The sequence below is a fragment of the Enterococcus pernyi genome (genome assembly GCF_045371165.1).
GTDB classification, from domain to species: domain Bacteria; phylum Bacillota; class Bacilli; order Lactobacillales; family Enterococcaceae; genus Enterococcus_B; species Enterococcus_B pernyi.
In genome coordinates this window covers 345653-460995 of the sequence record NZ_JBIQDM010000001.1, presented here as the reverse complement: position 1 = coordinate 460995, position 115343 = coordinate 345653, and the positions used below count along the sequence as shown (strand labels likewise).

At 36.4% G+C, this 115343-nt stretch carries 93 protein-coding genes and 4 pseudogenes (1 of these 97 cut by a window edge); 29 read left to right on the top strand and 68 right to left on the bottom strand.

Translation table 11 applies throughout. From position 1 onward, the window contains the following. Positions 1-94: 94 nt before the first annotated feature. Positions 95-493 carry a helix-turn-helix domain-containing protein gene (locus ACH0AK_RS02225; protein WP_226077172.1) on the bottom strand — a complete coding sequence of 133 codons (399 nt, stop codon included), beginning with the start codon at positions 491-493 and terminating at the stop codon, positions 95-97. 11 nt (positions 494-504) lie between these two features. Beyond that, positions 505-1074 carry a cupin domain-containing protein gene (locus tag ACH0AK_RS02220; RefSeq protein ID WP_226077174.1) on the bottom strand — a complete coding sequence of 190 codons (570 nt, stop codon included), beginning with the start codon at positions 1072-1074 and terminating at the stop codon, positions 505-507. A gap of 122 nt (positions 1075-1196) precedes the next feature. Between ACH0AK_RS02220 and ACH0AK_RS02215 the strand changes: the two genes are divergently transcribed. The 6 genes from ACH0AK_RS02215 to fucO all read left to right on the top strand — a co-directional run bounded on the left by ACH0AK_RS02215 (position 1197) and on the right by fucO (position 8150). Beyond that, entirely contained in the window at positions 1197-2375 is a 1179-nt protein-coding gene (locus tag ACH0AK_RS02215) for an MFS transporter (RefSeq protein ID WP_023519049.1), read from the top strand. 40 nt (positions 2376-2415) lie between these two features. After that, a complete protein-coding gene (gene rhaB / locus ACH0AK_RS02210; RefSeq protein WP_137071971.1) occupies positions 2416-3864 on the top strand; it encodes a rhamnulokinase in 1449 nt (482 codons plus the stop codon). A 15-nt stretch (positions 3865-3879) separates the two neighbouring features. Next, positions 3880-5136 (top strand): L-rhamnose isomerase, encoded by a 1257-nt coding sequence (gene rhaA, locus ACH0AK_RS02205; protein ID WP_226077177.1) that lies wholly within the window; start codon positions 3880-3882, stop codon positions 5134-5136. Positions 5137-5509: 373 nt separating this feature from the next. Next, positions 5510-6334, top strand: coding sequence for a rhamnulose-1-phosphate aldolase (gene rhaD, locus ACH0AK_RS02200; protein WP_023519046.1), 825 nt, complete (start codon positions 5510-5512; stop codon positions 6332-6334). Positions 6335-6351: 17 nt separating this feature from the next. Then, on the top strand, positions 6352-6993 hold the full coding sequence (locus tag ACH0AK_RS02195) for a sugar O-acetyltransferase (protein ID WP_062805746.1): 642 nt from the start codon (positions 6352-6354) through the stop codon (positions 6991-6993). A 5-nt stretch (positions 6994-6998) separates the two neighbouring features. Continuing rightward, complete coding sequence (fucO, locus tag ACH0AK_RS02190; RefSeq protein WP_023519044.1) at positions 6999-8150, top strand: lactaldehyde reductase; 1152 nt, start codon at positions 6999-7001, stop codon at positions 8148-8150. A 112-nt stretch (positions 8151-8262) separates the two neighbouring features. On the opposite strand, the gene ACH0AK_RS02185 is transcribed toward fucO, so the two are convergent. The 7 genes from ACH0AK_RS02185 to ACH0AK_RS02155 form a co-directional block, all read right to left on the bottom strand. Beyond that, the gene (locus ACH0AK_RS02185) at positions 8263-8979 is read right to left on the bottom strand and encodes an MIP/aquaporin family protein (protein WP_010736418.1); all 717 of its coding nucleotides are present in this window, start codon (positions 8977-8979) and stop codon (positions 8263-8265) included. 1 nt (position 8980) lies between these two features. Further along, positions 8981-10804, bottom strand: a complete 1824-nt coding sequence (gene glpO, locus ACH0AK_RS02180) for a type 1 glycerol-3-phosphate oxidase (RefSeq protein WP_010736419.1) — start codon at positions 10802-10804, stop codon at positions 8981-8983. A gap of 16 nt (positions 10805-10820) precedes the next feature. Then, positions 10821-12317 (bottom strand): glycerol kinase GlpK, encoded by a 1497-nt coding sequence (gene glpK / locus ACH0AK_RS02175; protein ID WP_023519042.1) that lies wholly within the window; start codon positions 12315-12317, stop codon positions 10821-10823. Positions 12318-12429: 112 nt separating this feature from the next. Continuing rightward, complete coding sequence (locus ACH0AK_RS02170; protein ID WP_062805749.1) at positions 12430-13890, bottom strand: helix-turn-helix domain-containing protein; 1461 nt, start codon at positions 13888-13890, stop codon at positions 12430-12432. Continuing rightward, positions 13880-15178 carry an NAD(P)/FAD-dependent oxidoreductase gene (locus ACH0AK_RS02165; protein ID WP_137071969.1) on the bottom strand — a complete coding sequence of 433 codons (1299 nt, stop codon included), beginning with the start codon at positions 15176-15178 and terminating at the stop codon, positions 13880-13882. The genes ACH0AK_RS02170 and ACH0AK_RS02165 overlap by 11 nt, the downstream gene beginning before the upstream one ends. A 275-nt stretch (positions 15179-15453) precedes the next feature. Beyond that, positions 15454-16131, bottom strand: a complete 678-nt coding sequence (locus tag ACH0AK_RS02160) for a response regulator transcription factor (RefSeq protein ID WP_347082017.1) — start codon at positions 16129-16131, stop codon at positions 15454-15456. Between the two features lie 23 nt (positions 16132-16154). Continuing rightward, positions 16155-17294, bottom strand: coding sequence for a sensor histidine kinase (locus tag ACH0AK_RS02155; protein ID WP_023519039.1), 1140 nt, complete (start codon positions 17292-17294; stop codon positions 16155-16157). A 176-nt stretch (positions 17295-17470) separates the two neighbouring features. On the opposite strand from ACH0AK_RS02155, the gene ACH0AK_RS02150 reads away from it, so the two are divergent. The 4 genes from ACH0AK_RS02150 to ACH0AK_RS02135 are packed head-to-tail and all read left to right on the top strand — an operon-like array spanning position 17471 to position 21122. Next, positions 17471-18721, top strand: coding sequence for an efflux RND transporter periplasmic adaptor subunit (locus ACH0AK_RS02150; RefSeq protein WP_231867629.1), 1251 nt, complete (start codon positions 17471-17473; stop codon positions 18719-18721). Continuing rightward, complete coding sequence (locus tag ACH0AK_RS02145; protein WP_010736426.1) at positions 18705-19379, top strand: ABC transporter ATP-binding protein; 675 nt, start codon at positions 18705-18707, stop codon at positions 19377-19379. Before ACH0AK_RS02150 ends, ACH0AK_RS02145 begins: the two co-directional genes overlap by 17 nt. Continuing rightward, positions 19376-20581 carry an ABC transporter permease gene (locus ACH0AK_RS02140; RefSeq protein WP_137071965.1) on the top strand — a complete coding sequence of 402 codons (1206 nt, stop codon included), beginning with the start codon at positions 19376-19378 and terminating at the stop codon, positions 20579-20581. The genes ACH0AK_RS02145 and ACH0AK_RS02140 overlap by 4 nt, the downstream gene beginning before the upstream one ends. Before the next feature lie 16 nt (positions 20582-20597). Beyond that, on the top strand, positions 20598-21122 hold the full coding sequence (locus tag ACH0AK_RS02135; protein WP_010736428.1) for a hypothetical protein: 525 nt from the start codon (positions 20598-20600) through the stop codon (positions 21120-21122). A gap of 267 nt (positions 21123-21389) precedes the next feature. On the opposite strand, the gene ACH0AK_RS02130 is transcribed toward ACH0AK_RS02135, so the two are convergent. The 5 genes from ACH0AK_RS02130 to ACH0AK_RS02110 all read right to left on the bottom strand — a co-directional run bounded on the left by ACH0AK_RS02130 (position 21390) and on the right by ACH0AK_RS02110 (position 27277). Continuing rightward, positions 21390-22250 carry an aldo/keto reductase gene (locus tag ACH0AK_RS02130; RefSeq protein WP_034691665.1) on the bottom strand — a complete coding sequence of 287 codons (861 nt, stop codon included), beginning with the start codon at positions 22248-22250 and terminating at the stop codon, positions 21390-21392. 26 nt (positions 22251-22276) lie between these two features. Continuing rightward, positions 22277-22954, bottom strand: coding sequence for a type 1 glutamine amidotransferase domain-containing protein (locus ACH0AK_RS02125; protein WP_023519036.1), 678 nt, complete (start codon positions 22952-22954; stop codon positions 22277-22279). Between the two features lie 16 nt (positions 22955-22970). Then, the gene (locus ACH0AK_RS02120) at positions 22971-24077 is read right to left on the bottom strand and encodes an NADH-dependent flavin oxidoreductase (protein WP_023519035.1); all 1107 of its coding nucleotides are present in this window, start codon (positions 24075-24077) and stop codon (positions 22971-22973) included. Positions 24078-24173: 96 nt separating this feature from the next. Then, complete coding sequence (locus ACH0AK_RS02115; RefSeq protein ID WP_010736432.1) at positions 24174-24608, bottom strand: MarR family winged helix-turn-helix transcriptional regulator; 435 nt, start codon at positions 24606-24608, stop codon at positions 24174-24176. A gap of 1049 nt (positions 24609-25657) precedes the next feature. After that, complete coding sequence (locus ACH0AK_RS02110; RefSeq protein ID WP_023519034.1) at positions 25658-27277, bottom strand: glycoside hydrolase family 13 protein; 1620 nt, start codon at positions 27275-27277, stop codon at positions 25658-25660. 310 nt (positions 27278-27587) lie between these two features. Between ACH0AK_RS02110 and ACH0AK_RS02105 the strand changes: the two genes are divergently transcribed. Further along, the gene (locus tag ACH0AK_RS02105; protein WP_175401321.1) at positions 27588-28223 is read left to right on the top strand and encodes a recombinase family protein; all 636 of its coding nucleotides are present in this window, start codon (positions 27588-27590) and stop codon (positions 28221-28223) included. A gap of 108 nt (positions 28224-28331) precedes the next feature. On the opposite strand, the gene ACH0AK_RS02100 is transcribed toward ACH0AK_RS02105, so the two are convergent. From ACH0AK_RS02100 to ACH0AK_RS02050, 11 genes and pseudogenes are all read right to left on the bottom strand, one after another. Further along, a complete protein-coding gene (locus ACH0AK_RS02100; protein WP_137071959.1) occupies positions 28332-28547 on the bottom strand; it encodes a DUF2187 family protein in 216 nt (71 codons plus the stop codon). Positions 28548-28613: 66 nt separating this feature from the next. Then, positions 28614-28814, bottom strand: coding sequence for a cold-shock protein (locus ACH0AK_RS02095; RefSeq protein WP_071868074.1), 201 nt, complete (start codon positions 28812-28814; stop codon positions 28614-28616). 252 nt (positions 28815-29066) lie between these two features. After that, a complete protein-coding gene (locus ACH0AK_RS02090; RefSeq protein WP_137071957.1) occupies positions 29067-29804 on the bottom strand; it encodes a trypsin-like serine peptidase in 738 nt (245 codons plus the stop codon). A 399-nt stretch (positions 29805-30203) separates the two neighbouring features. Next, a pseudogene (locus ACH0AK_RS02085) lies at positions 30204-30476 on the bottom strand (DUF7006 family protein); the annotation flags it as partial. Between the two features lie 97 nt (positions 30477-30573). Then, positions 30574-32052 (bottom strand): AcpB/EbpR/MafR family transcriptional regulator, encoded by a 1479-nt coding sequence (locus tag ACH0AK_RS02080; protein ID WP_178946643.1) that lies wholly within the window; start codon positions 32050-32052, stop codon positions 30574-30576. A 49-nt stretch (positions 32053-32101) separates the two neighbouring features. Continuing rightward, complete coding sequence (locus ACH0AK_RS02075; RefSeq protein WP_232092478.1) at positions 32102-32398, bottom strand: hypothetical protein; 297 nt, start codon at positions 32396-32398, stop codon at positions 32102-32104. 122 nt (positions 32399-32520) lie between these two features. Continuing rightward, a complete protein-coding gene (locus tag ACH0AK_RS02070) occupies positions 32521-33372 on the bottom strand; it encodes a helix-turn-helix domain-containing protein (RefSeq protein WP_232092477.1) in 852 nt (283 codons plus the stop codon). A 62-nt stretch (positions 33373-33434) separates the two neighbouring features. After that, entirely contained in the window at positions 33435-38270 is a 4836-nt protein-coding gene (locus ACH0AK_RS02065) for a WxL domain-containing protein (protein WP_232092476.1), read from the bottom strand. Between the two features lie 13 nt (positions 38271-38283). Next, entirely contained in the window at positions 38284-39324 is a 1041-nt protein-coding gene (locus ACH0AK_RS02060) for a WxLIP family cell surface protein (protein ID WP_137071953.1), read from the bottom strand. Positions 39325-39415: 91 nt separating this feature from the next. Beyond that, positions 39416-40222 carry a WxL domain-containing protein gene (locus ACH0AK_RS02055; protein WP_178946642.1) on the bottom strand — a complete coding sequence of 269 codons (807 nt, stop codon included), beginning with the start codon at positions 40220-40222 and terminating at the stop codon, positions 39416-39418. Positions 40223-40246: 24 nt separating this feature from the next. Continuing rightward, positions 40247-40555: an LPXTG cell wall anchor domain-containing protein gene (locus tag ACH0AK_RS02050; RefSeq protein WP_023520670.1), complete on the bottom strand. Its 309-nt coding sequence runs from the start codon at positions 40553-40555 to the stop codon at positions 40247-40249. Positions 40556-41790: 1235 nt separating this feature from the next. Between ACH0AK_RS02050 and ACH0AK_RS02045 the strand changes: the two genes are divergently transcribed. Beyond that, complete coding sequence (locus ACH0AK_RS02045) at positions 41791-43107, top strand: DUF3440 domain-containing protein (protein ID WP_347082552.1); 1317 nt, start codon at positions 41791-41793, stop codon at positions 43105-43107. After that, entirely contained in the window at positions 43083-43607 is a 525-nt protein-coding gene (locus ACH0AK_RS02040; protein ID WP_347082550.1) for an IbrB-like domain-containing protein, read from the top strand. Before ACH0AK_RS02045 ends, ACH0AK_RS02040 begins: the two co-directional genes overlap by 25 nt. Before the next feature lie 308 nt (positions 43608-43915). On the opposite strand, the gene ACH0AK_RS02035 is transcribed toward ACH0AK_RS02040, so the two are convergent. The 5 genes from ACH0AK_RS02035 to ACH0AK_RS02015 all read right to left on the bottom strand — a co-directional run bounded on the left by ACH0AK_RS02035 (position 43916) and on the right by ACH0AK_RS02015 (position 51877). Then, positions 43916-45526 carry a hypothetical protein gene (locus ACH0AK_RS02035; protein ID WP_347083950.1) on the bottom strand — a complete coding sequence of 537 codons (1611 nt, stop codon included), beginning with the start codon at positions 45524-45526 and terminating at the stop codon, positions 43916-43918. Positions 45527-45782: 256 nt separating this feature from the next. Next, positions 45783-47174: a polysaccharide deacetylase family protein gene (locus ACH0AK_RS02030; protein WP_347082547.1), complete on the bottom strand. Its 1392-nt coding sequence runs from the start codon at positions 47172-47174 to the stop codon at positions 45783-45785. Positions 47175-47295: 121 nt separating this feature from the next. Next, entirely contained in the window at positions 47296-48765 is a 1470-nt protein-coding gene (locus ACH0AK_RS02025) for a helix-turn-helix domain-containing protein (protein ID WP_347082546.1), read from the bottom strand. Positions 48766-49629: 864 nt separating this feature from the next. Beyond that, complete coding sequence (locus tag ACH0AK_RS02020; RefSeq protein ID WP_347083951.1) at positions 49630-50841, bottom strand: glycosyltransferase family 2 protein; 1212 nt, start codon at positions 50839-50841, stop codon at positions 49630-49632. Then, positions 50819-51877, bottom strand: a complete 1059-nt coding sequence (locus tag ACH0AK_RS02015) for an acyltransferase (protein WP_347082542.1) — start codon at positions 51875-51877, stop codon at positions 50819-50821. Before ACH0AK_RS02015 ends, ACH0AK_RS02020 begins: the two co-directional genes overlap by 23 nt. Before the next feature lie 1226 nt (positions 51878-53103). On the opposite strand from ACH0AK_RS02015, the gene ACH0AK_RS02010 reads away from it, so the two are divergent. The 3 genes from ACH0AK_RS02010 to ACH0AK_RS02000 all read left to right on the top strand — a co-directional run bounded on the left by ACH0AK_RS02010 (position 53104) and on the right by ACH0AK_RS02000 (position 54411). Then, the gene (locus ACH0AK_RS02010; RefSeq protein WP_347082540.1) at positions 53104-53292 is read left to right on the top strand and encodes a hypothetical protein; all 189 of its coding nucleotides are present in this window, start codon (positions 53104-53106) and stop codon (positions 53290-53292) included. A gap of 131 nt (positions 53293-53423) precedes the next feature. Beyond that, entirely contained in the window at positions 53424-53654 is a 231-nt protein-coding gene (locus tag ACH0AK_RS02005; protein WP_499796715.1) for a reverse transcriptase domain-containing protein, read from the top strand. A gap of 451 nt (positions 53655-54105) precedes the next feature. Next, a complete protein-coding gene (locus ACH0AK_RS02000) occupies positions 54106-54411 on the top strand; it encodes a type I toxin-antitoxin system Fst family toxin (RefSeq protein WP_347083952.1) in 306 nt (101 codons plus the stop codon). A 288-nt stretch (positions 54412-54699) separates the two neighbouring features. On the opposite strand, the gene ACH0AK_RS01995 is transcribed toward ACH0AK_RS02000, so the two are convergent. The 7 genes from ACH0AK_RS01995 to ACH0AK_RS01965 form a co-directional block, all read right to left on the bottom strand. Further along, positions 54700-56109, bottom strand: coding sequence for an anthrax toxin lethal factor-related metalloendopeptidase (locus ACH0AK_RS01995; RefSeq protein ID WP_347082536.1), 1410 nt, complete (start codon positions 56107-56109; stop codon positions 54700-54702). A gap of 154 nt (positions 56110-56263) precedes the next feature. Further along, positions 56264-58546: a binary toxin-like calcium binding domain-containing protein gene (locus ACH0AK_RS01990; protein WP_347082534.1), complete on the bottom strand. Its 2283-nt coding sequence runs from the start codon at positions 58544-58546 to the stop codon at positions 56264-56266. An 838-nt stretch (positions 58547-59384) separates the two neighbouring features. Beyond that, a complete protein-coding gene (locus ACH0AK_RS01985) occupies positions 59385-59726 on the bottom strand; it encodes a DUF7006 family protein (protein ID WP_430395222.1) in 342 nt (113 codons plus the stop codon). Positions 59727-59838: 112 nt separating this feature from the next. Further along, positions 59839-62805, bottom strand: a complete 2967-nt coding sequence (locus ACH0AK_RS01980; RefSeq protein ID WP_499796710.1) for a WxL domain-containing protein — start codon at positions 62803-62805, stop codon at positions 59839-59841. A 16-nt stretch (positions 62806-62821) separates the two neighbouring features. Then, on the bottom strand, positions 62822-63871 hold the full coding sequence (locus ACH0AK_RS01975) for a WxLIP family cell surface protein (protein WP_347082528.1): 1050 nt from the start codon (positions 63869-63871) through the stop codon (positions 62822-62824). 80 nt (positions 63872-63951) lie between these two features. Continuing rightward, positions 63952-64752, bottom strand: coding sequence for a WxL domain-containing protein (locus ACH0AK_RS01970; RefSeq protein WP_347082526.1), 801 nt, complete (start codon positions 64750-64752; stop codon positions 63952-63954). Further along, on the bottom strand, positions 64749-65102 hold the full coding sequence (locus ACH0AK_RS01965) for an LPXTG cell wall anchor domain-containing protein (protein ID WP_347082524.1): 354 nt from the start codon (positions 65100-65102) through the stop codon (positions 64749-64751). The genes ACH0AK_RS01970 and ACH0AK_RS01965 overlap by 4 nt, the downstream gene beginning before the upstream one ends. A gap of 193 nt (positions 65103-65295) precedes the next feature. Between ACH0AK_RS01965 and ACH0AK_RS01960 the strand changes: the two genes are divergently transcribed. Continuing rightward, positions 65296-66531 carry an AcpB/EbpR/MafR family transcriptional regulator gene (locus tag ACH0AK_RS01960; protein WP_347082523.1) on the top strand — a complete coding sequence of 412 codons (1236 nt, stop codon included), beginning with the start codon at positions 65296-65298 and terminating at the stop codon, positions 66529-66531. Between the two features lie 526 nt (positions 66532-67057). Here the strand turns inward: ACH0AK_RS01960 and ACH0AK_RS01955 are convergent. Continuing rightward, positions 67058-67399 (bottom strand): annotated as a pseudogene (locus tag ACH0AK_RS01955) (transposase); the annotation flags it as partial. 562 nt (positions 67400-67961) lie between these two features. Between ACH0AK_RS01955 and ACH0AK_RS01950 the strand changes: the two are divergent. Beyond that, positions 67962-69452 (top strand): AcpB/EbpR/MafR family transcriptional regulator, encoded by a 1491-nt coding sequence (locus ACH0AK_RS01950; protein WP_499796709.1) that lies wholly within the window; start codon positions 67962-67964, stop codon positions 69450-69452. 727 nt (positions 69453-70179) lie between these two features. On the opposite strand, the gene ACH0AK_RS01945 is transcribed toward ACH0AK_RS01950, so the two are convergent. Then, complete coding sequence (locus tag ACH0AK_RS01945; RefSeq protein WP_499796708.1) at positions 70180-71520, bottom strand: amidase domain-containing protein; 1341 nt, start codon at positions 71518-71520, stop codon at positions 70180-70182. A 752-nt stretch (positions 71521-72272) separates the two neighbouring features. On the opposite strand from ACH0AK_RS01945, the gene ACH0AK_RS01940 reads away from it, so the two are divergent. Beyond that, a complete protein-coding gene (locus tag ACH0AK_RS01940) occupies positions 72273-72812 on the top strand; it encodes a hypothetical protein (protein WP_347082517.1) in 540 nt (179 codons plus the stop codon). A gap of 659 nt (positions 72813-73471) precedes the next feature. Here ACH0AK_RS01940 and ACH0AK_RS01935 read toward each other — a convergent pair. From ACH0AK_RS01935 to mazE, 3 genes and pseudogenes are all read right to left on the bottom strand, one after another. Beyond that, positions 73472-76147: an HAD-IC family P-type ATPase gene (locus ACH0AK_RS01935; RefSeq protein WP_499796707.1), complete on the bottom strand. Its 2676-nt coding sequence runs from the start codon at positions 76145-76147 to the stop codon at positions 73472-73474. A gap of 662 nt (positions 76148-76809) precedes the next feature. Continuing rightward, a complete protein-coding gene (locus ACH0AK_RS01930) occupies positions 76810-77130 on the bottom strand; it encodes a type II toxin-antitoxin system PemK/MazF family toxin (protein WP_347082513.1) in 321 nt (106 codons plus the stop codon). Further along, positions 77130-77320 (bottom strand): annotated as a pseudogene (gene mazE / locus ACH0AK_RS01925) (type II toxin-antitoxin system PemI/MazE family antitoxin). The gene ACH0AK_RS01930 and the pseudogene mazE overlap by 1 nt, the downstream one beginning before the upstream one ends. Positions 77321-77601: 281 nt before the next feature. Here mazE and ACH0AK_RS01920 point away from each other — a divergent pair. Then, positions 77602-78183 (top strand): recombinase family protein, encoded by a 582-nt coding sequence (locus ACH0AK_RS01920; protein WP_499796706.1) that lies wholly within the window; start codon positions 77602-77604, stop codon positions 78181-78183. 277 nt (positions 78184-78460) lie between these two features. Then, complete coding sequence (locus tag ACH0AK_RS01915) at positions 78461-78556, top strand: type I toxin-antitoxin system Fst family toxin (protein ID WP_140444174.1); 96 nt, start codon at positions 78461-78463, stop codon at positions 78554-78556. 451 nt (positions 78557-79007) lie between these two features. Here ACH0AK_RS01915 and ACH0AK_RS01910 read toward each other — a convergent pair whose 3' ends face one another. The 8 genes from ACH0AK_RS01910 to ACH0AK_RS01875 form a co-directional block, all read right to left on the bottom strand. Further along, complete coding sequence (locus tag ACH0AK_RS01910; protein WP_023519029.1) at positions 79008-79523, bottom strand: hypothetical protein; 516 nt, start codon at positions 79521-79523, stop codon at positions 79008-79010. A gap of 974 nt (positions 79524-80497) precedes the next feature. Next, a complete protein-coding gene (locus ACH0AK_RS01905; RefSeq protein WP_010736459.1) occupies positions 80498-81808 on the bottom strand; it encodes an NCS2 family permease in 1311 nt (436 codons plus the stop codon). A 226-nt stretch (positions 81809-82034) separates the two neighbouring features. Continuing rightward, positions 82035-82295 (bottom strand): hypothetical protein, encoded by a 261-nt coding sequence (locus tag ACH0AK_RS01900; protein ID WP_019724093.1) that lies wholly within the window; start codon positions 82293-82295, stop codon positions 82035-82037. Continuing rightward, entirely contained in the window at positions 82276-82686 is a 411-nt protein-coding gene (locus ACH0AK_RS01895; RefSeq protein ID WP_023519027.1) for a VOC family protein, read from the bottom strand. Before ACH0AK_RS01895 ends, ACH0AK_RS01900 begins: the two co-directional genes overlap by 20 nt. Positions 82687-82905: 219 nt before the next feature. After that, complete coding sequence (locus tag ACH0AK_RS01890; protein ID WP_010736462.1) at positions 82906-83616, bottom strand: B3/B4 domain-containing protein; 711 nt, start codon at positions 83614-83616, stop codon at positions 82906-82908. 3 nt (positions 83617-83619) lie between these two features. Then, complete coding sequence (locus ACH0AK_RS01885) at positions 83620-84147, bottom strand: GNAT family N-acetyltransferase (protein ID WP_010736463.1); 528 nt, start codon at positions 84145-84147, stop codon at positions 83620-83622. A gap of 13 nt (positions 84148-84160) precedes the next feature. Beyond that, the gene (locus ACH0AK_RS01880) at positions 84161-84613 is read right to left on the bottom strand and encodes a MarR family winged helix-turn-helix transcriptional regulator (RefSeq protein WP_499796705.1); all 453 of its coding nucleotides are present in this window, start codon (positions 84611-84613) and stop codon (positions 84161-84163) included. A gap of 68 nt (positions 84614-84681) precedes the next feature. Further along, complete coding sequence (locus ACH0AK_RS01875; RefSeq protein WP_023519025.1) at positions 84682-85281, bottom strand: NUDIX hydrolase N-terminal domain-containing protein; 600 nt, start codon at positions 85279-85281, stop codon at positions 84682-84684. A 116-nt stretch (positions 85282-85397) separates the two neighbouring features. Between ACH0AK_RS01875 and mafR the strand changes: the two genes are divergently transcribed. Further along, complete coding sequence (mafR, locus tag ACH0AK_RS01870) at positions 85398-86840, top strand: global transcriptional activator MafR (protein ID WP_010736466.1); 1443 nt, start codon at positions 85398-85400, stop codon at positions 86838-86840. Between the two features lie 237 nt (positions 86841-87077). On the opposite strand, the gene ACH0AK_RS01865 is transcribed toward mafR, so the two are convergent. The 3 genes from ACH0AK_RS01865 to tdc form a co-directional block, all read right to left on the bottom strand. Beyond that, the gene (locus tag ACH0AK_RS01865; protein ID WP_023519024.1) at positions 87078-89627 is read right to left on the bottom strand and encodes an HAD-IC family P-type ATPase; all 2550 of its coding nucleotides are present in this window, start codon (positions 89625-89627) and stop codon (positions 87078-87080) included. A 153-nt stretch (positions 89628-89780) separates the two neighbouring features. Continuing rightward, entirely contained in the window at positions 89781-91235 is a 1455-nt protein-coding gene (locus tag ACH0AK_RS01860) for an amino acid permease (protein WP_023519023.1), read from the bottom strand. A gap of 27 nt (positions 91236-91262) precedes the next feature. Continuing rightward, entirely contained in the window at positions 91263-93098 is a 1836-nt protein-coding gene (tdc, locus tag ACH0AK_RS01855) for a tyrosine decarboxylase (RefSeq protein WP_023519022.1), read from the bottom strand. A gap of 499 nt (positions 93099-93597) precedes the next feature. Between tdc and ACH0AK_RS01850 the strand changes: the two genes are divergently transcribed. Then, the gene (locus ACH0AK_RS01850) at positions 93598-95028 is read left to right on the top strand and encodes a hypothetical protein (protein ID WP_023519021.1); all 1431 of its coding nucleotides are present in this window, start codon (positions 93598-93600) and stop codon (positions 95026-95028) included. Positions 95029-95255: 227 nt separating this feature from the next. On the opposite strand, the gene ACH0AK_RS01845 is transcribed toward ACH0AK_RS01850, so the two are convergent. The 6 genes from ACH0AK_RS01845 to cas9 form a co-directional block, all read right to left on the bottom strand. Then, entirely contained in the window at positions 95256-95612 is a 357-nt protein-coding gene (locus ACH0AK_RS01845) for a DUF1622 domain-containing protein (RefSeq protein ID WP_019724648.1), read from the bottom strand. Continuing rightward, a complete protein-coding gene (locus ACH0AK_RS01840) occupies positions 95612-95974 on the bottom strand; it encodes a DUF1622 domain-containing protein (protein ID WP_010736474.1) in 363 nt (120 codons plus the stop codon). The genes ACH0AK_RS01845 and ACH0AK_RS01840 overlap by 1 nt, the downstream gene beginning before the upstream one ends. A gap of 480 nt (positions 95975-96454) precedes the next feature. Further along, complete coding sequence (gene csn2, locus ACH0AK_RS01835; protein WP_041684361.1) at positions 96455-97120, bottom strand: type II-A CRISPR-associated protein Csn2; 666 nt, start codon at positions 97118-97120, stop codon at positions 96455-96457. Further along, positions 97110-97454, bottom strand: a complete 345-nt coding sequence (gene cas2, locus ACH0AK_RS01830) for a CRISPR-associated endonuclease Cas2 (protein WP_023519019.1) — start codon at positions 97452-97454, stop codon at positions 97110-97112. Before cas2 ends, csn2 begins: the two co-directional genes overlap by 11 nt. After that, positions 97451-98317 (bottom strand): type II CRISPR-associated endonuclease Cas1, encoded by an 867-nt coding sequence (gene cas1, locus ACH0AK_RS01825; protein WP_023519018.1) that lies wholly within the window; start codon positions 98315-98317, stop codon positions 97451-97453. Before cas1 ends, cas2 begins: the two co-directional genes overlap by 4 nt. Continuing rightward, positions 98296-102288 carry a type II CRISPR RNA-guided endonuclease Cas9 gene (gene cas9 / locus ACH0AK_RS01820; RefSeq protein WP_023519017.1) on the bottom strand — a complete coding sequence of 1331 codons (3993 nt, stop codon included), beginning with the start codon at positions 102286-102288 and terminating at the stop codon, positions 98296-98298. Before cas9 ends, cas1 begins: the two co-directional genes overlap by 22 nt. A 680-nt stretch (positions 102289-102968) precedes the next feature. Between cas9 and ACH0AK_RS01815 the strand changes: the two genes are divergently transcribed. Together ACH0AK_RS01815 and ACH0AK_RS01810 are read left to right on the top strand one after the other, a co-directional pair. Continuing rightward, complete coding sequence (locus ACH0AK_RS01815) at positions 102969-103097, top strand: hypothetical protein (protein WP_010736477.1); 129 nt, start codon at positions 102969-102971, stop codon at positions 103095-103097. A gap of 46 nt (positions 103098-103143) precedes the next feature. Further along, the gene (locus ACH0AK_RS01810) at positions 103144-104838 is read left to right on the top strand and encodes an oleate hydratase (RefSeq protein WP_062805806.1); all 1695 of its coding nucleotides are present in this window, start codon (positions 103144-103146) and stop codon (positions 104836-104838) included. Positions 104839-104932: 94 nt separating this feature from the next. Here ACH0AK_RS01810 and ACH0AK_RS01805 read toward each other — a convergent pair whose 3' ends face one another. Continuing rightward, positions 104933-105775: a hypothetical protein gene (locus tag ACH0AK_RS01805; RefSeq protein WP_023519015.1), complete on the bottom strand. Its 843-nt coding sequence runs from the start codon at positions 105773-105775 to the stop codon at positions 104933-104935. Between the two features lie 248 nt (positions 105776-106023). Here ACH0AK_RS01805 and ACH0AK_RS01800 point away from each other — a divergent pair, with 248 nt between their 5' ends. Then, positions 106024-107157 carry an alcohol dehydrogenase catalytic domain-containing protein gene (locus ACH0AK_RS01800; protein WP_062805808.1) on the top strand — a complete coding sequence of 378 codons (1134 nt, stop codon included), beginning with the start codon at positions 106024-106026 and terminating at the stop codon, positions 107155-107157. Positions 107158-107184: 27 nt separating this feature from the next. Beyond that, on the top strand, positions 107185-107511 hold the full coding sequence (locus tag ACH0AK_RS01795; protein ID WP_010736481.1) for a YrhK family protein: 327 nt from the start codon (positions 107185-107187) through the stop codon (positions 107509-107511). A 21-nt stretch (positions 107512-107532) separates the two neighbouring features. Here ACH0AK_RS01795 and ACH0AK_RS01790 read toward each other — a convergent pair whose 3' ends face one another. Next, positions 107533-107991, bottom strand: a complete 459-nt coding sequence (locus tag ACH0AK_RS01790; RefSeq protein ID WP_175401355.1) for a GNAT family N-acetyltransferase — start codon at positions 107989-107991, stop codon at positions 107533-107535. Positions 107992-108193: 202 nt separating this feature from the next. On the opposite strand from ACH0AK_RS01790, the pseudogene ACH0AK_RS01785 reads away from it, so the two are divergent. Next, a pseudogene (locus ACH0AK_RS01785) lies at positions 108194-108921 on the top strand (class I SAM-dependent methyltransferase). Positions 108922-109047: 126 nt separating this feature from the next. Here the strand turns inward: ACH0AK_RS01785 and ACH0AK_RS01780 are convergent. The 4 genes from ACH0AK_RS01780 to ACH0AK_RS01765 form a co-directional block, all read right to left on the bottom strand. Next, a complete protein-coding gene (locus ACH0AK_RS01780; RefSeq protein WP_010736484.1) occupies positions 109048-109449 on the bottom strand; it encodes an MmcQ/YjbR family DNA-binding protein in 402 nt (133 codons plus the stop codon). A 123-nt stretch (positions 109450-109572) separates the two neighbouring features. Further along, positions 109573-110823 carry a PTS sugar transporter subunit IIC gene (locus ACH0AK_RS01775; RefSeq protein ID WP_023519010.1) on the bottom strand — a complete coding sequence of 417 codons (1251 nt, stop codon included), beginning with the start codon at positions 110821-110823 and terminating at the stop codon, positions 109573-109575. A 35-nt stretch (positions 110824-110858) separates the two neighbouring features. Beyond that, positions 110859-111176, bottom strand: a complete 318-nt coding sequence (locus ACH0AK_RS01770) for a PTS lactose/cellobiose transporter subunit IIA (protein ID WP_010736486.1) — start codon at positions 111174-111176, stop codon at positions 110859-110861. Between the two features lie 23 nt (positions 111177-111199). After that, positions 111200-111520 (bottom strand): PTS sugar transporter subunit IIB, encoded by a 321-nt coding sequence (locus tag ACH0AK_RS01765; RefSeq protein WP_010736487.1) that lies wholly within the window; start codon positions 111518-111520, stop codon positions 111200-111202. A gap of 758 nt (positions 111521-112278) precedes the next feature. On the opposite strand from ACH0AK_RS01765, the gene ACH0AK_RS01760 reads away from it, so the two are divergent. Further along, complete coding sequence (locus ACH0AK_RS01760) at positions 112279-112530, top strand: S26 family signal peptidase (RefSeq protein ID WP_080674302.1); 252 nt, start codon at positions 112279-112281, stop codon at positions 112528-112530. Between the two features lie 509 nt (positions 112531-113039). On the opposite strand, the gene ACH0AK_RS01755 is transcribed toward ACH0AK_RS01760, so the two are convergent. From ACH0AK_RS01755 to truA, 3 genes are all read right to left on the bottom strand, one after another. Next, complete coding sequence (locus ACH0AK_RS01755; protein WP_023519008.1) at positions 113040-114035, bottom strand: aldo/keto reductase; 996 nt, start codon at positions 114033-114035, stop codon at positions 113040-113042. A 209-nt stretch (positions 114036-114244) separates the two neighbouring features. Further along, the gene (msrA, locus tag ACH0AK_RS01750) at positions 114245-115063 is read right to left on the bottom strand and encodes a peptide-methionine (S)-S-oxide reductase MsrA (RefSeq protein ID WP_023519007.1); all 819 of its coding nucleotides are present in this window, start codon (positions 115061-115063) and stop codon (positions 114245-114247) included. Between the two features lie 98 nt (positions 115064-115161). Beyond that, positions 115162-115343, bottom strand: the 3' portion of a protein-coding gene (truA, locus tag ACH0AK_RS01745) for a tRNA pseudouridine(38-40) synthase TruA (protein WP_023519006.1). Its footprint extends 556 nt past the window's final position; only the last 182 of its 738 coding nucleotides appear in the window; the start codon falls outside the window, past its right edge; the stop codon is at positions 115162-115164.

The window sequence follows — 115343 nt, the reverse complement described above, 5'->3', positions numbered from 1 at the left end:
ACTTCTGTTCCCGCCGTTTATTCGGTTATAGGTGGGGGGAGAACTAATGTCTCACTCCCTTCGCAGTTGTTTTTTTTATGTATCGCCCACGTCCTCAACGTTGTTTGCGAATGGCGATTGGCGTATCCCCAAAATATTCTCGATATTTTTTGTAAAAATGTGTCTTATTGGAAAAACCTACATTGGCCGCAATCTCCTCAATCGAGAAGCGGGTAGCTAAAATTAGATCCTGTGCTTCATGTAAGCGTTGGTTCGTAATCAATTGTTTGAAGGATTTCCCAGTCTGTTGTTTGATCAAATTAGACAGATAATTTGGATTATACCCTAACTCATCTGCCAATGTTTTTAGGTTCAATGTTCGATAGTCACTTTCGATCCGTTGCAGAATTTTGATCATTAAGTTGCTTTGTCCATCTTTTTTGTATATTTTTGCTAATTGGGAGTGATAGACTCTAGAAAGCTGTAAAAATAACACTTGTGAAAAAGCATTCATGATTTCATTTCCTAGATGTTTTTTGAAAAATATTCGAGGATCATTTGATCCAAGGTGACTTGGATCTCTGGTTGTTTTGATAAGTTTAACAAAAGATGGGTCTCATTATAGCCAGGTTCTAAAATGGCGTTCATTAAAAAATTATAGGTCAATCCCCCACTGCGATGATCGATTTTTTTCAGAAGATTGATATTGATATCATTCGTTTTGAATAAGAAATTCAGCAAAATATCATGTTCACCCAAAGGCATCAGTTCATGGCGACTATTTGTATCTAAAAGTAATAATTGTCCTTCTTTCAAAGTGATTGGCAGACCGTTGACGATCTGTTCTGAAGTACCGCAATACATATAATTGAATTCTAAAAAATGGTGGGAATGTAGTGGATAATGAGCGAAGCGTCGATGTTGGCGAATCAAAATATTATTTTCTTGAAAAAGATGGTGATCGTCTAATTTGAATTGCTGGTCTTGTTCGTCTAAGTTTTCTCCTTCAAATTCCTTGATCCATTGCCCCGTCTTTCGCTGTTCTAACTCTTCGGGTGTATACGGCAGAAAGATCTTTTGTACAAACGGATTCATCGTTTTACTCCCCCTTGATATGTAAATTTGACACCAATATAGTAACATACTGACATTGTTGTGAAAAGGGTTACAAGATATGATGAGTGCAACAAATACATCTTCATCTGGAGGAACAAGCTATGAGAAAGACTTGGTTGATGAAACTGTCGCTGTTATCCATTTCCTTAGTTTTAACGTCAAATACTGCTATCGCATCCGCTTTACCGATGATGTTAGGCTACTTCAATGATCAATCGGCTTCATCCGTCGAACTACTGATGACCATTCCTCAACTAACTGTTGTGATTTTTATTGCTTTGAGTAGTTTGATTGCCAAAGCCATCGGACAGAAACAAACTGTCTTACTTGGGTTGTTGCTTGCTGGAGTTGCTGGCGTGTTACCTGTCTTCACTGCCAACTTCTATTTATTGATGATCTCCCGCGCAGCATTAGGTGCGGGCTTTGGTCTCTTCAACTCGTTGGCAGTCAGTATGATCAGCGAATTTTTTGAAGGCGAAGAAGCTGCCACCTTGATTGGCTTCCAATCCGCCTTTCAAGGTTTAGGAGCTGCAGTCATGACCTTCACTGCCGGACGTCTCCTCACTTTTGGCTGGCAAAAAGCATTCTTAGTTTACTTGATCACCATTCCGATCATTTTCTTATTTATGGCTTTCGTCCCTGAACCGCCAAAGAAAAAACAAAACTCCACCTTTAAAAAAGAAACAGCACAAAAAGGAACACTCCGTCCGACTACTCTCATGTATGGCATTTTGATCTTCTTTCTCTGTATTTTCTACATGATCGTTGTCGTTAAGCTTTCGACCTTCATCGTGACTGAAAATCTAGGAACAGAATCAGATGCCGGAACGCTTCTTTCTTTTATGCAGATTGCTAACATGGTTGCTGGTTTCTTATTCGGGTTGATTTACAAAGGATTGAAACGATGGACGTTGCCTATTTCTTTTTTCATCATGGCAGCAAGCTTATTCCTCATCTTGACAGCCAATCATTTATTTATGATCGGTGTTGGGGCTGCACTGAACGGTATCGCCTTTGCTCTGTTCGTTCCCTACATCTTCAATGATGCTACTCGTTCAGTTCCGCAAGTAGCAAAAGCAAGCACCACTTCCTTTATTCTCGTTCTAGCAAATATCGGTAACTTTGTTTCACCCTATGGACATCGACTTTTAGAAAGATTCGGTATCGGTTCTGATGCTTTACAAAATATTTTTATCAATGGCTGCATTTTGATGACCGTTTTAGGTATTCTTTTTCTTCTCCTTACTTTTAAAAAGAAGCCACTCCCAAATGAAGTCTAGTTTTCATTGACTCAAGTAAAAACAAATTGGAGGAATTTTGATGAATTATCTTGCTATCGATATTGGCGCTTCAAGTGGTCGTTTGATCCATGCCAATCTTAATGAATTAGGCCGTTTTGACTTACAGGAAGTCCATCGCTTCAAAAATGGATTTGAAAAAATCGATGGTGTCGCAAAGTGGCCGCTCACACATCTAGTCACTGAAATCTTAAAAGGTTTGGAAAAAGCCAAGCAACAAGGTATCGCAGAATGTTATGTCGGCATCGATACTTGGGGTGTCGATTATGGCTTGCTTGATGTTGATGGTCATTTGATCGACGCCCCGACGAGCTATCGTGATGAGCGAACGAAAGAAGCCATCCCACAATTTGAACAAAACATGCCACTAGATGAACTTTACCAAAAAACAGGTATCCAAATGCAACCATTCAACACGGTGTTTCAATTACTTGTTGAAGAAAAAGAAACGTTAATAAATGCCCATCGTTTGTTATTGATGCCTGATCTACTCGGTTACCTCTTCACTGGAGAAGCAGTCACCGAAAAGACTAATGCGTCTACTATGCAGCTTCTGAACTTAGAAACTCGGAAATGGGACTCAGATATTTTAGCTGTTCTAGGCATCGACGCTTCGCTTTTCCCACGAATCACCGAGCCTGGACAGATTCTAGGCGAATTACAAACTGCCCAATTTCCGACATATGATCTGCCAAAAGCGACCTTTATCACGATTGCTTCTCACGACACTGCTTCAGCAGTTGTCGGCACACCCGCGACTGGCAAAGATTGGGCATACATCAGTTCAGGCACTTGGTCGTTGATGGGTGTAGAGATTCCTGAAGGCATTTCAACAAAAGAAGCATTTGAAGCTAACTTTACAAATGAATGGGGTGTGCAAGGAACCATTCGCTTCTTAAAAAATATCATGGGTATGTGGTTGATCCAAGAAGTTGCTCGTTTGCAAGATGGTGCCTATAGTTTTGCTGAATTGGCAGAACTGGCAGAACAGGAAGCGCCTTTCCAACAATTGATCAATGTCAACGACCCACGTTTCTTGAATCCCCAAAATATGATTCAAGAATTACAAGATTATTGTAAAGAAACAAACCAATCTATCCCTCAAACCCCTGGTCAGCTGGCTCGCTGTATCTATGACAATTTAGCTCTATGCTACGCTGTCGAACTAGAGAACTTAGCACGGATCACCGGAATAGAATTTCATCATTTACACATCGTCGGTGGGGGTTCAAATAATACCTTCCTTAATCAGCTGACAGCCGATATTTGCAATATCGAAGTCGAAGCAGGACCAGATGAAGCGACCGCTATTGGCAATCTAATGGTCCAAATGATTGCAACGAACGGCTACGGTACGTTGCAACTGGCGCGTGAAGCGATCAGAGATTCTGTTTCATTAGCCACTTTTCACCCTCGACATACCGAGGAAATGACACAAGCACTTGCTAGATATAAAGAATTTTTAATATAAAAGGAGAGATTCAATATGATGAATGTCAAAGAACGTTATGAAGAAGCCAAAGCAAAATATGCGAGTATCGGTGTCGATACTGAGGAGGTCTTGCAGAAACTCGCAGAAGTGAAGATTTCGATGCACTGTTGGCAAGGCGATGATGTCAAAGGTTTCTTGACACCAGATGGAGAATTAACAGGTGGCATCATGGCTACAGGAAACTATCCTGGAGCCGCACATACGCCGGACCAATTACGCCAAGATTTAGAAAAAGCTTTCTCATTGATTCCTGGGAATCATAAATTGAATTTACATGCCATGTATCTAGATACAGACGAACCGGTCGATTTAAATGAGATCGAACCAAAACATTTCGAGAAATGGGTCGCATGGGCAAAAGAACAAGGCATCGGTCTTGATTTCAATCCAACCTTCTTCTCTCACCCAATGATGAAAGATGGCTTGACACTTGCTCATCCAGACAAAGAAGTACGGGATTACTGGATCGAACATGGGAAACGCGCTCGTAAAATCGCCGAGTATATGGGAAAAGAAATCGGACAAACATGTATCGATAATTTTTGGATGCCTGATGGAATGAAAGACAATCCAATCGACCGCCTATCTCCACGCCAACGGTTGATGGAATCTTTAGATGAGATTTTCTCAGAAGAACTCAACGAAGAATATACACAAGATGCCGTAGAATCCAAACTATTTGGACTTGGTGCCGAAGCTTACACAGTAGGTTCACACGAATTTTATATGGGCTATGGATTGACACGTAACAAATTGATCTGCCTAGACGCAGGACACTTCCATCCAACTGAAGTCATCTCCAATAAACTTTCGTCTTTAGCCTTATTCTCAAAAGGGATCATGCTCCACGTCTCTCGTCCTGTGCGTTGGGATTCAGACCATGTTGTGATCATGGATGATGAATTACAAGAAATCGGCAAAGAATTAGTCCGCAATCATTTACTTGAAAAAACAGCGATCGGACTCGATTTCTTTGACGCAACCATCAACCGGATCGCCGCATGGGCAATCGGCACAAGAAATACGCAAAAGGCATTGTTAAAAGCCATGCTTGAACCAATCGAAGAATTAAAACAAGCCGAACTAAACTTCGACTTCACCAAACGCTTAGCCTTCACTGAAGAATTAAAAGACTTCCCATACGCCGACGTTTGGAATTACTTCTGTGAAATGAACAACGTCCCAGTAGGCATGGACTGGTACCAAGAAGTCCTACAATACGAAAAAGACGTACAAAGTAAGAGGTTGTGAGAAAGCCGTTTAGCTCCGAGTATTAAGACGGAAATCGAGAAAATAGTTCCTCATATTTTTTCGATTTTTGACTTAATATTGAAGGAGCTGGCTTTCGAACACCGTTTATCACAGGTTGTGAAAGAAGCGCTCTGACCTGAGCAGTAAAATAGAAAATCGAAAATGGCTGGTTCATTTTTGATTTTTCTGGCTTATGACCGAAGTGTTGCTTCATGAACACTATCTATCAAGTTGTAAAAAAAGCCCTTCACCTATCAACAGAAGCCTTCGAGAATCCGTCTAACTGATTTTGAGGTTCTTTCTGTTGATTTACAAAATAACCACATACTACATGTTCTTTCTATTCATCAGAAAAAGAAAAGAGGTCTCACTCGTGAAAAAATCAGCGATGCTCACTGCTCCATTTGTACAAGAGATGATTCAAGCAACAACCAATATGTACCGCCTAGGATGGGATGAACGTAATGGTGGGAATATCACCTACTTATTAGAAGAAGCACAAGTCTTACCTTTTATCGACCCTACGAAAGTTTTACGAACACTGCCGTTGCCATTTGATGCCCAACAATTAGCCGGAAGGTATTTCTTAGTGACAGGGTCTGGAAAATATTTTAAAAATGTACAGGCAGAGCCAGAAGAAAATCTTGGATTGATCCGTGTGACCGGAGATGGTCATGCGATCGACATTTTATGGGGATTAAGCCCTGATGCTGTTCCGACTTCTGAGTTACCAAGTCATTTCATGAGCCATATCGCTCGATTAAGTGTCGATCCAGATAACCGCATCGTCATGCATTGTCACGCAACACACTTGTTAGCCATGACTTTTAGCCATCCACTTTCTGAACGCGAATTGACTCGTACATTATGGCAAATGTGTACAGAGTGCTTAGTTGTCTTTCCAGAAGGTATCTCGGTCATTCCATGGTTAGTTCCCGGTTCGAATGAAATCGGCGAAGCAACTGCCGCAAAAATGAAAGAAACCCGTTTAGTCGTTTGGCCACAACATGGAATCTATGGTTCTGGAAAAGATATGGATGAAACATTTGGTTTGATCGAAACAGCTGAAAAAGCTGCCCAAGTCTATACGATCGTCATGGCCCAAGGTGGAATCAAACAAACGTTAGAAGATGACAATTTGAAATTACTGGCTGATGCGTTTAGGGTTGTCCCACGTGCTGGCTATTTGAACGATTAACAATCGTGAGGTGCAAAATGAAATCCAATGTCGAAAAAATGATTGCTGGTGAGGTCTATCGTCAAGATGAAGAATTATTGCAGCTTCGTTTGGTCACGAGAGATCTCCTTTATGAATTCAATCATATCCATCCTCGAAAATTATCTGAGCGTCAGCAATTGATCAAAAAAATGTTCAAGCAAACTGGGGACAAACTCTTTGTTGAACAACCCTTTCATTGCGACTATGGAATCAACATCACCGTTGGAGAAAACTTTTTAGCCAATAATAATTGCACGTTACTTGATGTTGCTCCGATCACGATTGGTAAGGATGTCTTACTTGCTCCAAATGTGGGGATCTACACAGCCGGCCATGCCTTAGATCCTGTTTTACGTCAAGAGTACCAAGCAGAATTTGGGGCGCCTGTTACGATCGGCGACAACGTCTGGATCGGTGCAAATACATCCATACTGCCCGGGGTGACAATCGGTGATCATGTAGTGATTGGAGCTGGAAGTGTCGTCACGAAGGATATCCCAGCTAATTCTTTAGCAGTAGGAAATCCTTGTCATGTGGTGCGAACATTCAATAAAAAGGATCGCACCTATTATTTCAAAAAACTGCGTTATCCATCAGAATATATAATTTCTGAAACCGACCTACCTAAAGGAGAGTAAATCAAATGGCAAATCGAATGATTTTAAATGAAACATCCTATCATGGAAAAGGGGCTATTGCAGCTATCCCAACGGAATTTCATGCAAGAAATTTCAAAAAAGCAGTTGTGATCACCGATAAAGAGCTGCATAAAATCGGTGTCGTAGCAAAAGTCACCACCTTATTAGATGAGGCAGAGATTGCTTATGAAATCTACGACGGTATCGTACCTAATCCAACGATCGAGAATGTCAAAGAGGGCGTGACTTTCGTTCAAGAAGCAAAAGCGGATGTGATCCTGGCAATTGGCGGAGGTTCGCCGATCGACACAGCCAAAGCCATTGGAATCATCGTAACGAATCCAGAGTTTTCTGATGTCCGTAGTCTAGAAGGTGTGGCAGATACAAAACATCCAAGCTTGCCGATCTTAGCTGTTCCGACGACTTCTGGTACGGCCGCTGAAGTCACGATCAACTATGTGATCACTGACAAAGAGCGTTCTCGTAAATTTGTATGTGTTGATCCTCATGATATTCCAATCGTTGCCTTTGTTGACAGTGATTTGATGATGGGCATGCCGAAAGCCTTGTGTGCGGCAACTGGGATGGATGCGATGACTCATGCTATCGAGGGATTGATCACGAAAGGTTCATGGGAAATGAGTGATATGTTCCATCTCAAAGCCATTGAGATTATCGGTCGTAGTTTAGCCGATTCCGTGAATGGTGATCCAAAAGGTCGAGAAGATATGGCTTTAGGACAGTACCTTGCAGGAATGGGTTTTTCAAATGTTGGTTTAGGTCTTGTGCATGGAATGGCTCATCCATTATCCGCATGGTATGACATCCCCCACGGTGTCGCTTGCGCTGCCTTATTACCAACGGTCATGAAATACAATAAAGAGTTTACAGGCAATAAATATCGAGAAATCGCGAAGGCACTGAACATTAAAGACGCAGAATCTCGTTCCATCCAAGATATTCGTGATGCCGCTTGTGAAGCGATTGACGCTTTATCGAAGAAAGTTGGCATCCCTGCGACGATCTCCGAACTAGGTGTCAAAGAAGCGGATATTGCAAAAATTGCTGAAGATGCGTTCAATGATGTCTGTACCCCAGGAAATCCAAGAGAAACGAACGTGTCAGAGATCATTGACATCTATCAAAGCTTGATGTAAGTTTATCGACTCTCTTGTTGTTACGACTTGACTGATCAATTAAAAATGGTTCTCTTGGTTTGTGAATAACGACCAAGAGAACCATTTATTTTAATATAGAAAATTTATTTCATTAAACCATCAACGTGTACATACCTACTGCGACGATTGCACCAACCATTGGTCCTGCAATCGGTACCCATGAATAACCCCAGTCAGAACCACCTTTATTAGCGATTGGTAAAATCGCATGAGCGATACGTGGACCTAGATCACGAGCTGGATTGATCGCATATCCTGTTGAACCACCTAGTGATAACCCGATAGCTAAAATCAATCCTCCAACAGCAAAGACATTTGTTCCACCCGCAAATTCTGTTTGGCCAAATGCCAATAGTCCTAAGACTAAAACGAACGTACCGATCAACTCTGTAATAAAGTTAGCAGGATAGTTGCGGATGGCTGGTCCAGTCGCAAAGGTTCCTAAGATTGCCCCTTGATCCTTTGTTGCTGACCAATGTGGCAAATAAGATAACCAAACAAGTACCGCACCGACGATTGCACCTAGTAATTGCGCGATGATGAATGGGAAAACCAAATTCCAACCGATTGCCCCTGTCATTGCCATCCCAAGTGTCACCGCAGGATTTAAATGAGCGGGTCCCATGAATCCTGAAATAAATACTGCCATCGTAACAGCCATTGCCCAACCAAATGCAATGACGATCCAACCGGAGGCTTGCGCTTTACTTTTGTTTAAATTCACTGCTGCACATACGCCGTCCCCTAAAAGGATCAAAATCATCGTTCCAATAAATTCCCCCATGATTTGGGTCATGTCTGCATTCATTTTATTTTTCTCCTTTCAGGTCACGTAAGTCTGACTCAGCGATCAGTTGCTCTAAATGTTGTGTTTCACGTTCTTTTTCTTCGTCTGTCCATTCAAAGTATGCAGCAATCGCATCAATGATCGGTTGTTTGATGGCATCTAACTGATCTCTTTCAAAAAGTAGATGGTTGGTACGGCGAATCAAATAGTCACCTGGAACTAAGACCATTTCGTTTTCTAATCCGTAACGCAGACGCGCAGATTCTGCCAAAGTCAATCCTGGATAAGGATTCATTTCTTTTGCTAATTCAAAGATGTGTTTCGCATTTGTTCCATAGAAATCTGCGATATATGCAGCATCTTTTTCATCAAGACCTGCTTCCACACCGATTTTTGTATATTCTTCGACCATTTCTTCTTGTTTCGTCGGATCAAAATCGCCGCCTGAGATCGAATAAGTCTTGGAATCAATCTCTTTTACAGTTACACCATACTCTTCTTGTAACAGTTGACGGATCAATTTCATCGCGCCTTCTGCCATTTTGCGATAATCGGTGATTTTACCACCAGATAAAGTAACTAGTCCATCTGGTTCACGTTCTAATGAACTACCGCGAGAAACAGTGGATGGTGCTTTTTCATCACGACTACTTTCTAAATGATTCAACACATCTTCGACTTCTACTCGTGATACCTTGCTTTCTTTGTAATCCGTCACCGTATCAACGACTTTACGGAAACTTTTATCAGAGATCGAACCGTTATCACCACCGTTGTAGTCAGAACCAGCATTGCCGATCAATAACGGACGTAATCCTGCCCAACTTGATTCGATATCAGCCAAAGTGATATTTGCTTCTGGATAACGATGATTGATCACGTCTAGTAAGTAATCCACATCTTCCTGTGTTACTTGAGGGTCTGTAAAATCGCCTTGGTAATCGGTATCTGTTGTCCCAAAATACGTTTTGTTTTCACGAGGAATCGCAAAGACCATCCGACCATCTTGTTTTCCTGTATCGAAATAAGTAGGCTGTGGCACAGGCAGTTTCTTCGCGTCTACTACTAAATGGACGCCTTTTGTCGGACGCATTTTTGGTGAGATCGCACGCTTGAAGTTCAGGTTACGGATCTTGTCCACCCATGGTCCACTTGTGTTGATCACTACTTTTGCTCGGATCTCAATGACTTCATCACTTAACAAATCACGCGCTTTGACTCCGATGATCTGGTCACCTTCATAGATAAAACCGGTAGCTTTCATTTTGCTGACCAGATATGCTCCGTCTTCTGCCGCTTTTTTGATATTATCGATCACTAAACGGGAATCATTATTCCGGAAATCCAAGTAAACACCGGCACCTGTTAAGCCATCTTTTTTAAGAAACGGCTCACGTTCAAGAACTTCTTCAGGTGTCAACGTATAGTTTTCATACTTCGTTCCAGTTACTTTTGCTAATTTATCATAAAGATCCATCGCTACTTTTACAGAAAACATATTGAATGTCGTTGCGCCTTCTCCTTCATAAATCGGCAACAACATCGGATCTGGTTTAGGGATATGCGGTGCCACTTGTTGTACCACTGCACGTTCGCCTACTGTATCTGCGACCACTTCAACGTCAAACGTTTTTAGGTAACGAATCCCCCCATGAACTAACTTGGTTGAGCGTGAAGAAGTTCCTTCTGCAAAATCCTGCATTTCGATCAAACCGGTTTTAATACCTGAAGCAGCTGCTTGGATTGCTACACCTGCACCAGTGATTCCGCCCCCAATAATCAAAAGATCTAATTCTTCTTGTTTCATGTGGTCAATGTTATCTTGTCTTGTTTTTTTTGAAAACATCTTGTGTTCCCTCCCTTTACTCAAATGCTTGAGTTGCTTTCACTGCTTTTTTCCAACCAGTGTAAAGTTTTTCTCTACGCTCTTCTGGCATTTCCGCCTCGAAGATTTTACCAGCTTCATAAAACTCACGAATTTCATCCGTATCTTTCCAGTAACCAACGGCTAATCCTGCAAGAAAGGCAGCACCTAATGCAGTGGTCTCCAAGTTACCGGCACGTTGGATCGGTACATTCAAGATATCTGTTTGGAACTGCATCAAGTATTCATTATTGGCTGCACCTCCATCAACTTTTAACACAGGAATCTGGATGCCGGTATCATCTTGCATCGTATCGATGATATCTCGAACTTGGTAGGCAATGGATTGTAATGTCGCCTTGATGATATCCTCTTTCGTTGTTCCTCGAGTAAGACCAAACATAGAACCACGTGCTGCTTGATCCCAGTAAGGAGCGCCAAGTCCAACAAAAGCAGGTACAACGTAAACTTCGTCATCACTAGTTGAACGCTTCGCTGCATCTTCTGAATCACTCGCTTTTTGTAGCATTTGCAGACCGTCACGCAACCATTGGATGGAAGAACCGGCAACGAAGATACTCCCTTCTAGCGCATAGTAAACCTTTCCATTTATTCCGTAACCAATCGTCGTCAACAGATTGTTTTTAGATAATTGTGGTTTTTCACCTGTGTTCATCACAATAAATGAACCTGTACCATACGTATTTTTGACCATTCCTGGCTCAAAAGCCATTTGACCGAATAAGGCCGCTTGTTGGTCTCCTGCCATCCCAGAAATCGGTGCTTCACTACCATAGAAGTGGTACCCTTGTGTATAACCGTAAATCTCTGAATTTGAGGTTACTTTCGGTAACATCACTCGTGGAATATTCAGTAGATCTAAGATTTCTTGATCCCAATCCAATTCATGGATATTGAACAACATTGTACGACTCGCATTCGAGTAATCGGTTACATGTGCTTGCCCATCTGTCAATTTCCAAACAAGCCAAGAATCGATCGTTCCAAACATCAACTCGCCTTTTTCTGCTCGCTCTTGTGCACCTTCTACATGGTCTAAGATCCAGCGAATCTTAGTAGCAGAGAAATACGCATCAATGACTAAACCAGTTTTTTCATGGAAAAACTCTTGGTGTCCGTCTTCTTTTAATTTGTTAGCAATACCAGCTGATTGACGCGATTGCCAAACTACAGCATGATAAATCGGACGTCCTGTATCTTTTTCCCAAATCACTGTTGTTTCACGTTGATTCGTGATACCAATACCGGCGATTTGTGTTGGCTTGATACCAGATTCAATAAACGCACCTGCGATAACTGATTGTACGGAGTTCCAGATTTCATTCGCATCATGTTCTACCCAGCTTTCCCGGGGAAAATATTGTGTGAATTCCTTTTGCGAACTACCGATGTGTCTTCCTTTTTTATCAAAGATAATCGCTCGTGAGCTTGTTGTCCCTTGGTCAATCGCCATGATATACGTTGATTCTGTCATTATGATCTCCTCCATTTTTGCAAACGCTTTCTTTAACTACTTTTATGGTACACCTATTTAAGGAGTAGAAACTGCCAAAAAAATAGCAATTCACTTTTTTTTTGACAGTTTTTTAATTTTTGGCTTTTTTTTCTTGCTCGATTTTTTGCTTTAACCTTAAAATATCATAACTTGAAGCAAACTCCGATAGATAATAGTACTCTTGACCTTTTTTATCCTGATTGAAGGTGATCACAAAATCATAACTTTTTTCTGGTTGGACTTCTTCGATCACGATCCCGCTGATCCCCTTTAACTCTCGAATCAAGAACTGTTGGAAAGCAACCCGATAGATCGGTAATGATTGTAGATCAATGCCAATAACCACAGATTTTTCAATATAGAAATCGATCATCATCAAAATATTCGCGTATTGACTCATCAGATTATCCAAAACTTGATTGGTCAATTTTTTCATAGGAAGCTGTTCGACTGTCGTTTTTTTCAATCGTTCAAGTAATTGAGTCAACGAATCACCCAACATCCGTTGTTGTTGGATGAGTAAGTGTGGCGGATCATAGATGGTTAAATAGCCAGAAAAAAAGTATAACTCATTATTGATTTGTGCCAAGTGATACCCAATTGTTTTCTCTTCCTTGATTTTTAGACGCCTTGGTCGATAATGCCACAGCATGGTTTCTCGAATATACGTATCCAACACCGCTGTAGGTAACTTTTTGCTACGAGTCAACTCGTATTGATAAAATGTCTCTTCCTCCAGTACCGAGAAAGTAACGAGAAAACTATAAAACATCATCGACTCATACGCCGTAACATCAGCTGCTGTTCGACTAAGATATAAGGAAATCACCGGATGGATGGTCTGGTACAGTTGATCCTCTTGGTATATTTCTTTTTTCTCTTTTGTACTAGAAAACTTCATCTTATCTGACAGTAACCTTTTCCGTGTAATACCGATCCATGTCGCAATTTTTGTCGATGATTGTGGGGAAAAAGTTGTATTCAACACATGCGCCAATCCTACTATCAACGGACGCTTATCTGGAGTATCTTGTAAATACTGTGGTCTTTGTGACTCTGGGAAAAATTGAAATAAGGAATAATAAAAATAACGGATCTGGAGCTCTTCTCCTTGGATTTGTCCATTCTTTATCTGTAGAGAGAACTCTTTCAATAGCTGATTCAATTCTTTGGTTTTCCTAAAGACAGAGGATTCACTGATCGTAAAAGCTGTTGCCAAACGAACACTTGAAGCTTGTTGGTGTTCAAGAAGATACGTCAAGATCTGATATTTCACGCTTTGTTGTACCAAAAAAAGCATGATTTTTTCTAAACTCGTATGCTCATCTAATTCAAGGACGACTTGAAATTCATTTTTTCGGACAGAAATCTTTGTTTTCATCATACGACCGATCAATTCAAGGTCTTCGATATATTGGTCGAAGGCAGATTTTGATAATTTCACAGAGGAGCGCAACTCATTGATTGAAGCGGAACCACCTTCTAATACAAGCATTCGTAAAATCTCAATTTGGATTTGCTCTTTTTTTTCTAAAAATTCTTCAATCTTCATCGAAAGAATCAACCACCTTTACAAGAGCTGTTGGCGCTCGATACTCTGGTTGAAAGAAGAATTCGCGCGCTTCCAGGTCTGCGAGTGTCCATCCTTCCTCAACTGCTAAAGTCAGTCGGTCTAAAAGATAGAAAATAACTGCTTGGCTATGACATTGCGCGCCAATCAGTTTTCCTTCTTCCGTCAATAGCACTTTTATTTGGATCAACTCCTGATTCGCAGCAGAAGCTCTGGTGGTTAAATATTGTGTGTTGATTTCCCCAGCATAAAAGATACTTTCGCTTTCTGTTAAACCGACACTCCCAAAATAATGTCCGAACCAGTGATTACCGATTGGACGATACGTACCTAAATCCTTCTTTTGTTGCCCACTGATATTTTTACTGGCGATCTTCGCCGTTCGAATCGCATTGTTGACTAAAGACACGTACATCTTTTCTTGCGTTGGTCGATAGGTTACTTGGATGGCATCGCCAATAGCATAAATATTTTCCTGGGATGTTTGCAGGTAGTCATTTACCCAGATCGTCCCATCATCATTCAATCGCAAGGATTCTTCCCATAATTGATTATCTGGTCGGGTGTAATTTGCTAACAAGACTAAATCATACGTCTCACTTCTTTTTTCCGTGAAGATCTTTGTTTGTTCTGCTTCAATGATTTCTTGTACTTGTTCATTTAAGAAATATCGAATACCTCGATTGTTCAGCTCGCGATACAACGGCTTGATCATCTCTGGATCAAAATATCGGAATAAAACTGTCGATTGGCTTTCGTACAGATGAAGTTCTTTTCCCAGGTTCACTAATCCTTCGATGAGTTCCAAGCCAACTTGCCCTGCACCGACCACTGCGATTTTTTTTGCATTTCCAATACGTTGTTGGAATTGTTGCGAAGTTTTAGGATCTTTGATTGTCCAAATCGTGTCGTTTTCTTGTGTACTAAAACGGAAGCGTTGTTGTGAGCCTGTCGCAATCACAAGAAAATCGAAAGACAATATTTCCCCATCATTTAATTGGATTTGGTTTTTATCGCTGTTTAGCGCAGTCACTTCTGTTTCTACCCGTACTGCTATCTGATGTTCTTGAGTCAATTGCTCTTTAGTGATCCAATAATGATGGGCTTCTTCATGAAATTCCCCTTTTAAAATCAAATTGACACTATTCGGGATAAAACCTATCCGCGCTTGCTTCTCAATAATGATTATCTCACTTTCTGGACAGTCGTTGCGCAAAGAAATAGCTGTCTGAATGCCCGCAAATGAGCCACCGACGATTACGATCCTCATATGTTATTCTCCTCTTTTTCATCTGTTATCCTTAGAGTATCATTTCTTAGAAAACGTTTCAATCAGTAAAGGGTATCGTGGTGGACGCTCGCTGGAAATAAGCAGATAATCCCTTTCACTAAGCCACGCTATTGAACTAGAAGAACGAAAAAAATTAGTTGAAACATCGAAGATAAAAACACAAGGAGCACTCGAAATTTGTTGGTTTTCGAATGTCCCTTGTGTTTTTGTGCGTATACACTGCCTGACTTATGCCACGCTTTCTGATCTTAGCTTTAAACTTTATAGCCAATGCCCCAAACCGTTTTAATATAGGAAGACTGCTTGTGCGTGTCATGCATTTTTTCTCTTAAATTTCGAATGTGGACCATGATGGTATTATTGGAGGAAGTATAATATTTTTCGCCCCAAATTTCATGAAACATTTCTTCAGAGCTGATGACTTGTCCCTGGCGTTCCATCAATAATTTTAAGATGGAAAATTCGATTGGTGTCAGAAAAAGCTCCTCTTCCTGTAAAAAACATTTTCGTTTATCAACATCTAATACCAAATCTTTAACGATCAATTTGTGTTTATCAAATCCATTGTACTGAGTGGATCGCCGAATCTGGGCCTTCACTCGGGCAATTACTTCTAAAGGGCGAAAGGGCTTCGTAATATAATCGTCTGCGCCAATCGTCAATCCTGTGATCTTATCGATTTCCTCGGTTTTTGCGGTCAACATGATGATCGGATATTTATGATTTTTTCGGATTTCTTTACAAAGTTCGAACCCAGAGATGTCCGGTAGCATCACGTCAAGAATTGCCAGTGAAAATGTATTTTGTTCAATTTGTGTTTGAGCAGATTTCCCATCAGAGCAAGTCGTTACTAAAAAATTCTCGTTCTGCAAATAAAAGAGAATTAGGTCTGAAATTTCTTTTTCATCTTCAACTAAAAGTATTTTTTCCAATCGTATCGACCGTCCTTTTCAACTTAGTTGCTTTCTGATACCTTCATTTTTGTATTACCCAAAGGCAAAGTAACAAACATCTGGATTTCATTATTTTTGCTGGCAGCTTGAATGGTTCCTTGATGAGCCAGAATGATTTCTTTGGCGATCGCTAGACCTAGTCCCGCACCGCCGGTTTTTGTTGAACGGGCTTGATCAAGGCGATAAAACTTTTCAAATAATGCTTCCAGCTGCTCTTGTTCGATGAGCTCACTTTGATTGGCAAGAATAAAGGTTGCTTGATGCTCAGAAACCGATAGTTCCATTGTGATCATTGTATGTTCAGGTGCGTAGGCGATCGCATTTTTCAATAGATTATTCAATACTCTGGCTAACTGTTCACTATCAGCTTCAATTTTCAAGCTTTCCGGTCCGATATAACGAACCTCTTGTCCTTTTTCTTTCAACAACGGGTAAAATTCTTCCTGGATTTGTTTTAATAAGAACACAAAATCAAGTTCTCGTTTAAACAATTGGATATCTTGAAGATTGAATCGAGTAATATCGAAAAATTCATTCATCAGTGTTTCCAACCGTTCAGACTTTTCAAGAGCGATAGTCAGAGACTGAGCCATTTGTTCGTTCGTTAAGTTCTTTGTATCCAATAATAAGTTGAGGTAGCCGATCACGGAGGCTAAAGGTGTCTTCAAGTCGTGAGCCAAATAAGTGATCAAGTCCTTTGTTCGTTGGGTTTCTTCCTTTAGGAGGGTTTCATTTCGGTTCATCGTATTTTTTATTTTTAACAATTCATTATCGATTGGCATACTTCTAGTCGAAGCTTCCGTAGACCCAGAGAAAAAAGGCTGAATGCCTTCAGCGATTTGTGTAATCTTTTTTCTTGAGTAGTAGCGATAGATAAAATAGTTGATTAAGAAAACGATAAAAATAAGAAAGAGAGAGAATGCTAATAGGAGTTGCTTGATCATCGTCCAATCAACAAAATTTCCAATAATCGTCCCCCCTTCCCCGTCACTCGTTCCAACAACTTCTTGCATGACAAATTTTGAAAAAAAATCGTCGATGACCATGTGAATGATTCTTGTCTCCTTTATTAGCCAAACGATTCCTAATAATAAGCAGATGCCTAAAAAGGAAAAAACAAAGCGAGGATGTTTAATATGCATGAAAAGTTCCTTTCAAATAAATAGTCTTCATTCATTCTTGATTATAACAAAGCGAGGATACAACGAATAGAGAATATCTCTTAAGAAATCTTCAGAATATATTAAGAGAATCATTCAAAACGTTTGTAGGTGAAGTGCTTAAATAAAGGTAGTCATCCAATTAACCAATGAGGAAGGTGAGAGGTTTGAGAAAACATAAAAAAAATTTTAAAAAAGCCATCATGGTCACTGGTGCTCTACTGGTTATCGGCAGTACAGCTGGGGCAAGTGCTTTAAGGCTTGATCGCCGAGAAGCCCCAGCTATCACGCGTGTATCTTTACAAGATCTGCAACCTAGAAATGACTTTCACTTGGTGGGGGTCATTGAACCGGCGAGAACCATTGAAGTGAAGGTAGATAGCGGGCGAGGCTCAGTCGTCGAAAAAAAGGTTGCGACGGGAGATCAAGTGAAAGCCGGACAAGCGCTGTTTGTCTATTCTAACCCTGAAGGATCTTTAGCTATTAAGGAAGCAGAGCAAACCACTGCAAACCGTAGGAGTGCAGTAGAACAAGCCCAGCGACAAACAAACCAGAAATGGGAACAATACAACAAGGTAACTACTCAATTGGAAGAGACCAAACAAAAAATAACTACCGCAAAGGATGAAGATAAAGAAGCGCTAGAAGACCGCAAAAATGAATTAGAAATGCAACAAAGTCAACTATTGATGGAAGCTCAAAATTCAGAGAATAGTATAGGCGATGCAACCTTAGAACTAGAACGAGCAGAATTGGAGTTGAACTCCGTCAAAGAACAACATGGTTCAGATGTCGTGGAGGCTGGTATTGACGGAATCGTCAAAGATATTGATGAACGACAAATGAATATGAATGCGAGTGAAGCAGCCCCAGAGTCCCCTTTCATGACTATCGTCGACACAAGCCGGCTGTTTTTAAAAGGGACCGTAGATGAATTCCGTCGCAGTCAGCTGGAACCGGGACAAAAAGTTCAACTAAAGGATCGTAATGGCGGTAGTCAGCAATGGACTGGACAGATCACACGAGTTGGTGATATGAAAGAACCTTCAGTAGTTGTGGAAGAACAAGGTGCAAACCCAAATTTATCTCAATTCAGCTTTGAAGTTGCTTTGGATAAAAGTGAAACCCCACCAAGCATTGGTACTCATTGTTTCGTGGAACTGATCGAAGAAAACCAAACAGAAATCAAGCTGCCAAAATCATTCGTTTTCTATGAAGAAGACAAGCCTTTCATTTATGTTGTTGAAAATCATAAAATCAGCAAAAAACAAGTAGAGTTGTTCGAAGATGAAATGGATGAAGCAATATATTTGCTAGAAAGTGAGCTAGACTTGGACAGCGAGCTTGTCTTTCCCACAAATGATGTCAAAGTAGGAATGGATGTGAGAACAAATGATCCAACTAATTGATGTCTGTAAAACGTTCCAACAAGGGCTTGGTGAAATCCATGTCTTGAATAAAATCAATCTAACAATTGACAATGGGGAGTTTGTTTCTATCATGGGACGATCAGGTTCGGGCAAATCAACCTTGATGAATATTATCGGCTGCTTAGATACACCGACAAAAGGAAGCTATCTAATTGATGGCAAGATAACCAGTCAAATGGACGAAGACGATCTTTCTGAGATTCGCAATCAAAAAATTGGTTTTGTTTTTCAAAATTTTGAACTATTGCCAAAATTGTCCGTTTTACAAAATGTTGCTTTACCACTTTTGTATGCCGGTGTCATGCAAGAGGAACGAACACGTCGTGCTATTCATGCCTTAGAAAGTGTCGGTTTGGCTGACCGAATCGATTTTAGGATCAATCAATTATCTGGTGGTCAAAAACAGCGGGTAGCCATTGCTCGGGCACTGGTTGGAGAGGCAAATGTGATTTTAGCTGATGAACCGACCGGCTCCTTAGACACAGCCAATAGTCATGAAATCATGTCCCTATTCGCAAATCTAAATGATATGGGAAAGACAGTTGTGTTGATTACACATGAACAAGAGGTTGCTGACTATGCCAAACGTCAAATTCTTTTAAAAGATGGTTTGATTGTTGAGGAGGTCAAAGAATGAAAGAAAATATTCGGTTAGCGATTCAATCGATTTACCAGCATCGCTTACGCTCCCTGTTGACGATGTTAGGAATCATTGTTGGGATTGCTTCAATCATTTCCATTGTGAGTATTATCAATGGAAATACTGAAAATATGAAAAAGCAGATGATTGGCGGTTCTACTAATTCGATGCGTATCGAATATGACGCCAGAAGTGCCTTTCTTGCCGGAGAAAATGGTAGAAATGATCGGCTACCTGACTATTCTCCTCAGATATCAGATGGTGAACTCCAAAAATTACTGACTATCGATCATGCCAAGAATGTCAGCTTATTCTATGAAGCTAATTTGCCGGTCTTTCAAAGAGAGAGACAGACCGATGCCGTAGTATTAGGAATGGATGGAAGTTTCTTTGAAATCATGCCTCATAAGATTCTTAAAGGTAGAGCAATGACTGAAACCGAATTACAATCACAAAAACAAGTCGCTCTGATCACAGCTGACTTGGCAGAGATTTTTTTTCAGTATCGCAACCCTTTAAATCAACTGATTGAGATTAATGGAACACCTTTTCGAATCATCGGTATCGCAGAGTCTGAAACGGATCAACTTTCAGGGAAATATGTTTTCATTCCTAGAAATAGCCAACGTCTAGTTGAAGGGAAACTTAATCAAAAGCCAACGGTATTGTTTCAGGCTACGAATGCAGAAGTGTTAGAATCAGCTGTCGTTCAGGCTAGCCATGAACTGACAAAAAGCATCCCACCATCAGATTTTGTTTTTTCCATTCGAAATTATGATGAGGTAAAGAAGATGACTGATGATATCAATCGTTCAAATATGATTTTATTGGGCGGAATTGCCAGTATTTCCTTGTTAGTCGGTGGGATTGGAGTCATGAATACGATGCTGGTCAGCGTGACAGAGCGAACTAGAGAGATTGGCTTAAAGAAGGCATTAGGCGCCAAACGAAAAGTGATTTTGCAACAATTCCTGACAGAAGCAATCGTCTTATCAGTAATTGGTGGATTGATTGGTATTATTTTAGGCACGATCATCAGTCTGGTCGCCCTGAATCTGCTAGAGTATCCACTGACGATATCTCTGCTTTCTATTTTGATCAGTGTTACTTTTTCGATGCTGATCGGTACTATTTTTGGTTATTTACCCGCCTATAAAGCGTCGAAATTAAAACCAATCGAAGCATTACGATATGAATAAACAGGAAGGTGTTTTTATGAAAAAAAGAATGTTATCCATTCTCTTCTTAGCGATAGTATTGACTGGCTGTGGTTCTACCACCAACCAGTCACAGGTGAACAATGACAACGTCCCCACCAATGCACAAATCACTCCCCCGCAAAAACAAACCGAAACGAGTCAAAGTGGCGATGATGAGCAAAACAACAACGAGCAAACAGATTTTGATCGTGCTAATGATTTACTTGATCAAGCAGATGAGTCTGGGATTCTTGTGTCTATGAATGGTGATCAATTTGAACTAGAGATCACAAAATTTTATCAAAAAAATGAAGATGATGAGATCTATGATATGGCAGTCTCCTCTGACGAAAAATTAAGCTTTACTATTACCAGTGAGACTGAGATTACAGCCGTTATTTATAATGCACAAACTCAAAACTCTCGAATCGTTGAAGGCTCAAGAGCAGACTTACAGCTTGAAAGATCCGTCAATCTTTATGGTCAACAAGTTGGCGATACCTTTATTGCCACCAAAGTCATCGTCATGCAAGTCAATTAGATAGCTAGAAAAGCTGGTTGATTAGAAAAGAAAAAACTAAATGTACCACCCTTATACTTTAAAATCACACACCAATCTATCTTGATTGATACTTCGTTCCTATCCAATTGTTTAGAGAATGATATGATCCCAGTTTTCTAAGTTTTTCAACAAAAAAATGCGGGTAGAAAACAAGACTGTTTTCTACCCGCACTAAGTATTAAAGAACTACTTTTTAGAAACACTACAAGCTTCTATGCTCTCTTTTTTTACACATCAGCATATCATTTACTGTTTTGCTTGATCAATGGAGATATTATGCAGATTTTCAACTAAGGTGCGATGTTCACGAGGTCCGGTCGACTCTGGTGCTTGATCGAGCTGTTCAATCAAATTTAATTCTTCTTCTGTTAATCGGAAATCAAAAATGGCGATATTTTGCTTCATACGATCCACATGGACAGACTTAGGGATCGTGATGATCCCTAGTTGTGTTTGCCAACGTAGGATGATTTGTGGGACAGTTTTATGGTATTTTTCAGCTAATTCCTTTAAAACTAGTTCATCAAAGATCCCATCTTTTCCTTGGTTGAAGGGACTCCACGCTTCAGTCACGACATCAAAATGAGTGGCTGTTTCTCTTTGTTGTTTTTGTTGACGGTATGGATGTTGTTCGATTTGGTTGATCACTGGCTTGATCCGATGATTCAAAATCAAATCAGTCAAACGACCGGTTGAAAAATTAGAGACTCCGATTGCCTTTACTTTTCCTGCATCATAGAGTTCTTCCATGACACGCCATGCGCCATAATAATCATTGTAAGGCTGATGGATCAAGAAAATATCAATATAGTCTACCCCTAATTTTTGTAAAGAACGTTCGTACGCTTTGTATGCGCCCTCGTAAGAAGCATCAGTGACCCATAACTTGGTTGTAATAGTGATCTCTTCTCTTGGAATCCCACTTTTTTTGATTGCCCGACCAACGGCTTCTTCATTGTAATAAACAGCCGCAGTATCAATCAGGCGATAGCCAGCATTCAGCGCTTCTAAAACGACTTGCTCACATTCTTCTTGATCCCAGATTTGAAAGACACCAAATCCAAGTACAGGAATTGTCAATCCGTTGTTCAAGGTCCGTGTTTCCATCATTGATTTTCTCTCCAAACTCCACGTTATTTCGTCAATTCAGCAACGACTTTTTCTCCTAATAAATGTGCAGACTGTGGGTTTTGTCCTGTTAATAAACGCCCATCTGTATGAACAACTTCAGTAAAAGCTTTCCCTGCCTGATAATCGGCCCCTTTTTCCTTCAATGAATCTTCGGTCAGGAATGGTACGTTATTCGTTGTTCCATTTAATTCCTCTTCTTCATTACTAAAGCCAGTCACTTTACGTCCAGCTAAAATGGACTGTCCGTTTTCATCAACAACAGGTAATAAGCCTACGACACCATGACAAACCGCTGATACGATCCCATTATTTTTGTAGATCGCAGAACCAATCTCTGCTAATCTTTCTGATCCGGGGAAATCCCACATCGTTCCATGTCCACCGGCATAATAAATCGCTGTATACTCTGTTGGGTCCACTTCATCCGGACGTAACGTTTGCCCTAACGCACGATTACGAAAGTCTTCATCTTGGTAATAGGTCCAATCCACTTGGTCCATATCTACTATACTTTTTGGTTCCAATGGTACGTATCCGCCATTCGGGCTAACAAAATCAGCTTCGATCTTGTTTTTGACTAATACATCATAAAAATGAGTCAATTCACTTAACCATAAACCTGTTGGACGCTCGATACTGTCGTATTTTTCTACATTTGTCAAAACAATCAAAACTTTCATTTTTTCAGCTTCTTTCTTATATATTGATGGTTGATCCATAGCGTTGATTAAGAAAATTATACAACGGACTTGGTAAATACAAGTCTTTGTATGCTTCAGAAAAAGGTTTCGTCACAAATTCAGCATCTCGACCTTCTAATAATTTGACCGCCCATTCAGGATCTACCAACATTTGTTGACCTACTGCTACGAGTTCCGCATGAGCTAACACAGACTCGACATCTTCGCGGTTACGGACATTCCCGACACCTACTAACGGGATTTTCCCTTGAATCGCTTCGTGGACATATTCAAGAATTGATTTTTCGTTGTAGGTCTCAGAACGAGCCACACGATCATATGTGTTCAATGAAACATGCAGATAGTCTAATTTCGTTTCACGTAATTGTTCCATCAACCAAATCGTTTCTTCAAAACGGATACCTGGTGTTTCAAATTCTTCTGGTGAAAAACGATAGCCAACAATAAATGGTTTGGTTGCGTGTGTTTCAACTGCTTGGAAGACAGATTTCAATAATTCTTCAATAAAATGATAACGTTTCTCTAAAGAACCACCCCATTGGTCTTCTCTACGGTTCGAATGAGGAGAAAAGAATTGTTGGATCAAGTAAGTATTCGCACCATGTAATTCTACTCCGTCAAATCCTGCTTCAATGGCTCTGCGTGTTGCTTCTCCAAATGCTTGGATCGTTTCACTAACTTCTTCATCACTTAATGCCCGAGGTGTTTCGGCATCTGGACGTTCTGCCGGAATCGCACTAGCAGATACTGTTTGTTCTCCTGATAATGTCGCACGGCTTGTCATACGACCGCCATGGAAGATCTGCACGATTGCCTTGGCGCCTTCGCCTTGAATGGCTTGTGCTAACTCGCTTAGACGAGGAAGCATTTCATCATGGGCGATACTCAATTCCCCTGGCCAACCTTTACCGATGTCTTGCACATTTGCTGCACCAGTGATCACTGCTCCTAATCCTTTTGAGCGTTGTGCATAGTATTCGATCTCGTCTTTTGTGATTACCCCATTAAAAAAGCTAAGTTCTGTAGTCATTGGTGATAGCATCAACCGATTTTTCAGCTCACTACCTGATGGAAATGTGATTGATTCATTGAATTTTGCCATTCTTCTTCCTCCAATATGACGAATGTCACTTATTTTTTCTCGTATTTATTTAACCATACGATTAGTTGTACATGCAACTGTTATGTTTAAAAAATTTTATTTTTTTTGTAATTTATTGGTCGCTTCATTCAGCTCTTGAGAAAGCCGCTCGCTCTCGGCAGCACCTAAAACAACTTTATATGCGTGGTGCAACTCATCCCAACTACTGTCGATCTCTTTGACAAATTCACGACCTTCATCAGTTAAAAATACCAAAGATAACCGTCCTTCTGTAACCGTTTTGACATAGCCTTTATATTCTAACTTTTCTACAAAACGTGCAATCGTTGAAGGCGCTGAATACAACATCTGCGCGATATCTTTTTGAGGAATACCGTTTTTTTCTTTCAAAATCAGTAAGATAAATCCATAAGTAGGTGCAAGTCCCGTTTTCTTGAAAGCTTCATCAGCTAATTTATTCAATACTCGATCGAGCTTCTTCACACTAAAAAAAAGACATTCTTCTAACGAACGTTCAATTGATTTCCCCATTTTTACACCTCCTGTTAGCGTACATATCATAGTATGATTTAGTTGATTTGTCAAAGAGGAGAATAGCATTCATATGTAGTTCAAATGATCATCTATAAAAATACAATGATATGTAGAAGCATCTATTCGTTTTTAGAAGGTGTAAAACAACTAAGGACAAATCCCCATTGTCGTATCTAAACATTCATATAGCATGCAATGAGCAATTCAGTTCACGCATTTAAAAACAACCCACGCTCATAATGAGATCAGACGGAAAGGATGGTTACTATTTCCCTCAAAATATCCACACTATAAACTAGTCTATGCTTAATGTTGATTCTTATTGAGTAATACGAATTCCTACTAGTTTTTTCATACGGTGCCAGTGACTGAAAAGGATTCTTTCGAATGACCTTGAGTCATTCATCAAACTGCTTATGTAACCCAGCTCCCTTAAGTTTAGTAAGATCTTTTTCGTAATTTTTTTTATTTCTATAATGTATCCCAATCAATCTCATCTAACTCTTCCGTTTCTTCCTCTTCGTATTGCTTAATCTGATTGAGCACCCCTGTATTTTGTAAATAGAGCGTTTCCTGAATTGCATTCCAATCTGATTTACTTATGATTACTACACTTTCCTCTTCACATTTAGAATGGATGATTTCAACCGGTTAATTGTCTGCCACAGCATGCCTAATCAAGCTATATAAATGATTACGAGCCTTCGTTTCCATCTCTATTCACGCCCTTCTTTATTGCTAAGTATAACGTACATACAAGCGTGCACCAATAATCATAAACCTGATAAATTTCATCTTATATCTCTTGTTAACATAGCCTTTATCATTTGATTTCATTGACTGATCATAAAGAAGAGAACATAGCTTTTTATTCAATATCTCCAAGCCTAAAAAAAATACAACACTAGGCTCGAGACATTAGGTAGCTTGCACACCTAAAACCAAATGAACGGTGTTCCAGAAATAAGTGTGAAATATAAAAAATGAAAAGAAAAATTTCCGATACTTCACACTTATTTCTCGGAGCTGAGCAATTCTATCACTCATCACCCAATTTTCACTACAAATGCTTCATAAGGACGTAATTCGATTTCTCCTACAGGTACTTCTCGATCATAGTTGGCAATGATTAGTTCCGTTGCTTCTTGCGGAATAGTCCATTCATGTGTTTGCTCGGATAAGTTACAGACGATCAACCAACGTTCTTCATTTAGTGTACGATAATAAGCAAAGACCTCAACTGGCGTTTCTGTCAACAATTCATATTCTCCCCAAACGATGATCTCATTGTGTTTGCGTAACTCGATCAAGCGTTTGTACGTATAGAAAATCGAAGAGGAATCTGCGACTGCTTGTTCCGCGTTGATGGTTTTGTAGTTTGGATTGACGGATAGCCAGGGCATTCCTGTCGTAAATCCACCATGTGCTGTTTCATCCCACTGCATTGGTGTACGTGCATTGTCACGTCCTTTGGCATTGATAGACTGCAAGATCTCTTCTTTATGATAGCCAGCTGCAAGTCGTTCGTGATACATATTGATCGTTTCGATATCTTTTGCTTCTGAGATTTCCCGGATTGGCGCATTTGTCATGCCTAGTTCTTCCCCTTGATAAATATAAGGAGTCCCTTTCATCATGTGTAGTAAAATAGCAAACATTTTTGCACTTTCTACACGATATTCCTGATCATTCCCCCAACGTGAAACAATTCTCGGTAAATCATGATTATTCCAAAACAAACTGTTCCAACCTTCATCACCTAACGCTGTCTGCCATTTTGACAAAACTTTTTTCAGTTCAGAAACATCTAAAGCTTTTAGATCCCATTTATCCTTACCTTCTTGTTGGTCCAAACTCATATGTTCAAATTGGAAGATCATGGATAGTTCATTTCTTTTAGGGTCTGAATAAAGCTTCGCGATTTCTGTCGTTGCGCCCCAAGTTTCACCTACCGTCATCAAATCTTTGTCGCCAAAGGTTGCTTGATTCATTTCTTGTAGGTATTCGTGAAGCCGAGGTCCATTATTGGTGATTTCTTGATCGGGTAGTTTGCCGATCGTATCGATGACATCCATGCGGAACCCGCCAATTCCTTTATCGATCCAAAAATTCATCATGTCATAGACTTCTTGTCTGACTAGCTCATTCTCCCAATTCAAATCGGGTTGTTTCTTGCTGTATAGATGCAAATAATATTGACCAGTCGCATCATCAAATTCCCAAGCAGGTCCACTAAAAATCGAACGTAATGTATTAGGCACATCACCATTTACTGGATCACGCCAGATATAATAATCTCGATATGGATTGTCTTTGCTTTTTCGTGATTCGATAAACCATGGATGTTCATCAGAAGTGTGATTGACGACTAAATCCAAAATGATTTTGATGCCTGATTTCTTCGCTTCCTCAATCAGTTCGTCCATTTCAGCCATCGTCCCAAACTCAGCCATGATTGCTTCATAATCGCTGATGTCATAACCATTATCATCATTTGGGGATTCATAGACTGGGGAAAGCCAGATCGTATTGATTCCTAGATAGGTTAAATAATCTAATCTTGAAATAATCCCTCTTAAATCACCGATTCCATCTCCATTCGTATCTTGAAAACTACGTGGATACACTTGATATACCACTGATTGATGCCACCATTTTTTCTCCATATGATCCTCCATTTGTTTTGTCCTATTCTCAAAGAATTGTAACGCTTACAAAAGCAAGAGTAAACAGGCAGAAACATGTTACCGATAACATTAAAATCCAGGATTTAGAAATAAAACAGCGCGTGGGGAAAGTTTCAATTCATGGAGTATGCCTGAAAACAGAAACCATCGATTGAAATAAGTAGAATTTGCTATCCACATGTCCGTTTAGAGTGTACCCTAAATAGACATTAGCCAAGCATTGAAAAATCTCGATTTCTAATGTATGATTAGGGTGTATTTTAAACGATTCAAGAAAGTAGGTAAAAAATTGAAAGTTGCATATATTAGAGTCTCTTCTCTTGATCAAAATGAACAACGCCAAATTGAAGAAATGAAACAATTTGGAGCAGAAAAAATTTTTATTGAAAAACAATCTGGAGCCACAATTTCAGAACGGCCAATTTTTCAAAAGGCTTTAGATTTTGTACGTGAACAAGATACTTTTATTGTAGAAGCAATTGATCGATTAGGGAGAGATTATGATGAAATTATTGCTTCAGTTAATTACCTAAAAAATAATAACATCCGACTGATCATTACTAGTCTACCTATCATGGCGCAAGCAATTGGAGATCCACTCCTGGATAAATTCATTAAAGACTTAATCATTCAAATATTGGCCATGATTGCCGAACAGGAACGTAAAGAATCCAAACGACGCCAGGCACAAGGAATTAAGATTGCAAAAGCGAATGGTGTTTACAAAGGACGTCCTAAGTTATATAGCGCAGATACAAAAGATCCCCAACGTCGCCTTGTTTATAAAAGCATCGTTGAGGATCTTGAGAATGGCGTTGCTATTTCTAAGATTGCAAAAGACTACAATATTACTAGACAAACAGTTTATAGAATTAAAAATGAAATCAACAATAAGAATGCCTATATAAAGATAAATAATCATTGACCAATTAAAAAACTCTTACCAAAGTAAGAGCCTACGCATTTAAGTTATTCAAATCAGGAAGTGCTGTGGTGAATTTAATAGTACCTTTTTTAACGGGTAGCACTTAATTCAGATAGCTACTAAATTTTTGTAATTGATCACCGTTTTTTCTGAAGTAGCGGTTACTTTGTCCATGCTTAAAGTGACAACTGCCGAATTATTTAGCAGAGTTACGATGGTTCCGATGACTTGTTTCTTGTTATGTTTAAATGACACCTGTTGATTTTCTTTAAAAGCCAAGCCTTCGATAGATGATTCTATTGGTTTCCACTTTCCAAAACTCATAATAATCTCCCCTTTTTAAGTATTAAAAAAACCGTCTCAAGCAATTGAGACGGTTGAACAAATCATTTATGCTGTGCAAATGTTAACGGCTTGCATGCCACGTTGACCTTCTTCAGTATCAAAGGTGACTGCTTGACCTTCATCAAGAGACTTGTAGCCATCTGCTTGAATCGCAGAAAAATGAGCAAAGACATCTTGGCCATTCTCTCCGGTGATAAAACCAAAACCTTTATCTGCATTAAACCATTTTACTGTACCATTATTCATACTATTTCCTCCTTGTGCATCACTACGTATGCGTTTTGTTGCAATAAATATTTGATAAGCAAAAGGAGAGTATAAATGGAAGCATAGCACTCTTAATACGTTTCAAAGTATATCACTATATTCAGTATACCATACAACTGGGTGGTATACTAATTTTATAAAAATTTGGTCATTTTCTGTACGCTCTGGAAATAAAAAATGAATAGGCTCTTTAAAAAATATCTTGTAAATAAATATTTTTATCACATTTTTTTAAGGTTCAACATTTTCTCTAATGAATTCATAAATACTTGGTTTAAAGCGAACGGCCATATTTTCACCACTAACAGCACCAAAATGAATTCCGATTACTTCATTTTGATTATTGAACACTGGTGATCCTGAATTCCCGCCAAAAGTACTAGCATTGTAATAAATTCGATTCGTTGTTTCAGTCGTAGATACGCCTTTGCTCTCCCACATGGTAGCCCATGGTTTATCTCCTGGATAACCAATAACTCTGATAGGTGTTCCAACTGTAGTAGTGGGATTATTTATATATTTAGCTGGAGTTACAACGTCACCGATATTCTGTCCCTCTGTATTAGGTTTTAAATAAACGATAGCTAAATCTTGTCCATCTGGACTATATTTGATTTCTTCTCCATAGAATGTTCCTTTATACTCAGTATTAGAAACTCGAGCTGCATTTACTTTTATATTAGCGGGATCTCCATTATTTGCAGCATTTGCAACGTGTCTGTTAGTCAGGATAGCATTTTTCCCTACTACCACACCAGATCCTTGAGTAGCATTATTCACATAAATAAAACATACTGACTGATAAGGTTCCACTGAAGCATCTATTATTTGAGTTCTATCATTATTAGGCAGTATCGCTTTTATATGCAAATTGGTTTCGTCTGCTCTTACAATAGGACTTAAACTGATAAAGTTTATAAAAAATAGGATTAACAAAAGGTTCCACATTCTAAACTTTCTATTCTGCATAACTACTTTCTCCTTTAAAAATATTTTATAATTACTATCTTTTCCGATCAAATATACTAAGCAACTGTTTTAGTTTTTATCTCCCTTAAATAATATAGGCTTCAACTTTTAACTAATAATATCCTCCTATATTTTATATATAACACATTGTGAAATAAAGCACATAAAATAGAGTAATATTTCGTCTATTTTTTTGTGTAAGGATTTCGTATAGTTTTCGATAATCAATATAGCCATTGAGAATGCTTTATATTTTTCAACAAAAGGAAAATATTAGGTACTGATATTACAAAATTAAAAAAATTTGAAAAACGAGTCTTGAAGAAACAACCATTCACTTCACCCTCATCTAAGTCAGCTTTTCCAGTTCTTGAATATAATCCACAAGCAATCGATCCATCATACTACATTGAAAATCATGGAATGTTTCGGGTCCATACTGCGATTGTACCCACATAGTTCTTTAAAGTAGGTGGAGTATTCACTTTCAACGATTCGAAGGATTTCCACATCTGAACAGTGATCAAAGTCGATCAGATCTACTACTAGACTCATCTTGGCATCGATTCCTAAGATCTCCGGCAATAGTTTCCAAAAATTCTCCTGACAGATCTGACTTACTAAGGTTTCCAATCGTTGGATCTGGGTGTTTAAATAGACCTTTAGGTCTTCACTTGCTCGTTTTTCTGCCTCTTCAAAGGTACTTTAAAAGCCCTCCAGATACGCTTCTTTTGTAAAAAATGTAGGCATTGTTTTTTCCTTCCTTCTTTTAAAATGTTTCATGATCGATCAGTGGATTCAACTGATGCTTGACTCTTGCCCAATCTTGCGCCGTAGGAATACTGCCCATAAGAACATAATCCGTGTCAAGAGCGTAATCCAAAAGGTACGGTCGATAGTTCGTTACAATCAAATCAACGTGTGCATCATTTAAATGTTCCGGCGTCAATTCCTGAAGCGGCATAAACAACAGCTTATGATATTCCCCTAATAGTACACGTGCCTGCATTCGGATGGATTGAACCACTAAGTAGTCACCTTCTAATAAAAATAAAACTTTTTTGACCGGTTGGTAATAGTGGAACAATAAGTTCATATATGCCGTAAAACTCACCACGATATCTTCAAAATATTGACCAGAAAAACTGAGTACTCGGGCATGTTTTAAGAGAAATTGTTTATGGGCTTCATAAATCTGTTTATCGCTTTTCTTTACCATCCAATGGATTTCTTCTAGCTCTTTGTTCAACACTGGACTCACTGCTTCATTCATCAAGCGCGAAATGAAAAAAGAGGTCATAAACGGTTCTAAAGTATCCGTATCCCATTGTTCAAAGAAAGGATCAGAAAGATAATCTGACACGATGAATTGAAGATCCTTCCAGCGGTTGAATCGTTGGTTAAAAGTTTGTTCTTGGTCCACACGATGGATCGTCCGTTTGGAAATAATCGATAAATGGATCCAAGCGAATTCTTCCTTTGATAGATAGATCTCGTATTCATCTTTGATTCTTTCTTGTAAAGAATAAAGCAACTGAAAATCTTTTTCCTGATAAATGCTTACTTTTACCCATTCAGGTAAGGACATAAAATGGTTTTGATGAACTCGGACCATTGCGATATAAAGCTGGTAATAAAAGGCTGAAATCGTGATTCCCGTACCCAATTCATACTTTCCCAATTTGCCAGACAGTTCGTTCAAGACCAACGTATGTAAGTCTTCTGGCGGACGGATTGTATACGGAGTTTGTTCACTGCTATAATAAAAATCAAAAAAGAACTTTCGGATATTGGCTTCTTCCCCTAAAAAATTGACTGGGTTAAAAGCCAACGTTAACTCATACTCAGCTAATACCGGTCGGATTCTTAATAAAAACCTTCGTAAAGTACTCTCTGCATAACTGTGCTGGTGAGCCAAGTCAGCCACTGTAAAATCTTTTCCCCAAAAAACATTTCCCACGATTTCAAATAACACTTCGTTTTCCAACAGTTGTTCTTTTTTCTCTTGGTAGTCCCTACGATTTCGTTCTTCAAAATAATACCCACTATAATTCGAACGTAATTCGATGCTTGTGCCAAAATGGTTTTTGAATGCTTGAATATCTTTTATCAAGGTACGTTGTGAAATAGCCAGTCGTTCACTCAGCTCTCCAATCGTAAAACGCCGTTCTTGTTCCATCACACTTAACACCTGCATCCATCGCTTGACCTCTGCGCTTGTAATAAACGCCATCTGAAACTCACGCAATTTTTTTCCCCCTCACTTTTTCAAATATTTCCCTCTCATGCTCGTTCACTCATCTTGACTCAGAAAATGCAGAGAGCACTTCATCGATTTTCTCCTTGCTAGGTACATAGGGAAGTTCAATCGTTTCACGAGCGTTTCTAGCTTGTGGTTGATTCACGATTTGTACATGACGTACTAGTCCCAGTGGATTCATTTGGGCAGCTTCCACCACCTGTAGGCCAGATTTTTTTAAAATCGTTTCAACTTCCTGTTTGATCCATCGTGTCAAAGCACGTGGTCCTACTAGCTGATAGGAAACATAAATCGTCTGGCTATATTTTTTCTTCTCAGCTAAAAAACGTTTCATGAGTACTTCTAAAGGAGACGGTTTATCACTGTTTGCATACGGCACTTGTTCTGGTGCTTCAAGTGTAGGTAGCTGGAAAAAGGCCTCCATTAAAAAAAGGAGTGTTTCGAAAAAACCATAAGTCAGACCTTCGGTAACTCATACTCACTCGCAGGTGAAAATGTGCGGGTAAATGCCTGTTGTGTCAAAGGGTTCAAAAATTGACTCTCATCTAACGAGAGAAGAAACAACGCAGCTTTTTCTGGTCCTGGCAGAAACACACTCACCTGTTGATCCAAAGCCTGGATTAGAGTTGTTTGGGCTTGTTTATGTGCCACTTGTTCTTGTAAGCAATGTCCTTGGTCGACTCGTTGCTTAGCTAGTTTCAGCCATTGATTAAACAAGGTTTGATCTAGGTGCCAAGGTCCGTCTTGAATCGCCACTTTCTCCTGATGTAGGTCCTGAATATGTTCTGAAAGAAACCTAGGATACAATGGTAAGGTGAAATAAAAATCATAAAGGAATTGGCGAATCCCCGCTTCTTCGCCCCATAATTGATTGGTTTTAGATTCAATTTTTATCCCATAGTAGGTCGTTAATAACGTTTGAAGCTGCCGTTTCATCCGTTGGAAGCTTGCACTCGACACATCAAGATACGCCATCCACTGTTGATTGTCTAAACACTTTCCCGCAGCCAATTGATCCACAAAAAGAAAAAGTTTCTCTTCATTTAGTAACGCTTGTTTCTCCTCATAATACCCTTTAGGGTTCAGAAAGGAAAAGTGATAGCCCTTCTCATCGCCGATCAAATGGATCCGCTCACCAAAATAGTCCTTGATCACCTTTATATCCTCAATAATCGTCCGTCGCCCAAACCCAGTCTGTTTAGCTAAGGTTTGTGCGGTAACATGTTCCTCTTCTTCTAACGTCGCCAATAAGAGCAGCCAACGTTTCGTCTTATCTGCCATGACTAAATGATCAAATAAAATGTGCATATTTTTTTCTGTCCTTTCTATGAAGAAAAAGAAAAGAGCCGCAGCCCTTTTCTTTCTTGTGACTAATTATCGGGAACTACACTTAGTTCCCAGGTGAGTGTTGTTTCATAGGTGCTTGCTCTTGGATTCGCGGTTGGAGGAACTTCAAGTGCCACGCTTTCGCTTGCACTTTCACCGTCACCAAACCGATAGATCCAGGTACCTGCTCCTTGGCCATCGAGCGCGGTCAGAAGTTTAGTCTTTTCTCCTGGAATTAAGGTAACACCGTCTTGATTATACAACATCGGTTCATCACTTCCGTGAATAGACTCCAATTGTTGGTTAGTGAAAGACAAACGTGCCCCTCTTAGTTCATTTTCCTGTAGATCCGTAAATTGACTGTTTTGCGTAACTGCTAATTGCCAGCCGTGACGTTCCTCTTCTGGCCGTCGATCACTGATCTGGATATAGTTTGGTCGCTCTTCAGCCTCATTGACGGTTCCATCCGGATTTAACAAGCGTTGCGGTTGCGCATAATATCGCTTCGTTCGCGTAGAAATTGCTTGTTGGCCAAATGTGAATCGAGAAGCAAAATCTATGCTTAACAAGCCTTGGTCTTCTTCGAGCTCAGGTTTATTCTCTGGATCGACTTCTATTTCTGGATTCATCGGATCTACCGGTGAAACAGGACCAAGATTCCCAACCGTTAAAATCGTCGCTGGTTCAAATGTCACATCATGAAACAGTAACTCGGTTGCCGGATTGATATTACCTCGATCATTATTTGTTTCAGGTGGAGAAACGACCTCTGCGGCCTTTGCGGATCCTGCATTATCCCGTAAAAAGATTTGAATTTCATCGTCTTCTTGTAGTACGAGTTCGCTTATATCAAGTGTGAATCTGCCCTCATCGTTGATAGTGGCATCTGATGTATCAAAGGGTTGCCCATTATGCGTTGCGGTTACTTCAGCTTCTTTATTTTCTGAAATCCCTTGGATGGTTTTACTATTTTCACCAATGATAGAAGATGAGAATTTCGCAGGTGCCGGAGGGACGATTGGAAAGACTTCCACAGTATCTGTTAAGATCTGGTGGTCAAAATCTTCGGTCAGTTCGCCACTGGTTAATTCTACGTGACTGATTCGAACTTTTGATCCTGCTTCAAGGGGTTCAGGTAAGGTGATTTCAAAAAGCCCACCACGTGGGTCTTCTCCGTAGATACTGATCCCTGGTGATTCGTCTGAATGACCGACGGTCTTGGCTGTATACTCTTGTGTGCGTCCTGATGGAGATTCTACTTCGACTGTCACAATCGCTTCATCATCCCACGCTGGACGACTATCATCTAGTCCTACAGGAAGACTCACGCGCCCATAGATTTTCTTATCAGCATTGGTTGGTACTCTCAGCTCATCTGCGATAGCCCAGCGCCCATTATTACTACTTAATCGACTATAAGCAGTTAACCCTGTGTTTCCAAACACGTCCGTATTTAGTTGTGTGGGGTCACTTGTCTCTCTTAACGTATTAAAATTTGTTCCGGTAAACGAATAATCAATACTTCGGAAGTCTAAATTTGGGTCTCCATTCAAATCAGCGCCTTTTCGCCAAACAGATAAATCACTATTTATTGCGTTTAATGTCGATCCACTACTAGCATTAAATATATTCCCACCACCAACGCGAGTATTTCTAAAGTCCATAAATAACGGATTATCAAAATCAACAGTTAAATTTCCAGCATTGAAAATTCCTGCCGCATCTGTAGCTGTTCGTCCTTGAGCAATGAAAGTGGCGCCGTCTCGTGCTTCAATTTGCCCCGCCTGACTTTCCATATCAATCGCTGCACCGTTGTCCGCAATAATTTGAACTTTAGAACCAACACCATCAACTACAAAAGAATTACCCCCGGTCCTAGGATAATGTACCCCTTGATTGGCCAAACCAGAGGACGTATCTTGATCTATAGGTGTACCATTCCCAGGATTATAGATGAAAAATTGCCCTCCGTTCCTAACTAAAATATGATTATTACCACCATACATACGAATACCTGGTGTTCTTCCTCCAGATTTACTTATGTTCATTTTTGCATTGTCTATTGTAAACTGATAGCCTCCTGCACGTATAAAACGTAAGACAGCGACAGCTCCATTCTGCGATTCATTGGTACTTCCTGCAGTTAAATTTAATTCGGACTGCTTTAACAGGTTAAATTGGCCATTTGAGCTAAGCAAACCTAACGCAGAGGCACGATTTGCATGGACGTTCATTTTTGCGCCTTCCGTCAATCTAACTTCAGCATTAGGATTTGCAGCTCCTGAAGTAGTACTAGCGCTAGCAGCACCTAGATAAACCGCTGCATTGGTTTCACCGGCACTGACATTACTAATTACTTCCATCTTTGATTCAGACCCACTCATTTGTAATAATGCACGTGCGCCATGTATTGTTATACTGTTCGCATTATCTGATGTTGCATTTACTTGAGCACCATTTTCTATAGCAAGAACTGAATCTGCTCCTGCTAACCAAATATTCCTACCAGAGCTGGCTGCTTCAAAAACAGCATCAGAGCGATCAAGTAAGACTGTGCTATTGGCCCCAACCATATGAATATTGTGTCCAGAGCTTCCGTTCGCCTCCCACTGGCTCTTTGAGATGGCTAATTTATTAGTAGTTCCTGTTGCAGCATAACCTACACCACTCCCCCCTAGCTTCAAACTTATATCACTAGAATCAACAAGTGTAGTAGAATTATTCCCGGTCAGCGCTATGCCACGCCGATTACCAGAAGTAATATCAATGGCAATACTCGCTCCGTCTGTTATATTTAGTTCTGGTTCATTTCCTCTGAGATGAACGGCATTATTGGCTGTGGCAGACCCTGCACCAGGTCCACTGGTAGCGGTTATTGCTAATTTTGAACCATCTTCTAAGTCTATCTTAGGTCTTGCATTATTATTCCCAACTTGAATATTTTCTAGTGTTCCTGTTCCACCTCCAGAAATGTTGAAAATACTATTCTTTTTTAAAGAAAGTAACGCATCCGTTCCTTCCAAAATCATACCTTGAGAAGCACCTGTATCTGTCATTTCAATACTACTATCATTTAGTAATACTTGTGGCGTTGTTCCTTCTAAATAAACTCCACGGCCGGTTGTAGCTGACATTGACAGTTGGGTCTGTTCCAATGATAATTGAGGGTTGCCGCCGTTCAAATGCAATCGTTGTCCGGTGGTACTTATTAAACTCCCTATAGACCCCACATAGTTGACTTTAGGCGATACACCTGTCAAGGCAAGTGTGGTCCCTGTTTCAGAACGAATATCAGTATGACTATTCATTACAGAAAATATTGGCTCATCCCCTGATAGATTTATGGCTGACTGTGTGGCTGAGGTCACAGATAATTTCGAATCATTCACAATTACCTGGGGATTATTTCCGGATAGATGTAACCCTCTTTTGGCTGCAGTACTTGTCGTAGTCAAGTTACTTTTATCAAGAACGGTGATTTTCGGTCCTGTTCCAGTCATAGCAATCGTATTATTTCTTATATTAGTAGGAGTAGCAGTCGTTCCTACTGTATTGATCGTTAAATCCCCACCAGATTGGAGTGCAATCTCCGCATTTTCTCCTCTAAAATCAATCGTATTTGCCACACCTGAAGTCGTAGTAATTGCTAAATTTGCACCGTTCTCGATTGTTAGTTTAGGTTCGGAAATTGTCGCTGCTGCTAGAAAGATCGTGGCATTCCCACGACTGATCGTTACTTTCGCTTGATTGATTGCTTTGACTTCTTTTGCTTCAATGAAAGTTTGCGTAGAGCTTGTGCGTGTAAAGTTATTCGTGCCACCTGTAAATTGAACCGTACCTTTTGGAATTGATGCTAGTCGCATCGTATTGGCATTGACTTCTGCTACATCTTCTATTTCTAGTGTCCAATTGTGGCTAACCTCTGTTGTTGCATTGACTAAAGGTGTATCGCCGGTTTTTGTAACTGTTGCGTCCTCTATCCGAAAGGTCATTGGTTCACTCACTTCTGCTAATTGAAAATAAAAACTATTGTTACCAAAAGTCAGCGTATGTCCGTTTCCTTGTATCTTGATTGGTCGGTCGATCGTCATTATATTGGCTGTATTTTCAGTTAAATTTGCTTGAGCAGAGATAATGCTGACTTCAGGATTTGCGATAGCCTCTCTGAATGCAGCCATTGTTGAGACTTCTTCTGTATTTCCATCAAAGACCGCCTGTTTGAATGTTTCGTTCTCAGAAGGAGTAGCTTCCTCTTTCGATTCTTCGGTTGCTACAGGCGCTTCTTTTTCTTCTGATTGTTCAGTCGTATTTGGATATTGCTCATGTTCTTCATTTGATTCATTAGATGAATCCTGATTCATTTCTGGTTGATCTTCAGTCTCCGTTTCTTCCTTTTCCGATATTTCAAGTGTCGCAGTTACGTCTTCGACGGACACATCATAATTACCTTCAGATTTAAATACCACTGGAAGCACAAACGTTTGTTGTACACGCTCCGCTTGAATCACCCATTCATCTGATTCTTCTTGGTTTACGGTAACTCCAGCTTGTAACTGATCTTTTACCAGCTGCGCTTCCTTTGGAAGGGTAATTCTTGCCTCTGACACCTCTTGATCTGAAACAAATGTCACCTTCAATGGCTCTTCAACCGTTCCTTGAAGGTGAGAGCGAGGAAAGGAAAAGCGAGGATTGCCTTCTTCTTCCACTTCTAGATAGTTTTTTATGGATGGAAGTTCCAATTGTTCTTCTTCCTGTACTTGCCCCCCTACCTTTCTATCCGTGGTTTCCGCATAGACGATGCCTACTGGCAGGAGGAATGCATGCAGAACAAGAATCATCGTCCCTAAAATGAGCATTCCTTTTTTCATTAGCTTTCTCATGGAATCCTCCTCTCTATACTTCTTTTTCGTTTTCACGTGCTTTTTTCTTTTGCCACATCAGGTAAAGCACAAGTCCAAGCATTAAAATAAGCAAAATAATCGCACCGATCATCCACCAATTGACACCAGAATCAATCATTACGTCTTCTCGATTTAACTTGCGGGCTTCTTCGGCTTCAATTGTAAATTCACGCGTCCATGACCATTCATTCTCTCCAGATGTAGCTGTTAATTCTAGGACATAGTTCCCACTTCGAAAACGGTCGCCTTCTAAAGAAATCGGGAAGTTGAAATTAGAATTTGGGGCCATCTGCATCATTTCTTTCTCCGCCTTATAGAGAACCTCGTTCTCCCCTACTCGTTTTACGGTCGCTTCCACCGCCAATTGATTGACAAAAGTGGGCGTAAAGTTTTGTAACGTGGCGCTGATCACATTGCGGTAGTTCAATTGATCTGCAAACACATCTAATAGTTCCAACTCCGGTTGCACCGAGTCTCGAGTATTACTAACGACCACACCAACCACATGGGCAAACTCATTCTTGATAGCTACGCCTTCTCCTCCTGGGGCATCGCTATCTTCCTCTTCTTTTACTTCGGCGATTCGTAAGCCGCCGGCTAAATACCCTTCAAAGGCGTCTTTAGGCATTTGCAGAGGAATTTCTATAACCTTTGTTTCATTTCCAGCTAAAGCAATGACCTCCGAAGGAGTCATCAGCTCATCCAAGGAGTGGATTAAGGATGGATCCGCTTCTTCAACATCTTTGCCATACTCGACATTCCCCAAAGTATTAGTATAAGCTGTATGCGGTGTCACCTGAACGTTGATTGGTTCTGAACTGGAATTTCCGACTTCTAGTCGCAAAGTCTCTTTTTGTCCAGGAGGGAGTAATAACTCATAGTATCCTTTACTTTCATCCACTTGGCTCTCTGGAAAAAGAGGGGTAACGTACGTATTTAAACTCGTTTCCTCGGCCTGGACCGCCTGCGGCAAGAAAAAGAAGAGCGCTATAAGCAACCATAGACTTTTTTGTATCGTTTGTTTGTGTATCATTTGTCATAATCCTTTCTAAAAAAGCAGCGTCACAGAAATCTGTAACGCTGCCAGTGACTAATGGAACATGGAAATAGGAATGGTTTACTTCTTAAACCGCATCAGGTTCCTCATTATCTGGTGTTAGTTCTAATTCCCATGTCAATGTAGAGGTATACGTTACTGCATCTTTGGCAGTCGAGCCAGGAACAAACAATTGGATCGCCTTATTTTCAACGACATCTACCCCATCTTCTACTTGTTTTGCGAGCGCATCATGATCTCCCCAAACAACGGAAGAAGTTCCGCCACCCTTTTGGTTAGCAGCTGTCATGACCGGCACGGCCTCTTCACTTGGAATCAACTCTAAACCACTTGTGTGAATCGTCGGTTCCTGATTTGCATCATTCACACTGTAACGAAGGGAAGGATCGAATAACGTGATTTTGGCGCCTTTTAACACACTATTTAGGGTATCTGTTTTTGCTTGAAATTCACTTAAACTCACGCTCAGTTCCCATCCTTCATTCGTTCCACGGGTGTCTTGAACTTGTGCCATACTGACATAAGGAATCATATTTTCCTCGCCTGTTGTTCCGGCTTTCTGTTGCATTTCCGCAATCATGTTGTAATGTTCATCAGCAGTTGAGATAACTTTCGTTCCAAAGTTCATTGTTGGAACTGTTGCAATCGTTAGTGGTCCTGTACCAGGAATTGGTGGGATCGTCACATCTGGACCTTCAGGATCAGGTTCTACTACTGTGTCTTCAATATTTGGAGTGAAGGTGACCTGACCGGTCGTTGTTGTTTTACGTACTTCTTTTGACTCTTGGTTTTCCTCTTCAGCGAAAGCCTGTACACCTCCTGCGAAGATCGTGGTTGATAATGCGGCTACAGTTGCTAAACGAATAAATTTCATACTTAAATTCCTGCTTTCTTTTAATTAATTTTCTTGTGTTTCTTTTCTTTTTTTATTCCCTACGACTAATAAAACACCTGCCACTAAGAAACTTCCAATCCATAGCCCAAGTGAGCTACCGGTCATATTGGTTTTTGGCAAAGTTCCTCCTGGCTTTTGTGGGCTGGTGCTGGGAGGTGGATCTGGTGGACCGATTGGTTCATAAGTTCCTGTAAACCCAATAGATCCTTCTGACTCGACGGATTGGACCTGTGTACCATACACCTGCAGGGGAAATTGTATCGCTATTATTAGGGACATTAGACCAATCATAAGACCAATAGTTTTTCGCATCTTCCCTCCTCCTTTAACATCTATCTCAAAAACGATCGTTTTTTAGAATAACGAATACTTATGTATGCTAAGTCATCGTAACGCCAATTTAACAACATTGCTTTAGACATCTGACAAGTTCAGATGTCTATATTGCTGTACACCCAAAAACGATGGTTTCTAATACGTTTTAGTGAATAAACAAGGCTTAACCTTTAGCCTTCCTTATACTCATTATCTTATAACAATTTATATAAGGTTGAAAATCACAATTTTCACCTCGTTATGCATATCTAGAAAATAACCAAAAAAAAACAAATGAAATCATTGATTCATCAGAATGAATGGGAGAAAATAATTAGTACTCAAAAAAAAATAAAAGGTAAGGATCAAAAATATTTAAGTTTTTTGATCCTTATCTTTTATTTTTCTTGCTCAACTTTGATGTCATTTTCTAATTTAAGTGTTTAAAAGCGAAATAGAAAGTCCAACAGGGTATACTCTGTTGGACCTATCTAAATTCCAAAATGAAACAAAACGAAAGAGACACAATCTGATTATGTCACATTTATAACTTCGATATATTTCCATGTTCTATCATTACAATTATATTATTATTGAGACAATCGCTTTTTTATCTCTTTAGAATATACTCATAAATATCTTGATGAGCATAATTAAGTGAACAGCTGAAATAACTATGAAATAAGCAAGTTAAAAAGGATCAAAACTAAAAATTTTCTGATCTTCTTTGTAAATTAATGATAGTTTATTTCTATCTACCTAATCTTTTTTCTGCTTCCCTGTAGACTTCTTTTTTGTTCTGTTTGGCGATCGCTACAATTTCAATTATTTTAATCCGTAAGTTAGACTGTTTGAATATCACTCGCAAACCTATTTTTTTATGTTTCATTTTTTTACAATCGGCCATTTTTCCTCTAAGAGGTTTTCATTTGATTTTTAAGAATGTCAATAAACCTTTATTTAATCTTCTACTCTCAGTTTTGTTTGATCTTGGATCATTACTTGTTCTTTACGTTATTTATAGTATACTAAAATATAGAAATAGCTTTCTCTTATTATTCATATACTTTTTTTAATCTGAATAAAAAGCAAAAAATTATCATTCTATGGAAAATATGGAGAATTTAATTGTAAAGCACATACGTAATGGTTATATACAGTAAGTTATAAAATGATACTTTTACTTCTATGTTAACTATAAGATGCCATAATAAATAAAAGGATGAATATTTATGAAAAAAATTCTAAATATTAACGTCTATGAAGCAACTTTAAAAAGATTTGAGTATATTTTTTCAAAATTTGATCATATTGTCATTGCTTTTTCTGGAGGGAAAGATTCCGGTTTATTACTAGAACTACTCTATCACTATTACAAAAAACAGCGATGTACACAAACTGTTTCAGTTTATCACATTGATTATGAAGGCGGATACAGTAAAACAATAGACTATGTAAACCACTGTATGGGCAAATACTCTGAGTTTAAGTATTATCATATTTGTTTGCCAATAACTGCATCTTGTGGCGTCTCAATGTATCAAGCTAGTTGGATGCCCTGGGATCCGCAACAAAGAGAAATTTGGGTCAATCAACCTCCTAATAATGCAATTACCTTAGAAAACCATGAATTTGATTTTTTTCAGATTGGCATGAAGGATTATATTTTTCAACAGAAGCTAAGTAAATGGTTGCATGAGAAAGAAGCAGCAAAACGGACTGCTGTTTTAATTGGTATGCGAGCACAAGAAAGCTTGCACCGTTATCATACTGTTACAAGAACAAATACTGAAACAATGTTTGGAACGGTTAAGTATAGTAAGCGGGTATATCATAATATTTTTAATTTTTATCCTTTGTATGATTGGAGGACTGAAGATGTTTGGATAGCTTATGGACGGTTCGGATGGGAATATAATAAAATTTATGATTTGTATTACTATGCTGGAGTGCCATTGCATGATATGCGCGTAGCTAATCCATTTCATGACTGCGGGGTTCATGCACTAAAGCTTTATAGAGCAATTGAACCTGATACTTGGGGTAATTTATTGGGTCGCGTAAATGGTGCAAATTTTGCAGCTATTTATGGTGGAACCAAAGCTGTTGGATTTCGAAATGTTTTGCTTCCAAAAGGGCACAAATGGAAAACATATGTAAATTTTCTGTTAGAAACATTACCTGATCATACACGAAGTATTTATTTAAAAAAATTTCATTCTTCTAAAAATTATTGGTTAAATACGGGAGGTGCACTCCCAAAAACTGTTGTAGAAGAATTAAAAGAAACAACTATCAAGTTTAAAGATTTAGGGAAACCAAAAAACAATAGGCGATATAAATCAGAATATCGTTGGATACGTTTTGACACATATCCAGATACTGTAGGTACAAAATTCTTTCGATTGTTACCCTCTTACAAAAGAATGTGTATAACTATTTTAAAAAATGATACATCTTGTCGATATATGGGGTTTTCTCAAACAAAAGATGAACTACAAAAACAAAAAGAGGCGATGAAACAATGGCAAGCCAAAAACACTATTTGAGTCCCATTTATAATGTGAAAAAAATTCCCATAGAAAAAATACAAGCAAACGATTATAATCCTAATGTAGTGGCACATGTAGAATTTAAATTGTTAGAGCAATCTATTTTGTTAGATGGATACACAATGCCAATTGTATGCTATTACTCATCTGAAAAAGACTATTACGAAATAGTGGATGGTTATCATCGATTTTTAGTGATGAAAAACTCAAAGGAAATATATGAGAGAGAAGGAGGATGTTTACCTGTAAGTATTATTGATAAACCCTTATCCGAAAGAGTCGCAAGTACTATTCGACATAATAGAGCTAGAGGTACACATAATATTGATTCAATGGTTGTAATAATTCAAAATTTAGTAGAAGCTGGTTTAGGTGACCAATGGATCATGACTAATTTAGGTATGGATAAAGATGAGTTATTGCGACTAAAGCAAATAAGTGGACTAGCTTCTTTGTTTAGAGATAAAGAGTTCTCCAATGCATGGGAAGAGATATAAAAATGTAGATTTTTGTACTTATTGAACTAAAAATTAGCAAAAGAAAAATTAGATATTGCAGTTCGAATATACAAAAGTGGCGAACATTCCGTTAAAGAGATTCTTGCTACCAATCAGATACCTAAAGGAACATTCTATTGTGAAATTAATCGATAGAATTTGAAAAAGTTAAAAAAACGAACCGAACAACTAACTTGATCTTCAAGTGGTTGCTCGGTTTTCTACCACTATTTTCTATAAGTATTTCCCAGTGAACCCAAAAAGAAAATAATATTGTACAAAAAAGAAGGTTTAACAGAACCTACTTTCTATTTTTTCTCATAAAGAACATATTTTACAATACTTTCCTCACGTTGCTGTACATGAACAGCAATCGGACGATAATTCCAGTGGAGCCAAGGTGTACCAAAATTATTGACATCTTCGTTCAGTTTTAGACCAGCTATCACATAATCTGTTCTTTTTTCTTCCACGTATTTGTTTTGCTGATCCATACTTTCTTGATAAACTTTGTAAGGAATATTTATATTCATAAAGTATTTAACATTTGGAACAATATCTGGTATTACCGAGAAACCATAGTCCACAAACTGATAATTTAACAAAGTTACATTCTTCTTATCTGTTAAATACTTAGCAAATTCTATCTGGGCTGGTGCGTCAGCATTGGGATTTGTATTTTCAGAATTTTTTATTTGAACCCCGGGACGATTTGTAAAGAAACGCATGTCTTTAAATGTATCATTAAAATTTATCATTAATAGAACACTCAGAACAACTATAACCGATAATATAGAATTAATTACGATAGGATTTTGTAGTTTATATCGAGTGGCTAAATCTCTCAATAATACACAGAAACCTAAAAATCCAACTAGTAATATTACTAAGTCCAGTAAAATATAATATTTTAGTGGGATACCTCCATAAAAAATAAAAAAGTTGGAACACAAAACTAAGAGTACCCATAATAGTTTAAAAAATAGTCGCTTAAAAATGGTCTTTGTAAATAATAGATAGATAGATCCTATCAATAAGATAGATAAAAGAATTTTATTAGCCCACATTAAAGTAATAAATATTCTTAAAGTACTAAAAAATCGGTTAGTTATATTTATATTATTGCCTTGGTTAACTAATTGTGGATATAATACCATATTGAATTTAAAATAAACAAAATACATGGCATATAGCGCATGATTAATCCAAAAATATAAAATGATTGGCATACTAATTAACAAAAATCCCATCGTACTACAAATGATTGCTTTAAATAATTGGTGAAAATCTTTTTTTATTAAATAATTGATCCCAAAAAAGAAGAAAAAAGCAATCCATGGACTTATTAAAGTGTATTTTATCCAAAATACACACCCCATGAATAATCCTTGGATGAAATATTGTTTCCCTTCTATTCTTTTGTCAGTGTTAGAAATAGATATGATTAAATATAAAAGACCTAAGACAAAAGGAAAGGCAAACTCCTCAGCACTATCTCCTGCGCGAAAATACTCCTTATTTAACAAAATTATTGGTGATAAAAAAGTAATAACACAAGCGATTTTCTCTGAAAAATAATAACTACAAATTTTAAAAAAGAATATCATTGAAATAGTAAATGAAATACTTTCTAATAAGTAGACTCCAAAAAAAGAAGTGGAACTCAACTTATAGCCAATTGTATGAATGACATACAAAAGGATTCCCTTTTGCTCAAATAGATCTTTATACGGTACTTGTCCATGTGCTATTCCTTTACCCACAGAGAAAAAAGCATTGGCATCTACCCAATCATTTATAAAATAGAGTGGAGAAGACTTAGAAAATATCAGCATTATCAAAAAACTAAACAAGGTAAGAAAGATATAGTATTTCCTTTCTCTTAGTCTATGATTATTTACTCTAAGCAGTATTGACATAATTCTCCTTTCAAAGCATTTTCCTTTTTACTAAACTAATTTCAATAAAAAAGAAAATATTATCTATAGTCGATTTGACAGCATATTCATTTTAGGTACAGTTATTCTTTTGACTAACGTAACCTTTCGTTTCTATGTTCCATATACCCCGTCATGCCTGATGACCCTGTAGGGGCAATTTTTCAAGAGAAAAAAGCTTCTTGGTGCGCATCCCTCCTATCCTCTTTTGAAATAATTAAATGACTATTAGAGATTTCTATTTAATTTCTCTGCTATCATTCATACCAAAATATTGATTCATTGGTTTTTGACCGTGGGAGAGCAATTCGCTTACAGTCACAAATTCATACCCACTTTTTCTTAGTTGATTCACCATTTTTGGGATGGATTCTACAGATAGATCATGGATATCATGAATCAAAATGATTGATCCATTTTTAACAGTGTTCATTACCTTATTTACAATCAAATCTTTATCTTTAACTTTCCAATCTTCAGAGTCTACATTCCATTGGATAATAGGCAATCCAATGCTTTTTGCCACTGATCTGTTTACAGCTCCGTATGGTGGTCGAAAATGTCTGGGCAATACCCCTGTAGCACGAAAAACTGCTTTATCAGTCTTCAAAACTTCTTCTTTGATTTTGTCAGGGCTCAAATGGGTTAAATCTGGATGAGTGTAGGAATGACTACCAAGCTCATGACCTTCTCGTATAATTTGTTCTGCGACTTCTGGATTCTTATCAACCATCTGTCCTAAAACAAAAAAGGTCGCTTTTATCTTTTCTGCTTTGAGCTTTTCTAATAATTTATTAGTAGATGTATCGTTAGGTCCATCATCAAACGTGAGTGCGACATATTTTCTTTTTTTATCTATTTCCTTTTTCGATACATCTATATCAGAAGCGATTTCCGGATTAATAAATGGAAATATTTTTTCAAAGCTTACATTTATTTTTTTCATTCCAACAATTTCTTTATCGAACCTAATTTCTAATGAATGAGGAAAAATGGTAATTTTACTACTATTAGTCAAAAAATCTCCCATAAGCACTTGGTTTATTTTCTCCTCATCGAGTGTTGATTTTAAACTAGCATGTGTGTTGAGCACTTGTTCTTGTATGATTCTTTTTATTGCTAGAAAATCTCCTTCATCATTGACAATATCTTTTAATCGTGAGTTATTTCGATTTTTGGATAAAAGTATCTCCGCGATTGCTTTCACTTCGCCAAAATAATTTAAACACTTTGTTTTTTCATCCCAAACATATTTTTTTGTAACTAATTGTCGTTTAATAATCTTATCATTCACCTTTTGTTCGTTGACGTATGAAAGAACCATTGACCGAGAATCCTTCATTTGCTTCGAAGCCTCCTTTGTTTGAGCTTCCAATTGTTTTATAATATGTTCCTTTTCAGACGTAGAATAGTACATATTATATTTATTGTATTTATTATCACCACTCTTTGACTTTCCAATTTGAGCCATATCATGATTAAAAAACTCTTTTTTAATTATTTTTTCGATTTGCATTTCAAAATTTGTTTGATCTTTTTTATAAACTTGATTCATTAGGTATTTATATGGAATACCCACTAATAAAGTAAGAATCAATATACCGAATATAGTTATTAATAATCTTTTCATAGCGTTGCCTCTCTTTCGTTTTTTTATAATTTATGACGAAAAAAAAGCACAGTAAGTTTCATCTAATATCATTTTTTAATAAAAAAAAGTAGATACTAGCATCCAGTTAACGATTAAAGAGCTAAATTCCACTTTTATTGCTCACTTTTATCAGCATTTCACCAAAGAGTAACCAGTCATAATCACTTGGTGGATTTTTCCAAATAATCTGAGGACAATTTAATTTATCGATCATTATATCACTCACATATAATTGTGTTTGATTATTCACTTTCTGTTGAACCTCAATATTTAGGCTTTGAAATATTTTAATAGTTTCTGCAATGAAAGAAGTATAAGATGATCCTTGAGAAAAATCGACACAAATATAAATTTTATCAAATAAGTATTTTTGTGGGATAACAGAAATAATAGCAAAAATATAATCATAATAAAGACCTGATTTTATGATCAATTGTTTATTGTAAATATTACTTTTTCTTACCATTTCAACAAATTTTTTTGCCACTTGATGAAATTGAGGATATAATTCTGCAAACAAACTTTCTTCTTCAAAAGTATAAAATGTTAGGTGTGAATAGCTGGCGAACACTAACTTGAAATTTGTAAGGTTCAGCTCTTGAAACAATTGTAATCGTCGTTGTTTTTGTTCAGTTTTAGGAAATGAAAGCTTTAAAGTTTGAAATATATAATCTACTTGTTTATTCGTTAAATCAGTTAGATCCGGGCAAATTTTAAATATTGTTGCATAATCTGTTAATGAGATACATTCTTCACTTATTAAAAAAACTAATAGCCATAATTGTTCGTATTTTTGCTTCTCTTTAGGAATCGACACAATTTTTTGTAATTTTTTTTGTATAAATTCTAATTGTTGCTGGATTTTTTCTGAATGACTGTTAGCAAATTCAATTTCTACCGTTTCTATATAATTGTTATTCATCATTCTTAAAATTACAATACTTAAAAATAACTCTAATTTGGCTAATCGGGTGATGACCGTATCTAAATTAAGTGTATGGATAATTATTTCCATTACCTCATGCTTATTGTGTCGTAAAGTGATATCAAAAGGTGCCTCTAATCCGTTAAAAAAAAAGTAATAAATAGCAAATATTTCACGACGAATCGTTATTTCATCACCCACTAATTTTCCTTCATTGATGTGAATGTCAGCTTCAAATAAGATATCTTCGAGTTTATTTTTGATCATATATGCTTTTGAGCGGCTTAAAAAGAATTTTTGTGAAAATTTTTCTGGTGTCGATTCGAATTGTACTATTTCATGGAGAAGTAAAAATAAATCTGATTGTTTTAAATAATAAAGTTGAATTTTACGAATTACTTCATTGGATAGGTGATAGATTTCTATATCTCCTTTTGACAGATAGATTACTCGAGCTGAAGTCGTTTCTTCTAAAACTTGTTCTAGTTCTAGAATATATTTATTAACTTTAAACTTAGAAATGCCAAGTAATTCAACTAAGATTTCAATAGATAGAATTTGACCATTATGTGCATCAAAAATTCTTAAGATATCTAACTGATACCTAGCCGAATTACTTAATAAGTCTAACTTATTTATTGTCATATCTACCTCCTGATTTGTTCGTTTAACTTTTTATCATTTATTTTTTTTATTCTATTATATTTATTTTAAGAGATGTATCTTTTACTATTTGATCTCAACTTTCCATTTGTGATTCAGATAGATTCTTTTCAGTTTCGTCTGTAATAAAAAAACAGAAAAAGAAACTTTTTTTTAAAATTGGAAATGTATTGATTGTTAGATAATGTGACCTCTATATCTTCGAAAGTAAGGATGGCAATCCTTACGTTAAATTTTTTTCTCCATTTTTCAATAAACTGTTTCATGGTAAAAATCGACATCCCACATTTTTTAAGATATTTCATCTATTGCTTAAATGTACTTAAAAATATACTGAATTAATATAACTGATAATTTTTATAGATCTTTGAAAATGAATTTACAATTATATTATCTTCTAATACTCGTTTATCATATAAAATGCCCCCTCCCAACTTCATCAAGTTATAACATATAAGAAAAAATTTTCTTTTTACTTCCTATAAACTTCTTTTTTAGTGCAGGTACAAACTATATTAATAACTATCAGATAAAAATGGTAAAATATATATACTTCATTCTGTGTATTTTTTTTCTTCATTCGTTGTTAACTTGACAATTCCTATAAGAGTCGGCAATATATAAATGGCTAAGGTAGCAAATATAAAATGTAATATTTCTTTTACTTGATTCATGGGAAAATAAATTAGTAAAAATAATGTACTGATACTATCTGAGTAATATCCGCTTATTGAAAAGAACATACATAGCAGAAATGATAAAAATAAAAACCATGAAAAAAAAAGAATAAACGATGCAAACAAATTACGCAAAAAAAATTTTTTCCTAATAATCAATTTATTCATTTTAAACACCTCGATCTGGGCTTTCCCATTTTCCTTTACTTGTACGACCTGTGATGACTACAAATTCAGATAAAATAGCACTAATGATGTTTATAACCCAATAAAACAACAAATAGACAGGTACTGTTATTTTATCTTGAAACTGAAGCTGACTGTCATGTTTATCCCCACTCATACCAATCCCAAATAAAATAATTGATAGTAACACAAATAAAATAATGATATTCCCCGTTATAATTAATACTTTATGGGAATAAACTGTTATAATATAATTCAATGTACTCAATAAAAAGCTCCATCCCCATAAATGACTCAATATCATTTCAGTCAATAGCAATTTATATTTCAAAGATCCTTCCTTAAAAACCCAAGAAAAGTTAGATATTAATACTTCTAATCCACCGATAGACCATCGCTTTCTTTGCTTCCATAAATTAAAATAGTGTTCTGGAACTAGAATATATGCAAGGGCGTGATAATGATATGTAACTTGCCAACCCTTCTGATATAATCGCCAAGTTACATCGATGTCTTCTGTCATCACTTCTGTATTAAATCCTCCTATTTCTTTTAGCCCTTCAACTCGATACATAACAATCACTCCCGATACTGTAGTGATTGTTCCGAGCATAAATGTTTGGGTCCGCTTAATTCCATCAATAATCCCTATATATTCAAGTGTTTGCAATTTCCCTAGCAAGGTAGATCGATTACGTACAACAGGTTTACCTGTTACTGCACCAACCAAGGGGTTTTTTTCAAGTTCAGTAATGAGTAATTTAACCGAGTCTTTTGCTAATAATGCATCTGCATCAAGAACAAGCATATATTTACCTGTTACTTTCCTTAAAGCTGTATTTAGAGCATGGGCTTTTCCAGCATTTTGTTTTTGAGCAATAATTTTCAGCTGTTTCGTTATATCAAATTTTCTTTGAATTACTTTAAGTATAGATAACGTTTGATCTGTACTTTTATCATCGACGACAATGATTTCTAGATTGGGATAGTCTAGTTGCTCAAGTGCCTCCATTGCCTCTTTAATTGTTTCTTGCTCGTTGTATGCTGATAAAACTATGGAAACTTTAGGATAGAAATTCATTTCTTGTATTTTAATATAGTTTATTCTTGAAAAATAAGCACCAATAGACCATAAAATTGACATAATTACCGGATAACCGATGGTATAATAGTCAATATACTTTATTAGAAACATTAGATTCATTCCTTTCCAAGGATTTTTTTCCGTTCAGTTTATCTTGTAGCCAATTTTTTGCCCGTTCAAAAGGATAACTAAGAATTAGAGCTCCAATAAAACTCAGTAAGATAATTAAAAAACCATATCTCAAACGTATCTCTAATGTAGAGAATACATATTTTGCCAAAGAATAAATCAATTTATCTGTCACATCAGATATTAAATAAATTCCTAATGTACTTGTACTGATCCATTTAAGAAAACGATGACTATTGTGAGGAAGTGATCGTTGTAGGCAAAAAACAAAAAATAAAATACTAATAAGCAATGGTTCAAAACCAGAATACTCATTCCCAGAAAAATTTTGATAATTTGTTTGAACACTGATCAGCAAATCAATTAAAAAGAAACAACTAATCATAACTAAAAGTAACATTCCTGTTTTTTTCATCTTTTTTAAATCTTCTTGGTATTCTGCCAAATACGCACCAATAAAATAGTAACCGATGGGATAAGCTGTAACCCAAAAGTCTGGAATGACTTTTCCAAATGAGTTAAGTAGAGATGGTATAAAAAATAATAATAGTGATACACCTACAACATAGAAATGAAAAAATCGATTTTTATTTGACTGCCAAATTAGATTGAGTAAAGGAATCACTAAGTATAAGCCGATATACATCTCTACATACCAAGAATATCTATCTGTAGAATAATCAAAGAGTCCAAAAATAGCCTCGATAAAGTTTTGTGATCCATCCATGAAAAATGAACAAATCCAATCAAAAAGAGAGATACTTACATATAGAAAAAGAATGGGAAATAAATTTTTTAGATAAGCAATTGACAATTGTTTATTTTTCATTAAGAATCCTGTACTTAATAAAAAGAGTGGTACTGCTATTATTGTTAAATTCCTAGTCAACATCCAAAAAATTATCATATTTGATTGAATCGTTTCATCATAAAAACCACTATTTAATAAAAAATGAACGGAAACCACAAAAAATGCCGCACAAGACTTAATTAAATCAATAGAATGATTGCGTTCCATAGATACCTCCTAAAGTATTGATAAAATAAATTATAACAATTTCATTTTTTGTTTTTTATGTATTAAATCACACTAAAATCCAAATTTTTTTTTTTGTAATAAAAATAATTGGATTTTAAAGATCAGCAGATAGGACAAATAAAGATTATCGGAAGAAACATGAAAGACCAGGGAAGTAGCAGAAACAATTTTTTAAGAAAACGAACAGAGGAATGTTCGGATCTATTACACCCATATAGAAGATATATAGACAAGTAATGTGTAATACCAAGATAACCAATTAAGAAATTCGGTTACTAATGGAGAGGTTACTTTTAATGGAATAATCAATTTGATTATTAGCATATATAAACCTTCTAAGTTTTATATATTTAATTATCTATAAAACTTTTTTTATGACCATTGTTATATCTGATTTATTCATTACATATTTGTAAGGGGTTAGAAAATAAAAATGTTTGCATGATTTAATTAACGTATTTGTATAAATAAGGTATGGTTTAATAAAAATTTATCATGTATTGTTAAAAGGATGGATGTAAGACTCTCTTAAACAGGTAAAAAAACTAATGAAACAATTAAATTTAAGCACAATTACGTGTAAGAAATATAACCTTCAAATATTTAATAAATCAGTTATTTTTAAAATAGAACTTCTTAAATCAGGACTCTTCATAACTATTTTTAATAGTGATTCATTTTAAGGAAAAACGCTTTTTAACTTTGTTATGTTGTGTAGTTACCTGTACTATCTCTCAATAACATTGATCATGTAAATAATACTTCTTAATTCTACTGGCTACTATTTTATAAGTTACACAAAATATTCTACACTCTCATATTCAATCTTAAAGAATGTTTATTTTATATAAACTTTCAATTTTAAGAGAATCCATTGTTTCGTTACAGGCTATCTCAAATAAAAACTATACGTGCTGTTCTCATATTATTTATTTGATTTTTTCTCTTTTAAGTAATTGAATACTTCATATTCCTCAACATGCTTACTCACAAAAAACATTATATGCTGAAGCACCTAAAACCATAGTAATTCGAATAAAAGGAAAAATACATATGGAATTGATGGGACAATCTGGAAAACAAACTCTCATAAATTTCAAGCAATTGAATAACTAAATCTTAATCATTACTCATCAAAAGCTGTAAAAAGAATCTATATTGCCAAATTTGACAAGAAAGAAAAGAGGTCTTTGGGAAGTTCATGTATGCTTGACCGTGCCATGCAAGCACTGTATTTACTAGCTTTGGAGGCTGTTTCAGAATGCACTTTGGACTCTAACTCTTATGGTTTTAGAAGTTTTAAAAGTGCGAAAGACGCAGGAAAAAAAGTTTTTAAAGCTCTGTGCAGACAATATTCAGCTCAATGGATACTAGAAGGGGGCATAAAAGGCTGATTCGACAATATCAGCCATCAATGGTTGATTGATAATATTCCTTTTGAAAAAACATGTTGAGAAAGTTTTTGAAAAGTGGATACATGGAAAAAAATCTATTCCCTACTACAATGGGAACAGCATAAGATGGAATTGTATCCCCTACGCTAGCAAATATTACGTTAGACGGCTTAGAGAAAAGTATAAAATCTAAATATTGGTCTAATAAAAAGGGATCCATTGCGGTCAGGTACAACAAACACAAAATAAATTTTGTTCGATATGCAGATGACTTCATTGTCACTGGAGACTCTCCAGAAATACTCTTAGGAGTAAAAAACATGATTAATGAGTTTCTAAAAGAACGTAGGCTTTCATTATAGGATGAAAAAACACTCATTGAGCATATCAATCAAGGCTTCGATTTTCTTGGGTGGAATTTCAGAAAATATAAGCGCAACAAGCTGACTGTTCAACCATCGAAAAAATCTATAAAGAAAATTAAATAAACATTGAAACAAGTTATTAAAGTACATTATTCCTCATCCCAAGACCTACTAATTCAGAATTTGAAACTCACTTTGCGAGTATGGGCTATATGGACTAACTATCACTTATCAATGTGTTCAAGTGAGGCATTCGGGAAGTAAACAAACAATTATGGTTATATCTCCGACACTGGGCAAGATGTAGACATCCGAACAAGTCATACTTGTGGATAATGAGAAGATATTGGGCAACGCTTTATGGGGGTTATAATCTTTTGCTCTAAAACAGCAATATTATGTCCAATACATCTAACTTCCATCGTTCGCCATACTGTGCCATGTGAAGATGTTAATTGTTTTCTTGCTGAAAAATATTTCCGTCTCAGGAAAAATAGATTACGTGTTGTCAATCAAAAAAAGCTACAAAATTCTAAAACTGGGCAACTACTTAAGTTGCTTTAAGAATGTGCGAGCGGAGTGCGGTGAAAGTCTCACGCTCCGTTCTACGAAAGGGGTAATCTCTGCAAAGAGGCTACCCTATTCTGCGTTTCTCTTGTTAAACAAAATCTTCTCATTGATTATCGCACCAACTTTCGTTGGGATAGTCATTGAGCAAGTTTCTCATTTGTTAGATGAAAAAGACGATAATTAAGCAAGTTGTCGATAATTCTCACGTTCGGAGTCGCAACGAATGTAAAAAAAACAAGCCTATTCGCAGTAGGCTTGTCTTTTTGATTTTCTTGTACAAAATCTTCACAATTCATAAATAAAATATAGCCTCTTTGTTTCTAAAAAAACTTAAATGATCGTCCATAACTAGCATTATACTACTAGCACAACTTTTTCATCATATACTTTCTAAGATTTGCTAAATACTTTAGATATAAAATTAAATCCATGATGCTTTTTTATTTACTCTATATCACAATGGAAAATTATTTTATAAATTTTTCATAAATTCATATGCTCTAGGGGCTTGTTCTCTAAGAAGACTTTTATTTGCTTCGCTATCAGAATAAAAAAGTCGAAAAGCTTCCGCAAAAAATTCTTCTTTATTTGAAGCGGCATATTCATTTAAATTATTTTTTTCATCATCGTATATTTCTTGAAACTCAGCTGTTCCCGATATCAATTCACCTTCAGATGAAGTGGAAACTCCCTTCACATTATCTATAACATGCCCAAATTCATGCAATAGTCTCTCTGGATCCATCTCCTTACCAGCTGCTCCAGAAGCATGGCCATTGATCACAAGCATTCTCTTATTTATATTATACCTACCAGCGGACTTATTAATTCTATTGACTGTCTCTTGTGTTTCTGAAATAGTTAGTCCCGCTGGTATTGCTTCGTCTACATAACCAAGTAAGCGGTCTACAAAAATGATTCTCCCTTCTTTTTCTTGCATGAACTCCAATCCCTCATTTAGTAATTTCTTTGGGACTAGCTCAAGAAATTTACTAACCGTATCTGTTGCTTGTTCTGCAATTAAAGAAGCTCCTCGCCCTGTTAAATCCAATTTAAAAATGTCTGAAAATTTCTCGTTCTCCATCTTATCAACTATTTTTGCATTTATGTTGCTGCTAATGTCGGCTATTCTTGAATCGATGCTTTCTTTTGAAACCAGATCTGCTTCAACAATAACGATTTGCCTTCCTTTTTCAGTAGAAATTCGTATGCTTTTAACTTCTATGCCAGTCCCTTTATCGACTACTAAGTAATCCATTGCAGGATTTAAATGTACTAAGTGAGTATTTGCAGGTATTCTAATTCTATATTTAAAAAAGCCTGCAGATTGTGGTTCATCTCCGACAGGGCTTCCAGTTAGGAAATCACTAGAAATACCATATTTGAGATTATCCCTTAAGTGTCTAACTCTGTCTTCCACTAACAGATTTGGATTATCTCGAGTATAGAATGTTGATTCAGGTATAAAAAAATCTGAAGATGATAAAGAGGAATATAGAAAGAGACCTTCCTTTACTCTTCCGTTTTCTCTCCTAAATAGTTCCTCGAGGGTTTCGTTTTCTGATTTTATTGTACTTATTTTGAGTATTTCTTCGGGAGTTAAACCTCTGGGTAAAGAATCCAAGTGTCCACCAGTAACTCTTAAAAGATAATTCAAATGTGGATCTGTTTCCGTAGATTCTCTATTTATATTACTTTCAAAGGTCCTAAGAGTATCTTCTTCTTGCTCAGTTAAAGAATCCCTGAATGATTCGAATTCATTAATAATTTCATCCACTGCCTCATCATAGTCTTTCACCCTAAAATCTCTGGCGGCCTCGACATAATTTGGGAATAAAAATATACTTACTAATAATAGAAACATCGCTAATATTATTTTCATAAATATAGTCGCTCCTTTCAAAATTCCAACGGAGATACAACACTGTATGCAAATTGTTATGCTTCTATCAGAACTTTATTATTTAGTAAATTTTAGAGGTTTTAACCATATCAAGTAAACTGTTACATTGTATGAAGTATAAAAAGTATTTATATCATTGTCTCCATGTGCCTATTTCTGTTATTGATATATCTTTAAAGTATACCCCTTGAGTATCTGATATCGCTGGAACTGAAAAAATTACTAACTCCAAAGTACTTAGTATTGTATTTTCTCCCCCACCATATATTCCAGGATCATATACAACGGAAATTCTTTGGTAACCATCTGTAGAGATATTATACCTTTGATTGGGTCCATTCATAGTGCCAAAACGTCCTAAAGTTCTCAGAGTAACTGTGGAAGTAGGGTATTTGGAATCTGCTTTAACTGATAATGTTATTGAATATTTAGAATTTGGGTTCAAATTTTTTAATATGTCATCACTAAAATCTAATCGAACAGTATTCATGGGAGAGTTAGTTGTCTGTGCATGATACACCCCCCCTTTATTGTCCAAATCATCTATCATTCTATGTGAGACAATATTATTCATCCTACCTAGAGAGCTAATTTCTGATCTGGCATCATCATAAAATTTTGGTTGTTTTATGGTAATGGCCATTTCAGGCTCTATGATTATTTCATAGAGATCCGATACATCTCTATAGGCTCCTTGATTATCGGAGAGTTGATGTCGTACTCTCTGTGCCGTAAATTCATCTAAAAAAGCTACACTATGATATTCTTCTATAGACTTATTTTTGTAAAGTAGTTTACCGTCTTGTTCCCTTATATCTTTGAATCCTATTTTTAAAGCTTCTTTCAATGTTAACTTCGGTGTTCTATCTTCTGGATCAGATGGATTTTTCGCTGCAATTCTACGCTCTACTACAGACTCTCCGTCATCAATAATTACTGAAGCTGTTCTCTTTTTAATTTGTTGCTCTACACCATTCCAAAAACCACCCAATCTTATGTTCCCTGTAGAATCTTTAATCATATATCTTCCGTCGACTTGATTTGTTTCCAATAAAATTGGTGATTTATTTGATATAAAGGTGGCTAATTGATTCTTATTTAACGGAATAGGTCTTGAATTAAAGTCGTCCATAGTGTTAATAGCAATCCCATTTTGCCCCTTCATAGGATAACTTTCATTAGGCAAAATAGCTAGTGCTGTTGTATTATCTTTTGCTCGGATGGTTCCTAGTGTATCGTTATTAAGTACAAAGCTAACTGTGGGTTTAACTTCGTAGATCGCTCCAGTTCCAATATTATTGTATCTCACATTAGCATTTAGAAAGGCTGATTCAGCACTATTTATATGGGTTGTGTCATCATTGGAGCCTCCCCACTCATTAGCAACGGTGTTGCTATGGGTATAATGTCCGGTAACACCAAAATTAGGTCCTAGACCTTGCCAACCTGCTGTAACATCTACTCCTTCAGTATTGGAATAGGTCCAATTAGTAGAGTGATTAGAGCTAACACTGTTTGTCAAATCTTGATTGGATGATAGGATGATATTTTCCAGATTAACATTCACTGCAGGGAATGCGGCAACTAGAGGATTGAATACTTCTTCGCTATTTGCAAGTGGCATGTCTTTCGCAGCTTTTTCATAATCTGTGTAAGGATCACCTGCTGTATGTGCCTCAAATGGATTGGAAACGAATTTTGTATAACCAGATTGCTCATACTCATCTTTCCAAGGTACGATTATCCTATTTTGAATAGTGTATCCATTAATTTCCCATTCATCAAAAATATGATCACCATCGGTATCTAGCAAAGGCATATTATTTTTCAATCTAAATAAATTATCATTACCAGCATTAGAAATGATTTTTTTCCACTCATCACTTCTAGTGTCGGGAGTATTTAACTCCTGATTATCGAAAAAGTGTTCGATGCCGCTACTACTTTGAGCCACTAATTTTATTTCTTCAATATCAGTTATGGATAGTGGAGTATCTGATATTCCTTCTATTTTTAATTTGATCCGTTGATCTTTCTTTAATGTTAATTTATCTTTTACATCAATTGATTCACCATCTATTTCAATCTTGTAGTTATTTATACCTGTCAATTTAAAGCTATGATAATTTTGACTTTCTAAACTTCTAAGCTCACCGATCCAACGAAATGAAGAAAATTTTTGTGAATCCGTAATTAAATCTTTTGTATCTTGTTTGTTAAATGATAATGTATCTTTATACGTAGGTCCAACAAGTATAGCATTTTGAAATTTATTATCTTCAAAATAGTAACCCATCACCCCATATTGCATTTGCTTTTGTGCCTCACTGGTTACTGATTCTTGGGCATTTACCTGTGAACTGATCACTAATAATGTCGCCAATAAAAATAATGCTTTTAATATGTTTTTTTTCAATTTTTTAAACCTCCTACTGTTAGATAGATGTTTTAATCATTCACTATATTTTTTCTACTTTAATAGTGATTTTCTAAATCAGAGTCAAACGCTAAGAAGTTATATTAATAACTTATTTGTTGCCTCAAAAACTAGCAATAATGATAAAGTATGGGTAACACTAAAACCATACTACTTCTCTTTTATCATAGACAAGCCTCCTTCGTATTTATTTTTATAATAACTTATTCTATAGACACTCAAATTTGCAAAGGATAGTGGTATCCTTGATATATTTAATAAGCAGTAACACAAAATTTTGTATCCCTGTATTTAGACAAAATTATTTAAAACCATATTGATCTTTTCCAACATTTCATTAGCTATTTTAATAGAAAAAGTTTAATCAGATATTAAGTTGTTTTAGTGTAAATAGTCACGGTAAAATTTAGAAAAATAGAAGGGTATATTTTATTTCATCATTGTCTGTTTCAGATCTCAATACATCAGAAAAAAACGCTTACAATTACAGCTGAAAAGTTGCAGGAAATTCAACTATATATGCTTGTTTTATTTTAGTAGAGAGAGCATTTTCCACCTACAGCTATATGTTATGTTTATATAGGACAACAGAGACACAATCTGATTATATCTCTTTTAATCTGTATGGATTTTAAATAAAATGCCAAAGAAATAGTAATTGCTTAATTCACGATACAAAAAACCGTAATTATTAATTAATTTACTAACAAGTATAACAACAGAAAATGCATAGAACGATAACTGTAAATAAAATAATTATCGTTCATACACTAACACTCATGAGAGTTTCTTTGACACATAAAAGATCCATGATGTATCAAAGAATATTAAAAATCATTGAATGATTTATTTTATTATTTAAATCATATCCACACAACTCTTTAAAATAATATACATAGTCATTTTCAACTATACGTATAATATCATCAGCGGAAAAATCTTGCCACCTTATTAGTTCAGCAATCAGGTTTAATTTTGCATCAATACCTAATATTTCAGGAAACATCTGCCAAAATGTTTCCTCAGAAATTCCACTAATCAGTTGATCTAATAGCCTGAATTGTTTTTGTACATATTTCTCTAAATCTTTACCGACTATTCCCTGCATCTCTATAAAATTTTTAAAATAGTCAACATACTCATTTTTTGTTTTAAACAGTAGCTTTACTCCTTTCTATTAACGGTTAAAAAAGGCAGCATCAATCTTAAAAAAATTTTTTTTTAAACACAGCTAATCCCCAAACTTTCCCGCTCTATTATCTCTTATATTCCTAATTATCTGGTACACTACTTAATTCCCATGTAAGTGTTGTTGAATAATTAATATTTTGAGGATTTGATCCTTTAGGGACTACTAATGCTATACTTTCATGCGCAGTTTCTGCATCACCAAAGCGATAAATCCATGTCCCTTTCCCTTCATTTCCTCGTGCATTAATTAATATTTTTTTGTTTCCTGGTTGTAAATCATTGGTAGTAGATTGTAGTGCAGGTACTTTTTCTCCCTGAGATGCTATTATTTCAGAATTCATCAATTGTAATTTTGCACCAAGAAGTTCTTGTCCTTCTCCACCTTTAAACTGCTCTCTTTGTGTTACTGATAGTTGCCATTCATTCCGGTCTTCTTCAGGTCTACGATCACTTATTTGAATATAATTTGGACGCTCCTCTTGTTCATTAATTGTTCCGTCTTCGTTTAATAGTCGTTGTGGCTTTGCAAAATATGTTTGTTCAGATAACGAAATCAATTGCTGCCCAAAATCAAACTGAGAAACGAAATCGATACTCAATAAACCTTGATTGTCAGGTAATAGAGGAGGATTTTCTGGATTAACTTCTTCTTCTGGATTTAATGGATCTAAAGGATTTGGTACTGGTGTGCTAACTTCTGTAATTTCGCTATTTGATTGAGAAGAGTAACTGACGTCATCAAAATGCTCATCCCAATAATCTACCTCTGCGTGTGTAGCGATTTGACCGCTTATAAAGTTACTATTAATTATTGTATCAAAACTTAATTCAATAGATTCTTTGGAATCTATCACAACATCAGGTCTGACAATTAGTCTATCGTCTTCAAAACTAAATTTGGTTTCTTCTAACTTTTGTCCATTAATTTTTATGGTCTCTGTATCTATTTTAGTGTTTTCTAAACCGATTATTGAAATCGTCAATCTATCTGCAGGGACCCCACCTTCATTTTCTATATTCATTGAATAATTAAGCATTCCTCCGGCAGGAGCCTCTTCTTTATCTACTTTGTTAAGTACTACTAATTCTGATTGTTTTGCAAAATGAATGTCATCTAACAAATTTCCTAAAGTAATATTTCCTCCACTTGAACTTACAGCTTCAAACCCAAAGTAAGTAAGCTCTTGATTATTTGGTACAATGTAAGTCCCATTATACAAGCTCCAGTTTCTCGATGGAGATTCCATTTCTTTTATAACTTCTGGTTTTTCAGGATGTCCTATGTTCAATCTCATCTTATCTACTCCAAGCCTTCCGGCATGATATAACCTCCACCTTAAAACAGTGCCTGGTTCATAATTTACGATTTGATATAGCTCTCCTGGTTCGTTAGCATTTAATTCTACAAATTGTCTTCCCTTGGCTGCACCTGCGATATTATGAGAAGGTCCTAGACCAAATTCAATCATTTTATCACTAGCCGTTGTATACCATCCTGGAACTTCTGATTGGTGCATCATCGCAGCATTAGATTCAATATATGGCTCTTCAAAGTCAGGGTTAATTAATTTATCGTGGATCTGAACATAGTCAATATTCACTACTTGAGGATCTTTTTTTATAGTGCCAGTCACTGTATCTGGTTTATTCAGAAGATAATATCCGCTAATTTCTGGTAATGAAGCTGTATATTGTTCTCCTACATTTCCTGTAATTATTTCTGACTCTTTTAGCTTTTGACCTTGTTTATTCAAATAGTTTACAGTAATCATACCTTCTTCAGGTTCGGGAGGCTTTCCTTCAAAATTTTTACCATAACTAGAAATCCAGCTAGATTGAGAAATATTAAATGTATCATCATTGAATGTAGCATCTGAAGAAGAAACCACGTTATTATTACGTATCTCAGCAGTTAGTCCTTCCCACGCTTTATCCGCTCTATTTGTTGTATTATTCAAGTTCCAAGACATTAAACCTTGATTGTTTCTAATATTAATATTAGAAGCTGTTATCGCTTGATTTCCACTTGAATTTCTAATACTATATGCCAGCCCCGTCAAATTTAAATTTTGTGCCTGTATTGTTGTATTAGTTACAATGTTTGGAAATGGATTTGTGAATATACTAATCCCTCCACGCATCTCCAATGTGCCAACAGTTAATGTACTGTTCTGAATTAATAATGTCGCTTGGGGACCACCACCAGGCATACCCAAGTGTTCAATAAATAAATTTTGTAGATTTGAGTTAACATTAATAACGGCACTAGCTACAGAACCTATGTTCAGTGTCCCCCCTGAAAAACCAAACCCTCTCACTCCTATTAATTTAAACTCTGTACTGCTTGAATTTGATAATAAAGTCGTGTTATTACCTATAAGACTCGTGGTTCCATTAGTGTCGCTCCCGCGTATAGTAATTGGGCTTGAACGGCTATTTAAACTAGTTGTTCCCTCAAGAATAGTAGAAGTTAAACTAATCGACGTACGTGAAGCATTATTCCAAGCAGTCCTAAATGCAGCCCATGTTGCAACATTCACATTTGATCTTGTCTGAGCATCTCGAGTTTTGTTTGTAATATCAACAAACAAAAAGTCTGAATGAACATCTCCTAGAGCATCTTCTATTGAAAACTGACCACTTTCACTAAAAGTTAGCTGGATTTTCAGTTTATCAGTTTTTTCATTTGTTTGAACTAACCAAATTTTAGATCCGTCACTTAATTCATCTACTTCTTTAATTTGTGCATTCTCTACGGAAAATGATGCACTTTTAGGTAAGATAATACGATACTCATTAATAGCATGACTAGTAGTAACATATATTTCAAAGGATTCACCGGGAGAGACATGCCTTATTTCCTCACCATTAATATTGAAGGTGAGGTCTGTATTATTCTCTTGTATCGATCGATTAATTATTAGTTCTTCGCTATGTTCCGGGTCTACTTCTTGAACTGTTTCTGCATAAACTATATTAATAGGACTGATGAATAGTTGTATCCACAATGAAGTTATCATCATCATACTTGTTGTTTTGCTCATCATAATAGTTGCCTCACCTCTAACTTTTACTTTTTTTTCTCTGTTTCTGTTTGATAGTCAAGTATAAGATTATTCCAATTAGAAACATTACTAAACAGATCAATACAATCATCAACCAATTTATAGTATCGTCAATAGTAACGTCCTTTCTATTAAATGTACGTGCATCTTCTGGACTAATGGAGAAATTCCGTTCCCACTCCCATTCCTCATCTCCAGATGTCGCTTTTAATTTTAGAACATAGTCCCCGCTTTGGAATTTATCCCCTTCCAATGAAATTGGAAAACTAAAGTTTGAATTAGGGGCCATTTGCATCTGCTCTTCACTAGCTTCATATAGAATTTCACTTTCACCAGATTTTTGAACCGTTGCTTCCACAGAGAGTCGATTAACAAATGCTGGCATGATATTTTGAATCGACGCACTAATCACATTACGGTAATTCAATTGATCAGGGTATACATCTATCAATTCAAGTTCAGGTTTGATGGAGTCCCTAGAGTTACTTACTACTACACCAATAACATAAGAAAACTCATTTCTAATAGCCACCCCTTCTTCGCTTTTATTGTCTACTTCCTTCTCATCTTTCACTTCAGATATACGTAAACCACCAGCTAGTAATCCTTGAAACTTTTCATTTGGCATATGTAAAACCAACTCGATTTTTTTTGTTTCATTACCTTCCAAAATAATTTCTTCTACTGGATCAATAAGGTCCTCTATTACATGAGTCAATGTTGGATCTTTATCTTTGGCATCTTTTCCATACTCTACAACTCCATGAACGTTAGTGTAAGCTGTATGTGGTGTTATTTTCACTCGAATTTGTTCACTATTTGTGTTCTGTAGTTCTAATATTAATTTTTCTGTATTTCCAGGATTCAAATTCAAATCAAAATAGTTATTCTCTTTTGATACTTGACTTTCTGGAAGTTCAGGTGTTACGTAAAAATTTAAATTTGACTCATCTGCTCTCACCTCTATAGAAGAAAGAAGAATTATCAATAAAACTAGAATTATAGATGAATATCTTTTCATCATTTTACTTAAAGATAACTTAATCATGTAAATTCTCCTTTTAAAAAACAGCGCTACAAATTTTTGTAACGCTGTTAAAAGTTTCTAGATATATACAGGCAATCGACTTAGGCATCTTCCCCAGGTGTTGTAGTTAATTCCCAATTTAAAGTCGATGTATAAGTAGTAGCATCTTTAGCTGTTGATCCTGGTACGAAAAGTTTAATTGCTTCATTTTCTACCACGTCATTCTCGGGATCAAAATCTTCATCTGCAAATTGCTGATTCAATGCCTGCTGATTCCCCCAAACAACTGAAGAAGCACCTGCACCCTTACCTTGGTTCGCAGTCATAACTGGACGTGCTCCTTCTCCAGGAATTAATTTAAGTCCTGCTGAATGAGATTCCGGAGCATTTTCTGCATTGATCCCTTCGTATTGAATACGAGAATTTACTAACTCAATCTCAGCACCAGTTAAAACATCGTTTTGAGTTTCTGATTCGAAATCGCTCAAACTTACTTGTAAATCCCAACCAGCGTTAGTACCCCGTAGGTCTTGAACTTGTGCAAAACTTACATAAGGAACCTCACCAGAACCATCTGATAAATTAGCCATTTCTGCAACCATATTGTATGTTTGATCCTGATTTGAAATAACCTGTGTACCGAAACTCATTGTTGGCGCCATTACAATTGACAATGGTCCAGTAGTCCCAGGAACAATTGGGTCAATATCTACTTCTGGTGCTTCTGGTCCTGTCTCAGGATTAATTACTTCTAAATCACCATCTCCAGCTCCAGAAGATCGAAATTGCACTTTACCTTCAGTTGTTACTTCTCTTGTTTCTTGCGCAAATACTGCGGTTGTTCCAGTTGCCAAAATAGTTGTAGTTAATGCTGCAATGGTTGCTAATCTTACAAGTTTCATTTAATAAATCCCACTTTCTCATTTATATATATTTGATATTTTTTTTTATTCCACAAAAGAATCGTTGTACTGATTATGAATATTCCCGCCCACTTCAACCATAAATTGTCTGTATCATTTGTCTTCGGTAATAATCCATCAGATTTTTGGGGATCATTTGTGGGTGACTTTACAATATTCTCCGGCGGGATAGGATCTGGTGTTCCAATTGGTTCATACACACCAGTAAAACCAATATTCCCTTCTGTCTCAATCGATCTAACTTCTCTTGCATAAGTGTTGCCGTAAGGTAGTAAAGAAAACAGAACGATAAAAACTATTATACAAAAACCATGATTTTTTTTTCTCATACTTATCCCTACTTAAAAATAATAAAATTTATAATCTGCAGATTACTTGCTTAGTCTAACAACGATTTGTTTTTTCGTCATAACAATTATTGCGTACCCTTACGAAATTTTTTTATCTTCTGATTTTTATAAATACGCTAGAATGTATTTTACAAGATAGCTAATATATCTGAAATAGGAGGATAAAGTAGATATGAATCAATTTCAATTTCAATTTGTGATCAATAAACAACTCATTAGAATAATAAAAATACTTGATCAATTCCAACATGTTTCAACTTGTAGCGCTATCGAACTATCTAAAATTGTGGGAGCCTCGCACAGAACCATTTTAGGGGACATAAAAGAGATTAAAGAATTTTTTGATGATAGTATTATTCTAACTTCTTCGAATGCTGGATATATTTTTCGTATAGTTAATAAACCTTTATTTCTTGAAAAAAAAAGAAAATTAAGCGAAAAAGAACCATTGTTTCAAATCATTGAAAGTATTTTTTTTAGTGATATTTACTCGTTAAACGAATGGAGTGAGAAGCTTCATTCAACCAAAACATCATTGATACGATACATTGGCCGAATTAATCCAATATTAAATAGATATGGGATCGAACTATCTACTAAAAAGATTGATTTTATAGGTAATGAGATAAACATTCGTCAATTTTTTCATGATTTTTTTTATGAATCTGATATAACTCCCCATAGTGCTTTTCCATCAATTGCTACCCAAGAAATCATAATGGAATTAAAAACGAGTCAGTTCTTTAACGAACATTTGAACATCCCCTTTTTTCACTTTAACTATATTTTATTTATTACTTTAGAAAGATATATAAAAGGAAAAACCGTCAATAATTATTTGAATGAATTCATAATTTCAAAAATGAGTCTCTCCAAAAAAATTGAGAATTCAGATTTTTATCATTTAAAAGAACTGGTTAAAAAGTTTTATAATACGGAGTTAAGCGATTATGAACAAATTTATATCTATTTCTACATGTTTACAAGCCGATCGATAGTTTCTTTGGATGCAGAAAAAAAATTTATTTATCAGTTTAATAATTGGCCTGAAACAAACTCATTAGCTACCCAATTTATTAACCTATTTGATATATCAGACGAGCAGAAAAAAATTAGCCTGACTTTATTTCATGCATTTTTTGTAAATCTATTTTTAAAGCACAGCGTTTCTCCCGTCCTGATTCAAAATCTAAGCACTATTTCTCATCATGCAAGTAAAACATTTCAAGTTTTATATGCAATTTGTCATAATTATATTAAAGATAATATTAGTGATATATTATGCTTAAATGAAAAGCAAATTGAAGATGTTAGTGCTGATTTAACTCTATATACGGATGCTATAAAAAATAAGTATTGGATAAAAAAAAAAAAATTCTCTTTATTTTCGAAGGAAATCAATACATAGTTGGAAGTATAAAAACTAGAGTCAAAAAGTATTTTAATCAACATCACTATCTATATTTTCCTAACCTCAAAGAATTAGACTTACAATTTATTGATAAGAATCAATTTGATGTTGTTATCACCAACTATATTGAATGTATAGATCAACTTGACCTCAAAATTCCCTATATTATATTTGAACCGATTCCTACCGCTGCAAATTGGAGGGAATTATTTAGATTTCTAGACTCTGATTTAGGAAAAATTATTTTTGTATAACAAGTTAAATTATTTGTCTTTTATTGCAAACAAATAATTTTAGCTCTAATTATACGGCTCCTCGTTAAGTAAGGACTGATGAGCATGCAAAATCAAATTCTGAGGCAGAATGAATCTCATTCTGTTTCAGATTTTTTTGTTATTTCAGTTTGATCAGTTGAATGATAAAACATTCTGATTTGCGTGTTTTAAACCGATTCAAATCCGTAAGATATGAGCTTCATTGTCTTTATAAGGATATTCTTAGATTCTATTTTTCCATTAGGGTTATGTTTTACAATATGAAATTGAGCTATCACCCATTTCGCATTTAGTAGAACACGTTTGGTAAGTTGGAAGTAGGCTGTATTCATGTATGTAACTAAAAATTACACTTCTTCAGGGTTAATGTAGCTAAGGAGATAGATACTTTGTTCTTCGGGTGATTTGCGTGTAAATAAAATGTCAATTATTTTCCCTATCTCACCATTTGCGAAATAAAGCTCATTTTATCCTCAGTGGAAGTATGATAACGAACTTCATCAACTTCAACACTAGAGGTAGAATCCTCTTGGAAGACTTTATTAAATAGCTTTTTAACCTTTCAATACACGAATTACGATTGTCATAGAGTTCTAAAAAGAATACCTTTCCAGTTATAGTGCTTCTTTTTTAGGCGCACAATCATTGACATGTGCTTATATTATTCAATCCGTACAGCAGTTTCTTTCTTATCAATTTCCCCTACAATCGATTTCTCATTTCAATCTACCACTGAAAAACTAATATTTTTACATGCATATGAAGCAGGTAAGAGAGCCGCGTCGACTATTAATGTCTTTTTCTTCTGAAAAGTCTCATAATAAATCTCTGTAATCATCAAATTTTTATCTACTAATCTCAGTATTTTTTAGAACATTTATATAGCGTATCCCCTTCTCCTTTCTTTATTTTGTCGTAATTTAATCATATTAGAGAACAATATGTTTTTTACTATCTAAATTGAAAAATGGGGTTGAAGAATCAGATCTGATTCTTCAATCCCATAAATTATAGAGACAACAAAAGTGTATTTTAGTTTTTCGCTGTTTAAGTTCAAAAATTTGTTTAAACATTTTAAATATTCTATACTGAATTAATTATTCAAAACACTACATATTTTAAATAAATTCTGCAATAAGGAGGTAGCTGATTATGAATCAATTCCAGTTTCATTTTGTGATTGATAAGCAACTTATTAGAATGGTACAGATTTTAGATAAATTTCAGCAAGGATCCAGCTGCAGTGCTACAGAATTAAGCGAATTTACGGGTGCTTCTCATAGAACTATCTTAAATGATATAAAAGAAATAAAAGATTATTTTCATGACAGTATAGTGCTAGATTCTTCTAATGTTGGTTATACCTTTCATATTAAAAATAAACAAAAATATCTAGAAGAGAAAAGATATTTAAGTAAAAAAGAACCACTTTTTAGAATAATCGAAAGTATATTTTTTAACGAAATATATTCTTTAAATGAATGGAGCGAAAAACTTCATTCAACTACTGCTTCTCTTGCTAGGTATATAGATCGAGTCAAACCTATTTTATCTAAATATCAATTGTATATCTCTACTAAAGAGGTTGATCTCATTGGAGAAGAATTAAATATACGTCAATTTTTCCATGATTTCTTCTATGAATCCGACATAACTCCACACAGTGTGATTCCGTCTATTGAGGTTCAAGAAATTGCTGTAAGTTTGAAGAAAGATCATTTCTTTCAAGAATATGCAAAAACTTCTTTTTTTGATTTCAATTATATTGTATTTATTACCCTAGAACGATTTAAAAAAGGGAAAATAATAAATGAATTTTCAAAAAACAAGCTATTTATGAAAAAAGAATTGATAAAACATATGAAAACAGTAAATCTTTTTCATGTAAGAGAAATGATTAAGCATTTTTATGATGTAGAATTAACAGACGAAGAACGAACTTATATATATCTTCTTTTAATTAGTCGACGATCGATAGAGTCTGTGCGTGCCGAAAAAATATTCATTGAACGTTTTAATAATTGGCCGGAAACTATTTATTTAGCTGAAAAGTTTACCAATCTATTTAAACTTTCAAAGGAGAAACAGACATCTTCTAAAGTATTATTCCAATCCTTTTTTACTAATCTATTTCTTAAGCATACGATTTCTCCTATATTAACTCAAAATCTTAGTACTATCTCTTACCATGCAAATGAGACATTTCCAATCTTATACACAATGTGTTTAGAATTTATAGAATTAGAAGTTGCTCCTATCCTAAAATTGACTATTGAACAAATTCACGATATAAGCGCTGATTTAACATTATATACAGATGCAATTAACAATAAATACTGGTTTCTCAAAAAAAATATTTTGATACTCCTTGAAGGAAACCAATTTATTGTAGAAAGTATACAAACTAGAATTTCCAAGTATTTTACAAATCATCATAGACTTTTCTTTCCTGGTATAACTGAGTTAGACAATCTATATTTTAATACCCAACAATTCGATGTTGTAATAACTAATTACATTGAATTTATAGAACAATTCGATATTCAATCTCCTTATATCTTGTTTGAGCCTATCCCTACTACCTCCAATTGGAAAGAGTTGTTTAAACTTTTAGACTCTGATTTAGGTAATATTCTATTTTAAATGAATAAAGTAAAATCAAATTTTTTTTAATTCTCGCTGATATTAGTTTTTGTGTAGCGAAAACTATATTTTAAAATATAGTCAAAACCAGCTAAGTATAATGCTTAACTGGTTTTTTGAAACATGTTCTTGAATAAGGAGCCTAGTTCTAAGAATTTCTCTAACCCTAAGTATAAAGGTTTTGGTGCTCTCAACCTCATTTAGGATCTCATATAATTATTTTTATTAGTCATTCTATTATCATAATAAATTCATGTCCTAATACTGCTATGCCTATTACTAATATATTAAACAATACTATCTGCTATATATTCACCCAATTTACAGGGAAATAAGTGATAAGCTAATTAAAGGTAAGATTAAGGGAAGACCCGCTACTCTAATAAAATTTGAAATCTTACAAAAATAACCTATAAACCATAGAACTACTAGCACTCCTAACCCTGTTTATATAATGACGTATAAATATGAATTGAATAGTAGTGTTCCCAAAAACAATCGAGATTTTTTTTAATATTCATCAAATGATAATTAAATATTTTTACATTTTTTTAGTCAATACACTTATATATTGACTCTCTATCTATTTTCTGTAACCCCAAATAGCATTTCTAATTTTCTTCTTTTAATGCTAACTTGTAGTGATATAAAAAATAAAAACTGAAACAGACCCTTTTAAGGTCTGTTCCAGTTTACTTTTATTAAAATAATCAACGGTTATATAAAATTAAATAGCCTCAAGAAAGAACATTTGCGCATTCCTGTGAACTGTTCCTGACGAATGCAACCTTTCTATTTTAACGGGGGTTGAATCATTGGGATTATAATTATGAACGTCCCATACCATTGAAGGGTTTATCCAACTACGTATAATGAATAAACCATTAGGAAGGGGTTCAAGTAACCATAAATCATGATCCTTCTTTTGATCAGATGTTCCTGTTGGATGAACAGTCCGAAGGTTACCGACTCCTGATTCACCTGTCCAAAATATAGGAGCACCTCCAGATACCTGTGAAGTGATACGGTATGCGTTCTTCTCTGGCACATAACTAATAGTATTAGAGCGAATAAAGTTTGCTACTTGACCAGTCAGAGAAGTTCCCAAATGACCACTTGTAACTGCTAATGTTCGATTTAAATGTGGTCTAATAGCTTGAGTACTCAAATTAGGAAGAACATTATTAAATTCTGGTCGTGTGAATTTAATAGCCCTGATATTATTTCCAGTTATATTACGAATATCCATTCTCTCTCGATCGTTGGAATTGCCTGTTAGATAAACAGTTGATGAGTCTTTATCTATTACTACCATGGAATGGTAGTAATCTCCGCCTGTATTGTGTTGCAATTGAATTACATCACCTATTTCTAAATCTCTGTGTGCATTCAAGGTACTAGGCTGAATTATTTCTTGAGATTCTTTCCAAAAATTATAAAAATATGTCACATTTATCCATGCTACAGAACTGCTATAAGTTGAAGGAGAATCCCCACTTTTATAGCTGTACCAAAAATTAGGATCCATATTTATAGGAATATCTGGTACTTTGGCTGGTGCAATTTTATTGATTCCGCCTGCGAGTAACAGTTGAGACGTATAATTCACACAGTTAGCATCTGGAAAATTAGGAAAGTCTGGATTACGATTATTCCACCATTTACTAGCGTATTCTTGTACTGCGCTCGGATTCACAAAAGAAGGCATTCGTGAGATTGTTCTTGAAGTAGAGCCTTCTTGATTTTTTATTGCTAACTCCATATCTTCAATTGTTTGTTCATAAAAATCGTCATCTTGAAGCGTCATATTATTTATATAACCAGACATGTATATAACAAGATTGGAATAATTTTCTTTGGTAGCTAATTCTTCATCTTGATTATACATCAATTGATTAATCAAAAAACTTTGATATTTTTGTGTTCCAGGAGTGATGGTTGGATCATTTAGATATCTCGTTAGTTCCTCTTCAAGGTCTTGCATATTTATGGAAGAACTCGCTTTTACCTGTAAAGGACCAGCTAAAAGTGAAACAAATAAAACAGTTATGAATAGCAAAAATTTCATATAATTTTCCTCCTAAATATTCTTATACTATTCTCACTATGAGTTTTCAATTACAAAAATATGTTCACTCAGTCTGTTTGAAATTATATTATCAAAGTGATTTACATCCTATAGTCCGCTTTTTTATTTCCACTAAAACATTAGTAGTTTCAATAAATTCATAAAAAATAATAGTCGTATTCAGTTTCTTAGACAGATAAACAGCGCTATTCTAACTATCTATAATAAATTTTACTGAACATCATCCTAAATATCAAACCAATAAAGTTTGTATGACAAGAAAAATTTGTTTTGAAATAAGAACTAAAAAAAAGTAATATATATTTGATAGATTTGTTAAATTAAATAGTTCTTTATACCTCAAAAATATAGGGTTATAGATATGATATTCCTCCTTTTTCAGGATATTTGATTGATAAATAATCAATACACAAGCAACTTACTTCCCTAGCAAGAGTATTCACATCAATTAATAGATCCACTAATTGATGTGAACACTCTTGTTTTTTGACTCTTATCTCTATTATACCTAGTCACTATTTTACTAGCTCTTAGATATACTACTAGCCCCTCTAAATAAATTTTACTAAGTAATTACGGGTTAATTATTTTAACAAATTATAAGAGAACTAAAATTAGTTAAAAAAGATTAAAAAAAAAATTTTTTTTGGAAGCGCTATCTCCTCCGTGATACAATAAGTTTGCAACATAATTACTGACTATCTTAAAAAATAATAAAAGGAGGCGTCATCATGAAAAAAATTATTTTCTCACTTGTTTGTTTTTTTGGCTTCTTATCACTAGGATTATTAGGACCAAAAGTTCAAGCATCCGCAATACTCCCAGAAAGTACAAGTTCTATCACAGATGTTCCGATCAACACTCCACGTCTTATGTTGTCTGTTAACACGAACAATGATTTTAACTCTATGCTGTACTTGAATCAAACAAAATACGCTGGTTGGTATTATCCAACAATGCAAACACAGAGAGAACCATGGTATGATCAAATTGTTTTTGAAAAATCACCTCGAGGAGTATACATTCGAGTATTACAATCAAAAGAAAATGATAACAAATTATACTTTAATATCTCTAACAGAGGATATGTTTATCTAGATAGAAGAGAGAATGCCAGAGAGTTTTCTGTGACCAAGCTACCACCCACAAACAATTTATATTATGATACCTTCAGAGTGACAGATCTATCTACAGGCCAGTCCTTGGGAATTTATAATAATTATATTACTATCGGTTCAGGTACTATTCCAAGAAACTGGATTTTTGTTTAAATTTACGGAAAGCATTTATAATAAATCTATTTTTGTCTAGTCTTGCTTTTTTAATTTTTAGATGTTCCCAGACCAAAAAGTCCAAAAAGAGTATTTAGAAAATGATCCTTTTCTAAATACTCTTTTTTTTAAAACAGACATATTATATAAACAGATTTCATTTACCTGAAAGTCTAAGCCCATACACAAAATAAATTTTCAATCAAAGCCAACTCCTTTTTTCGTACACAGAATACCATATTTTCTAAACAATCTTTTTTATAGTCATATTTTTATATTACATTAAATACCAGCGAATAGTTGTTTTTTTGCACTCAGCTCATTTCTAAAAAATTCCTTAAAGTACGTACGATAGTCGGTTTCAACAATTCGTAAGATTTCTTTTGCTTCGATTGATTAACGGTGAAATTATTTCAATTGAATTCATCAATGTTTCTTGTGCTTTTTAAATTTCGCTATCTTGTATTTTAGTTCCTCTGTTCCACGTATTCCGTAATTTAACGATAACCCTATTGCAGAACTATATTCATAGATTTCACCACTTATCCATACCCTTGGATTTCAGCATGACATACTTTCTCACTATGAAATTTCTAATTTCCTATAGATATCTCTTAAGTTAGATGTTTATGTCTAACTTAAGAGGGCTCACTACATGTTTATTTTTCACTTATTTCGATTGATTTTGTCTTCCAAATTCTAATTCCTTTATCAATTTCAGCAACCAGTAACACGCATATTCCTGCAAGAATTGTTACTCCCCATTCTAAAATCGTCAGTCCTTCTGTATAAAAAGCTACTTGCATAAATGGAACATACGTAAGAATCACTTGGAGCACCAACATAATCCCAATAATAATAAACGCCATCGGATTTGAAAAAAAATCTATTGAGAAAGCTGATTTGGCAGTTCTAATATTAAATAAATAGAAAATTTTACACATGACAATGATATTCACCATCATTGTACTGGCAGTTGCTTGATTAGCTCCTTCGCTAATTAGCCATTCATAAGAAAATAAACTAATTAATGCGATGATCACTGATACGTATGCCATCTGAAAAATATCATGGCGGTTTAATAATGAGTCACCTGTTTTTCTTGGTTTTCTATTCATAATACCTGATTCTGCAGGTTCAAATATGAACGCAAATTGAATCGTAATAGCCGATACCATGTTAATCCATAATAACTGAGTTGGTTGTAACGGTAGGTCTCTTTGCATCATAATAGTAAGTGCAATAATTAAGCCCTCTGCAAAAGATGTGGGTAATAAAAATAAAATACTCTTTTTGATATTGTCATAAATTCTACGTCCCTCTAGAATAGCGACAGACATTGTTGAAAAATTATCATTTGTCAAAATCATATCTGCAGAGTCTTTCGCAACATCTGTTCCTTTAATACCCATTGCTACACCAATATCAGCTCTTTTTAACGCAGGCGCATCATTCACTCCGTCTCCTATCATCGCAGTTACTTTTCCGTTTTTCTGAAGTGCCTCCACTATTTCTAATTTATTCTTTGGTGTAGTACGAGCAAAAACTTGATGATTTAAAACAATATTTTCCAATTGTTCAGGTGATAATTCATCGATTTCCGGACCTGTAATAACATTAATTTCTGATGCTAAGCCTAATTTTTCAGCAATGGTTTTAGCTGTTAATGGATGATCACCAGTAATCATTTTTACATCAACACCTGCTTTTCTCATGTCTGCTAATGAGCCAATGACTTCTTCACGAGGTGAATCTATAATTCCTGCTAAACCAATAAGATGAACCCCCTCAAGCAATAAATCATGTGTTACTTCATCTATACTAGATGGAACTTTCTTATACCCAACTGCGACTACTCGTTTGCCTTGTTCAGACAAGACTTGGACAAGATGGTTCCATTTTTCTAATGGAAAATCCTCTTCTATCGATTGAGACATAGGAAATAATTTATCTGGAGAACCTTTGATAAAGAGAAGATGCTCTCCTTGTTTATTTTCTACTAATTTTGCTATATAACGATAATCAGAATCAAAGGGCAACATGTCAAGTTCTTTGAAATCGGGGTGTTGATTGTACGGAAATATTTTGTGATACAGGGTTAAAAACGATCCGTCTGTTGGTTCTCCGTTAATCCCCCAAATACCATCATTATGAGTTAATACAGTATCGTTGGCCTCGAATCCGGCTTCCAAAAATAGTTTTAAATGTGGTGTTAATTCTGCTGGTGAGCCATTATCCATAATATTACCTTCAGGTTCATATCCATTTCCAGAAACTTGGTAATGACTCTCATCGATTAAAATATCTGTCACAGTCATTTCATTTTTCGTTAGTGTTCCTGTTTTGTCGGTGGCAATTACATCTACAGATCCAAGTGTTTCTACAGCAGGTAAAGTTTTGACTATCGTATGCTTGTTTTTCGCCATATCACTAACACCCTTCGCTAACACAACAGATGTTGTAGCTGGTAAACCTTCTGGAATAGATCCTACAATCATTGTAACTACTGCTAAAGATAAAACTGATAATGAATATGTTTCAAAAAACAGACTGAATACAAATAGAAAGACAGCTACGCCCATTATCACACAGGTAATTCCTTTGCCTAGTCCATCAATTTCTTGCATCAAAGGAGTTTTTCTTTCACTTACATTATTCACTTCCCTTGAAATTTTACCTATCTCCGTATTGTCACCAGTTGCAATCACCACACCTAAACCACTTCCATTGGTTACTGAAGTCGAAGCATATGCTATATTCAAGCGCTCAGCTAAAGGTGTTTTTTCATTCAATAAAGCTTCTGATGTTTTTTCAACTGAATCTGTTTCGCCAGTCAAGGCAGACTCTTGAATTCTTAGGTTATCAGTATCAACAATTCTTAAATCTGCTGGTATGTTATCGCCAGCTTCTAAGAAAACAACATCCCCAATGACTAGTTCCTCAGCGGGTATATCTATTCTATTTCCATCTCTGTAAACTGTAGTTTCAGAAGACAGCATTTCCTTAATTCTTTCTAATGCATCAGATGCATTAGACTCTTGGTAATACCCTATCCATGCATTAACAACAATAACTAACCCAATGATTACAGCATCTGAATAATGCCCAATAAAGAAAGTCAATAATGCTGAAAAAATTAATATATATATAATAATGTTATTAAACTGCCTAATTAATAATTTCCATTTAGGCGTTTTTTTATTTTTCAATTTATTAGGACCATTTTCTTTTAGTCGCTGGGCAGCATTTACTTTATCTAACCCTTGTTCTAAATCATCTAGTCCATATTTTTTTTTGATTTCGGATATTGTTAATAGATAGTCAAAATTATACATCTAATACTCCTCATATTTATAGAATTTTTTTACACAAATAGGCACCTTACCCTTTCAACATGGCAATGCGCTAATGTAAAACTATTCTTTTAAATAATAAGGAACTATAGGAAAAACCGTCGAATCACTTTCGTCCGAACTATCTGACAATATTACCACACCTCCACATTCAATTTGAACTACAATGCTATCAAAGAGATTTCACATTGTCAAATTGCATGATATTCTAAATAAGAAAATTGCTATTTTATCTCTACGAATAATTTTTTAAAAGATAGAATATAACAACAGTATAAAAATACAATATTATGATTTGTAAAAACAGACTGTACTTACTTAGATTTCCAAATAAAACAAACTAACTGTTATATGAAACACATATAACTAAGAGAAAATCAATTTTTCTAAAATAATAGAAAAAATATTCAAATGAATTTAAAATCTTAATTTTTATGAACATGTTAGACTGCGGAAAGGAAGTTGGCAATTAGAAAACTATTTTTAAATATATACATGTATATATTTTATTAAGATTTTATTGCCCAAATATCTTTTCATAAAAATTAATCCTTCTTGTTTTCTAATAGTATCTATTTAGTTCTGTTTGTCATAAAAAAGCATCGTAATTAAATTTACAATGCTTAAAATATATACTAGATAAGTTAATCAATTTTAGCCATATCTTGTAAAGGTAAATTTTCTACCTTTTTGAGTTTTCTTTTCTTGAAATCAAGTGATTTTAATTGAGAAATAAGTACTTGCCCATTTGTATCTAAATCTTCAGGAAGAGAATAGCGCGTTGGTAGATTCTTTATAGTAGAAGTAATTGGACAGATTACCGCAAACATTGTCTTCCGATTAAACTCATATCGAGAAACAACTAATCCTAGACGTCTCTTTTGAATTTCGTTTCCTGTTGAAAGATCAAAATCAATCCAAACAATATCCCCTTTTTTAGGAATATATTTTCTTTCTTCTAACATTATAAAATTTCTCTCCCTTCAGGAGTTACATCTTCCCATTCATCTTTTTCATAATACTCAGCTTTTCCCCACCACTAAATGGGTCTTCAATTTTAGGGACTAACGTGATTGTCCCATCGTCAGAATATACAACGATATATTCTTGATTATTCAAAGGTTTCTTACCGTTATCAGAAGGAAGTGTAATCACTACAGAACTTCCTTATAATCTAGATTTTATAATAAGCATATAGATCACTCATTTATGTTTAAATTACTATACAACACCGAGTAACTCAATATTTTATAGAATACTTAGCTGTAGATAACAAGTGTTCATAAAATGGTCCGTTTCTGGACACTATCTTTTTTGGACTTATTTTTCAAAAAATCAATTCATTTAGTGTTCATAAACCCATATCAAAATCTATGTTCAATTAATCCGTATTAATAAAGTTATGTTACAATAGATTTTAGTTAGGAGTGATTTTTTTGAAAATAGGATACGCCCGGGTGTCTACCGGATTACAAAATTTAGATTTACAAGAAGATAGCTTAAATAAATTTGGCTGTGAGAAAATTTTTACCGATCACATGAGTGGTGCAAAAAGTAATCGACCAGGATTAGAATTGGCCATCGATTTTGTTCGTTCTGGAGATACTCTCGTGGTTTGGCGTTTGGATCGGTTAGGAAGAAATATGGAAGATCTGATTTCGATCGTTAATCGGTTGAATGAGCGTGGTGTAAGTTTCCATAGTCTCCAAGAAAATATCACGATGGATAAATCTAGCTCTACTGGACAACTTATGTTTCATTTGTTTGCGGCGTTTGCAGAATTTGAGCGAAATTTAATTTTAGAGAGATCCGCTGCTGGACGAGAAGCCGCTCGTGCAAGAGGAAGATTTGGTGGTCGTCCTGAAAAGCTAACTTCTCAGGATTTGGAATTACTGAAGACTCTAGTAGATAATGGTACCCCTATTAAGACGATTGCCGAACGATGGAACGTTTCTCGAACAACCATTTATAGATATCTTGATAAGATAGATAAAACAAAAACAACAACTTCTAGTTAACTCCTGAGAAATTGTTGTTTTATTAGGTAATATATTTTACAACATTTTTTATGTCGATTTTTCATACTTTTATGTCAAAATAAACAAATTACTTTCTATTATATATACAAGAAATTACTTACCATATAATTTAAACCAATAAACAACTTACTTATTAAGCTATTTCTTTATAATCAATAAATTTCTGATTATTTTAGATTGCCAACTACTTTTGTACATTCTTAGTTTTAATGCTATACTTTTTTTGGCAACTTGCCCCTGATTGGGGGTGTTTTTCGTGAAAGAGCTTATCTCATTGGTTATCGCACCAATTTTTGTTGGACTAGTCATCGAACTAGTTTCTCACTGGTTAGACGAGAAAGACGATAACTAAGCAAGTTGTCTCTAACCCACATGTTCGGAGTCGCAACGAACATAAAGAAAGCCAACCCTACTCGCAATAGGGTTGGCTTTTGTGCTATTCGTGTATAGCTTATCTCATTTCGCAATCCTATTATAGCATCAATACTTTAAATGCTCAACTTAAATGTCCTCATACAAATAGTAATCTATCCTTAATTTTTCTTTTGATTATCCAGGTATACCCTGTTGGACTAAACGATTAATTAATAATTTTGGGTTTTACAGTACTCATTTTTTTCTGGACTTAAATTTTACAGAAGATAATCCAATTACATAATAAAATATTAGACTATAAATTCCACTAGGTCTGAAATCTCGATTAACGATATATTCAACAGTAATCCCAAATGCACTTCCAATTAATCCCGAATAGATTACGGTTAAATATGGGTGGTCTTCAGTAAATTTTTTGAATTTCATATTTAAAGTGTACTATACCTAGTAGCCACTTCTTTGCCAGCAGTATCGTAACCTCTTTGGAAATAGAACCCAATCCACCCATTTTTATTCTTATCCCAAAGTTTAGCGACCGACGCACCAGGTTTAGATCCCATTTGAGTCCAACCAACCGCATTTAATAGTCCTTGTAAAGCCCACAGAGGTACTACCCCAAAAATTCCCAATACTGAACCAATTCCTGAATAAAATGCTGTATTAATTGCATTAGTTGCTACACCAGTAGAAACTGCAACGTTCGTGTAGAATGAACTACCCCATCGAGATACATTAGCTTTGAGCATTGGGTCTGTCTTTACAACAGAAATACTTCCATCTTCATGTACTTCAGCGTAAACCCCAGGGGGCATCTCTGGAGTATGTACAGTCTCCACTACAGTTGACTCATCAATAAATTCTTCTGCACATGCAACACTACTTGGAACCAACGTGGATAATAACATACAAGAACTAAGAACTAAAACAGTAATTTTCTTTTTCATTTTTCCACTCCTCAAATTGTATTTGTCACAATCGTTACAATAACATACTTATATAGCGGAAAAATATATTAATCAAAATATGCTGTTTTAATGAAATTTTCGCTTAATAGGGTTATTTAAAGATATTATTTTTATAAAATAACTAAAAAAATAAATTAAAATAACTCAACAAGAAAATATTACCTATCGAGTTAGCTTAATTATAATATTAAAAATATTTATCATCTTTGTATCTATTAAATATCGTCACTTTATTTACTACCTCTTCTTGCATTATTTAGCAATCAAGCTAGGACGAATTTTTTCTAACCTATTTTGATCAGGTACATAGTTAAGGAAATTGCCGATTGTCGTTAGAACTATCTCTTCAACTAATCGTATAAACTTGAACTGTGGGGTTGCTGCTACGTAATTAACAAAGTTTTTATCCGTGTATTCAAAAGACCACATATATTTCAAACGATTATTATCGTAAAGATCGATTCATTTCATGTCGTCATATTCTAGTCCTTATTTTTCAACGGTTCGATTTGTGGGTGGGACAAAAAATAAAATTCATTTTTTGTTGCATACCTTAAAACCGAATAAACAGTGTTTGCAAACCGGCTCCTTCAACATTAAGCTAAAAAATTGTCAAATATAAAAAGTAATTTTTCAATTTTCTATCTTACTGCTCAGGTCAAAACACTTCTGTCACAAACTCGTCGAACCAGTGACCGGTCATCTAAAGGCTCACTTGGGGTGCTAAATTTTTCACTAACGTGGGCGAGTGATATCAGATTGACGCTCATGGCACTAGATCTAAGGAAATTAGGGCAACACATGGATAAAAAGTGTGTATATGACTAAAAACGAGTCCAATTTTGACAAAAAAACATCAAAATCAGACTCGTTTTTTATATTTGAGAAAGGGCAACTGGACTGTCCCACACTCTTTTAAAAGCGAATGAACACTCAAGTTCTACCTAAATCAATCAAACATTCAAGATCCACATGAATCCTATAAAGACAAAGAATAGCGCGTACATGATTGGTGAGACTTCTTTGCCACGTTTTGCTGCTAGCATGGTGATTGGATAAAAGATGAATCCTAATGCAATCCCATCTGAGATACTATAAGTCAACGGCATACCGATCAAGATCAAGAAAGCAGGAATCGCAATCTCCATTTTTCCCCATTCGATCTGACGTAATGATTGGGCCATCAACACACCAACTAAAATCAGCGCAGGTGCAGTCACTTGAGAAGTCACGACTGATAATAATGGTGAGAAAAACAACCCGAACAAGAATAAAATCCCTGTTGTGATTGCAGTTAGTCCAGATCGTCCACCAACGGCGATCCCTGCGGATGACTCAACAAAAGCCCCAACTGGCGATGTTCCTAACAATGAACCAGCTAACATCGCAGTAGAATCCGAAGCCAATGCTTTCCCAACACGTGGCATTTTGTTATCTTGCATGAAACCGGCTTGGTTTGCTAGGCCAACCAATGTTCCAGCTGTATCAAAGAATGTCACTAACAAGAACGTCAAAACGACTACCCACATTTGTAAGCTATTGATATCACCAACGTGTTTCAATGCAACTAAGAAAGTAGGTTTCAAGCTAGGTGCTGCCGCAACAAGTTGTGAAGGCATAGGAATCAGTCCAGTGACTAGTCCTAGAAGCGTGGTAGCTACCATTCCGATAAAAATCCCTCCTGGTACGCGACGAACTAACAATACCGCAGTAACGATCAAACCAAAAATCGTCAACCAAGTGGAACCGACACTCAATGAACCTAAGCCAACAAGAGTTGATTCATTTGCCACGATCAAGCCACCTTCACTCAAGCCTAGAAAGGCAATAAACAAACCAATCCCGCCAGAAATCGCAAACTTCAAGTCTGTTGGAATCGCATCAATGATCATTTCACGTAATTTAAAAATGGTGATCAAAATAAAAATCAACGAAGCGACAAATACCCCTGCCAATGCTGTTTCCCATGGAATCCCCATACCTAAACAGACTGAGTAAGCAAAAAAGGCATTGATTCCTAGCGCAGGTGCTGTTCCAATCGGGTAGCGTGCAACGACCCCCATCAAAATACAGCCAATGGCACTGGCTAATGCTGTCGCAGTAAACACTGCCCCTTCATCCATCCCCGAAGCACCAAGTACTGTTGGATTGACAAATAAGATATATGCCATAGAGATAAATGTCGTAAACCCAGCCAGTATCTCACGTTTCACCGTCGTATTCAGTGCGTCAATCTCGAAGTAGGAAAGTATCTTTTCCTTCATCGTTCATCCCCCTAAAACCGAACATTTATAAAAAAGTTCTTACTATATTAGATTTATTAATAAAACAACGTGTTTAATATTATCCCAAATATAGAAATAAGTAAACAAAAAATTCGGATTTAATCAAAAATCCGAACATTACTATTTACCTATTCCGCTTTCATTTAGAGAAAAGTATGTCGATTACTAATAAATAAAACTAAGTACACAATAGTTGAAGAAGCTTCTATCTATGGGTTTCTTTACCGATTCGCTTTTGTTCTTCCGCACGAAATTGCTGATTGTCGATTTGGCTGATCGGTAAATTACTCCCTTTCCCACGATAATCTAAAGAATTTAAACCACCGAAGCCTGTATCGACCATTTTATTCCATCCTTTGGCAGGATTTTTCCCAGATTTCAAATTCTTCATTCTCAATTTATCACTCTTTTTCATCCGTTGCTTTTTGAAATAATCTTCAAGTGTTTCAGTGATCGAGATTTTCATCTTCTGTCTCCCTTTCATCTACTTTTTCTGTCGATTCTAATTTTGCAATCACAAAAAAATTTCCTTCAGGATCGGAAAAGTTAAACGTCAACAAGCCATTATTCTCCAAAATTTCACCAGCTGTTTCGATTTGTTCGTAAAGTTCATCAAACTTATCTGTAAAGAAAATCATAGACGGTGGTGGACCTAACACTTCTGGTGAAAATCGTTCAACGAATGTCCGAGGAAAAATAGCCAACTCCAATTCTTGCGACATACGTAAGACAATGCTTTGATATTCCTCTGGCAATTCCAACGTTTCAACGATTTCTGCCTTCAATTGCTCAACGAAAAACCGACTGACTAACGCGACATCTTCAACATATAGCATGACACGAGATTTATGGATCATTTGACAACGCCTCCTCTAAATAAAAGCTTGTTTTCATTATAGCACGAAAGCGGAAACACACTTAGTGGAAGTCACTGCTATTAAGCACAAGATGATCGAGCAAACGTTGCTTATTTTCGTGTTAAGCTATCAAAAGACAAATCACCCGCAATCTTCAAGTTTGCTTTGTTTGAAGATTACGAGTGACTCCATCGTTTTGGTTATTTACTACGTGTCCGGTCACAAAGTGATTTCTGGTTGTTCTTTCGTCACTGTTTGTCTAGTACTCGTTACACCAAATGTTCGTTCAATGTCTTCTTGTAAAGCAGTCATTGCTTTTCCGGCAACTTCTGCTTGTTGTGCGTTGACTGCCTCAATCACCAACACAGCGTTCGTCGTTTTTTTCGTTAACATGGTCCGTTGCGCTTCACGCCAGTTAAAGCAGCGACAAACTGCGCCTTCTTTATCATAATAAATGATTTCTTCTGGTAATGCGGGCGCATCTGCTTCTGCGCCTAATGGCAAGAAATTTTCTCCACCTTGAGCTTTACCCAAATGAAGATCCCCAACGATTGTGTCAAGATCTTCTCCGCCACAGGGTACGCCAAAGCGCAAAGAGATACTATTATAGATATCCACTAACGGACTGATCGGGACAAATTCGCGACCTTGACTGGCTCTTTTTAGCAGTGCCTCGATCGATGAACGTGCGCCTTTTTTTGTCTTGAACTGGGTAAACGCTTGACGCCATTGTGCAATCACTTCATTTTGACTAAAAGGTTCTTCTGTTAAATAATTTCTTGCTTCTTTAGCAGCACGATTCAATTTGTCATAATAATCTGCTTTGTTTTCTTCAACGACTTCGTTATTGATCCCTTCTACCGTTAGGATCTCGATTTTTGCTTCTGGGAACACTTCCCAAAATGATGGATCTGCTACAAATTTTTTCATTCGTTACACCTCATTGATTTTTTTGACTAAGATATGATCGATCTGTGCATCGTCGCCCATATAAAACACATGTTGTCCTTGGTGTATGAAACCATGCTTACGGTAAAAAGCTTGGGCTGGATCATTATGTTCCCACACACCTAACCACACAGCTGTTTTTCCCTGTGCTTTCGCTTGAGCCAACGCCCAGTTCATCAAGTGAGTGCCGATCCCTTTTTTCTTATAGGGTGGTCGAATATAGATCCGTTCGATTTCTAGATGATCCTCAGGCATTTCCTCGGATTGTGCTTTTCCTATGTTCAGTTTTAGATAACCTGCAATTTCGCCATGATCTAGCGCCCAGAAAAAAGCTGAGTCTGGCTGGATCAGTTCTTTTGTCAATCGCTGCAAATCATACGCTTGCGAAAGATATGCATCCATATCTGCCTGCGTGTTATATTCACCAAAAGTATCTGTGTACGTTTCAATGCTGATAGCTTGGAGACGTTCCACTTCACTCCCCACAATCGGTCTGATTTCTACCTTCTCCACTCCAACATCCCTTTCAATACAGGCGTTTATTGCCCTTTTTTACAATATTCCAGTCTTCGCTGATATTTTTCCTTACGTGTGTCAATAATCTTTCCAACTGTTGGATTTCTTCTTCAGACAAGCCAGCTAAAGCGACTTTCGTAGAATAATGGTGTTCTCGGATGATCATCGGATAAAGTGCTTCTCCTTGGGCTGTCGGGTAACACCTTTTGTTTTTCTTGTTCTGTTCGTCAGTTACCCGTCGAATCAAGCCATTACTTTCCAACTTTTTCAGCGCACGGGCAGTTGTCGTTCGATCGACTTTAAGCATTTCGGCTATTTTTTCTTGAATGATGCCTGGATTTTCACAAATGCGAACGAGATACAGGTATTGCCCCCTCGTCAAAGCGACTTCCTTGAACTCAATATTACTGATCGAATCTAACGCTCGTGCTATCGCGCCAATTTCTCTTATGATCTCAGCCATCTCTTCTCTCCTTTAGTTGTACTTTTATTGTACTGATTTTTGTTGCAAATGCAACAAAAATATATTGATCACTCAAAGTAAGGCAAATTACCTTTCGCTAAGATCGCAAGCTGTTCTTCTGTCGTCCGTTTTTGGGAAAGGATAGGCAAATCATCCAATGCAAAAAAGGCACTATTTGAAGTTTCATTATTCGTGATAAAAGAACCTCCGATGATTGAACATCCAAAAATGACTTTATAGTATTGAAAGGCTTGTGGAATATCTTTTCGGGTATTGGTATCAAAAATTGCCAGTAGTTGATCCACCGTCACCGTTAGCCCGGTTTCTTCTTTCACCTCTTTTCCAATATTTTCCTTTGGTGAATAGCCGATTTCTGCAAAACCACCTGGCAATGCCCATTCTTTTGTATGACTATCTTCCACTAGCAGTATCTTATTCTCTTGTTTGATGAAGGCACGCACATCGACTTTTGGTGTGGGATATCCTTCATTTTGGTCTAAAATAAAAGCAAGCTGTTCTTCGATTTCCTTTTCGCCATTACTCAATAAAGATAAAGCAATCGATTTCAATTCTTGGTAACGTTCTTCGTCAAATGGATCTTTGCCATAGAAGAGACCGGCTTCTGCTATCGCTAATAAGCGTTTGTATTGTTCGATTTTTGTTGCCATTTTGATTCATTCCTTTCGATAAATCCGCGTTGCTATCTCTTACTCCAAAACTACAAGAAACCGCTTATGTAAGTCAAGGATTGTGTTATAATTTGTTTTAAAAGGAGGGATGTTGGATGTACTCGCTCATGCACCAAATCATCACTGAAAAAGATTTACAACGACAAGTCACGCTGATTGAACTACTTTTGAACCATCCCAAAATCACTGTCAATGAGCTTGCTGAAGAAACCAATACAACGGAACGTACGATTTTTTCCGACTTACAAGTCATCCGCTCACAATTACCTGATGGCTGGTTGATCGATAGTGATCAGTCAGGGATTCGTTTACTCAATCAAAAAAATCTACTTGCCAATGATCTGTGGGAATTGTTTCTAAAACAATCCGTTAGTGTACAATTGATCAAAGAACTATTGTTTACAAAAGAATGTTCCACAACCAATTTTTTAGCAGTCAATGGACTTTCTTACGAAACGCTGAAACGTCATACAAGAAAAGTCAATCGCCAACTCCTTCGTTATGGGTTACAGATCAAGCTGACAAAATATACAAGTACGATGAGTGGTTCTGAGAATGCGATCCGCTTGTTTTATCATCGTCTTTTGATGCCATTTACTCATAATAATTATTTTTTTGAAGATTATTCCATCCATGAATCCCATTACTTTCGTTTTTTGAAACGCTTGAAGCAAACCCCTTTTTCTGTTGAAACAGAAGAGATCTTTGGAATTTGCTGGTTTTTCATCAACACGATACGTGTCAAGGCAAATTGCCGTATCAAGGACTCTTTCTTTAAACCTGAAGATACTCTTTACTCCACGTATGCTACTGAATTAACCGAACTTTATGAATTAGAAGGCGTGTATTTACAAAAAGATGAATTGATTTTTGCTTTCTTTTGCTTTTTAGAAAGTTGGAATTACAACAATCAATACCAAGAACCCGTGGCAGATATCTTGCAAAGTTATCCTTTTTCAGGCAAGATCAAACAATTCGTTCAGGATTTAGCTGATACCTTGCACTTAGAAAAACTAAACGAAACAAAACTTGCTGATAACCTGATTTTGTTACTGTTGAAATACCATGAATCACCTATCTTGATCGAGCAGCTGAATTTGCAATATCACTATTTTTTGGAAGAATATGAGCAACAATATCCGCAGTTGTACCCATTCAAACAAGAATTACTTGAGCAACTGAAACAAGAGTTGCCTATTCAAGAAGACGAATACTTTCTACGCCTACTATCCTTCTTGATCCAACAAGCAATCTTATCCGTTCGTCCAAATAAATTGAACCTGTATTTCTTCTTTCAAGGCGAACCCTCTTGGAAAGCCTTTTTGCAACAAGAATTAAATGATTACTTTGGGAAACGAGTTCAATTGATTCCAGTAGAATTATCTCAACTTTCTGACATCACGTTCCATAAAAACGACTTGTTCGTCTCAAACACCCCCCTCGACCAAGTCCCGATACCAATCATCTACATCTCTACCATACCAACAAAAAATGAGCTCGACCAATTGACCGAACTCACATTTAGAAGTTATTTGTAAGGTTGTGAGAAAAGCGCTTTGACCTGAGCACTAAGATAGAAAATCAGAAAATAGCTTTCCATATTTTTTGATTTTTTAGCTTAATGTTGAAGGTCAGCTTTTCGAACACCGTTTATCAGGTTTTAAAAGAAGCGTTCAGCTCCAAGTATTAAACCATAAAAAGCGACAGCCTTCCTCTACAGTAACCTAGGGGGAAGACTGTCGCTTTGACTTTATCTCTTAAACGATCGACGATTCTCAGTTACCGGCAAAAGCTTCTCTTTCTTTTCTTTTAATCCATGTTTTACTGATTCGTTTCTCGACTTCTACGATTGTAAATAATAGAAGTACATTTACAAGGATTGGTAAATGTTGAGCAAAGCTCAAACTTGTTGTTTCAATGACTTGTTGCGCAAAGGGTAGATAAATGACTCCAGTTTGGAGGACAAATAAAATACCTAATGAAATAAATAAGAATTTATTTTGGAAGAAGCCTTTATTCAATGAAGCATCGACTTGCTCACGGCAATTAATCATATAGACGGCTTGGGCAGCAACAATATTTTGTAAAAGAACAGTTTGTTGTAAGGCTTGACCTTCAAACTGCATTGCCAACCAATAAGCTGGGATAATGATCAAGAGGGACACATAGAAAATCCGGAAAACATTGTACTTCGTCAAAATCCCTTGGTTAGGATCTCTTGGTGGCCGACTCATCGTGTCTTTACTTGCTTGTTCAAAACCTAAAGCATAGGATAACGTGATTGTTGTCACCATATTGACCCATAAGATTTGGATCGGTGTCAAAGGCAATGGCTGATTCGCAAGTAATGCCCAGATGATCACCAAGCCTTGTGCTAAAGATGTAGGTAAGAAGAAGCTGATCGTTTTTTGTAAATTATCTAAAATCCGCCGTCCTTCTTTGACTGCTTTAGCGATCGTATGGAAGTTGTCATCGCCTAATACCATATCTGCGGCTTGTTTACTGACTTCACTTCCTTTGATCCCCATAGCGATTCCCACATCTGCTCGCTTCAATGCGGGCGCGTCATTGACACCATCACCGGTCATCCCAACGATTTCACCATTCTTCTGCAAAGCTTCTACGATCCTCAATTTATGCTCCGGAGTCGTTCGAGCAAAGACATCGACTTTGCTCACTTTCTTCGCTAAATCTTGATCAGAGAGTCGATCGATATCGATTCCTTCAAGGACATTACTCGTATGCTTCAATCCGATTTGATCCGCAATTGCTTGGGCTGTGTCTTTGTGGTCACCAGTAATCATTTTCACTGAGATCCCTGCTTGCTGACATTCTCTTACCGCTTGGATCGCACTCTCTTTTGGTGGATCAATGATTCCTGCAATCCCAACAAATGTCAGTTGTTGCAACTGTGCATGGTCTAACTCTTGCTCAATAGGCATTTGCTTGTAGGCGAACCCTAATACACGTTGGCCTTTTTTCGCTAGCTGTGATGCTTGGTTGATCCATTGTTGCTGTTCTGATTGTGACAAAGAAGATCTCGATAATAAAACTTCTGGCGCTCCTTTGACAAACACTACTGCATGGTCCTGTTCTTCATGCAATGTTGCCATATATTTATAACTTGAGCTAAATGGCAATTTAGCAAGCGACGTTTTTAGGGGAAGATTCTGTTCAGCTGTGTATCGTAATAAAGCTAGCTCAGTTGGATTGCCACTCAACGTTTCCACTACTTGATCCTCTTTCGTTTGCACTTCTTGACAATTTTTCATGATTTCAAGTAAGCGTGTCTCATCTTCTGTCATTGTTTCCACAACAGTCATTTCATTTTTGGTCAACGTACCCGTTTTATCTGAACAGATCACCGTCATTGAACCAAGTGTTTCAACAGAAGGTAATCCTTTGATAATCGCTTGTTCTTGTGCCATTTCATTGACCCCAAGTGAGAGGATCATCGTCAATACCGCTGGCAAGCCTTCTGGGATCATAGAAACGATCAACGCAATGATTGTTGAGAATAAAAAGTTCCACTCTAAGCCATACCTAAATGAGGTAAAGAAAATCAAGAATAAACTTAGAAAAACGATTCCTCTGAAGATTTGCTTGTTTAACTGATGGATCTTGCGAACCAAAGGGGTTGTTTGTTGTTGGACTGATTGTAATGCTTGATTGATTTTTCCAATCTCCGTCGTATTCCCTGTTTCAACGACGACACCAAGTGCCGATCCAGCTTGGACAAGTGTACCTGAAAAAGCCATATTGAGTTGATCTCCTGCGCCTAATTCGTCGACTAACGGCTCACTTATTTTCTCGACCGCATCGGATTCACCGGTCAACGCAGCTTCTTCGATCATCAAACCATATGTTTCGACTAAACGAATATCGGCAGGCACGACATCTCCAGCTGTTAAACTAACTATATCCCCTTGCACGATCTCAGTGGCAGGAATACTTTTCTTGACGCCTTCAGAAAGAACCACTGCGTCTTGACTCATTAAACTTTTTAGCCCATTGAGTGACTCTTCTGCTTTTCTTTCTTGCCAATAACCAACAAAACTATTGATGATCACTACAAGTAAAATAATACTACCTTCAATATAATCACCCGTTAAAAACTTCAAGACAGAAGCCACCATAAGGATGATCATCAACAAATCCGTAAAATGCTTCAAAAATTTCCGAAGCGGACTGACTTTCTTTTTTACCTCTATTTCATTTCTTCCTTGTATTTCTAAACGACTGGTACGTTCTTGATTTGAAAGACCATCTTTGGTCGTCTTTAATTTATTCATTGTTTCTTCAGCAGTTTCTTTGTACCATGTCATCGGCAATCCCTCCTATATTTCATTTGATAATACTTATTATACGTAAAAAGGAGGGTTTCTTATGTCGATTATTTCAGGCAAACATGAAATAATTAGTGTGATTTAATATGAGCCAGGTTTCTAGGTTTGCTTTTCAAACGAAAATTTTTGCCTTTACTCCGATTGCTTCGTTGATTTTTGTTCACTCAATTTGTTCTTTATTTCTTGTTCCCAAGAAGGTTTTCTAATTTTTTCGATACATAATGGGGCAACAAAAAGAATGCCGCTGATCAATGCGACAGCCACAAAGTTGATCCATGTACCAGCTTTTAATGTAAGTCCGACAGAAAAAACGATTGCTGCAAATAAGACTAACACAACAAGCCATGCACCGAGATTCCCATTTCCCTCTTTTTTACCGATGCGAAATGGACGAGGGATAGTTGGATTTGTTTTTCTAAAACGTAAGAATGCGACACCCATGATAAGATAGACGATACAATAAATCACTGTCGTTGCATTTACTAACATCAAAAATGCTTGATTGACTCCGGGAATCAATAAATAGAATAGTGCAAATACAGAAATGATAATGGATTGTGTCAAGATCACCGCTTTTGACACATCAAATTCATTGGTTTTCCAAAAATTGAAACGAGGAGGATACGCGCCTTTTCTTGCACTTTCTGTAACAGTTTTGGCTGGACCAGAAGCCCAAGCAGACAATTGTACAGCGACACCGACAAATACAAGTAAGCTGAATAGGTTCACAATCATATGTGACAAGCCAAGAATTTGGCAATCGATCGAAATGGATTGAGCAATATTATTCAACTCCATTTGACCCTTTGGTACCACATTGGCAACGACTAACGCATTCAGCGTATTTACCACAAATAAAAAGACTAACGCAGCGAAAATACCGCGTATATAAGTTTTAACTGGATGTGCCAATCGAGTGATATAAACAGAAGACATTTCGATTCCAGTAAAAATGAACATGATCGGTGCAAAATAAACGAATGATTTTGCAGTACTTGGATCGGGAACTAAAAGATCCCAAGAAAATTTCCCTAATGTTCCATTTGGCATAATACCGATCTTGATCCATGCTGCGGCACCTAATAGGAGCATCAATGCCAACGGGACATACAACCCCAACCAGACACCGATTTTCCCGCCAATTTTTGCCATGTCGAATTTTAAGTTCAATAGTGTGATGATCCAATAAACGACTAAAATCACGAGCAATGTGAATTTACTATTCAAGCCCAATGGGACGTTATTGACCATGTTGCCAAACAATGGGGCAAGTGCTGAGGCAACCATGACCATCCCTGGAAACATTTGAACCCATAAAAGCCAAGAGACGACAAATCCCCATTTTCTACCGAGGGATTGAGAGACCCACAGTTCTGGCCCTCCCTTTTGAGGAAACATCCCTGCAAACTCTCCTGAGATCAGAGAGATCGGAAACGCATAAAAGAGTACAGCAACTAACATATAAAACAACATCGTCCAACCAGTGGCAGCGACATCAGGAATATTGCGGACGCTTGCGACTAAAGCGCAAGTCATCCCAATAAACGTTAACGTTGACAGTTGTTTGGTAGATTTTGAGTCTGTCATGATTGATCCTTCTTTCTATCACTAAAACTACGCAAGAACTTCTCTTAGTTTTTCTTCCATTGCGTGTTTGATGGCTTCGGTATAATAAGCAAAGATGTTGTCATCGGTTAAATACGGAGTCATGATCGCAGCTCGCAACAAAGTAACTTGTTGTTCTTTTTGCCATTCCTCTTTTGGAACACCCATGCTTTCAACAAATGCTACTGGAGAATCGCCATAATCCGCTTGCGTGAAGGTCGTATGAGAAGTGATAAAGCGTTCTGCGTACACATCACCTTCCATATAAGAGGACACATCAAACATTTCTTCATTCAAACGGTTGATTTCTTTTAAATCTGTACAACCTTGGACTTTGAATGCCCAATCGACCATATTGAAATCTGGATGATTCAATGGATAGACTTCGATTGTTTTCCCATTGACAGTAAAGCTTAATTGATCAAGAAATTCTCGGAAACGTTGAGCGGCTTCGATCGATGCACCAATCAATTGACCATAGCCAGTGACATTCAAAGGCAGAACTCGGTGTGCCGTCCAAACTGCCGCAGCCGTTGCCCCAGCTTTTGAACCTTCTAAAATATAAGCACCTAACATATCTGGTGCTTTAACGGATTTTTCAAACACATAAGGTGCAAAATAAGAGATGATATTCCGCATACTTTTATGTTTGATCGTGATTCCTCCTGCCGCATAAGGTACATAGCCCATTTTATGGGGATCAACAGTCACTGATTCGGCTTCACTGATTGCCTTGAATCCTTCATAAACACTTCGTTCGATTTTCACTTCATGATGGAAAACATGATGTTCTTCATAAAATTCTGCTAATGATGCGTAAGGTACAAATTCATACGCTTCATTCATGAACAAGCAACGGGCATAGCCACCATAAGCTGCATCCACGTGAAGGTAGAAATAAATGCCTTCATCTTTCAATTTTTCTCTAAGTTCAACGATTTGATCGACACGATCGACTTGTCCTTCTTCTGTTGTACCTACAACAGCGACCACACCTAGGATGGGGATATGTTGGATAGCTAGTTCACGAATCGTCTTTTCCAATACTTGGACATCCATTCGGTAGCAGTCATCAACGGGGATCGCGATCATTTGATCCAACCCGACACCACAAATATCTAATGCTTTCATCCATGAATAGTGTTTGGTTTGAGGAACAAGCCATTTGCCCAATTCTTGGATGTGTTTCCCACTTCGTGAAGATGCAGCTTTGACTCGATCTAATTCTTCATCAGTAAATGTTTCGATCATTTCTAAGATTTCTTCTACAGATAGATTAAGTAATTCCCAATCCGATAGGTCTTTCACTTTTTCAGGGTAAGTTTCTTTGACCGCTAAAGGAATCGATTTGATACAACGGGCATACCATAGACCTTCTAAATTCGCAATTGAACCATCCGCTGTCAGATGGCCCCAACCATTCGGCATACTGAACAGCTTCGCAAAGTCTTCTCCGATTTCTGCTTCCATTTGTGACGTGGCCATTGAGGATTCCAATGCCACGTTATTAGGATTCCAAAGCATCGCAAAGTGATAAGCCAACAAAGCTGGCATCAATGTTTCTGCATTCATTTGTCCCCAATAACGTCCGGCTGAATGCCAAGGAATTGAACCGGCACGCATTCGTTCACTGACTTCATCTAAGACCTCCATCATATGTTGTCGAGTCGCAAGATAAGATGTTGTTGATTTGTCTGCTTCACTGATTGCGGGAAGGTCAGCTGGCAAATAATTTTCACGCCAACCTAAATGTTCATCCACCATCTTATTCAATAACATTTTATACACTTGACCATTTTCTGCTTTGTCGCCAATAAAGACGGCTTTGATGTCCATATCTTTCATGATTCATTTCTCCTCTCTTGTTACCTGATCACAGGAAATAATCAGCCGGCTGTTGTTGCTTGATCAGTTTACGTGTTTGACTATACGCTCAAATTTTAAAAAAATTTTTTTAATAACATATCTTTATATTTCTTACTTTGAAGACAAAAAAAATAAAGTCTGATTATTCTGTATTTTTAGCTCAAAAAAACGAACGATGTGACTAAACTCCCTATCTAAGAATGGTTCAATTTATTGATTATAACGTTTAAGTCACGAACAAAAAAAAAGAAATCAAATGTACTTATTCGTTGAAAAATATTCATATTTGTTTTTTCTATTTGGTTCTTTTTATCAATCAGTTCCCAATTTTTTTAATTAAAACAGATACAATAACAAAAATAAGTAAATTTAGCATCTTGTTTGCTAAGAAAGATTGGGTGATAGATGCGTATCTACAAAAAACATGGCATAATAGCTAAGTGCTTGTGCATGACTATACAAATAGGGAGGATTCCCCATGATTGAACATTATCTTGAGAAAAATCTCTTACGCCAACTCTTTCTTTGTGGACAGTTTTATGTAAATAAGGAAGTCCATCTTCCAACGACAGCTACTTTGTTACATGTTTGTCAAACCACTCTGTTGAATGATATCAAATCATTAAGTAGAGAATTGAGCGACCAAATCATTTATCAATCAAAAGAAAAAGAAACCTATTCTTTATACTTCGCACCAACAACTTCTCGCTTCCAATTGATGCAACGACTCTCTCGGCCGTCTTTATTTTTAAAAACTTGCCTTCTTTACTTAGAAGATGAACCAGATTATATCCAATTGACCGAACTCGAATTTGTTTCAGTCAGCAAAGCTTACGCATTGAAGAAACAAGTGTTAGACTACTTTCAAGCATGCGATATCGCCATTGAACATCATTCCCCTCACTTTACTGACATCGAAAGACGCTTGGTTTTGCTAAATGTGAGCTATCGGACAGGCACATTGCCTGACCTCTCTCTTCCTTGCTCCTTTGATGTCCAAGCGCAAGAGTTTATTCAAGCAGTCACGAAAAAAAGTGGGCGGATCTATGATCGGGATACCCAAGAGATTTTGCAAACAGGCTTTCTGATCAGTCTGTTCTATCAAAAAGACGCCCCGCTATCAATCGATCAATCCTTCATCGATGAAATCAAAAAGAGACCGATTTATCATTTCGTTCTTGCAGCTTGGGAAGAAAGTCCGTTTAAGCAATTTTTTCAACCAAATGAATTTTATTTTATTCTGATACTCTTCAATTTATGTGATTATGGATTTGATTCTTATGAAGCAATCGAGCAGGATTTTGCCCAACTGCATCAGGTCTTTATTGAAAATAATCCAGAGACAAAACAATTGATCCAACAATTTGAACAACATTTTGATCATGCTTTTCTTGGAAACAAAGCTTTTGAACGTGCTTTGATACGTATTTTGCGTTCTGCTTGGAAAAACTATCAATTGTTCTTACCTGAAAAATTTCATTTATTGACCGATGAACAACGAGAGTTATTTGAAGAAGTAAAACGGATCGTTAGCGATTGGAGCCATGCACTTCCTTATCAATTAAAGATCAATCCAAATTGTCTGCGGTCATTCGTTATTGAATTGACTGGCATTTTACGCTTAGATAAACAAAAATTAACTGTGCGGATCGTGACCAACTCAGATATCAAATACCTGATTTATCGCGAAGCTTTAGAGGCTGTTACGACATGTGACATTTCCGTCGAGCCAATGATTTATAAACAATTAAGTAAAGAAGCTATCGATTTTGTGGCAGCCTCATCTAACCGGCTGTTGTGTGAACGTACACTCTACACACCTGTGGCCTTGTCCATGGAACAAATTATTCCAATCTCAGTCGAAACAGTGGAACAAGCAATTATACTGCTTGTAAAAAGTAGTTCATGAGGAAGGCATACTTTCGTAATAGTAACTCTTGCACACATTTATTCTGTCGTATAAAGTGTGTGAAAAGCTAGACAGTTCCATAAAAAAAGCTAGAAAACCAAAAATTCATCCTACAAGATTTTAGCTTTTCTAGCTTTTTTATAATCGTTACTTTCTGAAAAACTATTCAATTTTAAGAGACGTGATCACTAATATCATTTACCCATTCTGCCTATGATGATGCAAACTTAGACATCTGCTGGGCCGATTTCTTTATTCAAGAAGTAAGAGATGATCGTACGAATCACAACTAATGCGGCCAACTGAAAAATATCTTGTAATGTCGGTTTGATGATCGACTCGATGATCCCAGCAGAAATCAATATCTCTAAACTCAACAAGATATACCCACCCAGCATTTTTTTGATGCCATTATTTTGATGAATCCGTTCATTTTGTTTGAATGACGGATTCAAGGAATCTTTCAAAAAATCTTTGATTGAAAGAAAGCCTCCCCATAATAAGACCACAATGGCAAAAATATCTAAAATCAAGACCAACCATTCAAGATATGGATAAAGCAGTGTCATCCAACTGATCTCCATCAAACTTCCCTTCTTTCATGCGATACATGACTCGCAATTTCTAAATTTAAGAAATAAGAGATGATCGTGCGAATGATAATGATCAATGCTAATTTTAAAATGTCTGTCCAAGTTGGTTTAATGACAGATTCGATGAGATCTGCCACGATCAGTACTTCTAAACTCAACAAAATGTAACTAGCTAGTAGTTTTCGAATATCCGCATTGCGCCGATTACGTGTCGCATAATCTTTAATCAATGGACGTTCCAACATCAAATTTTTTAAAACTAAAAAAATTCCAACCAACAAGACTAAAATCGAGAAAATATTCAAAATCGCAGTCACCCATTCCAACAAATGGACCAACGTTTCACTAAACATCTTTACACCCCACTTTTTCTTCTACTCCTATCCTACTAAGAGTAAAGAGTTTCGTCCAGTTTGAGCAAAAAAAGAAAACACAAGTGTCTGTGTTTTCTTCTGACTCTGTACTTTTTATTAGTGAATCCCACTATCATCTTTTTACTGAGATCCAGTATAGCTAGTAATGGCAGACAATTCAACATAGCTCTAAAACGACTTTTTAGGATCATTAATGAAGTATGTTGTTTTGGAAGCATTCAATTCAACATAGCTCTAAAACTGAATGGAGAGAACTAGACGGCTATATGCCGTTTTGGAAGCATTCAATTCAACATAGCTCTAAAACGCAACAATCCTCAAACCCTTTTCAAGTTATGTTTTGGAAGCATTCAATTCAACATAGCTCTAAAACCTCGTAGAAAAAATTTTTTCTGACAAAGTTTCGTAATCGCGCGATTCGTTCATAGCAAAACTTCAGAATTGAATACTTATTTTCTTTTATTCTACCATACTACCATCTATTAAAAAATAATCATTATCTAAGATTGTTTGTGTGATTCCTGCAATTTTTCTTGGTTCGATAAAAAGAACATCCATGTTACATAAAGAAATATAAGATCGTATTTCTTCTATTTCTTTCAACGTTAAATACGAACAAACATTGATAAAGATTAATAGTTTCTTTTTTGTCAGATACTTAAATACTTGTAAAATCTCGATTATTTTTTCATAAATCGTATCACTCGTCGTTTCTATTTTGACTCCTAACGCCTTGAATAATTCTAAAATCGTGATCTCATCACTTTCCAAGTCCATCTCATGGTCTAATAATTCATACTCAATCAGTTCACTGATCGTATCTGTCAATTTAGTGATCATCGACTTCACTTCTGGCTTTTCGTTCAATTGTCTTTCTAAATCTGAATAAATCAATTTCAGTGTCGCGGCTGAATTGATGTCAAAGCCCAAAATATCTGTTATCATCATCAATTCGCTTTCTTTAATCGTTTCATGCCGTTCATTGAATAACTTCACTTCACCATTTTCTTTATAGGTGTACAGCTGTTGGATCATTTTAGCAAACACCGTCACGTCTTCTATGATAAAAAAATTCGCATGCTCAAATTTCATTGGCTGATCAAGTAATGAAAAATTAAGATTCATCATTGAACTCCTCTCCTAAAAAGATCACTCGGTCATCTAGATTCCCGATACTTTGATCTTTTTCACCAGTCAAATAAATCATTCGACCAAATTGCTTTTCTGTTACTGTAAGGATCGTGATCAACCCTTTCTTAGGATTATTCCCTTTTAAACGACCGATCATTACCTGATTGGCGGTATTGTTAAGCAGGAGTTTACTATAGACGGAAAACTGATGCATGATGAAGCCTTCACTGATCAAAAATTTTCGAAAACGACGATAAGCTTTGCGGTCATCGACGGTTTCAGTTGGCATATCGAACATTAATATCATTCTCATATAGCGATAACTCATATTCCGAAGTGTGGAACTCCTTTCGCTTCTTTATTTAATGCTTTGATTACTTTCTTTGTATAATCTGCAACGATATTTGTCAGGAACATCTCTTTTTTCTCATAAGAATAATTCGTTAAGAACAGATCGAATAATCTGCGTTTGATTATTGGAAATTCTTTCTCACGTACCTCGTACACGATTTGATCGACTAATGGGCGAAACGGCTCCATTAAATCACTGGCTAAGTTAAAGTCATTAAACTGATTGGCATGTTTCAACCCAAATTGAGTCATGCAACCATTCTTGACGATTTCTCGAGCAAATAGACTCATCAATAAAGTATATCCATAATCTAATCCAGCATTGATTGCATTGTCTGCTTCTCTAGTGAATTTATTTCCAAACAATGTTTGGAAATAAATTCTGGCTGCATGGCCTTCTCGATTGGTTGGATCTAGTAATTGTAAACTGGCAGTCAACTGAGCAATTGCTTCTGCTTTTTCAGTAAATAAACGCTTTTCTAAAAAACGTTGCTGATTGTTGATTTTCTGTGTGATGATCTCAGTCCAAACACTCGCTTTGTCATCTTTCTTCCATTCGATTTGCCGAGTCAATTGTAAACTGCTATCATGCCGACTATAAAATGGCTGCAATTTTGCAGTAGGTAATCGTTTGTCATCACAGAACAAGACAAGGACTTTTTCATCCACTAAACGCTTGAGCAACATTGTAGTAATCGTGATATCCGTAGTTTCTAATAATAGAACATCGATTTCTGACAAGTGGATTTTTTCTGTTCTTTCTGCGTTCCTAAAAATCAAATGATTGTTTGTATAGGTCAATTTTGAATGTGTATTGATTACAAGCGTTCTCCATCCCATAACTTCCTTACCTCCACTCGCCTTTCATATAATCCAGTAACCGATTGGTAGATAATGGTTGCTTCCCAAATGTCGGTCAAACTCTTATATCTTTTTAATATCTTAATATCAAAAAACTTAAACTCAACAGAAGCACCAAATAACGTAAATTTCAATAAAGATAAAATAGCATCTATCATTTCTTTCAGATCTACCTCTTTATTTTTTTCATAGGCAACTTTTATTTTTTCAAGATGTTGAGGAGCCAAAATATAACGCACCCCAAAGTCAGAGATAAAATCAAAAATGTCATTAAACCCTTCTTTATGCGCATTGACATAATCAAAACTCACTTTATGATTGATTTCATCGTAATGTCTTGCATGATAAAGCAATGTAACTAGATTTTCAGGTAAAATCAATGAGTTAGCTTTTTGCGTTTCTTGATGACTCGCAATCATTCTCCGATATCCACCTTGTGCTTCGAATAATATATATTTAGGCAATATCAGCCATTGTTTTACGCCCTCATAGCCTTTTGTTTTTAGAAACTCTCGTGGGTCTTGTTCGAATCTCAATTGTTCCATAACGGTAATTCCTTCGATTCCTTTGGTTACCTTCTTCTGTTTTCCTTTTTCAAAGATAAAAATCACCGTATATGCCACAAGTGGGCTACCATAGCCACCATATTTCAAAGGATCTAATGATGCTTTTCTTGGAATTAGTTTTTCTGGATTCGCTTTTGAATTAATTGTTTCCTTATAGAATCCACCTTTTTGTTTTTCTACTTTCTTAACGATATTCACTTGGTGTGCGCCAATCGTCTTCTTGATTGTTGAGAGATCACGTTTTTTATTCCAAATCACTTCACCTTGCTCATCACAAATGATTTCTTCACTTTCAAAAAATTTCATGATATTAGAATAGAATTCTTTTTTTGCAGTTGCTTTATTGATCTGGTTGATATCCCCTTTGATATAACTTCCGTAGACAAATTCTGGTGCCAACTTAGGATATTTTTTTAGTAAAGTCATTGCGACTACTCCGTTTAAATAAGCGTCGTGGGCATGGTGGTGATGATTGATCTCTCTCACCTTATAAATATCGAACATCTGACGGAATTGGCTTGTCAACGTTGATTTCAAGGTAATGATACTTGTTTTCTCAGTCGCACTTACTTCTTCTGGTAAATTAAAATGCTGATGTAACAGATTGGCAACATGTTTCGTTATCTGTCTTGTTTCGACTAACTGGCGTTGGATAAATCTTGCCTTGTCTGCCTCGGTCAGATTTTGTTTTGTAAGATTGGCTAGTTTTTTGTCACTGATCAATTTTGCTTGATGTAGCTTTTCCCAATGTGATCGCATTCTTTTGACAACAAGTGGGTCCGGGGCATTATCTAACTTTCCACGATTGACTTTTGATGAAACTAGGACCTTATTATCTAAAGAATTATCAACAATAAAACTTCTAGGAATAATATGGTCAATATCATATTCTGATAAACGATGAATCTCTAGTGGTTCACCTGTATACATATCTTTTCCATTTTGCAAATAATATAAATACAGTCGATCTTTTTGTAGCGCTTGATTATCTGTTGGATAGTCTTTCAACAATGGACTGTCGATATTCTTCAATGCTTCTTCTAAGGCTTTTAAGCGGGGTCTTGAACGGCTTGTTCTTTGATTCTCACGTGCCATTTCAATCACTATGTTCTTAGGTGCCTTACCGATGATACCAATGATTTCTTCGACGATTTTGATACTTTGCCAAATCCCTTTTTTGACCGCAGGACTTCCTGGGATAGCCTTCACTTGATCAAGCAATACGTTTGAGTCGCTCATGATCAATTCATTAGCAATCGTTTCTTTAAACGAAAGATGATCATCATTGATTAGTTGCATGAAATTTCGATTACGATTGCAAGGAAAATCATCATCATCGATCAAATAATCAAGAATGGTTTTCCGGGACTGCTTCTCTCGCATTCCTTGGATCATTTTTTCCGATAGCCGTCCCCAACCAGTATAATGTTTTTTTGCTAATTTCTTGATAGCTGGAAGACCTAAGACAGTTTCGTACGGTTTCAGTTGTTCCCTAATCATTTCTCTGTCTTCAAAAATCGTCAAAATTTTGATAATTTCTTCAAACATCGTTGTCATATCGGGATCATCTAATAATGTATCCATCTGATCTGATAATTTCAACAAATCATGATAGGTGCTATAAGAAGCATTGAATGACGTTTCAATTCCTTTGATTTCAGTTGAATCGATCTGCTCGTTCAACTCTAAAAATTTCCTCAATTGTTTTTCTGTTACTCTTGGATGTTGCTTGAACAACTCGTTAAAAATCTTGCGTTTTTGTTCACTTGAAAAATAGTGAGATTTGCCACGTTCATCCGTATAACTGACTTTTGTCAATTCATTGAAGATCATGAATCTTTGATAAATCAAACTTTGTTTTGGTAAAACTTTTTCCTTTGGTAAATACGTATCTTGATTTGTCATTCGCTCAATAAATTCAATGGCTGAATTTTCTTTATCAACCACTTCTGCAAAATTCCATGGAGTGATTTGGCTCGGACTCTTACGTTTGATCCAAGCGAAAGGACTTTGACCTTCTTGTGCCAACGGTCCTACGTAATATGGGATTCGAAACGTCAGTAGTTTCTCGATTTTTCCTTGTGCCCCTTTTAGAAAAGGATAAAAACGTTTCTGCCGATCCATAATTTCTCTCATTTCAACTAAATGGATTTGATGAGGAATCACCCCATTTGCAAAGGTACGTTGTTTCAATAGATAGATCTCTAGATCAATTTTTTCCATGATTGATTGGCTTTCCTCTAATCCAGCTAGTTCTGTTCTTAGAAATTTATAAAAATCTTCTTGTGTCGCTTTCCCCTTGACATACCCAGCGTATCCATTCTTACTGCGATTCTTAAAGAAATCATCGTACTTTTTAGGTAAGTCTCTACGGACTAGTTCTTTTAATTGTTTAAGGTCTCGTTGGTGCTCTTCAAAGCGCAACTTCATATTCGCAGACAACTTAGCTTTCGTTTCATCATCTGACTTAGAAAGGATTTGCGAAAGTAAAATCGCATCATACACACCCTTCGCTTTTAAAAATAATTCTGCATAATCGTCACTTGTTTTTTCTAGCAGTTCATTTAAATCCTCTTCATAACAATCACGAGTAAAATTCAACTTCATTTCTTCTTCTAAATCAAACGTCTTTTTAAAATTTGCTTGATTTCCGACCATTAGTTTAAGGAATTGAGCAAAATTTCCAGTACTTTTTTCAGATGGATAATAAGCTAATACTTTTTCCACTCGTTTTGCCTTAGATAGCCGCTCTGTCAAAATAGGGACAGCATCATCCAAATCTCCTATAGGTTCTGGAAAGAACTGTTGGTATGCTTGTAAAAATTGCTGATAATTTTCGGTTACCGAGGTATTTTCAGTATCTAATTCTCCTTCAAACAAAAAGTGCCCTCTGTACTTCAAGCAATGGGCAATCGCTAAGTACACTAAACGAATATCTGCTTGTTCTTTTGAGTTTGCTAGATCATGCCTCAAATGGTAGATGGTCGGATATTGACGATGATAATTTTTTTCCTCCGACAATGTAGCAAAAACAGGAAACTTAGCAAATCGTTTGTCTGCTTCCACACGATCTCCTTCTTCTAGCCGAGCAAAAAAATTGGGATCTTTTTTATGTATCTCTTCTGCAAAAATATCTTGTAATGCTAAAACTCTTTGACGTCTTCGTGCGATCCTACGACGGTTCGTTCGTTTGATCCGTCGAAATTGTGCAGTTTTACCTTCTTCGAATAAACGTGCACCCCAAAAATTCTTTTTTATTTTCTTTCTATTCGAGTCTCCTTGAATACTCATTTTTCTTGCGACTAATCGATAATCATCCGTCAACACTGCCCATCCAACCGAATTTGTCCCAATATCTAATCCAATCGTATACTCTTTTTCCATACTTAAATCCTCACCTCTCAACATGATAAAAAAACAAAATCAAAAATATTGTTGTAAGTCTGACAATCTATGCTATAATAAAACCATTGGTAGCATTCAATTCAATATAGCAAGTTAAAATAAGGCTTTGTTCGTCATCAGCTTCTAGGAGCAAGCGCTGTCTCGGCGCTTTTTTTGACTTCATCCGTCTAAAAACTATACAAAAACAACTATGATACCCTTTTCATTCATCCTATCACACTCTTTTCTCAAAATCATCATAATAATAAAAAAAACCAAAATGACTGATCCTAGTTGATTATCCACTGGAAGAATATTTTAAATAATCAAACCACCTTTTTTTAAATAACAAAAATGAGATTCAATTACTTGTATCTATTAGTCGATGAAACATATTCTTTCTCTCTAAACCAGAAACTACGAAGTTTTTTCAAGAAATCAGCAAATGTTGGTTCTATTTTTTTCAGCCATTATCTCTTTCCCCTTTTTTGCCTCAGTGATCGTCACTAATTCTTCTTTGATTCATTTAACATTTTCTTACACTTTATTGTGAAAAACAGACACTTCCTCTAAACTGTCAAAAATCCAGGTTGCTTCCTTACCCTATCATTTGGCTTATTTTTCTAAACGCTTTATGCTTTGAAGTAGAAACAGTTCACAAACCAAAAGGAGGTTTTTTTATGAGCAAGAAATGGTTGAAAGTAGGCATTGGCTTAGGACTAGTCGCTATAGGTGCTGTTTATCTTGGCAAAAAAACAGGCTTACTAGAAGATGATCGTCACCTTTATGATGAATTTGAATCCATCTAGAAAAATCGCTGTGAAAATGAATTGGTAAATATTGGAGGAACGCATGATGCAAAAAAAGAAAGCAATTATGATTGGTGCAGGAATCGCGAATATGGCAGCTGCTGTTTATTTGATCCAAGAAGGCAAATGGCGTGGAGATCAAATCACTTTCTACTCCTTAGATGACCATGGATCAAATGATGGCGCTCCTGTGGACACAGTGACTGATGAATATTGGAACAAAAATCACCCATTAGAAAATCAAAAAGGCTACGTTGCACGTGGTGGACGTATGCTGAATTACCGTACGTATGTCGATTTGATGGATCTACTCAGTCGTATCCCTTCTGCCACAGAACCGGGCATGACAGCCGAAGAAGATACACGAGATTTCGATGCCAAACATCCGACATTTGATAAAGCTCGCTTATTGGAAGGTGGCAAGGGAATCGTTGATGGCGGTAAATTAGGCTTCAATAATAAAGATCGCGTATTATTAACGAAACTAATCGCCATGCCTGATTCAGAAGAAGAAAAATTAGATAATGTGACGATTGCTGAGTATTTCAAAGATGATCCCCATTTCTTTGAAACAAACTTCTGGTTTATGTGGGAAACGACTTTTGCTTTTCGAACACGTAGTTCTGCACAAGAATTACGTCGCTATATGCACCAAATGATTTATGAGTTTACTCAAATCGAGCATTTAGTTGGGGTCAATCGAACACGCTATAATCAATACGAAAGTATTATGTTGCCACTGATCAATTATTTGAAAGAACAAGGTTGTAAAATCATTTTGAATCGTCGTGTCGTTGACTGGGAATTCAAAGAAACAGCGATGCAAGATGAAATCACTGTGACTGGCTTGAAGATGATCAATACAAAAACACAAGAAGAAGAACATGTCGTTGTTGATGGAGATACTGGCGTATTATTTACAAATGGTTCGATCACTGATTCGGCAACACTTGGCGACTACGAAACACCCGCAGAGGAAAATATGGATTACGGTGCTGCTTCGAGTTTGTGGAAAAAAGCCAGTGAAAAATTCTACAATTTAGGCAATCCAGATAAATTTTTCGCAGATCGTGATGCAAGTGAATGGGTCAGCTTTACGTTGACAACGAAAAATCATGTGTTGCTAAATGAGATCACACGTATCACGACACAAGAACCAGGTAATGCGTTGAATTCATTTATTTCAACAACACCGATTACCCCACTTGGTCAAAAAGATGTCAATATGTCTATCGTCGTGCATCACCAACCGCATTTCACTTCACAAAAACCGAATGAAACAGTGATTTGGGGCTACTTCTTGTATCCAAGACGTCGTGGTGAATTTGTCGACAAAGAGTATATTAAAATGAACGGAAAAGAAATGTTAGAAGAATTACTTGGTCAGCTTTCAAAAGTTGATCCTGGTCCAGTAAACATTCGCGAAAAAGAAACCGAAATCTACGATAGTGTCATCAATAATATTCCAGTTTACATGCCATATGCTTCTGCCTTATTTAACAATCGTGCGAAAAGTGATCGACCAAAAGTCATTCCTAAACATTCAACAAACCTTGCCTTTACTGGTGAGTTCGTTGAACAGCCTTATCAAATGATCTTTACCGAACAAAGTGCTGTTCGTTCAGGAGAAATTGCGGCATTCCATTTTGCAGGTATTCCAATGTCACGTTTGGTGAAAACACCACGTTATGACAAAGATATCCCTACGTTGATGCGTGCAGCGAAAAAAATGTTTGATTGAGGTTCACTAAAGGAATTCACTTTCCTGTGCTACTTCAGTCCTAAAACAAAAGTCCTCCACCTATGGAAATAGGAGGAAGACTTTTGTTTTTTCGCTATTTTTGATTTTGTCCGACAGTTCTTTTTTTGTTTTCTCTTTTTGCAAGGAGCCATGCGAAGCCGCCCACAACAATCTCACTTCCTCCGATCAATAAAACAATCAGGGTAAAGTTAGTGAGATATATTCGCATCAAGCCTTGAAGTGACTCCATTTGCTCCTCCGTCTGCAAAATCTGCGCATAGTATAAAGTTGCGGCAAATGCTAGACTTATCAGTCCAGCGCCCATCAGACTACACGCAAATTTTTTGATACGCGAACGGATAGAGCCTGGATTGAAATAAATGAACCCTGCTAAGATCAATAAGCTCACACTCACAATGCCCCAAGCATAGTGAAGTACCTGGTGGCTCAGGTCATTGATTCCTCGAATAAAAAGATGCAGATAACTTGGTTGGACACTTCGTTCAAAGATCCCGCCGATCATATGTAAAGCGAGTTCTTCTCCCGCAATCCCTTCTTCAATATTGATCTCATGTTCTGTTTTATATGTATGGATCGTCTCTTTGATATGTTCTTCCAGCTCCGTTTCTTGGATCAAGCTTGGTTGCTTGTCACGATAAGTTTCTTTGACAAAATGCTCGATATTATTTTTGACTAATTCCTCAGATATACTGTCGGCAAGCACCTCTGGAGTGACTCTTGCTTCTTGGTGATAGCTCTGGACACGACCATTGATCTCTTTCGTTACCTTTTGTATGTAGTTTGCTTGTTTGATTTGTTCATTCATAAATCCTTCATTTGCTAAAGACGTATAAAAAAGTCCGCCAATCGACAAAAAAAAGAGCCAGACTGTACACACAACTCCTATAATTATTTTGATTAATCGACTATTTCTCATTTCTCTCCTTTCCTAGGTCAGCACAAAAAATTGTTCTTTTACGTTTTATTTTGTTGAAAATCAACTACTATAATTATAACTTTCAGTCAATAAAACTACAACTTCCTTTTTTCGTCAAAAGTTATTTTATTGTTTTAAACTAAAACTAAAAGCGCGTTTCATTGTGAAAAAAAGTAACATTCCCTTAGAATGAGTTTATAAATAACTATCGTTAGTTTTATTAACGAAAACAGGAGAGGAGCACTACGATGAAAGCAGTCACTTGGCAAGGAAAGCAAAAAATGGAAATTAGAAATGTTGATGATCCAAAAATTTTAGCACCAACCGATGCAATCATCCGTATCACTGCGACAGCGATTTGTGGATCTGATCTCCATCTTTATCACCATGGGGAATCCGTTATGGAAAAAGGCTATGTCGTTGGACATGAACCTATGGGGATTGTTGAAGAAGTTGGTTCTGAAGTGAAAAAGTTAAAAAAAGGACAACGTGTAGTTATTCCTTTTAATATTAGTTGTGGTCATTGCCATTTTTGTACAAACCATATGGAAAGTCAGTGTGATAATTCCAATCAGGAAGAATTATACGGCGGATTATTCGGTTTTGGTAAATTGAACGGAAATCACTGGGGTGGGCAAGCAGAGTATCTTCGGGTACCTTTCGCCGACTCTACGTCATTTATCGTTCCAGATAATGATTTACCTGATGAAAAAGTTTTATTTTTATCTGATATTTTACCCACCGCTTATTGGAGCGTTGCAAATGCAGGGGTTAAAAAAGATGATACAGTCGTCGTCTTAGGTTCAGGTCCTGTTGGTTTATTTGCACAAAAATTTGCTGTGATGGCAGGAGCAAAACGTGTCATTGCGGTCGATCCAGTCAAACACCGATTAGACAAAGCAGTCCGCTATAATCAAATCGAAACCTATCTATTAGACGATGTGAACCAAGCCGGAGATGATTTATATGAGTTAGCTCGTGGCGGTGCAGATGTCATCATTGATTGTGTCGGAATGGATGGTTTAGAGCCAACAAAAGAAAAAGCTAAAAATTTAGTTAGCTTACAAAGTGGAACGATCTCACCTATCCAAATGGCTGCTAAAGCGGTCAAAAAATTTGGTACAGTGCAAATCACTGGTGTTTATATGACACCTGCTTCTTCCTATCCACTTCAAGAATTCTTTATGCGCAATATTGACGTCAAACATGGGCAAGCACCAGTTGTCCATTTGATGCCAAAAATTTATGACATGATTGCAGAAGGACTGTTTGATCCAACTCAAATCATCACTCATTCGATGCCGTTAGAAGAAGCGGCTCGAGCATACGAGATTTTTGATAAAAAAGAAGATAAAAATATCAAAGTTGTCTTGAAACCGTAGAAATAAAAACTAGTTAGGTGATTTTATATGCCAAGAATCAAACGAAATACCCATGATGTCGAGATTGGCAAAGAAGAAGATATTGAGATCCGCGGACGGCGTTTTCGCTTGTATTTCCAAAATCGTTACACATTGATTTCTTTAGCGGTTGATTTACTCACAGGGATTTTTTATGTCTTAGGGAGTATTGCTTTACTCACGAAAATCCCTGATTATTACAGTAATTACTTGTATTTAGCAGGCGCCATCTTCTTGACCACTCGCCCCATCTTACGTATCGTGCGAAATGTCTTTATTTACGATGAAAAGAAACAACGAAGAGAACAAGCGAAAAAAGAGAAGCATGAGATTTGATTCAACATCTCATGCTTCTCTTTATGTTGTTGTAGTGATTTGATACAACCGGGCAGTTGTTCCACCTTCTTCCTTGACCATAGTTAAAAATGAACAATCATATCGTTCATAAAAAGAAGTGTGGTCTGTCATCAAATAAAGTTTTTTGAATCCTAATCGATGCATCTCTTCTCTGGTTTGTTCTAATATCCATTTTGCTAATCCCTGATTCCGATGCTCCGGTTCAACATATAAAGTACACAGATTAGGTGCTAAATCTGGGCGGTCGTGGAAGTCATTTTCGATGACACCTGCTCCTCCAACGATTGCACCTTTTTCATCGAGAATGACATACCATTGAGGAATACTTTCCTTCTCGATGATTCCAGTACGTATACTTTCCGCATAAACCTCAGCAGGAATGCCCCACTTTGAGGAAAACCAACTTGCGGTTTCTTCCAGTAATTCTGGGTGTTCATTTAATTTGATCCATTGATACATATTCAACTTTTAAACCTCCATTCATTATTCATGCGTCGTGTAAAACAGATGCCTAAGCATGTTTATCTATGTTTGAATTTTTGCTTCTTCTTCCGACCTAAGCTAGAATAGATGTCAAAGGAGTGAGCGAGATGATTGCACACAAAAGAGACGGACTCCATGTAGTTTAAGCAAATAAAAAAATTACATGGAGGAATCAAACATGACAAATATTTACGATGATCAACAATTTTTTGACCAATACAAAGAAATGCCTCGTAGCAAAAATGGCTTACAAGGTGCTGGAGAATGGCCCACGCTTGCAACTATCTTCCCCAACCTCCATGGACAAACAGTCCTTGATCTTGGATGTGGCTATGGGTGGCACTGTCGTTACGCTGCTTCGCAAGGGGCAAAAAAAACATTGGTGTCGACTTGTCTGAGAAGATGCTAGAAGAAGCTAGAGCTCGAACAAACGATACCACGATCAGTTATATGCAAGACGATATTTCAACGATCCGGTTTGCCAAAGACTCATTTGATTTCGTGTTCAGTTCTTTAGCTATCCATTATGTAGAAAATTGGGAACAACTCGTCCAGCATGTCCATCACTTTCTAAAACCAAATGGTCAATTTCTTTTTTCAGTTGAACACCCTATTTTTACAGCAGATGGTCGGCAAGACTGGATTTATACAGACAACGGTCAGATCATGCACTTTCCAGTTAATCATTATTTTGACGAAAGGGAGCGTGACACAAACTTCCTAGGATCTTCTGTAAAAAAATATCATCGAACGATTACAACTTATCTTGAGACATTATTGTCTAATGGCTTTCAAATCAACCATGTGCTTGAACCAATACCACCGTCACATATGTTAGATATGCCTGGTATGAAAGACGAATTAAGACGTCCGATGATGTTGATTATTTCTGTGACAAAAATGTAGCGGCGAATCATCGATCCAAACATTCTTAGTCCATCTGCACAAATTTTATTGAGCGTCTGGAAATAGGGTGTCCCTATTTCCAGACCTTTTTCATCGACTAGAAAATGATTTATGCCCTTCAAGCTTTCAATCACTTTCTATCACTGAGTTTTTGATTTCTTCTTGTTTCTTTTTAGCGAATTTAGCTAGTACCAATTCATAAGAAATCAAAATCATTTTCTCGATTTCCTCGTCTGACAATTCATCTTTGCCTAACATGATCGAATTCCAATGTTTCTTATTGGCATAGTAACCAGGTATAATGATCTCAGGGTACATCGTTCGTAATTCCTCGTTTTTTTCTGGGAAATGTTTTAACGTGATCAATGCTTTTTCATTCGCTTCTGGACTCATCATCCCAAACTGTTTACCATCTAAATCAAAATAAAGCGTTTTCCAATCTTCGCGAAAATATACCCTAGCTCCTGGAAGGGTGTTCCCATATACTTGGAATCGTTCGATCCTTTTTTGAATATCTGTTGTATTCATATGCTATCCTCCTATTCAAAAAAAATACTTACAAAAACTATACGTTGCTTTCTGAAAAATAGCAATGATAACAGTAATAACACAAAAAACGGAAAGCAATCACTTGCTCTCCGTTTTTTATTTTTACGCGTTCAATTCTTTTTTCATTTCTTGGATCGTTGCTACTTTAACGAATGGTAGATAGATCAGAATTGAAATCAGTAAGTTGACCGCAGATAACACTGCGCCTGAAAGACTGTTTGTTGCTAAAAATCCGCCGATCACTGGTGGTGTTACCCATGGTGGCATTACTGTCGCTGCTGGTACAAGTCCTGTTGATGTCGCAAAGTACGCAACAGTTACTAAAACCATTGGTGTTAAAATAAATGGAATAAACATCACTGGATTCAAAACGATTGGTAGACCAAACATTGTTGGTTCGTTGATATTGAATACTCCTGGTGCAATCGATAAGTTCGTTACGACCATATAAGGTTTGTTTCTACGTCCTACTAAATAGATCGCAATCAGTAATCCTAGTGTCGCACCTGTACCACCTAAATTGACAAAGCTGTCAAAAAAAGGTTTATTGACGATAAATGGTGCACTTTGACCGTTGGCAATCGCTTCGACGTTTGCTTGGATTGCTGGCGCATTGATGGTTTGCATCAATGGATCGACCATGTTTGCTCCATGTAATCCGAAGAACCAAAGGAACGGTGTAATAAATGCAAGCAATAATGCAGATGGGTAAGAGTTAGCAAGCCCCATAAATGGTTCTTGAACCACCGTGTAGAATGCGCCAACAATATCAGCAACACCGAATGCTGCAAAAATCGCAGCGATTAGTGCGAAAAATGAGATCGTGATCATTGCTGGTAATAATGACGCAAATGCTTTTGCTACTGCTGGTGGCACTCCGTCTGGCATTTTTATGATCAATTTTTCATTTCCACTTAAACGAACAAAAATCTCTGTTGAAATAATTCCGACAATAATTGCAATAAATAATCCGTTTGAACTCATACCTAAAGCGCCGCCTAGTGCGAAGAATGAACCTAATGAAATCACTCCAGCAGATACGCCATCTTTACGGTAACCGTTTGCTAAATGATAAGCTAATAAGAACGCAATCAAAACAGAAAGAATCGCAAACGTTCCGTTCCAAGCAGCCGCACCGAATCCTTTCCATGCTTCACCACCAAAAATCGAATTCATCAATTCTTGGAATCCAGGGATCGGTAAGTTATTGATCATTACAGCTAAAGCGCCTAAGATCATTAATGGCATACTGACCATAAAAGCGTCACGAATGGCCACTAAATGGCGTTGTGCACCGATTTTTGATGCGACTGGTATAAAGTGTTTCTCCATAAATGCTACAAAGCTATCCATATCTTTTCCTCTTTTCTCCTTTAAAAAACTTTTATTTAAGCATCTATACGACGGTATAGATCAATGATTTCTTTTGCTAAATCTGTAAACGCGATCGATGTCATCAAATGATCTTGACTATGAACGGTTAACAAAGTAACTTCCATGTGTTCCCCTTGTGCTTCTTGTGTTAATAACCCTGTTTGCGAATGATGCGCTTGAACCAATGATTCTTCTGCATCTTTGATTTTTGCATCTGCTAATTCAAAGTCACCTTTTTTCGCAGCAGCAATCGCTTCCATTGCATCGCTTTTTGCGTTGCCACCGAACATGATCAAACCCATGATCGCTTCTAAATTTTTTTGATCTTCCATTTTCTTTCCTCTTTTTCTTGTTTTTATTTATTGATCAATGATTCTGCTTGTTCCAATACTTTTGCCCCGTTCATCATGCCATAGTCTTGCATGTTGATAACATCTAACGGAATCCCTTTTGGTGCTAGTTTTTCAGCAAATTGACTTTGCATGAAACGTACTTGTGGCCCTAATAATAAAACGTCTACATTTTTTGATTCTAGTTGGCTATCAGCTTCTGATGCTGAAACTGCAAAGATGTCCGCTTCTACACCTTTTTCTTCTGCTGCTTTTTGCATTTTTGTCACTAATAAACTTGTACTCATTCCTGCAGAGCAGACAAGCATGATTGTTCTTTTCTCCATTTTGAACACTTCCTTTTCTTCTTCTTACATTTTTATATAATGCAAGTATCGTGCCAACTTTGAAATCGCTTTACCACTTTGATATAAAAGGGTTTTCATGTTGTTTTTTATCAAACACACTCTAATTTTTCTATCGCACACTATTTTTAGTGTGCAAAAAAAAGAATGGAACACCAGAAACTACCAAGTAAAAAGTAAGTCTGCTCCTCACTTGGTAGATTTCAATGATTGCTTGCTAGAATTAATCAACAAGTAGTTACTTCGTTGATTGATTTTTTGATTCAATCGCATCGATTCTTCTCATAAATTTCAATTCTTGTAACACTTCTATAGAAGTAACACGTTTTTTTGCCAAGACTTCAAATTTTTGTCGTTTGTAAGCCCATACGATTTTATCTAAAAAATCAGTATTTATAAACTGAAATTATTGAAAAAACCATTTTTTTAACTTTTGATCATCAACAGTTTGCTAACTATTGCATTGACCTTTTGCGTCTACATACTATTTGAACTAGAAAATGCGCGAATAAATGCCCATCAGACCATTCTCGAGTTTGTTGAACAGGTCAAAGAACCAAAAAATCGTTTGGAATAACTAACAGGACCATTCAAGTAAAAAAAGGGGATTGTTTTCTTGTATACCTGGGAAATGGTCAACTTCAAAAAAAGAAAGGGCCATATATCTTAATATGGCTGCTTTTATGTGTCGTTTTTACTTATTCACTTCATCGCTATCACTTTCGTCAAGTTACTAGAACATCAATTTAGCCAACGGCAATATTGTGATCGTAGACAAGTTTTCGGCACTCACACGTTATATCATCATCGCTATTCAGCGATCCTCTACGGATGAAATCATTAAAAGAATCATCGGAATCCCAGGAGATTCTATAAAAGTACATAACAATGAACTGACCTTGCATTTGGGAAACGAGCCACATTCTCCTACAGAGATTTTTTGGCTGAGTCCAGAAGTAGTTGCGCAAATGAACCATTCACAAAAAAAATAAGTGAGCTAACGCTAGAAACAGCCATAGTGTCAGAAAACAAAACAGGAACCGATAGCTACTCGTCCCCCGAATCTTTAATACAAACCGGAGAGGATAGACGTATTTTGTATGTTAAGGCTCTTTCTGCTGCGTCGGAAACGAATTTGAAACAAATAGAAAAGGAACAAAAAAGCAAGACGATAAAACCTTCACTTTAGAAGAACAAGAAGGTAAGCTATTGTACCAAGTAAAAATGAAGAAAAACAAGCTACGCCGTCTGTCTCTACATCACCTCTCAAACACAAGATATGATAGCATAAGCAAGAGGAGGTCGGAACAGAAGTATTCAGCCTCGATAAATAAGGCGCCAGCCACGAAAATTGTTCTACAAATTTTCGTGGCTGGCGCCTTATTTCCGAAGAGGTTACTTCTGTCCCTGCCGTTTATTCGGTTTTAGAATATGCATGAGGACTAATCCCCCAGACACGCTTGCTTTTGTTGTATCCACTTCAACGTGATTTTCTCACACGTTAATTTTCTGCCAAAATCGTTTCGATCGTTGCTAGTTCTTCTGGTGCAAAGACGAGATTATCTTTCATTTTGACACTTTCCTGCAACTGACTCAAACGGCTAGCACCGACTAAAACACTTGTCACTGATGGTTGTCGCACATTCCACGCCAATGCCATCTGAGCCAATGTTTGTCCTCTCGCTTCCGCCACTTCCTGTAACTGTGTAATTTTACGTAGTGTCGGTGCAATCTGTTCTTCTGAAAGAAAAGGGATTTCTTTTCGATGCGCACGTGATTCTTCAGGAATACCATGTAAGTAGCGATTCGTTAACAAGCCTTGTGCTAATGGACTAAACGTGATTGCACCTAGTCCATTTTCAGCAAGGACAGGTGCTAAGTCCGTCTCAAGCAATTCTCTTGAGAACAGATTGTAACGCATTTGATGGATCACGAAGGGCGCATCTTTTTTGCGTAAAATTTCCGCCATTTTCTGCGTGTCCGCCCCATTGTAGTTAGAGATACCGATATAAAGGGCCTTTCCTTGTCGAACTAATTGCATCAATGCCTCTGCGGTTTCTTCCAAAGGCGTTTCAGGATCTGGACGATGATGATAGAAAATATCCACATAGTCCAAACCCATACGTTTCAAACTCTGGTCACAACTGGCAATGATCGACTTACGAGACCCCCCATTGCCGTAAGGCCCATCCCACATATAATAGCCTGCTTTACTAGAGATAATCAGTTCATCTCGATAGGGTTTGAGATCCTCTTTAAAAAGTCGTCCAAAGTTTGTTTCAGCTGCTCCAGCAGGTCCACCATAATTATTGGCTAGATCAAAATGGGTGATGCCTAAATCAAAAGCCCCCTTTAAAATTTCCCGCTGATTACTGATGGGATCATATTCCCCAAAATTTTGCCATAATCCTAAGGAAAGTAAAGGCAGTTTTAATCCAGATTGACCGCTTTTACGATACTCCATGTTTTCATAACGCGTTTTATCAGCTACATACATTTCATTCACTCCTTATTTTATGATTATCACAGAAGTCTTCCACTCCAAAAAAATAAAGAGTTACTTCTGGAATGCCGTTTTTCATTTTCAAGGATAGCAGATGACTACTGACCAAGATTTTTTAGCCATCTCTATTTCAAGTCCCCATAGATTACTTTCAAATTTATATCTCTTCAATAGAAAACGCTACCAAAATTATGTTGCTTGTTTTAGTTCTTCGCTTTTTTTCCCCAATTGGTAGTCATTTTTTGCAAAAATGCTAATTGACGACGAGTTTGTTTTATTTTTTTGTAACGTTTTGGTTGCTTCCGATAAAATTGCTGATGGTAATTTTCTGCCGGCCAAAAAGCTGTCGCTGGTAAAATAGCCGTAACTATCGGTTTTCTGTAGCGACCTGATGCGCTTAATGCTCGTTTCGACGCTTCAGCAGTTTTTTGTTGCTCTTCATTTTGAACAAAAATGATTGGACGATATTGTTCTCCGCGGTCTTGGAATTGTCCAAATTCATCCGTCGGGTCCGTTACTTGCCAGTAAATCTCGACTAGCTCTTGATAACTGATCAATCGCTTATCAAATATGATCTCCACTGCTTCCACATGACCGGTATAGCCGCCACTGACTTGGTCATAATTAGGGGAATCAAACTGCCCGCCTGTGTATCCAGACATCACAGAAATAATTCCTGCTTTTTTCTCAAAAGGCTCTACCATACACCAAAAACAACCGCCAGCAAACACTGCTCGTTCTTGAACTGTCGGATCTGTCAGTTCGTGTTTAGAAAAATCATACCGCGCTTCCCCTAACGGATCGCCGACCATTTGCAAATAGAAATCCATGACATCTGGAGTTAGATTTTGTCGTAAAGCCAATGGTCGCAAAGAAACTTCCAACTTTTCAAGTACCTCTTTTAGAGAAACAGAAGTTGCTAACTCTTCTTTCGCTGTCATTAGTTGTTGTCGCTCCCAGTCTCGCGTGTTTGGGTTTAAAATCAAATTGTAGAGAGTGGTGATTTCTTCCTCTTTCTTCATCGGGTCTCCCCCTCCCAAAGTGTCCACTGCCGATCCAAGGAAACAGGAAAAAGCTGAGATTGCTTTTCCCCTATTTTCTTTGAATCATTTAACATCCCTTAATAATACACTTCATCTAGAAAAAGCGCATGTGCGGGAACTGTCTCGCCTGCTTGCTGTCTGACTTTCGTTTCAAAAATCGTATCGATCAAAGATAAATCAGCTTTACCTGAACCAATATCTAAAATCGTTCCCATTAAGATCCGTACCATTTTATACAAAAAACCATCCCCTACAAATG

What these genes read in the sequence shown, in the direction of transcription:
- ACH0AK_RS02225 (WP_226077172.1), bottom strand. Translation starts at nt 493, where the DNA reads ATGAATGCTTTTTCACAAGTGTTATTTTTACAGCTTTCTAGAGTCTAT.
- ACH0AK_RS02220 (WP_226077174.1), bottom strand. Translation starts at nt 1,074, where the DNA reads ATGAATCCGTTTGTACAAAAGATCTTTCTGCCGTATACACCCGAAGAG.
- ACH0AK_RS02215 (WP_023519049.1), top strand. Translation starts at nt 1,197, where the DNA reads ATGAGAAAGACTTGGTTGATGAAACTGTCGCTGTTATCCATTTCCTTA.
- rhaB (WP_137071971.1), top strand. Translation starts at nt 2,416, where the DNA reads ATGAATTATCTTGCTATCGATATTGGCGCTTCAAGTGGTCGTTTGATC.
- rhaA (WP_226077177.1), top strand. Translation starts at nt 3,880, where the DNA reads ATGATGAATGTCAAAGAACGTTATGAAGAAGCCAAAGCAAAATATGCG.
- ACH0AK_RS02195 (WP_062805746.1), top strand. Translation starts at nt 6,352, where the DNA reads ATGAAATCCAATGTCGAAAAAATGATTGCTGGTGAGGTCTATCGTCAA.
- fucO (WP_023519044.1), top strand. Translation starts at nt 6,999, where the DNA reads ATGGCAAATCGAATGATTTTAAATGAAACATCCTATCATGGAAAAGGG.
- ACH0AK_RS02185 (WP_010736418.1), bottom strand. Translation starts at nt 8,979, where the DNA reads ATGAATGCAGACATGACCCAAATCATGGGGGAATTTATTGGAACGATG.
- glpO (WP_010736419.1), bottom strand. Translation starts at nt 10,804, where the DNA reads ATGTTTTCAAAAAAAACAAGACAAGATAACATTGACCACATGAAACAA.
- glpK (WP_023519042.1), bottom strand. Translation starts at nt 12,317, where the DNA reads ATGACAGAATCAACGTATATCATGGCGATTGACCAAGGGACAACAAGC.
- ACH0AK_RS02170 (WP_062805749.1), bottom strand. Translation starts at nt 13,890, where the DNA reads ATGAAGATTGAAGAATTTTTAGAAAAAAAAGAGCAAATCCAAATTGAG.
- ACH0AK_RS02165 (WP_137071969.1), bottom strand. Translation starts at nt 15,178, where the DNA reads ATGAGGATCGTAATCGTCGGTGGCTCATTTGCGGGCATTCAGACAGCT.
- ACH0AK_RS02155 (WP_023519039.1), bottom strand. Translation starts at nt 17,294, where the DNA reads ATGCATATTAAACATCCTCGCTTTGTTTTTTCCTTTTTAGGCATCTGC.
- ACH0AK_RS02145 (WP_010736426.1), top strand. Translation starts at nt 18,705, where the DNA reads ATGATCCAACTAATTGATGTCTGTAAAACGTTCCAACAAGGGCTTGGT.
- ACH0AK_RS02140 (WP_137071965.1), top strand. Translation starts at nt 19,376, where the DNA reads ATGAAAGAAAATATTCGGTTAGCGATTCAATCGATTTACCAGCATCGC.
- ACH0AK_RS02135 (WP_010736428.1), top strand. Translation starts at nt 20,598, where the DNA reads ATGAAAAAAAGAATGTTATCCATTCTCTTCTTAGCGATAGTATTGACT.
- ACH0AK_RS02130 (WP_034691665.1), bottom strand. Translation starts at nt 22,250, where the DNA reads ATGGAAACACGGACCTTGAACAACGGATTGACAATTCCTGTACTTGGA.
- ACH0AK_RS02125 (WP_023519036.1), bottom strand. Translation starts at nt 22,954, where the DNA reads ATGAAAGTTTTGATTGTTTTGACAAATGTAGAAAAATACGACAGTATC.
- ACH0AK_RS02120 (WP_023519035.1), bottom strand. Translation starts at nt 24,077, where the DNA reads ATGGCAAAATTCAATGAATCAATCACATTTCCATCAGGTAGTGAGCTG.
- ACH0AK_RS02115 (WP_010736432.1), bottom strand. Translation starts at nt 24,608, where the DNA reads ATGGGGAAATCAATTGAACGTTCGTTAGAAGAATGTCTTTTTTTTAGT.
- ACH0AK_RS02110 (WP_023519034.1), bottom strand. Translation starts at nt 27,277, where the DNA reads ATGGAGAAAAAATGGTGGCATCAATCAGTGGTATATCAAGTGTATCCA.
- ACH0AK_RS02100 (WP_137071959.1), bottom strand. Translation starts at nt 28,547, where the DNA reads ATGAGTTTTGGAAAGTGGAAACCAATAGAATCATCTATCGAAGGCTTG.
- ACH0AK_RS02095 (WP_071868074.1), bottom strand. Translation starts at nt 28,814, where the DNA reads ATGAATAATGGTACAGTAAAATGGTTTAATGCAGATAAAGGTTTTGGT.
- ACH0AK_RS02090 (WP_137071957.1), bottom strand. Translation starts at nt 29,804, where the DNA reads ATGCAGAATAGAAAGTTTAGAATGTGGAACCTTTTGTTAATCCTATTT.
- ACH0AK_RS02075 (WP_232092478.1), bottom strand. Translation starts at nt 32,398, where the DNA reads ATGAAACGTTTTTTAGCTGAGAAGAAAAAATATAGCCAGACGATTTAT.
- ACH0AK_RS02070 (WP_232092477.1), bottom strand. Translation starts at nt 33,372, where the DNA reads ATGCACATTTTATTTGATCATTTAGTCATGGCAGATAAGACGAAACGT.
- ACH0AK_RS02065 (WP_232092476.1), bottom strand. Translation starts at nt 38,270, where the DNA reads ATGAGAAAGCTAATGAAAAAAGGAATGCTCATTTTAGGGACGATGATT.
- ACH0AK_RS02060 (WP_137071953.1), bottom strand. Translation starts at nt 39,324, where the DNA reads ATGATACACAAACAAACGATACAAAAAAGTCTATGGTTGCTTATAGCG.
- ACH0AK_RS02055 (WP_178946642.1), bottom strand. Translation starts at nt 40,222, where the DNA reads ATGAAATTTATTCGTTTAGCAACTGTAGCCGCATTATCAACCACGATC.
- ACH0AK_RS02050 (WP_023520670.1), bottom strand. Translation starts at nt 40,555, where the DNA reads ATGCGAAAAACTATTGGTCTTATGATTGGTCTAATGTCCCTAATAATA.
- ACH0AK_RS02045 (WP_347082552.1), top strand. Translation starts at nt 41,791, where the DNA reads ATGAAAAAAATTCTAAATATTAACGTCTATGAAGCAACTTTAAAAAGA.
- ACH0AK_RS02040 (WP_347082550.1), top strand. Translation starts at nt 43,083, where the DNA reads ATGGCAAGCCAAAAACACTATTTGAGTCCCATTTATAATGTGAAAAAA.
- ACH0AK_RS02035 (WP_347083950.1), bottom strand. Translation starts at nt 45,526, where the DNA reads ATGTCAATACTGCTTAGAGTAAATAATCATAGACTAAGAGAAAGGAAA.
- ACH0AK_RS02030 (WP_347082547.1), bottom strand. Translation starts at nt 47,174, where the DNA reads ATGAAAAGATTATTAATAACTATATTCGGTATATTGATTCTTACTTTA.
- ACH0AK_RS02025 (WP_347082546.1), bottom strand. Translation starts at nt 48,765, where the DNA reads ATGACAATAAATAAGTTAGACTTATTAAGTAATTCGGCTAGGTATCAG.
- ACH0AK_RS02020 (WP_347083951.1), bottom strand. Translation starts at nt 50,841, where the DNA reads ATGTTTCTAATAAAGTATATTGACTATTATACCATCGGTTATCCGGTA.
- ACH0AK_RS02015 (WP_347082542.1), bottom strand. Translation starts at nt 51,877, where the DNA reads ATGGAACGCAATCATTCTATTGATTTAATTAAGTCTTGTGCGGCATTT.
- ACH0AK_RS02010 (WP_347082540.1), top strand. Translation starts at nt 53,104, where the DNA reads ATGCTTGACCGTGCCATGCAAGCACTGTATTTACTAGCTTTGGAGGCT.
- ACH0AK_RS02000 (WP_347083952.1), top strand. Translation starts at nt 54,106, where the DNA reads ATGTTAATTGTTTTCTTGCTGAAAAATATTTCCGTCTCAGGAAAAATA.
- ACH0AK_RS01995 (WP_347082536.1), bottom strand. Translation starts at nt 56,109, where the DNA reads ATGAAAATAATATTAGCGATGTTTCTATTATTAGTAAGTATATTTTTA.
- ACH0AK_RS01980 (WP_499796710.1), bottom strand. Translation starts at nt 62,805, where the DNA reads ATGATGAGCAAAACAACAAGTATGATGATGATAACTTCATTGTGGATA.
- ACH0AK_RS01975 (WP_347082528.1), bottom strand. Translation starts at nt 63,871, where the DNA reads ATGATTAAGTTATCTTTAAGTAAAATGATGAAAAGATATTCATCTATA.
- ACH0AK_RS01970 (WP_347082526.1), bottom strand. Translation starts at nt 64,752, where the DNA reads ATGAAACTTGTAAGATTAGCAACCATTGCAGCATTAACTACAACTATT.
- ACH0AK_RS01965 (WP_347082524.1), bottom strand. Translation starts at nt 65,102, where the DNA reads ATGAGAAAAAAAAATCATGGTTTTTGTATAATAGTTTTTATCGTTCTG.
- ACH0AK_RS01960 (WP_347082523.1), top strand. Translation starts at nt 65,296, where the DNA reads ATGAATCAATTTCAATTTCAATTTGTGATCAATAAACAACTCATTAGA.
- ACH0AK_RS01950 (WP_499796709.1), top strand. Translation starts at nt 67,962, where the DNA reads ATGAATCAATTCCAGTTTCATTTTGTGATTGATAAGCAACTTATTAGA.
- ACH0AK_RS01945 (WP_499796708.1), bottom strand. Translation starts at nt 71,520, where the DNA reads ATGAAATTTTTGCTATTCATAACTGTTTTATTTGTTTCACTTTTAGCT.
- ACH0AK_RS01940 (WP_347082517.1), top strand. Translation starts at nt 72,273, where the DNA reads ATGAAAAAAATTATTTTCTCACTTGTTTGTTTTTTTGGCTTCTTATCA.
- ACH0AK_RS01935 (WP_499796707.1), bottom strand. Translation starts at nt 76,147, where the DNA reads ATGTATAATTTTGACTATCTATTAACAATATCCGAAATCAAAAAAAAA.
- ACH0AK_RS01930 (WP_347082513.1), bottom strand. Translation starts at nt 77,130, where the DNA reads ATGTTAGAAGAAAGAAAATATATTCCTAAAAAAGGGGATATTGTTTGG.
- ACH0AK_RS01910 (WP_023519029.1), bottom strand. Translation starts at nt 79,523, where the DNA reads ATGAAAAAGAAAATTACTGTTTTAGTTCTTAGTTCTTGTATGTTATTA.
- ACH0AK_RS01905 (WP_010736459.1), bottom strand. Translation starts at nt 81,808, where the DNA reads ATGAAGGAAAAGATACTTTCCTACTTCGAGATTGACGCACTGAATACG.
- ACH0AK_RS01900 (WP_019724093.1), bottom strand. Translation starts at nt 82,295, where the DNA reads ATGAAAATCTCGATCACTGAAACACTTGAAGATTATTTCAAAAAGCAA.
- ACH0AK_RS01895 (WP_023519027.1), bottom strand. Translation starts at nt 82,686, where the DNA reads ATGATCCATAAATCTCGTGTCATGCTATATGTTGAAGATGTCGCGTTA.
- ACH0AK_RS01890 (WP_010736462.1), bottom strand. Translation starts at nt 83,616, where the DNA reads ATGAAAAAATTTGTAGCAGATCCATCATTTTGGGAAGTGTTCCCAGAA.
- ACH0AK_RS01880 (WP_499796705.1), bottom strand. Translation starts at nt 84,613, where the DNA reads ATGGCTGAGATCATAAGAGAAATTGGCGCGATAGCACGAGCGTTAGAT.
- ACH0AK_RS01875 (WP_023519025.1), bottom strand. Translation starts at nt 85,281, where the DNA reads ATGGCAACAAAAATCGAACAATACAAACGCTTATTAGCGATAGCAGAA.
- mafR (WP_010736466.1), top strand. Translation starts at nt 85,398, where the DNA reads ATGTACTCGCTCATGCACCAAATCATCACTGAAAAAGATTTACAACGA.
- ACH0AK_RS01865 (WP_023519024.1), bottom strand. Translation starts at nt 89,627, where the DNA reads ATGACATGGTACAAAGAAACTGCTGAAGAAACAATGAATAAATTAAAG.
- ACH0AK_RS01860 (WP_023519023.1), bottom strand. Translation starts at nt 91,235, where the DNA reads ATGACAGACTCAAAATCTACCAAACAACTGTCAACGTTAACGTTTATT.
- tdc (WP_023519022.1), bottom strand. Translation starts at nt 93,098, where the DNA reads ATGAAAGATATGGACATCAAAGCCGTCTTTATTGGCGACAAAGCAGAA.
- ACH0AK_RS01850 (WP_023519021.1), top strand. Translation starts at nt 93,598, where the DNA reads ATGATTGAACATTATCTTGAGAAAAATCTCTTACGCCAACTCTTTCTT.
- ACH0AK_RS01845 (WP_019724648.1), bottom strand. Translation starts at nt 95,612, where the DNA reads ATGGAGATCAGTTGGATGACACTGCTTTATCCATATCTTGAATGGTTG.
- ACH0AK_RS01840 (WP_010736474.1), bottom strand. Translation starts at nt 95,974, where the DNA reads ATGTTTAGTGAAACGTTGGTCCATTTGTTGGAATGGGTGACTGCGATT.
- csn2 (WP_041684361.1), bottom strand. Translation starts at nt 97,120, where the DNA reads ATGAATCTTAATTTTTCATTACTTGATCAGCCAATGAAATTTGAGCAT.
- cas2 (WP_023519019.1), bottom strand. Translation starts at nt 97,454, where the DNA reads ATGAGTTATCGCTATATGAGAATGATATTAATGTTCGATATGCCAACT.
- cas1 (WP_023519018.1), bottom strand. Translation starts at nt 98,317, where the DNA reads ATGGGATGGAGAACGCTTGTAATCAATACACATTCAAAATTGACCTAT.
- cas9 (WP_023519017.1), bottom strand. Translation starts at nt 102,288, where the DNA reads ATGGAAAAAGAGTATACGATTGGATTAGATATTGGGACAAATTCGGTT.
- ACH0AK_RS01815 (WP_010736477.1), top strand. Translation starts at nt 102,969, where the DNA reads ATGAGCAAGAAATGGTTGAAAGTAGGCATTGGCTTAGGACTAGTCGCT.
- ACH0AK_RS01810 (WP_062805806.1), top strand. Translation starts at nt 103,144, where the DNA reads ATGCAAAAAAAGAAAGCAATTATGATTGGTGCAGGAATCGCGAATATG.
- ACH0AK_RS01805 (WP_023519015.1), bottom strand. Translation starts at nt 105,775, where the DNA reads ATGAGAAATAGTCGATTAATCAAAATAATTATAGGAGTTGTGTGTACA.
- ACH0AK_RS01800 (WP_062805808.1), top strand. Translation starts at nt 106,024, where the DNA reads ATGAAAGCAGTCACTTGGCAAGGAAAGCAAAAAATGGAAATTAGAAAT.
- ACH0AK_RS01795 (WP_010736481.1), top strand. Translation starts at nt 107,185, where the DNA reads ATGCCAAGAATCAAACGAAATACCCATGATGTCGAGATTGGCAAAGAA.
- ACH0AK_RS01790 (WP_175401355.1), bottom strand. Translation starts at nt 107,991, where the DNA reads ATGTATCAATGGATCAAATTAAATGAACACCCAGAATTACTGGAAGAA.
- ACH0AK_RS01780 (WP_010736484.1), bottom strand. Translation starts at nt 109,449, where the DNA reads ATGAATACAACAGATATTCAAAAAAGGATCGAACGATTCCAAGTATAT.
- ACH0AK_RS01775 (WP_023519010.1), bottom strand. Translation starts at nt 110,823, where the DNA reads ATGGATAGCTTTGTAGCATTTATGGAGAAACACTTTATACCAGTCGCA.
- ACH0AK_RS01770 (WP_010736486.1), bottom strand. Translation starts at nt 111,176, where the DNA reads ATGGAAGATCAAAAAAATTTAGAAGCGATCATGGGTTTGATCATGTTC.
- ACH0AK_RS01765 (WP_010736487.1), bottom strand. Translation starts at nt 111,520, where the DNA reads ATGGAGAAAAGAACAATCATGCTTGTCTGCTCTGCAGGAATGAGTACA.
- ACH0AK_RS01755 (WP_023519008.1), bottom strand. Translation starts at nt 114,035, where the DNA reads ATGTATGTAGCTGATAAAACGCGTTATGAAAACATGGAGTATCGTAAA.
- msrA (WP_023519007.1), bottom strand. Translation starts at nt 115,063, where the DNA reads ATGAAGAAAGAGGAAGAAATCACCACTCTCTACAATTTGATTTTAAAC.